Raw genomic sequence first — 114,505 nt, forward strand, 5'->3', positions numbered from 1 at the left:
GCGGAGAGCTGCTCGAGGTTGACCCAGGTGACCCAGGAGCCGGAGAAGCCGCAGGTCGGATGACCGTTGTCGTGCAGCTTCTTGGCGGCTTCGAAGGTTTCGGGCCAGGTCTTCGGGATCTCGACGTTCGCCTTCTTCAGCTCGTCGAGATTGACCCACATGACGGTCGACGACGAGTTGAAGGGGAAGGACAGCATCTCGCCCTTAGAGGTCGAGTAATAGCCGGTGATGGCGGGCAGGTAGATCTTGGGATCGAACTTCTCGCCGGCGTCGGCCATCAGCTTGTAGACCGGTTTCACGGCGCCGGTCGCAGCCATCATGGTGGCGGTGCCGACCTCGAACACCTGCATGATGTGCGGCGCGTTGCCGGCACGGAACGCCGCGATGCCTGCGTTCATGGTGTCGGCGTAATTGCCCTTGTAGGTCGGGACGACCTTGTAGTCGCTCTGCGCCGCGTTGAAGTCGTTGGCGAGCTTGACGATGACGTCGTTGTTGGCGCCGGTCATCGCGTGCCACCACTGGATTTCCGTCACGGCCAGCGCGGGCGACGCCGTCATGCCGACCGTGAGTGCAAATGCGGTAGCCGCGCCAAAATGTCGAAGAGCCATCAAGTAAACCTCCCTTGGCCGTCAAAAGAAGCGCTTGCGCTAGCAGCGCCATATGACGTTCACATGACTGTGTAAGCGGGAGAAACGAAAGCAGCAAGCGCTGCTAAATGGGAAGTCGTCAAATAGGCGAAGACGAAGCGGGCAGCCGCCTCCGTTCGCGGTGCACTATCGTGCCCGCGCCGCAGTGCGGCATCATTCGCTGGACGGACGTGTAGGCCTCTATCGCTTGCGCTCGGGGCCGCAGACGGTGCCCTTCTCGACCATGGCGTCGATCTCGGCCTTGGAGTAGCCGAACTCGCCGAGCACTTCCGCCGAATGCTGGCTGAATTTCGGCGGCAGGCGTCGAAGGCTCGGCTTGCTGCGGTCGAGCCGGATCGGCGATGCCACGCCCTTGTACCAGTCCTTCTCGATGATATCGCCGCGCGCGATGGTGTGCGGGTTCTGCAAGGCCTGGTCGATCTTCTGCACGGGCCCTGCGGGCAGGCCTGCTGCCAGCAGGCGATTGCACAGCGGCTCGGCCTCGTGCTGGCTGAACACGGCGGCAAGCTCGGCGCGCAGCGCCTCGCGGTTGGCGATGCGGTCCTTGTTGCGGGCGAAACGTGGATCGGTGCCGAGCTCGGGCTTGCCGATCTCCTTGGCCAGCTTGCGGAAGGTGCCGTCATTGCCGACGCCGATGAAGATGGTGTCGGTCTTGGTCGGGAAGATCGCATACGGCACGAGGTTGGGGTGCTCGTTGCCGGTGAGCGACGGCGGCTTGCCATGCATGAAGTAATTCGCGGTGTGGGGATGCATGATGGCAAGGCCGGTCTCGTACAGCGTGGTCTCCAGGAACTGGCCCTTGCCGGAGCGCTGCCGCTCCGACAGCGCCATCAGGATGCCGATCGCCGCGTAGAGGCCGGTGCCGATGTCGACCAGGGGCACGCCGATCCGCATCGGTCCGCTCTCGGGCGAGCCGGTCGCCGCGATCATGCCGGTCATGGCCTGGATGATGGCGTCATAGCCGGGATTGCCGCCGCGCGGCCCGTCGGCGCCGAAGCCGCAGATCCGGCAATGCACGAGGCGGGGAAATTTCTTGCTGAGGACGTCGTTGCCGATACCCCATTTCTCCAGCGTGCCGGGCTTGAAATTCTCGATCAGGACGTCGGCCGTCTCCAGCATCTTGAGCAGCACGATGCGGCCGCCCTCGGAGGCGAGGTCGAGCCCGATCGAACGCTTGTTGCGGTTGATGCCGATGAAATAGGCCGCGTCCTCGTCGTGGAAGGGAGGACCCCAGTCGCGCACCTCGTCGCCCGCGGGCGGCTCGACCTTGATCACGTCGGCGCCGTGGTCGGCGAGAATCTGGGTGCAATAGGGACCGCCGAGCACGCGCGTGAGATCGATGACGCGCAATCCGCTCATTGCGCCCAATGCGGCTTCAGAACTGGCGGCTTCAGTCATGCCCTCGCGTCCCCTGTGTCGGTCATTTGATCACAGGCCTAGCGAGGTTTCCCGGTGCCAGCAATGGCGCCAAGCGTAGGGGGTCATGCAGGCTCATACCGCATGCCGCGGCATGGCAAATGGCAGCGGCCGGCCCGAGGGGGATCCCGGGCCGGCCAATCCGCAATTTCGGTCAGACGACGGTCAGGCGAACGTCGACATTGCCACGCGTGGCATTCGAGTACGGGCACACCTGGTGTGCCTTCTCGACCAGAGCCTCGGCCTCTGCGCGGGCGAGACCCGGCAGCGAAACGGCGAGATCGATGTCGAGACCGAAGCCGCCCTCGGAGCGCGGGCCGATGCCGACGGTCGAGGTCACGGAGGCATCAGCCGGAACCTTCGGCCCGCCCTGCGACGATACGAACTTCATCGCGCCGATAAAGCAGGCGGCATAGCCGGCCGCGAACAGCTGCTCGGGATTGTTGCCGGCGCCACCGCCGCCGCCGAGCTCCTTCGGCGTGGTGAGCTTGACGTCGAGCGCGCCGTCGAGGGTCGCGGCATGGCCGTCGCGGCCGCCGGTGGCCTTGGCGCTGGTCTTGTACAGGACGTTTACGGACATTGTCGTCTCCTCGGGTCTTCCGGTTGGGGTGCAGTCTCTATCGCAGACAATTAGATTGTGCGCAATCTAAATTGGTATGGCTCACATTTAATTGTTCGCAATTGAATGTGCCGTCTGCCGGGCCCAGAATGAGAGGAGATCCCGTGAGATTCTCATGCCTCGAAAACATTCGGCAGCGGACGCGCCGCTGCGGCTCGACAACCAGATCTGCTTCGCGGTCTATTCGGCCGCGCACGCCTTCAACCGCGTCTACAAGCCGCTGCTCGACCGGCTCGGCCTGACCTATCCGCAATATCTGGTCATGCTGGTGCTGTGGGAGCGCGACGACGTGCCGGTCAAGGACATCGGCGAGAAGCTGTTCCTGGATTCGGGCACGCTGACGCCGCTGCTCAAGCGCCTGGAGGCCGCGCATCTCGTGAGGCGCACCCGTAGCAGCGAGGACGAGCGCCAGGTCCTGATCGCGCTGACGCCGCAGGGGCATGCGCTGAAGGAGAAAGCGCGCGCCGTGCCGCAATCGATCCTGGCGGCGTCGGACTGCTCGGTGTCGGAGCTGGTCGCGATGAAGGACGAGATCGTCGCGCTGCGGGATCGGCTGAATGCGGTGATCGGGGAGTAGTGGCTGGAGCCGCTTCTTGGCAAACGCTCGGCCGGATGTTGACTTCAGGTACTTTTCGAATGAGACGGCCTGCTTCTCGTTACTGAAGGCGATGTAAGTCTTGATGCGCCATGCCCCATATTTCGAGGTGTGCGGCACCTCGCCGGCATTGTGCTTTGCAAGCCGAGCCCGAAGGTCGTCGGTGATGCCGATGTAGAAATGGAGCGAATCGAGGCTTTCGAGATGTAGACGTACTTGATGGCGGATCGTCTCCGCCGTTCAACCTATTGGACAGGTATGCGCTTGCCGAGGCCCGGCTTCGCCCTTCGGGCTACGCCGCGGCAGCCTTCGCTAGCTTCGCTACAATAAAGCGGAGCTGGCTTGCCGAGCCGAAGCTCGCGAAGCGAGCGAAGGCTGGTGGAGCCAGGCGGGATCGAACCGCCGACCTCTTGCATGCCATGCAAGCGCTCTCCCAGCTGAGCTATGGCCCCTTAGTCCTTGTGGGGATCCTGGTGGATCACCCGCACCGGCGAGCCCTGGTGACTCGCGCGGTGCACCCTTTTTCACAGATCAGGGCCGATCTCAAGTCTCTTCATCACCTCCGACATCACCAATGATGTCGGTTACGTCCTCATCGCCCTCTTCTTCGTCGGCAATGAAGGTCGAATCATCGTCATCGTCGTCATCGAGGGTCTCGTCGACCTCGATATCGTCCTCGGATTCGGGCACGACGGCCTTGACCTTGCCGCTGTTCTCCTCGGCGTCGGCCTCCTCGAGCGAGACCTCTTCGACCTCTGCCGGCTCCGGCGTGGCATCCGCCGTCGCCGCGTGCCGGGCTTCAGCGCCGCGGGGCACGCGTGCGGGCGCGACGGGGGCGATCGGCACGACTTCGCCGGTATAGGGCGAGATCACCGGATTCTTGTTGAGGTCGTAGAACTTCTTGCCCGTGGTCGGGCAAATACGTTTGGTTCCGAGTTCTGACTTGGCCACGGCAGGAATCCTGGGAATGTCTGAAAAGCGGTGTTTCACTTGGCTAGTTGGCGGGCCGCTGTCAATAGCGCATTACGGGAGAACGACATGCCCGTGACGAGGTGCTGACCATGTGGTACCTGCGCCAAGCCCCTTCGAGGGCGCATCCAAGGACACGATCGTGACCCATTCCGACCAAACGAGGCCGCTCCAGGCTCGCGCCAGCGGGCCCCTGACCGGGAAAGTACGGGTGCCCGGGGACAAGTCGATCTCCCATCGCGCCCTTATCCTGGGCGCGCTCGCGGTGGGCGAGACCAGGATTTCGGGCCTGCTGGAGGGCGAGGACGTCCTCAACACCGCCAAATCGATGCAGGCGCTGGGCGCCACCGTGGAGCGAACCGGCGATTTTGCCTGGAAGGTGCAGGGCGTGGGCGTCGCGGGCTTCGCCCAGCCCAAGGCTCCGCTGGATTTCGGGAACTCCGGGACCGGCTGCCGGCTGGTGATGGGCGCCGTCGCCGGCTGCCCGATCTCTGCGGTGTTCGACGGCGACGCCTCGCTGCGCAGCCGCCCGATGCGCCGGATCCTCGATCCCCTGGAAAAGATGGGCGCCAGGGTCATCTCCGGTGGTGAGGGCGGCCGTCTGCCCCTGACCCTTCAGGGCGCGCGCGATCCGCTGCCGATCACTTACCAGACCCCGGTTGCCTCGGCCCAGATCAAATCGGCGGTGCTGTTGGCGGGCTTGGCTGCGCCCGGCACCACAACCGTAATCGAGAGCGAAGCCAGCCGCGACCATACCGAGCTGATGCTCAAGCATTTTGGCGCGGATATCACCTCCACGCGCGAGGGCACGCATGGCCGCAAGATCACACTGGCCGGCCAGCCCGAGCTGCATGGCGCCACCGTCGTTGTGCCCGCCGATCCCTCCTCCGCGGCGTTCCCGATCGTCGCCGCGTTGATCGTCGAGGGCTCCGATATCGTGCTGACCGACGTCATGACCAATCCGCTGCGCACCGGCCTGTTCACGACGCTGCGCGAAATGGGCGGCTTCATCGAGGAGAGCGACGTTCGCGGCGATGCCGGCGAGCCGATGGCGCGCTTGCGTGTACGCGCCTCGAAGCTGCGCGGCGTCGAAGTGCCGCCGGAGCGCGCGCCCTCGATGATCGATGAATATCTGGTGTTGGCGGTGGCAGCCGCCTTCGCCGAGGGCACGACGATCATGCGCGGCCTGCAGGAGCTGCGCGTCAAGGAATCGGATCGCCTGGAGGCCACCGCCGCCATGCTGCGCGTCAATGGCGTGAAGGTCGAGGTCTCCGGCGACGATCTGATCGTCGAAGGCCGCGGTCACGTCCCCGGCGGCGGCACTGTCGCCACCCACATGGACCATCGCATCGCGATGTCCGCCCTGGTGATGGGCTGCGCCTCCGATCAGCCGGTGACCGTCGACGACACCGCCTTCATCGCCACAAGTTTTCCGGACTTCATTCCGATGATGCGTTCGCTAGGGGCCGAGTTTTCATGAGGCCGCGGCCATGAGCGAAGCCCTCGATCGCGATACCTTGCTGTGAGGAGGTTGGGATGCGCCCAAAAACCCTCGCTGAAGCCGTCGATCTCATACGCGCAGGTGCGCCACAGGATACCACTCTGGCCAAGTTCATCGATACATTCGACTTGGCTGCCACGAGCCTTGCTCAATACCAGACGATCGAGGACGAGCCGGCGCTGACGCAGAACGAACGGCTCGACGCTCTGGTCGGTGCCATCGCCGAATATCTAGCAAAACAACGTCGTCTTGGCCGGGTGCCGGCCTGGGTCTGCGATCCGGCCCGACGCCTTGCCGAGCCATGGTTCACCGCGTCGTCCCCGTCCGACGCAATGCGCGAATATCTTACTTTTGCGAGCCCCGCGGAGTTCGCGTCTCGCAATATTTTCACCGAAGAGCGGCCATTGCGACGTGCGCGCGGGCCGCAGACAGCCAAGGTTTGAGTGACATGATCATCGCCATCGACGGGCCCGCTGCCTCGGGCAAGGGGACGCTCGGCAAGCGTCTCGCGCACCATTACGGCTATCGTCATCTCGATACCGGCGTGATCTACCGCGCTGTGGCTTATGCCCTGATGCAGTCCGGTCGCAATCTCCGGGACGAGGAGGCTGCGGTCGCGGCGGCGCTGGAACTCGATCCCGAGAAGTTCGGCAATCCGGCCCTGAAGACCCAGAAGGCCGGCGAGGGCGCCTCGATCGTCTCGGCGATCCCGCGGGTCCGCGAGGCCCTGGTCAATTTCCAGCGGCAATTCGCAGCCGATCCGCCCGGCGCCGTGCTGGACGGCCGCGACATTGGAACCGTGATCTGCCCGCATGCCGACGTGAAGATCTTCGTCGTCGCCGATCCCAAGGTCCGTGCCCGCCGCCGGACCATGGAAGCACTGGCACGGGGCGAGGAGGCGGACGAAGCGGCCGTGCTCGCCGACATCATCCAGCGCGACGAACGTGACCAGAACCGGCCGATTGCCCCCCTGAAGCCGGCCGCGGATGCTTACTTGCTAGATAACTCCCAACTGGATATAGAAGGCGGCGTCCGGGCCGCCATCGACATTATCGAGGCCGTCCGAGCGGGCCGGTCGCGGGGTTAAGCCGCCGCCGTCATTGGAGGAAGTGCCCGCTCCCGCTCTTTGAGGTCGATACCTCGGTCCCCTGTTTGGGCCCGACGCGATCCAGGCTCCGGACATAAGATTTCCACGTATCGAACGCGCGGGCCCAGCCGGCCCGCTTCCGCTGTTTCGCCTCTCAGGCCGGAGCAGCGAGCGGTCGCTCGAAGGTTTTGCGGACCTTCCGACACTGCGTGTGCGATGCGCCCATGAACCCAACGGCCGGCACGACATCCGCAAATGGAGAACAAATGGCTTCGACTTCTGCTGATACCTATAGCCCGTCGCGCGACGATTTCGCCGCGATGCTCGACGAGTCCTTCGCAGGCGGCAACCTGCAGGAAAGCTCCGTCATCAAGGGCAAGGTGGTTGCAATTGAAAAGGACATGGCCGTCATCGACGTCGGCCTGAAGACCGAGGGCCGCGTCGCCCTGCGTGAATTTTCCGGCCCCGGCCGTGAGTCCGACCTGAAGGTCGGCGATGAGGTCGAAGTGTTCCTCGATCGGATCGAGAACGCGCTTGGCGAAGCCGTGCTGTCGCGCGACAAGGCGCGCCGCGAAGAGAGCTGGGGCAAGCTCGAGAAGGCCTTCCAGAACAACGAGAAGGTCAACGGCGTCATCTTCAACCAGGTCAAGGGCGGCTTCACCGTCGACCTCGACGGTGCCGTGGCCTTCCTGCCGCGCTCGCAGGTCGACATCCGTCCGATCCGCGACGTTGCGCCGCTGATGAACAACTCGCAGCCGTTCCAGATCCTCAAGATGGACCGTCGCCGCGGCAACATCGTCGTGTCCCGCCGCACGGTTCTCGAAGAGACCCGCGCCGAGCAGCGTCAGGAGCTGGTGCAGAACCTCGAAGAGGGTCAGGTCATCGACGGCGTGGTCAAGAACATCACCGATTACGGTGCGTTCGTTGATCTCGGCGGCATCGACGGCCTGCTGCACGTCACCGACATCGCGTGGCGCCGCGTCAACCACCCGACCGAGGTGCTCTCGATCGGCCAGACCGTGAAGGTCAAGATCATCAAGATCAACCACGAGACGCACCGCATCTCGCTGGGCATGAAGCAGCTGCTGGACGATCCGTGGCAGGGCATCGAAGCCAAGTACCCGCTGGGTGCCCGCTTCACCGGCCGCGTCACCAACATTACCGACTACGGTGCGTTCGTCGAGCTCGAGCCGGGCATCGAAGGCCTGATCCACGTCTCCGAGATGTCGTGGACCAAGAAGAACATGCACCCCGGCAAGATCGTTTCGACCTCGCAGGAAGTCGAAGTGCAGGTGCTGGAAGTCGATTCCGTCAAGCGCCGCATTTCGCTCGGCCTCAAGCAGACCATGCGCAACCCCTGGGAGGTCTTCGTCGAAGGTCACCCGACCGGTTCGACGGTCGAGGGCGAGGTCAAGAACAAGACCGAGTTCGGTCTGTTCCTGGGTCTCGAAGGCGACGTCGACGGCATGGTCCATCTCTCCGACCTCGACTGGAAGCTTCCGGGCGAGCAGGTGATCGACAACTACAAGAAGGGCGACATGGTGAAGGCCGTGGTGCTCGATGTGGACGTCGAGAAGGAGCGCATCTCGCTCGGCATCAAGCAGCTCGAAGGCGACCCCTTCGCCGAGCCGGGCGATGTCAAGAAGGGCGCGGTCGTGACCTGCGAAGTGCTCGAAGTGAAGGAAAGCGGTATCGAGGTGAAGATCGCCGGTACCGACTTCACCACCTTCGTCAAGCGCTCGGAGCTTGCCCGTGATCGCAACGACCAGCGCGCCGAACGCTTTGCCGTCGGCGAGAAGGTCGATGCCCGCGTGATCCAGTTCGACAAGAAGGCCCGCAAGGTCCAGGTGTCGATCAAGGCGCTCGAGGTTGCCGAAGAGAAGGAAGCTATTGCGCAGTACGGCTCCTCCGATTCGGGAGCAACGCTCGGCGACATCCTGGGCACCGCGCTCAAGAACCGCGACAGCAAGTAAGCGAAACGCATTTCGCTGCATCGAAGCCCCGGCGCGAGCCGGGGCTTTTTGTTGTGCCATGCTCCGCTGTCGTCTCGGGGCGGGCGAAGCGAGAGCCCGGGATCCGTAAACACATGATCGAGATTGGCGAAGACTCGTGGCTGCCAACTCGCGCGACAACTTCTTCCAGGGGATATGGGGCCCCGCCTTCGCGGGGACGACAGCGGAGGACGTGACGACGTACTTGGCCGCAGGGCCGCAGGCCTTGTTTTCTTCAAATTGCGCCGCAATTGATGTATCGAGATAAGCCAATGGTCACGCTGTGACGGCACAACGCGCCTGGCCTTTCATTTGGAGATATTGGGATGTCGCTCGATTCGGACATCATCGTCGATCGCCGCAGGATCCGCCGCAAGCTGACGTTCTGGCGCGTGATGGCTGCGCTGATCGCGATCGCGGCGATTGCGAGCTTTGCGCTGATCGCGACACCCGGCGCGCGCGGCACCTTCGCCTCCGCCGGTTCGATCGCACGGGTTCAGATCGAGGGCCTGATCCGCAGCGATTCCGATCGCACGCAGGCGCTGGAGCGGCTGGAGAATTCGCAGGCCGCGGCCGTCATCGTTCACATCAACTCGCCGGGCGGTACCACCGCCGGCTCCGAGCAACTCTACGATTCGCTTGTCCGGCTCAAGGCGAAGAAGCCGCTGGTCGTGGTGGTCGAGGGCCTGGCTGCCTCGGGCGGCTACATCACGGCGATTGCCAGCGACCACATCATCGCCCAGCAGAGCTCGCTGGTCGGGTCGATCGGCGTCCTGTTCCAATATCCCAACGTCAGCGAGCTGCTGAAGACCATCGGCGTCAAGGTCGAGGAGGTCAAATCGTCGCCGCTGAAGGCCGCACCCAACGGTTTCGAGCCGACCAGTCCCGAAGCGCGGGCTGCCCTCGATGCGCTGGTGAAGGATTCCTACGCCTGGTTCAGGGGATTGGTGAAGGAACGGCGTGGCATGGATGACACGCAGCTCGAGAAAGTGGCTGACGGCCGCGTCTTCACCGGACGTCAGGCGATCGATCTCAAGCTGATTGATCAGATCGGCGACGAGAAGACGGCGGTGACCTGGCTGGTCGAGCAGAAGAGCGTCAAGAAGGGTCTTCCGGTACGCGACTACAAGCTCCAGCCGCGCTTTGGCGATCTGCCGTTCCTCAAGACGGCGGCTGCCGTTACGCTGGAAGCGCTCGGTTTGGGCTCGATTGCGCATCAAATCGGCCAAACCGGCGTCGCGCAGGCGGTCGATCGGTTCGGAATGGATGGAATGCTCGCCCTGTGGCAACCGGCCGCCTCAAATTGACGGGGCTGGGCGAGCGTCCGATGATTTTCCCGTCTGACGGGCGTCGGGTCAGCCCGCTTTTTCGGCATTTGTCACGCATTTTCACGATCCTCAATCTTGATTTAGCGTCTTGACAGATCAAGGTATTTTCACGGAAATGGTCATCCGCACGCTCCCGGGTCCTATCTCTCGATGATCAAATCCGAACTTGTTCAGCGTATCGCCGAGCACAACCCGCATCTGTACCAGCGGGATGTCGAGAACATTGTGAATGCGATTCTCGAAGAGATCGTAGCGGCTCTCGCGCGCGGTGACCGCGTCGAGCTGCGCGGCTTCGGTGCTTTCTCGGTCAAGCATCGCCCTGCACGCGCCGGGCGCAATCCACGCACGGGCGCTCATGTGCCTGTCGATCAGAAGAGCGTTCCGTTCTTCAAGACCGGCAAGGAAATGCGCGAGCGGCTGAACCGCGACCATCCGGATCCCGGCGCGCCCGACTAAGGATGTCGACGTCGGGGTTTAACCGATAGCCGCATGATGCGGCCGCAAGCTTGATTCAAGACGAGCGATCGCGATGAGAAAGTTCCTGACCGCGCTGATCGTGATTCCGCTGGGCCTGATCCTGGTGGCCTTCGCCGTTGCCAACCGGCACTTCGTCACGGTCTCGTTCGATCCCTTCATCGCGAACGACCCGTCATTGTCGGCGACGCTGCCGCTGTTCATGCTCCTGATCCTGGTTGCCGCCCTCGGCGTCTTCGCCGGCGGCTGTGCCGTCTGGCTCGGTCAGCGGCACTGGCGCCGCGCAGCGCGCCGCCACGAGGCGGATTCACGGGCTGCCAGGGTCGAATTGGCCGATTTGCGGGCCCAGGCGGCCGCAGCAAAGCCGGCCTCGCAGCGGCTTCCCGTTCCCTCCGGGGTCGGGCTTTACGGGCCCATCGGGCGAGACAAGCAGCGCGCGACGTTGTAGAAGCGCCCGACCGAAAACCCCGTTTTCCGGCTGCACCTTGCGGCCTCCTTTTGCTTTGAGCCCATGTCCCTGCTCGTCAAAATCTGCGGCCTGACTACGCGCGAGACGCTTCAAACGGCGCTTGAGGCGGGTGCGGATATGGTGGGGTTCGTGTTCTTCCCGCCTTCGCCGCGGCATGTGTCGCTGGAGCTCGGCCGCGAGCTCGGACGCCAGGCGAAGGGGCGCGCGCTCAAGGTGGCGCTCACCGTCGATGCCGACGACGCGACGCTCGACAACATCATGGACGCGCTGTCGCCGGACATTTTCCAGCTGCACGGCAAGGAGAGCGTGGCGCGGCTGCGCGACATCAAGCAGCGGTTTGGCCGCCCGGTGATGAAGGCGGTCCCGGTCGAGGTCGCTGCGGATCTTGCCGTGCTGCCCGGCTACACGGCGGTCGCCGACCGCATCCTGTTCGACGCGCGAGCACCGAAGGACGCGACGCGGCCCGGCGGCCTCGGTACGCCCTTCGACTGGCGCCTGCTCGGAAACCTCGAGCTCAAGCTGCCGTATATGGTGTCGGGCGGCCTTCATGCGCAGAACGTCGCCGAGGCCCTTCGCGTCACCGGCGCGGGTGGCGTCGACGTGTCCTCCGGTGTCGAGAGCGCCCCCGGCGTGAAGGACCCCGAGATGATCAAGGCCTTCATTCGCGCCGCGCGCGCCAGCCAAGAGTTGAGTGTTCGATGAACATCGCCAAACCCAATTCCTATCGCAGCGGCCCCGACGATCGCGGCCATTTCGGCATCTTCGGCGGCCGCTTCGTCGCCGAAACCCTGATGCCGCTGATCCTCGATCTGGAGAAGGCCTACACCGAGGCCAAGGCCGATCCGGCGTTCCAGGCCGAGATGAACGGCTATCTCAAGAACTATGTCGGCCGGCCCTCGCCGCTCTATTTCGCCGAGCGCCTCACCGAGCATCTTGGCGGCGCCATGATCTACCTGAAGCGCGAAGAGCTCAACCACACCGGTTCGCACAAGGTGAACAACGTGCTCGGCCAGATCATGCTGGCGCGGCGCATGGGCAAGAAGCGCATCATCGCCGAGACCGGTGCCGGCCAGCACGGCGTCGCCACCGCGACGCTGTGCGCGCGCTTCGGGCTCGAATGCATCGTCTACATGGGCGCCGTCGACGTCGAGCGTCAGCAGCCCAACGTGATCCGCATGGAGATGCTGGGCGCCACGGTGATGCCGGTGCAGTCGGGCACGCGCACGCTGAAGGACGCCATGAACGAGGCGCTGCGCGACTGGGTCACCAACGTGCACGACACCTTCTACTGCATCGGCACGGTCGCAGGCCCGCATCCCTATCCGACGCTGGTGCGCGACTTCCAGTCGATCATCGGCAACGAGACTAAGGCGCAGATGCAGGAGATCGAGGGCCGTCTGCCGGATTCGCTGGTCGCCTGCATCGGCGGCGGCTCGAATGCGATGGGCCTGTTCCATCCCTTCCTCGATGATCCCACCGTCGAGATCTTCGGCGTCGAAGCCGCCGGCCATGGCCTGACGCAGCTCCACGCGGCCTCGATCGCGGGCGGCCGTCCCGGCGTGCTGCACGGCAACCGCACCTATCTGCTGATGGATGCCGACGGCCAGATCCAGGACGCGCATTCGATCTCGGCCGGCCTCGACTATCCCGGCATCGGCCCCGAGCATTCCTGGCTGCACGAGGTCGGCCGCGTGAACTATCTCTCCGCGACCGATGATGAAGCGCTCGCCGCGTTCCAGCTGCTGTCGAAGCTCGAAGGCATCATCCCCGCGCTCGAACCCGCGCACGCCATCGCCAAGGTGTTGGAGCTCGCGCCGAAGCGGCCGAAGGATCACCTGATGGTCGTCAACCTCTCCGGCCGCGGCGACAAGGACGTCCCGCAGGTCGGCGACATCCTGAGGGGCAAGAGCAAGTGACCACCCGCATCGACACTCGTTTCGCCGAGCTCGCGAAACAAGGCCGCTCGGCCTTCGTCACCTTCCTGATGGCCGGCGATCCCGATCCGGCGACCTCGCTCGAGATCATCAAGGCGCTGCCGAAATCGGGCGCCGACGTGATCGAGATCGGCATGCCCTTCACCGATCCGATGGCCGATGGTCCGTCGATCCAGGCTGCAGGCCTGCGCGCGCTCAAGGCCGGCATGACGCTGAAGAAGACGCTGGAGCTGGTGCGCGGCTTCCGCAAGGACGACAACGCGACGCCGATCGTGCTGATGGGCTATTACAATCCGATCTACATCTACGGCGTCGACAAGTTTCTGGTCGATGCCAAGAGCGCGGGTGTCGACGGCCTCATCGTCGTTGATCTGCCGCCGGAGGAAGACGACGAGCTCTGCCTGCCCGCGATGAAGGCCGGCCTCAACTTCATCCGCCTGGCGACGCCCACGACCGATGACAAGCGCCTGCCGGCCGTGCTCGCCAACACCTCGGGCTTCGTCTACTACGTCTCCATCACCGGCATCACCGGGGCCGCGACCGCGGATTCCTCGGCCGTGAGCGAGGCGGTTGCCCGCATCAAGCGGCACACCAAGCTGCCGGTCTGCGTCGGCTTCGGCATCCGCACGCCGGAGACTGCGCGCGCCATCGCATCCCATGCCAACGGCGCCGTGGTCGGCACCGCGCTGGTCGATGCGCTCAAGAACAGCCTCGACGCCGAGGGACGGGCGACCGGCAAAACCGTCAACGCCGTGGCGGAGCTGACGGCGGCCCTGGCCCAGGGCGTCAGGGGCGCGCAACAGGCGGCGGAATAGACCTTAATTCCGCTTTGGTTTCTTGAGTTTGAGCATGATCTTGTCGGAAAACCGCGTCACACTTTTCCGGATCATGCTCTAAGGCGGGCGACACGGCGGCTTGCCGGGCAGCGGCCCGGTCGCCATATACCCTTCAGGCGATCCGCGAGGCGGGTTCGCACATCGGAGCAAACCATGAACTGGCTTACCAACGTGGTCCGGCCGAAGATCCGCAACATGCTGCGGCGGGAGACGCCGGAGAATCTGTGGATCAAGTGCCCGGATTCCGGACAGCTCGTGTTCTACAAGGACGTCGAGGCCAACCAGTTCGTCATCCCCGGCTCGAACTACCACATGCGCATGGGCGCGGTGGCGCGTCTGAAGTCGATCTTCGACAACGAGACCTGGTACGACGTCGCGCTGCCCGAGGTCACGCCCGATCCGCTCAAGTTCCGTGACGAGAAGAAATACGTCGACCGCATCAAGGATGCGCGCGCCCGGACCAACCTGAACGACGCGGTCAAGGTCGGCTACGGCAAGCTCGAAGGCTCCGCCGTCGTCGTCGCCGTGCAGGATTTCGACTTCATGGGCGGCTCGCTCGGCATGGCCGCAGGCGAAGCCCTCGTGCGCGGGCTCGAGCTTGCGGTCGAGAAGAAGTCGCCGTTCATCGTGTTCGCGGCGTCAGGCGGCGCGCGCATGCAGGAAGGCATCCTGTCGCTGATGCAGATGCCGCGCACGACCGTCGCGGTGCAGATGCTGCGCGAGGCGAAGCTGCCCTATATCGTCGTGCTGACCAATCCGACCACCGGCGGCGTGACCGCCTCCTACGCGATGCTCGGGGACGTGCAGATCGCCGAGCCCGGCGCGCTGATCGGTTTTGCCGGCGCGCGCGTGATCGAGCAGACCATTCGCGAAAAGCTGCCGGAGGGTTTCCAGCGCGCCGAGTACCTCAAGGATCACGGCATGGTCGACATGGTCGTGCATCGCCACGAGCTGCGTCCGACCTTGGCGCGGCTCTGTCGCCTGCTGACCAAGGCGCCGGCGCAGGAGGGTGCGTCGAAGCCGATACAGGCCGTCACGAGCCCGGCTCAGATCGTATCGGCGGCTGAAACGGCGCCGGCTGCGCCGCACGCGTGAACGCATCCCCCGACAGCACGAAGACGCCGCTCGGCGAATTGATCGGGCGGCTGTCGGTCCTGCATCAGAAGCGCATCGACCTCGGGCTGGAGCGGATGCACCGCCTGCTCGAGCGGCTCGGCCATCCCGAACGTAAGCTGCCGCCGGTGATCCACATCGCCGGCACCAACGGCAAGGGCTCGACGCTGGCTTATCTGCGCGCGACGCTGGAGGCCGCAGGCCTGCGCGTGCACGCCTATACTTCGCCCTATCTCGTCCGTATCAACGAATGCTTCCGGCTCGGCCGCGTCGGCGGCGGCGTGCTGGTCGGTGACGACGAGTTGCGCGCCGCGCTGGAAGAGGTCGAACGCGTCAATGCCGGTGAAGCCGCGACATTGTTCGAGCTGAAGACCGCCGCGGCGTTTCATCTGTTCGCGCAGAACCCGGCCGATGTCGTGCTGCTCGAAGTCGGCCTCGGCGGCCGGCTCGATTCGACCAATGTGGTCGACACGCCGGCGGCCTGCGTGATCACGCCTGTCAGCATGGATCACATGGATTTTCTCGGGGACACTCTGACGTCGATCGCCGGCGAGAAGGCCGCGATCATCAAGCGCGGTGTGCCCGTGATCTGCGCGGAGCAGGCGGGCGAAGCCATGGCGGTGATCGAGGCGCAGGCCAAGCGCGTGCGCGCGCCACTGTTTGCGGCGAACGAGAGCTGGCACGTCAATGTCGAGCACGGTCGCCTGGTCTATTCCGACGACCGCGGCCTGATGGATCTCACGGCGCCGCGGCTGTTCGGCCGCCACCAGTTCGACAATGCCGGACTTGCCATCGCAACGCTGCGCGCGATTCCAACGTTCAAGATCAATCAGGCCGCGTTCGAGGCAGGCATCGTCGGCGCCGAATGGCCGGCGCGGATGCAGCGTCTCACTTCGGGCGAGCTGCTCGCTTTGGGCCCGCAGGGCTCGGAGATCTGGCTCGATGGCGGGCACAATGCCGAAGGCGGCCGCGTCGCGGCCGCCGCGCTCGGCGATCTCGAAGAGCGGGTGTCGCGGCCGCTGGTGGTCATCGCCGGCATGATGGCCAACAAGGACGCGCAGGGTTTTCTCGCCAATTTTGCCGGTCTCACCCGTCACATCATCGCGGTACCGATCCCCGACGAGAACGCAATGCCGGTCGATCGCCTTGCGGATGCCGCGCGCAGCCTCGGCATGCGCGTCGAGACCGTCTCCGGCGTCGAAGCCGCATTGCGTGGCCTGTCGAAACTCGCCTATGAAGTGCCGCCGCGAATCCTGATTACGGGATCGCTCTATCTCGCCGGTCACGTGCTTGGGCTGAACGGCACGCCACCTGCATAGGCGGGAGTGATGAGAATGTCCCTGCGTTTTGCCGCCATCGCCGACATCCACGGAAACTACCTCGCGCTGGAGGCCGTGCTCGCCGATATCCGCGCCCACGGCATCACCGACATCGTCAATCTCGGCGATATGCTGAGCGGCCCGCTCGATGCGCGCCGTACCATCGAGATGCTGATGCAGCTCGACGCCGTGCACGTGCTCGGCAACCACGATCGCTATTTGCTCGACCGCCCGCCGGACAAGATGGGCTCCTGGGACCGTCCCGCCTATGATGCGCTGGATGCTGCCCAGCTCGACTGGCTGCGCGCGCAGCGCAAGACGCGGGTGTTTGGCGACGATGTCTTTCTCTGTCATGCGACGCCCGACAGCGACGAAGTCTACTGGCTCGATAATGTGCATCCCAACGGCACGGTCGCGTTGTCGCCGCTCGACCGCATCGAGCAATTTGCCCAAGCCATCACGCAGTCCCTGATCCTGTGCGCCCACACCCATCTGGCCCGCGCCGTACGGCTTCGCGATGGCCGGCTGATCGTCAATCCCGGCAGCGTCGGCAGCCCCGGCTTTCGCGACAAGCATCCCTATCCGCATGTCGTCGAAGCCGGAACGCCGCAGGCGCGCTATGCGATCCTCGAACGGACGGATGATGCTTGGCAGGTGACGTTCCGCCACGTCGCGTATGATCACGAGGCGATGGCAGCGTTGGCACGGCGCAATGGTCAACCCGAACTGGCGAATGCGCTGGCAACGGGATGGCTCAGGTAAATCGTCTCGTGTCCCGGACGCGGTGCAGCGCAAAGCGCGGCTTCATAGAGCCGGGGCACGAGCGCGGATTACTTCAAGAGCTTCATCGGATCCGCCACCTTCTGCTTCAGTTGATCGAAGCTGCATTGCCGTGGCGCCTTGTCGGGGCGCCAGCGCAGGATCGAGGTGCCGTGGCGAAACCGCTCGCCGCTGAAATGATCGTAGCAGATCTCGATCACCAGCTTCGGCTTGAGCGGACACCATTTGGCCGAACGCTCGGTCGACCAGCGGCTCGGTCCGCCCGGCGCGTTGCCGGTGAAGCCGGGCTCGCCGATCAGCGCCTCCAGCCGATCGGTCAGCGCCGGCTTCTCGTTCGCCTTGATCGCCGAGGTGAATCCGACATGGTGCAGCAGGCCTTCATCGTCGTAGAGGCCGAGCAGCAGCGAGCCGACGACGTTGCGGCCGGCGATCTTGTTGGAGGCATACCGGAAGCCGCCGATCACGCAATCGGCGCTGCGAAATTTCTTGATCTTCTGCATGCCGTCGCGATTTCCGGCCTGATAGGGCAGATCGATCCGCTTGGCGATGACGCCGTCCGAGCCGCCACCGGACTGAGCCAGCCATTTTTTCGCGATGGCGTAGCTCGTCGTTGCCGGTGAGAGATGGAAACTGCTGGCCTTCAGATTGGCCTTTGCAAAAGCCTCCAGCGCCGGCCGCCGTTCGCCGAGTGGCCTCTCGGCAAGCTGCTTCTGTTTTGCCGTCGCGAGCAGATCGAAGGTGAGGTAGAGCGCCGGCGTTTCCTGCGAGAGCTTCTTCACGCGGCTTGCGGCGGGATGAATCCGTTGCAGCAACGCGTCGAAGGAAAAGCTCTTGCCGTGCGGCACGACGATCTCGCCGTCGAGCGTGAAGCGATCGGCTTTCAGCGTCAGCGCGGCAGCGACGATCTCGGGAAAATAGCGCGTGAGGTCCTCGCCGGATTTGGAGCGCAGATCGATGCGGCTGCCGTCGCGCAACAGCAGGCAACGAAAGCCATCCCATTTCGGCTCGTACTGCCATTCCTTGCCGCGCGGGATCTCGTCGACCGACCGCGCCTCCATCGCAGCGAGAGATGTCGATTTGCGCGTGCGCTTTGCAGGAGGGGCAGGCAATGGCCGGGACTCGTCATACGCTGGACACGTCCCATCAACGCAAAACGGCCGGCTTTCGCCGGCCGTTGTCGAAAATAAACTTGCGGGAGGCGATCAGACCGCCGACGTGATCCACTGCTGCAGCTTCGCCTTCGGCGCCGCGCCGACCTGACGGGAGGCCATCTCGCCGCCCTTGAAGATCATCAGGGTGGGGATCGACATCACGCCGTACTTCGACGCGGTCTTCGGGCTCTCGTCGACGTTGAGCTTCACGATCTTGACCTTGTCGCCCATCGCGCCGGCGATCTCGTCGAGGGCGGGCGCGATCATGCGGCAGGGACCGCACCACTCGGCCCAGAAATCGACGACGACGGGACCGTTCGCCTTGAGCACTTCGGCTTCGAAATCGGTGTCAGAAACCTTGCCAACGGCCATGGGAGTACCTCGTTCGGTTGAAGAGAATCGGCGCGACCTGGAATCGCGCCGGGGATCATGGCGTCAACCTATGAACGGCCTGTTGCCGGGTCAAGGATGCTCACGCCGACATGAATGGATGCCAGCGCCGCGTCCAGCGCGGGGGCTGAAATCTCCATGTATTCAAGGGCCTCGGTCCAGAGCAGGACCGCCCTGACAGGCTTTTGGGGATAAAGCCGCGCCAGCACCGCCCGATACAGCGCAAGCTGCCGGACGTAGGCGACGGGTGCCTCGGCCGCGCTTTTGGGCGCCGCCTGGTTGGTCTTGAAATCGACGATCAGCACCTCATCCGGACGGACGACCAGCCGGTCGATCTGCCCCGACACAAGCGCCGGCGCCCGGCCCGGCCGCTCCAGCCGGCCGGCGATGGCGACTTCGGCGCGGCTGCCGGCGGCAAAGACCGGCGCAAAGCGCGGTTCGGTGATCAAGGCCAGCACCTTGTCGGCCAAAGCGGCGCGATCGGCGTCCGGCCAGTCCGCGGCGTTGCGTGCCATGAAGCCGAGTGCGGCCTCGCGCCGGCGTTCCGCGGCGATATCGGGCAAGGATTGCAGCAGACGGTGCACCAGCGTCCCGCGTTGCAACGCGAGGGCGCGCGTCTGCACCGATTCGCCTGTCCGCACGCTGCGGCCATCCTCGGCCGACTGGCCGGACGGACGCACCAGATCGTCGTCGACGGTCTCGCTCGGTGCCGGTGTTCGCAGCCACTCCGGCAGCGCGACCGCCTGGTCCACAGTTGCCGCCGGGACACCCAGCGCGGTGACATCCTCCGGCCGGGCGAATCGGGTCACCTTGCCGAGCGGCGTCTCGATCACCTGCTTGTCCAGGCCCGAGCCTTTGAGCCCGGTGTCGACCAGATCATACCAGCTCAGCTTGCGAACCGTCTTCATGTTGCCGGGCATGCAGCCGCCGACGATCAGGCGGTCGGCCGCACGTGTCATCGCGACATAGAGCAGGCGGCGATATTCGTCCTCGGTCTCCTCGAGCATGGCCTTGCGCGCGTCGGCGACGGGCTTGGGGTCGTCGGCCTTGCGGCCGGCCCAGACCACGACCTCGCCGCCATTGCCGCGGGGCACGTGGATCAGCCGGACCCGCTGCGAATCCGCGGGCGACGACGTGGTGTCGACCATGAACACGACCGAAGCTTCCAGCCCCTTGGCGCCGTGCACGGTCATCACCCGCACCTCGTCGCGCGAGATTTCCATGTCGCGCTTCACCTCGGTGTCGGCCGAGCGCAGCCAGGCCATGAAGCCCTGCAGCGAGGCCGGCGCCTTGCGCTCACAGCTGAGCGCGAGCTCCAGGAATTCGTCGAGTGCGTCGTTGGCTTCATGGCCGAGCCGGCGCAGGATGCGCGCACGCCCGCCGTCGCCCCCTAACAGCCAGGCGTAGAAGGCGAACGGCGTCTCCTCGCGCGCACGGCTCTCGCAGGCCTCCAGCCGCCGCAGCACGGAATCGAACTTTTCGCTTCCGGCCGCATGCTCGCCGAGTGCGCGGCGCAGCGAGCCCTTGCGGTCATAGGCCAACTGGAACAGGTCGTCGTCATCGAGGCCGAACAGCGGGCTCTTCAGCGCCACCGCGAGCGCGAGATCGTCCTGCGGCAGCAGCAGCGCGTCCGCGAGGTTCATCAGGTCGATGATCGCGATATGCTCGGTCAGCTTGAGCCGGTCGGCGCCGGCCACCGGGACGCCGGCATGCTTCAGCGCCTGGATCACGGCATCGAACGCATTGCCGCGCCGGCGTACCAGGATCAGCATGTCGCCATAGCGTAGCGGCCGGCGCTCGCCCTCATGCCCGGTCAGCGTGCCGCTCTCGACCAGCCGTTTGATCTCGGCCTGGATCCGGCGCGCCAGTTTGACTTCGGGGCTGGTGACCGCAACACCGTCGAACGGCGCGCGCCAGCCCTCGATGTCCTGCCGATCGTCGGCTTCCGCGAGATCCCAGAGCTCGACGACGCTTGGACCAGCATCGCTGAGCGAGTTGTGCAAGGGATGGCCGACGTCGATCGAATGGATGCTCTTGTAGATCGTGGGGTCGCGGAAGACGTGGTCGACCGAATGCAGGATCGCAGCACCCGAACGGAACGAGTAAGTGAAGGCGACGGGGTCGAACTTCAGCCCGGCAGCTCTGAATCTGCGATCCAGCTCTCGCTTGCGTTTGTCGAATTCGTGCGGGTCGGCACCCTGGAAGGAGAAGATCGACTGCTTCTCGTCGCCGACCGCGAAGACCGTGCGGTTCAGCCCCTCGCGCGCGCCTTCGCCGGCCGTGAATTCGGAGATGATGTGGGCGACGATGTCCCATTGCCGCGGGCTGGTGTCCTGGGCTTCGTCGATCAGAACGTGATCGACGCCGCGGTCGAGCTTGTAATGCACCCAGCCTGAAGACACGCGGTTCAGCATCGCCAGCGTCTTGTCGATGAGGTCATCGTAGTCCAGCAGGCCGCGCTCCTGCTTCTCGCGGCGATAGTTCGCGGCCGCCGCGGTCGCGATGTGCAAGAGCGCCGCGCTGCGGTCGCGCATGGTCACGGCGCGGCGCTTCTCGACAAGTCCGCTGATGCGTAGCGCCTCGTTCTCGAACAGACGGGCCACGGACGGGTTGTGCTCGCCAAACTTCTTGGTCAGAACCGCCTTGCGCGGCAGCTTTTCGTCGGTGAGGAAGACGCTGAGGTAAGCATCGACCTGCGCGCCGCCGGAAAAGACCTTGGCCTCGCGGAGCCGGCCGGCCTGGTCGTTGTCGGACTTGCTGCCGTCCTCCAGCGCGAGGGCGATGTCGTCCCAGCGCGATCGCGGCAGGTAGGGTCCGTCGAGAATCTCCGTCTCGACGTCCTCGATGCGGTCGCTCGCATCGACGCCCAGCGCCGTCGCCAGCTGCGCAGCCGCCGCTTCGGCGTTGCCGGCCTCATCCGTCCAGGCCATGAAATGATCGCGGCTGAGACACGCTTCGCGCACGACCTCCTTGAAGGTGACGTCGGCGGCGCTCGCCATCGCGGTCAGCAAGGCGCGGCCCGTGACGCTGTCGGGATCGCGCGCGGCCTCCAGCAGCACCTTCAGATTGGCGCGCTCCATCATGTCGGTCTGGTCGCGCTCGTCGATCACGGCAAAGCGCGCGGGTACGTTGGCCTCGAAGGGAAATTGCTGCAGCAGGCGCGTGCACAGCGCGTGGATGGTCTGCACCTTCAGCCCGCCCGGTGTCTCCAGCGCGCAGGCGAACAGTTTTCGTGCGTCGCGGCGAATTTTCGCGCTGGGATGCGGGATGCCGACCGCGCGGATCGCTGCGTCGAGCCCAGCATCGTCCAGCGTCACCCAATGTCCCAGCGTGGTGAACACGCGCTCGGCCATGTTCGCGGCGGCCGCCTTGGTGAAGGTGATGCAGAGGATCTTTTCCGGCGGCACGCCCGATAGCAGCAGGCGGATCACCCGCTGCACCAGCACATGCGTCTTGCCCGAGCCGGCATTGGCCGACACGAACGCCGACGCAGTCGGATCGGACGCGCGCCTTTGTGTGTCGCGAACGGCATCGGGGATGGGGCGCGGTGCTTTCACCATTCCTCGATCCCCAGGCCACCGGCCGCCGACCATTCCTTGATCCGGGCGAGATCGTCATAGGTGCCGTAGCGGTTGGTCCACATCGGCAGGTTCAGCGAGGTGTAGGGCTGGTTCTCGTCGTCGAAGGCGCGGATCAGCGCCTCTAGCTTCGCCCGCGCATCGGCGGCTGCGGTGTCCGGTGGGATTGGCTCGTCACTCTTGTTCACCTTGAGCTGGACGATGCGCTCCTCGCCCGCCGGATTGTTGCCGCTGAGCCGGACATAGACCAGCTGGCTCACCGAGGAGCCGGCGTCGATGTCGGGAAAGCCGCCCTCGCGCAGGATCGTGGCCTCCAGCGTGAGCTGCGGCGACAGGCCCAGGCGCACCTGCTTGTCGCTCGGCGGCTGGCCGGTCTTGTAGTCGAGGATGGCGTAGCCGCCGCCCTGGCGTCGCTCGATGCGGTCGGCGCGGGCGGAGAGGCGGAAGCTGCGCTCGCTGTCCAGCCTGATCGAAATCTCGCCACGGGTCTCGGCCTTGATCGCTTTGACCACGTCACGGCGCGCCGTCTCCCATTCGCCGAACCAGCGCGCGATGCGCTGGAAGCGCGGCCACCACAGCGCCCGCGCCTCGGGCCGCTCCATCAGCGGCGCGAAATGCTTCTCTCCGATCGCGCGCAGCACGCGGGCGGGATCGTCCGGCAGATGCGTCGCATAGCTCTCCGTGAACTCGCCAATCGCATCGTGGATAGCCGAACCGCGGTCGGCGGCCGAGAGTGGCATGTCGACGGGATCGAGCCCATCGAGCCGCAGAATGTGCTTTGCGTAGATCGTGTAGGGATCGCGCAGCCAGTCCTCGATTGCGGTGACCGACATCCTGAGCGGCCGGGTCGCTCGCGGCGGCCGCGGCTCGGGCTGCTTGACCGGCCTGACCTCGTTCGGCTGGTCCAGTGCGCCCGCGAACTTCACATATTTCTCGCCGGCGCGAACGGCCGCCTTCCAATGACCGTCGCCCGCAACCGCCTCGAGCCGATGCAGGAAGCGCGAAGCCACCGCCGGCGCGCCGCCGGCCTTGGCGGAATGGGTCAGGATCACCTCGCCGCCGCCAAGCAGCTGGGCGAAGTCGTGTGCGGAGAGGCCGATGCGGCGCTCCGGAAGATCGAGACCAAGCTCGTGCCGCATCGGCCGGCTCAGCCAGGGATCGATGCGCGGCGCCGGTGGCCAGACGCCTTCGATCAGCCCGCCGACGATGATGCGGTCGGCCTGCATCAGGCGCGATTCCAGCGGTCCGTAGATCTGCAGCCGCGCACCCGGCTTGTCGCGCCGTCGCACCGCGCGGTCGCTGAACGCGGTCTGGAAGAGGTCGGGATAGTCTGGCAGCGTCACCATCAAGCCGCAGGTCCTGCCGCCGCGCAGGAGATCGTCGAAGGCGCTGGCAAGGGCGAGGCCTTCGCGTTCCTCGAAGGCCAGCGGGATGCCCTGCTCGTCGCGCGACAGCTCGATCATGATCTCGCGATGGCGGTGCGCGAGCTCGGCGAAGTCGAATGGCTTTGACGATGCGAGGCTCTCGATCGGCGCCAGCGCCTTCTGCAAAGTGTCGATCAGGGCCTGGATGCGATCGATAGCCTCGGCCTTGAGACGCGCACGGGGCTCGGCCTTGTGGAGCGCGGAAACCTCGCTGCGCCACAGCTTGGCCAGCTCCTCGCGAAAACGATTGAATTCGCGCAAGAGGCCAGCCGTGCCGGCAGGCGGGCGCGTGCCGCGCAGGACTGCAAGCTCGAGGTCTTCGATCGCCGCTTTCCATGCGCCAGGCAGCCGGCCGAGCCGGCACAGCGGATGCTTCAGCATCGCCAGCAGCGTCGGCGGCTCCAACCCCTTAGTGGCGGCTTCCGCTACAAGGCGCGCAAAGACGCCGGCAGGGGTCTCCATCAGCACGTCGCCGCCGGAATCGTCGAACGCCAGATTCCAGCGCGTGAGTGCGGCCATCACGCGCCGCGCCAGCGCACGGTCGGGCGTCACCAGCGCTGCGGATTTGTCGAGATGCCGTGCCTCGCGCATCGCAATGGCAATAGCGAGCGCTTCCATCTCCGGGTTGGGAGCTTCGACGACGGCGAGGTTCGTCATGCCGCCCGCGATCTTTGCGGCGACATCCGGCTGCTTCAGCCGGTCGTGCCAGACTTCCGTCTTGGCGGAGGGCCGCATCGACTCGGATGCGAGCAGATCGCGGCCGCTCTCTGCCGGCGGCTGGAGAATCTCGACGTCGCTGCGCTTGATGCCGAAACGATCCAGCAGCGCGTGCAGGGCGTATTGCGGATGGTTCGAGGCCGGATGCTCCGCGAACTTGCCGAGCGAATCACGCACACCGCCGATGCTGCGCCAGGCATCGTCGTCGAGATCGGTGTCGAGACCCGGCAACACCACGGCGCCATGCGGCAGCGAGGCGACTGCGTGCAGGAATTTCGCGGTCGCCGGCATCGAGCCGGTCGAACCCGCCGCGATCACGGGGCCATGCGGATGCGCGGTCAGACGTTTGGCTTCCGCCGCGATCAGGAGGTCGCGCCGCGCCGCCGGCTCGATCCGGTTGATCTCGGCGAGATGACCGGGCCAGGCGATGCGGGCGATGCGCAGGAATTCGAGCGAGTGCTGCCAGTAGCGGTCGAGATTGTCCGGTGCGAGACCGTCGAGCGCGCTCCAGTCGACGCCGCGCGTCACCATGTCGTCGATCAGCCGCGCGAGGTCGCCTGCGAGCGCCAGCGTCGAAGCGGGTCCGCCGACCACCAGTGGCGACAGCACCGGCCCCTTGGCCCAGGCCCCGACCAGTTGCGCCAGCGTCAGCCGTCGTTCGAGCTCGCCAAGCCGCGGCGGAATGTCGAGCGGCGTTGCGCCGGAGAACTGCTCGCCCTCATTGGCGAAAGCGAGCTCGTCCTCGTCGATGTCGCCGAGCGCGACGATGCGCGGCAGCACCACCGCGTCCGCCCCCATCTCGTCGAGGAAGATCTCGCGAACCACGCGCATCGCGCGCCTTGTCGGTAGATACAGCGTGGCATCCGCCAGCCGTGCCGGTTCCTTGCGTGCCTCAAATCCGTCGACCAGCCGTCCCTCCAGCAGAGCGGAGACGATCGTGCGCAGGAACGGAACTGAGAGGGGAACGCTGAAGACGCGCATGGCTGCCTGATTCGGAGGATCAGGCGCCAATATAGGGAGGCGGATTCAAATGGATATGGGTGAGCGGAGATCGTCCCCGTTGTTTCCCACCCCACCGCTCTCGTGCCCCGGATGCGGCGCAGCACGCAGTGATGCGCTGCTGAGCCGGGGCCTATTTCCCTTAGTCGAATTTGCGAGTTTTCTGGGTCCCGGCTCTGCGGAGCGGCACTTCGCGCCGCACCGCGTCCGGGACAAGCGAGCAGCCCTACGCTACGCTCTCCAGGAACGCCTCTTCCGCGGCGTGCACGGCGTCGGGCGTGCCGACATGCATCCAGACGCCGTCGAGGCGGAGGCCGAATAGCCGCTCCTGCTCGCCTGCGCGGTCGAACATCTTCGTCAGCGAGAACTCGCCCTGCGGCGCGCCTTCGAAAATCGACGGCGACAGGATCGCAGCGCCGGCATAGACGAACGGAACGACCTCTTTTTCTTTGCGCTTGCGCAGGGCGCCGTCCGGCAGCATGCCGTAATCGCCGCGGCCGCTATAGCCGATGCTGGTCGCGGTCGGCGCCATAAGCAGCAGGATGTCCATGCGCGCTGGGTCGAAGTTTTCGGCGAGCCGCGTCAAATTGGAGCGCACGCCGTCGATCCACAGCGTGTCGGAATTGACGTGGAAGAACGGTGCATCGCCAAGCAGCGGCAACGCCTTGACCACGCCGCCGCCGGTGCCGAGCACCTGGTCGCGTTCGTCCGAAATCGTCACGCGCGGAAGCTGGCGTGTTGCGACGTGATCGATGATCTGATCCGGCAGGTAATGCACGTTGACCACGGCCTCGGTCACGCCGGCCTGGCCGAGCTTGTCGAGCACGTGGTCGAGCAGCGGCTGGCCGGCCACCGGGACCATCGGCTTCGGCATCTTGTCCGTCAACGGACGCATGCGCAGGCCGAACCCTGCGGCGAGCACCATGGCTTTGGTCGGTTTGACGGACATCCTTCGCTTTCCAGACCTTTCACGTTCGCGGCGATCCTAACACGAGGATCGATCAGCCGCACCGCATCTCAATCGCCTTAACTGCCCGCCGTGACGGTTGTACGACGGGGCTGCCGTCATGCCCCGACGGCTGCGGAACGCGCCTTTTTCTTCTTGTCGCCGACTTTCAGGAAATTGACGCCGACCTGGTCGCCATTGACCCAGGCCAGTTCGCAGCGCCGGTACGCGAGGCCGGTGGACGACAGCAGCAGAAAGAACTCTTTCAGATGGAGGCCCTCCACCGAGCCGTCGATGGTCAGCTTGGCGCCGGTCTCGGAGACGTCCTCCATGGTGCAGTCGCGCCGCCAGGTGCCGTCGATCCCCATCATCTGCGCCGAGATCCCGCGCTCGAAAATAACCCGGCTGTTGCCGCGCTGGTCTGCCTTTACCGCCATCTGTCCGCTCCAGCCCTGTATTCATCCGGCTGCCTCGCCGCCAGAATACCGGCGCCTTGGCTAACAGCCGGTAAATCGGAACCCCGAATCAGGCCTTCGGCGGACTTTGGGGCGGTGGGACGTTGGCAAGGTACCAGTCGCGCAGGGAGCTCAGCGCGGGATGTGCCAGCGAGCGCTGGAGGTAGGTCCAGATCCGCGGCTGGTGACGCAGGTAGTGCGGCTTGCCGTCGCGGCGGTTGAGGCGGGCGAAGGTGCCGAGCAGGCGCGTGTTCCGCTGTGCCGACATGATGGCATAGAGCTCGGCGAAGCCGGCCGGATCGAAGCCGGCATCGGCAGCGCGCCGCGCCTTGATGTAGCGCGACAGCAGCGTCAGCTCGACGCTCTCGGGCACGTCGATGCGGGCGTCCTGGAGCAGCGACACCACGTCGTAGGATTGCGGACCGAGCACGGTGTCCTGAAAATCGATCACGCCGACGCGCGCGATGCCCGTGCGATCCGCAAGCCAGATCAGGTTGGGCGAGTGATAGTCGCGGATGATCCACGTCTTCGGTGCGGCCAGCGGTTTCTTCAGCAGCTCGCGCCACATCGCGAAAAATTCCGAGCGCGCCGCCGGGCTCAGCGGCGCGTTGCGATCGGGCAGGTACCATTCCGGCATCAGGCCGATCTCGATCAGCAGCGCCTCGGTATCGAAGACAGGTATGGCGTAGGTCTGATCCGCCAGCGGCAGCGTGTCCGGCAGCGTCTGGCCGTGGAGTGCGGCGAGCACATCGGTCGCCGCCTCGTAGCGCTCGGCGATCGGGCGCGGCGGGTCGCCTTCGACCACGCCTTCGCTGCCGAAATCCTCGGTGATCAGGAAACCATGGTCGAGGTCGGAATGGTGGATGATCGGCGCCGAGATGCCCTGCGCGCGCAGGCCTTCGTCGATGGCGACGAACGGCTTGACGTTCTCGGCGAGATGCACCGCGGCGCTGTAGGATTTCCCGTTGTATGTCGCAGCACCATCAGGACGCTGCGGAAAATTCATGAGGATGACGATCTCGTCGTCGCGCAGGAGCCGCGCATAGGATCGGGTCGAGGCATCGCCGGCCATGCGGCGACGCGTGGATTCGAGATAGCCGGATACGTCGAGGAATTGGCGCAGCGCCTGCAGCCGCGCGATGGTGGCAGCGCTCTTGCCGTAACCGGTGATGTCGGCAGCGCGCGCGTTCGAGCCCAGTGCGGGGCGATGCGTCAGCGAGATGTCGATGCGATCCTGCGGCATCGCCGACGGCGCACGCTCCGGCCATTCGATCAGGACCAGCGTGGCGTCGGGCAGCGGTGACAGCCCGATCTCCTCGAGCTCGCTCTCGTCCTCGACGCGATAGAGATCGGCGTGCACCACCGGAAACGGCGGCAGCTCGTAGCCCTGCACCAGCGTGAAGGTCGGGCTCGGCACTTCCAGCGTCTCGTCGCCGGCGAGGTAGCGGATCAGCGCGCGGGCGGCCGCTGTCTTGCCGGCGCCGAGATCGCCGGTGAGCGTGATGACGTCGCCGGGGCCGACCAGCAGCGCGAGGTCGGCCATCAATTGCGCAGTGGCCGTCTCGTTGTGAAGCGCGACGGAGAATGTGGTGGGCGCGCTCATTCGGCGGCGTCGCGATGCGCCGCCTGGTCGGTCGGGAAGTCACAGATCACGACCGTGCCCCGGCCGACGATCGAATCCACCCGCACGTTACCGCCATGCAGCTCGACGAAGGAGCGCACCAGCGACAGGCCGAGCCCGGCGCCGCGGTGACGCGAGCCCTGCGAGCGGCTTTCGAACCAGTTGAACACCTTGTCCTTCATGTCGGCAGGTATTCCAGGCCCGGAATCTGTCACGGTGAAGACCACGCTGCGCTCGGTGCGCCGCGCGCTGATGCCGACGGTGGAATCCTGTGGAGAAAACCCGACGGCGTTGGCGAGGAGGTTATAGAGCACCTGCACCACGCGCTTCTCGTCGCCGGAGAAGCTGCCGATATCGGGCGCGATCTCGACCTTGAGACGGATGCGGTCGGTGGCGAGCCGGTCTTGGATACCCTCGGCGGCGAGCTCGATGGCCTTGCTGACGTCGACCGGGCCGAGTTCCAGCTTCATGGCGCCGGCGTCGATGGTGGCGAGATCGAGGATGTTGTTGGTCAGCGCCAGCAGCGCGTTGGTCGATTTGGTGACGTAGTCGAGATATTCGGCCTGTTTCGGGGTCAGCGGCCCGGTCGAGGGATCGCTGAGGAAATGCGCGAAGCCGATGATGGTGGTGAGCGGCGAGCGCAGCTCGTAGGAGACGTGGTGGACGAAATCCACCTTCATCTGGTCGGCAGCCTCCAGCGCCTCGTTGCGCTCGCGCAGCGCGCGCTCGACGTTCTCGGTGTCGGTGATGTCCTGGAAGGTCAGCATGGTGGCGCCGTCATGCAGCGGCCGGATCATGCCGTCGAGCACGCTGCCGTCCTTGCGCTCCAGCTTGAGCGGCACGTCGGCGCGGCTCTCGATCGAGGTGACGGCCTCGCGGATCTGGCGCCAGACCGTGGGGTCGTCGAACAGCTGATGGCACCAGCCTTCCACCGTCTGGATGTGCGGCTCGTCGCGCATGGCATCGCTCGACAGCTTCCACATCCGGACGAAGGCCGGATTGAACAATTGCGCCTTGCCGTTGCTGCCGAACACCGCGACGCCCTCGGCGAGGCTGTCCAGCGTCTCGCGCTGGACCCGGATCATGCCGTCGAAGCGGCGGGCGAGCTCCAGGCTCTCGGTGACGTCGTCGAACAGATAAGTGACGCCGCCTTCCGGGTTCGGCGTGGTGACCACCGAGAGCGCGCGGCCGTCGGGCAGGTACCAGGTGTCCTTGGTGGTCTCGACCGCGCGATAGGCCTCGTGCAGCTTGGATTTCCAGGCGCGGAAGTCCGGCTGCTCCGGCAGCTTTCGCGCAGCGCGGAGCTTATCCAGCACGCTGGAATCGTCGGGATTGGCGTCGAGGAAGGTGCGGTCGAGGTCCCACAGCCGGCGGTAGGAATCATTGTAGAAGGCGAGCCGGCGCTGACCGTCGAACACGGCAACGCCGGAGGAGAGCTGGTCGAGCGTACGGCGATGCGCCTCCGCCATCCGCACCAGCGCCGAGCTGAGCGCATCCGCCTCGCTGGCGTCGATGGCGACGCCGACGCTGCCGCGGCCGACATTGACCGCGCGCACGTCGTAGATTCGGCGCTCGCCGCTGACCACGATCGGCAGCCGCGCGTTGAAATTGGCGGTGTCCTTCAGTCCCCGCTCCATCGCGGTGCGGTCGGCGCTGTCGAGCAGCTCCAGCTTGCGCTCCTGCGCATCGGTGACGTTGTTCGCCTCGGTGGCGCGGACATAGGCCGGGTTGGCGTAGGTCAGCGCCCCGTTCTCGCCCTTGGCCCAGATCGGCCAGGGTGCGTTGGCGGCGAAGCCGCGCAGCATCTCGGTCTCGTCGGAGAGTGCGTTGTAGCGAAGATTGGTCTCGGCCAGATCGCGGCGCAGTCCCGAGAGTTCGCGAATCCGGACAATGGCCTGGCCGCCGATGGCGCGGCCGATGGCCTCGAGCGTGTGGCCATGCGCGGTCGTGAGGGTCAGCTGGAACCCGTCGCCGCGGTCACGCAGCGCGTCGACGGCATGATCCATCTGGAGCGCGGGTTCCGGCGGCAGCCAGGTTCCGAAGGCGAGCACGCGTTGCGGCGAGGAGTCGCGCGGCAGCACCAGCGAGACGTCGCCGGAGATCTGCGCGCGACTGTCGCCTGCGGGCCAGGAGATCAGGATCTGCGGCTCGGCAAACAGCAGGGCGCCGAAGCGGTCGGCCTGGAGCTGGAGTTCCCCGATTCGGGCACGCAGCCGCGCCTCGTTCTTCGCCGTGCGCACGCGCGTGCGCATCAACAGGATCGCGGCCATCACCGAGAAACCGAGCAAGGCCAGCGCGGTGGCGAGCACCGCGAGTTCCTGCCGGTTGAAATCCAGCATGATGGAGAGGGTGTCGATGAGGTCGGCCGCCTCGGCCGGCGCAGCCGGCAGCAGCGCTGCAAGAGCGCTTCCCAACAGGCCGTTGCGCACGAGCGATGTGCACGACAGCAGCGTCCGACGCATCGACACGATCACGCCTGACATAGTTGCCCCAAGACCGCACGAATTTACACGCGGCGACCCCCGTCGCGTGCGAATCAAACGACAATACCCTCACCGTGACTCCGCCGGTAAGAGTCCAGATCGTGAACGCAAAGGCGGCCTCTAAAAAATGCCGGGCGAGGGGTTCCAACTCATGTGAGTCGTCGGGATGATTCGGCTGGAGCTGTCGTGCGTTAGCGGCCGGTCGAGCCGAATCCGCCGGCGCCGCGATCGGTCACGGACAATGTCGCGACGGGAACCAGCGCGGCCTGCACCACGGGGGCGATCACCATCTGAGCGATGCGCTCGCCGCGCTTGATCACGAACGGCGCCGCGCCGTGGTTGATCAGGATCACCTTGATCTCGCCGCGATAATCCGCGTCGATCGTACCCGGCGAGTTCAGCACGGTGACACCGTGCTTGGCGGCAAGCCCCGAGCGCGGCCGCACCTGCGCCTCGTGCCCGCCCGGCAGTGCGATCGCAAGGCCGGTCGGCACCAGCGCATATTGACCGGGGGCGAGCGTCATCGGCTCGCTCTCAGGCACCGCGGCCATCAGATCGAGCCCTGCGGCGTCAGCCGTTTGATAGGCCGGCAGTGCCAGGCCTTCGGCGTGTGCCAGTTGCTGCAGTTCGACGGTGACCTCGGTGCTCAAGATGCTGACTCCCGGGATTTGCCGGTCACGCTTTTGGCAACATGCGCGACCAGCTCGATGGCGACCTGTTCCTTGGTCATCCCCGGCCAGGAATCAACCGTGATCTCGCCGTTCCTCTCGGCATTCTTGCTGATGAGGTGCACGGTGTTGCGGTCACCGCCCATCACGCCGGTGGCGGGCGACACGTCATTGGCGACGATCCAGTCGCAGCCCTTGCGGGCAAGTTTCGACTTGGCGTTGTCGATCAGGTGCTCGGTCTCGGCGGCAAAGCCGATTACCAGCGGCGGACGTGCGTCAGTCAGCTTCGAGATGGTGGCGAGGATGTCGGGGTTCTCGACCAGCTGGAGCGGTGGCATGCCGGCCGAGGTCTTCTTCAGCTTCTGCCCGCCTTCGCTTGCAACGCGCCAGTCGGCGACGGCGGCGGCGAAGATCGCGATGTCGGCGGGAAGCGAAGCCTGCACTTGCTCCAGCATCTGCCGCGCCGATTCGACGTGCTTGACCGTGACGCCTTGGGGATCGTCGAGATCGACCGGGCCGCTCACCAGAATCACCTCGGCACCGGCGGCCTGCGCCGCGGCGGCAATGGCAAAACCCTGCTTGCCCGAGGAGCGGTTGGCAATGTAGCGCACCGGATCGATCGGCTCGTGGGTGGGGCCTGCGGTGATCAGCACGCGCTTGCCGGCGAGCGGGCGCGGCACCGGCGGCCGCAGCAGCCGTTCGGCGGCTGTGGCGATCTCGATGGCCTCGGACATGCGGCCGACGCCGGCCTCGCCCGCTTCCGCCATCTCGCCGGAATTGGGTCCGATCAGCACCACGCCGTCGCGCTGCAGCTGCGCGACGTTGCGCCGGGTCGCCGCATTGCCCCACATCAACGGGTTCATTGCCGGTGCCAACAGCACCTTGCGGTTGGTCGCGAGCAGGATGGCGCTGGCGAGATCGTCGGCGTGGCCGTTCGCCATCTTCGCCATCAGGTCGGCAGTGGCCGGCGCCACCACGATCAGGTCGCAGTCGCGCGCGAGCCTGATATGGCCGGCGTCGAACTCGCTCTGGGGGTCGAACAGGTCGGTGTAGACGCGCTCATGCGACAGCGCGCTCACTGCCAGCGGCGTGACGAATTGCTGGGCCGCCTTGGTCAGGACACAGCGGACCTCGATGCGGCGCTCCTTCAGCCTGCGGATTAAGTCGAGCGATTTATAGGCCGCAATGCCGCCGCCGATGATCAGGGTGACGCTGGCCTCGGGAAGGGCGCCGGTGCGCTGGAGCGTGGGGGCGGAGGATGCCGCAGGCGGTGCCGAAAACGGCGTCAGCGGCTCCTCGCGGCCCTCGATCAGCTCCCGCAGGATCACCCGGACCTCTTCCTCGACCGACCTGCGGTTCTTGGCCGAGCGCAGCCGAAGATAGGTTTTGACGTGTTCGTCGAGCTTGCGGATGGTCAGGCTTGCCACGGCGCCACTCCAGCGTGAATGACGGCGATGCTATCATTCTCGTGATTGCAATGCAATCAATGACCATCAAAGATTTCTGACGGCGATCAGGATGCCTATGAAGGTCGCGGCGATGATCCAGAGCGCAACGGTGCGCCAGCGGTTCTTGCGGCCCTCGCTGCGGCCCATCGCGGCGATGCTCTCGGGCGACAGCCTGATGCCCTCGCGCGTCATGGTCTCGAGCTGTTCCAGCACCTTCACCGACCGTTCGGCGATCTCGGGCAGGCGCATCAGCACGCGCGCGATGTCTCCGGTCCCGGCGAGCGCGCCCTGCACCCGGCCAATGGGTCCGAGATTGCGCTCGATCCATTCACGCACCACGGGGTCGGCGATCTTCCAGATGTCGAGCTTGGGATCGAAGCCGCGCGCCACGCCCTCGACCACCACCATGGTCTTCTGCAGCAGGATCAATTCGGGCCGCGTGGTCATGTCGAACAGGCCGGTGACCTCGAGCAGCAGCGTCAGCAGCCGCGCCATCGAGATCTCCTCGGCGGTGCGGTTGTGAATGGGCTCGCCGATGGCGCGGATGGCTTGCGCGAAATTCTCGACCGAGTGATGCGCGGGCACGTAGCCCGCCTCGAAATGCACTTCCGCGACGCGGCGATAATCGCGGGTGATGAAGCCGAGCAGGATCTCCGCGAGGAACCTCCGCTCCTTCATGCCGAGCCGGCCCATGATGCCGAAATCGACCGCGACGAGTCGTCCCGCGTCATCCAGGAACAGGTTGCCCGGATGCATGTCGGCGTGGAAGAAGCCGTCGCGCAGCGCGTGGCGCAGAAAGCTCTGGATCACCTTGCGGCCGAGATCGGGCAGGTCGACCTGCGATTCTGCCAGACGCTTGTGATCGTTCAGCGCGATGCCGTCGATCCACTCCATCGTCAACACGTTGTGCGTGGTGCGGTCCCAGTCGACATCAGGCACGCGGAAATCGGGATCGTCGCGGGTGTTCTCCGCCATCTCGGACAGCGCAGCTGCTTCCAGCCGCAGGTCCATCTCCATGGCGACGGAGCGCGACATGGTGTTGATGACCTCGATGAGGCGCAGCCGGCGCGCCTCCGACGAATAGGTTTCGGCCTTGTGTGCGACGAAGAAGAAGTCGGAGAGATCGCGGCGGAAGCGCGCGGCCACGTTGGGCCGGAGCACCTTCACCGCGACCGATTTGCGGATCCCATTGTGTGAGACCTCGCCGCGATGCACCTGCGCGATCGAAGCGGCCGCGACGGGGGGGCCGAAGCTGACAAACACGTCTTTCAGCGGCCGCTCCAGCGAGGTCGCGATCGTGGCTTCCGCTTCGTGCTGCGGAAACGGCGGCAGGCGGTCCTGGAGACTTTCGAGGTCGCGCGCCATGATCACGCCGACGACGTCGGGACGTGTGGCCAGGAATTGTCCGAGCTTGAGATAGGCGGGGCCCATCCGCGTCAGCGCGCGCGCGATCCGCGGGCCGTGCTTGACGCCACGTCGTTCGATCAGGCGCGCCAGCTTCAGCGCGAGCTGTCCCGGCGGCGGAACCAGGCTCGGATCGACCGAGCCGAACACGCCTTCGCGCGCAAACACGAATGCGGCGCGGATCAGGCGCGAAATGTGGGTGATGGCAGAGATCACAAACGCCAGCCCGAATGAAGTGCGACGATTCCGCCGGACAATGTCTGCCAGCTGACGCGGGCGAAGCCGGCGTCGCGGATCATGTCGGCGAAGGCGTTGGGTTTCGGAAACTTGCGGATGGACTCGACGAGATATTGGTAGGACTCGGCATCGCCCGTGATCATGCGGCCGAGCGGTGGGATCACCTTGAACGAGAACAGGTCGTAGATCCGGTCGAGCCCGGGCATCTCGACGGTGGAGAATTCCAGGCACAGGAAGCGGCTGCCGGGCTTGAGCACGCGATGGGCCTCGCGCAGCGCGAGATCGATCCGGGGCACGTTGCGAATGCCGAAAGCGATCGTATATGCGTCGAAGCTGCGATCGGCGAAGGCGAGCGCTTCGGCATTGCCCTCGACGAAATCGACCCGGGTTTCGAGATGGCGCTTCGCGGCGCGCTCGCGGCCCACGGCCAGCATGTCGGTGTTGATGTCGCAGACGGTGGCGTGGAAGCCCGCACCGGCGGCCTTGGCGGCGCGGAACGAAATGTCGCCGGTGCCGCCGGCTACGTCGAGCAGCGAGAACGGCCGGTCGCCCCTCGGCGGGTCGAGCGCCGTTATCATGATGTCCTTCCAGACCCGGTGCAGGCCACCGGACATCAAATCGTTCATCAAATCATAGCGCGATGCCACGCTGTGAAACACATCGTTCACCAGCGTCTGCTTGTCCCCCAGGGGAACGTCCCTGAAGCCAAAATGCGTGGTTTCGCCCGGCCGATCCATTACTCTACTCCACTGGGCGAACCATAGCGCGCCCGCCGCAATGGCGCTATCACACCGCCCTCATAAGGTGAATGCCTGACCATGCCTGAATTGCCCGAAGTCGAGACCGTCCGCCGCGGCCTTCAGCCGGTGATGGAGGGTGCGAAAATCCTGGTTGCGGAGGCCCGCCGGCCGGATCTGCGCTTTCCGTTCCAGCCGGATTTCGTGGCGCGGCTGCAGGGGCAGGTCGTCACGGGGCTCGGCCGCCGTGCAAAATATCTCATGGCCGATCTCGCCTCCGGCGACGTGCTCTTGATGCATCTGGGCATGTCGGGCTCGTTCCGCGTCATCAAACCGGACAACGAGGCCGCGCCCGGCGAGTTTCACTATCCGAGGGGGAAGGATTCCACGCACGACCACGTGCTGTTTCGGATGTCCTCCGGCGCGGACATCGTCTTCAACGACCCGCGACGCTTCGGTTACATGAAAGTGATCGCACGCAACGCACTCGAAGACGAGCCGCTGCTGCGCGACCTCGGTCCCGAGCCGCTCGGCAATGAATTCGACGCGGCGATGCTCGCGCGGTCCTGCGAAGGCAAAACGACGAGCCTGAAGGCCGCGCTGCTCGACCAGCGCGTGGTCGCGGGGCTCGGCAACATCTATGTCTGCGAAGCCCTGCATCGCTCGCATCTGTCGCCGCGCCGCATCGCGGCGACGCTCGCGACCAAGGGTCGCAAGGGTGTTGGCGGCGGCGAGCCGACCGATCATGCGAAGCGGCTGGTGAGTGCGATCCACACCGTGCTGAACGACGCCATCAAGGCCGGCGGCTCGTCCTTGCGCGACCATCGCCAGACCTCGGGCGAACTCGGCTATTTCCAGCACTCGTTCAAGGTCTACGACCGCGAAGGCGAGACCTGCAAGACGCCAGGGTGCGGCGGCACGGTCAAGCGGTTCACGCAGAATGGCCGATCGACGTTCTGGTGTCCGAAATGTCAGAAATGAGAGTGATCGCACCCGGAAGGCTGTGAACCTCTGTAAGGCGAGGATTCCACCACGCCGTCATTGCGAGCGCAGCGAAGCAATCCAGAATTCCTCCGCAGAAAGACTCTGGATTGCTTCGCTGCGCTCGCAATGACGGGTGGATGGAGCACCGTAGCCCGCAAACAGCCGTTTTGCCCGGCAAGTCAGACGTCTGCGCGCCGCCGCCGAGGTGCCTTGGCCGGGGGCGGTTCTACTGTGCATGGGGTTGTTTTCGGGATTCTTGTTCGAGAGCGTGTTTGCCCTCGCCAGAAAAACGCGAAGCGAAGCAATCCGGCCGGGCTGGTGGCCGGATTGCTTCGTCGCTAGGGCCCTTCCGGATGGTGAAGGGCCGACTGCCGTCAGAGCGATTGCCCCGCTCAGGACGTCAGTGTCGTGGTCTCGTCCGCCGCCTGCTCGGCGGCGATATGGAGCATGCTGTCCGCGGCCGAGATGACCTGGTCGATCAGCACATTGGTGGTGGCTTCGAGATCGAGCCGGGTTTCGATCCAGCGCCAGAGGCCGCGGATCTCGTCCGCCGACTTCCCGTTCGGCGCGAATTCGCTCACCGCGAGGCCGCTCGCAAGCGAGTCCTGGTGGTCGTTGCGCATCACGATCAGCGGGCGCGCAAGCACGTCCGAAAGATCGAGCGCGGCTTCCTCGGCGAGGGTGTTGGCGGCATTGTCGATGCGCTGGCCGCGGATCGGCGTCTGGTTGAGCACGAAGCTGTAGGGCCGCTTCCAGGCGCGCGCGACGCTGAGCGTCGAGACGGTCGCTTCGATGTCGGCAACGCTGGGGCGGGCCGGGATCAGGCAGAGATCGGAATGGCGGATCGCAGCGGTGGTGGCGGCGCTGAGGCCAGCGGCGGTGTCGACGATCGCAAGCTGCAGGCCGCTATCGGCGAGCATCTTGAGGCGCGGCTCGATATTGGCGACATGATAGATCGGCTCGACGACGACGTCGTCGTTGCTGCGACGGCGCAGCCAGTTGGACAGGGTGCCCTGCGGGTCGGTCTCGATCAGGCGGACGGTGAAGCCGGCCTGCTTGGCCGCGAGCGCGAGGCCGATGGCGAGCGTGCTCTTGCCGCTGCCACCTTTTTGAGTGGCCAGTACGATCGTGTGCATTTGAAGATCAATCCTTTGGAGTGCTGGGTCTCGGGATAACGCCACGCGAACGTGCATCGCTCTCGATGCTGAGCTCTTCTCGCTCAGGACGTGCCCTGCCCGATCCAAAGGGGACCGCGGATGTCCGAATCAACGCTGATAATGATGGCAGAATCGGGAATGCCAGCTAATCCGTACCATTACTGGACCCGTAATCGTGCGTGTGGTGTGCTCGCCGCCGTGAATAGAGGGACGAGCGGCATGAGCGGAAACTGGCGCGACCGGACGGCGACGACTTTCGACTGCCAGAAGATGCCGGCGGTCTCGAGCCGCGGCATGGTGGTCAGCAACCACCCGCTGGCCTCCAGCGCCGGCGCCGAGATGTTGGCCGCCGGCGGCAACGCCATCGACGCCGCGATCGCCACCCTGTTCACGCTGACCGTGGTCGAGCCGATGATGGTCGGCATCATCGGCGGCGGCATGGGACATATCCGGCTGGCCGACGGCAGCCATCGCTTCATCGACGGCCAGAGCACCGTGCCCGCAGCGGTGCGCGATACCAGCTACATGCCCAAGCCGGGCTCGGCGCATGACGTGTTCGACACCATCGGCAACGAAAATCTCAACGGCCCGAAAGCAGTCGCCACGCCGGGCTCGCTCAAGGCCTGGTGCGAGACGCTGCGCCGGTTTGGCACCATGAGCCTCGCCGACGTGATGCAGCCCGCGATCAAGCACGCCGCGCGCGGCTATGCGGCGACACCCTATTTGCACGAATGCATCAGCGAGAGTGCCGCCGAGATGCGCAAGGACAAGCCGATCTCGGCGATCTATCTGCCTGATGGCGCGCCGCTGAAGGTTGGTGAGCGCGTGGTGCAGGCCGAATATGCCGAGACCTTGCGCTACATCGCCGATCACGGTGAGACCGCTCTCTACGAAGGGCCGCTCGGCGACATCCTCGCCGACTACATGGAGAAGACCGGCGGTTTCATCCGCCGCAACGACCTCACCAGCTACAAGACCGTCGAACGGCAGCCGATCCGTGCCGACTATCGCGGCTGGACCATCCTCGGCCCGCCGCCGCCCGCGGCGTCCGGCGTGCACATCGCGCAGATGCTGAACATCCTGGAGGGCTATGATATCGGCGGCCTCGGCTTCGGCACATCCGAGACGATTCATTACCTCGCCGAGGCCCTGAAGATCGCCTTCGCCGATCGCGCCGCGGCCAGCGGCGATCCCGATTATGTCGGGGTGCCCGTGGAGAAGCTGACCTCGAAGGCCTATGCCGAGGAGCGCCGCCGCGCCATCGATCCGGCGCGGGCGCAGATTTGGGGCGCCGGCGTGTCGCAGCTCGAAGGCGCGCACACCACGCACATGACGGCGGCGGATAGCTTCGGCAACGTGGTCGCGACCACGCAGACCATCAACAATCTGTTTGGCGCCAAGATCATGATTCCGGGCCTCGGGGCCATCGCCAACAACTACATGAATTTGTTCGATCCACGACCGGGCCACGCGCTGTCGCTGGCGCCGGGCAAGCGAGTCACCACCTCGATGTCGCCGATGATGGCGCTCGACGACGGCAAGCTGCGCTATGCGCTCGGCCTGCCCGGCGGCAAGCGCATCTTCACGAGCGCGATGCAGGCCCTCGTCAATCTGATCGACCATGGCATGAGCCTGCAGGAGGCGGTGGAGGCGCCCAGGGTCTGGACCGAAGGCAACGCGCTCGAGGTCGAGCAGACGGTGCCGGAAAGCGTGCGCGCGGAACTCGCCGTGCTCGGCCACAAGGTGCAGCCCGTCGCGACCGTCGCGGGCGGCATGAACGGGATTGCCTTCCACGACGACGGCACCATGACCGGCGCCGCCTGCTGGCGTGCCGACGGCACGCCCGTCGGCATTTCGGGCGGCCTTGCGAAAAGCGGGATCAGGTTCAGGCTGAGCTAGTTTGTCGTGCCCCGGACGCGGCGCAGCACGCAGTGATGCGCTGCCGAGCCGGGGGCCAGCACTTTTTGCACGGAATTTGGATGCCTGGGTTCCGGCTCCGCGCCGTATCGCTGCGTGCCGCAGCGCGTCCGCGACAAGAGAGTTACTTCCGCACGCAGATCACGCGGACGACGGCGGCTTTCGTATCCGCCGAGTTGCCGTTCGCGGTGACGCCATTCGCCTTCAGGAAATCGCGCACGGCATCTGCGGACACCATCACGGCCTGCGAGGCCGGCACCGATGTCGCAGGACCCGCCATCATCGCCGGCTTCAAAAGCGCGATGCCGGTGAACTTGCCGTCGCCATCGATCGCCGGACCACCGGAGAACCCGACTGCCGGCGGCGGGGACAGCATGGAATCACTGCTCGGGACCGGCGCCAGTGCGGCCTTGACGACCGACACGCCGCCCGCGCCGCCCTGGCTCTGTGGGTCGGCGATGCCGACGACGTCCACGTTCGTCTTGGCCGCTCCGCCAGCCAGGCTGAGCGGCTTCAGGCCGCGCGCGCCGTAGATATGCAGCAGTGCGAGACCGCGCTCCTTGTCCTCGGCGAGGCGATCGGCGCTGCCATAGCCGGCGATCGTGATGGCGAGACAGCTGTCGGTGACGAGTCGGTCGGTGACGATCGCGCCGTCGTCACTGACGACGAGGCCGGTGCCGTACTCGACGGTCTTGCGCGGCGGCGGCCCGGCTTGCGGTCCGGACGGAAACGCGTTGAACGCGCTCGACATCGCGATCACGACCGGCTCGACCGTGTTCTCGGTCGCCTGGTCGTAGAGGATCGTCATGATGCGGACCTCGTCGCCCTTGAAGGTGCCGCGAACGTAGAATTTTTTCAGACCCTGCAATCCCGACAGCACGAAGAAGTCGGGCTTCACCACGGTGTAGTCGACCTTGCGCCCGGACGGCTCCTTCTTCTCGAGCTCGGCGAGCTTGGCGGTGGTGGGGTTTAGCTCCTTGCGGCGACTGAGCAGCACCTGCACGGTTCCTGTCGGCGAGGTCCATTTCGAGCCGTTGGCGTCGGTGGCCTGCTGAGGCACCAGTTTTGAGGGAATGCCGAGCCGCGCGCCGCTGGTCATCTCGGTCACGAGTTTCCAGCCGACGCCCTCCTGCTTCCGCCGCGCGGTCTCGGCGAGCGCGGCACGCTCCTGCGGATTGAGCACGCCGGTCGGCTTGCCGCCCTTGAGCTTCTGGTATTCCTTGATCGCCTCGACCATGCGCGCGCTGACGTCGCCGGTGATGGCGCCGTTATACTGGCCGACCCAGGCGAGGTCGGACTGTAGCGACAGCCGTTCCGCCTGCGTCATGCCGTCCGCCGTCTGCGACGGCGTCTGCAGGGCAGGCGGCTTGATCGGGACGGTCTGGATCACCTTTGGCTTTGTGCCGGGGACCTGCGGCGTCGTCATCTGGGCGCTCGCACCCGTGGCGGACGCAAACATCAGTGTTGCCGCAAGCATCGATCTCATGACAAATCCAGCCAGCCCATTGAACGCCATGTCATTCAAGCACATCTCGTTGGTCGCGAACAATGTTGCGCTGGTTCAGGTGGCGATAGACGTCACGCGTTCAGGTCCTCATCCTGAGGAGCGGCCTTCAGGCCGCGTCTCGAAGGATGGCCCAGGGCGAGATCGGGGCCTTCATGGTTCGAGACGCGCGTGCCGCGCTCCTCACCATGAGGGTGAGAGGAACGAAGGACGACGATGCTGAGCCCGGACGAACTCGAACGCTATGCCCGCCATATCGTGCTGCGCGACGTCGGTGGTCCCGGCCAGGCTGCGCTGAAGCGGGCGTCGGCGCTGGTGATCGGCGCCGGCGGACTCGGCGCGCCGGCGCTGATGTATCTGGCCGCCGCCGGTATCGGCACGCTCGGCGTGGTCGATGACGACGTGGTCTCGCTGTCCAATTTGCAGCGCCAGGTCATCCACACCACGCCCGATATCGGCCGCCACAAGGTCGAGAGCGCGGCAGAGCGGATCTCGGCGCTCAATCCGCACGTCCGTTTCGTCGGCCACGCCACCTGGCTGAATGCCGACAATGCGCTCGACCTGATCGGCGATTACGACCTCGTGCTCGACGGGTCCGATAATTTCTCGACGCGCTATCTGGTCTCGGACGCCTGCTTCTTCGCGAAGAAGCCGCTGATCACCGCGGCGCTCGGCACGTTCGACGGCTCGCTCACCACCATCCGCGCACACGAGACCAACGCGCAGGGCGAATTCAATCCGACCTATCGCTGCCTGTTTCCGGAGGCGCCGCCGCCCGGCACGGTACCGGCCTGCGCGGAGGCCGGCGTCATGGGCGCGCTGGCGGGCGTGATGGGCTCGATGATGGCGCTGGAGGCGATCCGCGAGATCGTCGGATTCGGCGACGGCCTCGTCGGCCGCCTCCTGATGATCGATGCGCGCGCGATGCGCTTCGAAACGCTGCGCTATGGGCGCGATCCGGCCAACCCGCTCAATGGCGACGGGCCCGTGGTCACCGACCTCAGCGCCCATCGCACCTGATCTGCTGCGTTACGCCGCGGCCGGCTTCTCGCTGTCGAGATGGGCCATCTGCTCGGCGGTATAACGCGTGCCTGAAGCGACATCGGGCGGAAACGCCTTGGCCAGCGCCGCAAGATGTGCCGGTGTCAGCGTGACCCTGGACGCGCCAAGCGCTTCGATCAGACGGGTGCGGGTCTTGGCGCCGACCAGCGGCACGATCGCTTGACCGCGCTCCTGGCCCTGCGCCGCCACCCAGGCGATCGCGACTTGCGCCGGCGTTGCGCCGATTTTCCCGGCGATGGCACGCAGCGATTCCACCAGCGCGAGATTGGCGTCGAGATTTGCGCCCTGGAAGCGCGGCGTCATCAGCCGATAATCCTTGCCGGCCCTGCCTGAATCCTTCGACCAATGGCCGCTGATCAGGCCGCGCGCCAGCACGCCGTAGGCGGTGATGCCGATGCCGAGCTCGCGGCAGGTCTTGACGATGTCGCGTTCGATGCCGCGCTCGATCAGCGAATATTCGATCTGGAGATCGGCGATCGGATGCACGGCATGCGCGCGGCGGATGGTGTCGGATCCGACCTCGGACAGGCCGATATGCCTGATGTAGCCGGCCTTCACGAGATCGGCGAGGCCGCCGATGGTCTCTTCGATGGGAACGTTGGGGTCGAGCCGCGCCGGGCGGTAGATGTCGACATAGTCGGTGTCGAGCCGCTGTAGCGAGTAAGCGAGGAAATTCCGGAGCGCTGTCGGGCGGCAATCCATGCCGGTGAATTCACCGGCGGGGCCGCGCAGCGCGCCGAACTTGACGCTGATCTGCACTCTGTCGCGCGCCACATCCTTGAGCGCATCGCGGATCAGCATTTCATTGTGGCCCATCGCGTAGAAATCGCCGGTGTCGATCAGTGTGATGCCGGCATCGAGCGCGGCGTGGACCGTGGCAATGCTCTCGCCGCGATCGGCCGGGCCATAGGCGTCCGACATGGCCATGCAGCCGAGACCCAGGGCGGAGACGCTGGGGCCGGTTGAACCGAGTTTGTGCTGTTCCATGATGGTTCTCCTCGAAAAGGCGCAGGCTGGTGGCGCCGCGTGACCAGGGGGGATATGCGCCCGCTCCATTGCCCCGATAAGCTGGACAATGCCGAATGGCTTGTTCATCGTGTCGAACAATGACCGAATCTGATCTGCGCGATCTCGACGTCTTCGTGGCGGTCGCCCGCACCCGGAATTTCCGGCGTGCGGCGGTTGAAATTCGCGTGTCGGTATCGAGCCTTAGCCAGCGCCTACGGGACCTCGAGGAGCGCCTCGGTGTCCGCCTGATGAACCGCACCACCCGCAGCGTTGCCTTGACCGAGGCGGGCGAGCTGCTGCTGTCGCGGGTGGCACCTGCGCTGCGCGATGTCGGCGATGCCCTGGCGGAGGTGCGGGGTCTGCGCGGGGTGGCCTCTGGCCGCCTGCGCATCAACGCGCCGCCCCCGGCCGTCGATCTCGTGCTGGCGCCGATGGTCGGGCCGTTTCTCGCTGCCCATCCCCAGGTCGATCTCGACGTCGTGTCCGAGAGCGGCTTCGTCGACATCGTGAGCGGAGGCTACGATGCCGGCGTCCGCTATGGCGAGCATCTGGCGCAGGACATGGTAGCGATACCGCTGAGCGGTCCGCAGCACTATGTCGTCGTCGCCTCGCCCGATTATGTCGCGCGCCGCGGCGATCCGAAGCATCCGAAGGATCTGCTCGATCACGATTGCATCCGCGCCCGCTACTCGAGCGGCGTGATGCATGATTGGGAGTTCGAGAAGGCCGGCCAGATCGTGAAGGTCGATCCGCCGGCCAAGCTGATCTCGACCAACATGAACCTTGCGATGCAGGCCGCGCTCGCCGGCGCGGGCATCTGGGCAACGATCGACGGTTATGTCGGCGAAGCCCTGAAGTCCGGCGCGCTGATCAGCCTGATGGAAGATTGGTGCGAGCCGTTTCCCGGACCGTTTCTGTACTACCCGAGCCGGCGCCAGACGCCGCCCGCGCTGCGCGCCTTCATCGATTTCGTCGCCGACTGGCGCAAGCGCGAGGCGCGCAGGAAATAGACCTCAGAGCATGCTCGGGAGCACGCGATCCGGCGGCTTGTGGGCGTCGAGGAAGGTGCGGATGTTGATGATCACCTTCTCGCCCATCTCGACGCGGCCTTCGATCGTGGCCGAGCCCATATGCGGCATCAGCGTCACCTTGCCGGCCTTGGCGAGCCGCACCAGCTTCGGATTGACCGCGGGCTCATGCTCGTAGACGTCGAGGCCGGCGCCGGCAATTTCGCCGCCTTCGATCAGCTTGATTAGCGTGTCCTCGTCGGTCACCTCGCCGCGCGCGGTGTTGACGATGTAGGCGTCTTTCCGGATCAGCTTCAGCCGCCGCGCCGAGAGCAGATGATAGGTCGCCGGCGTGTGCGGACAGTTCACCGAAATGATGTCCATCCGCGCCAGCATCTGGTCGAGGCTTTCCCAATAGGTCGCGCCAAGCTCTTCGGCGATGACAGGCGCCACGGGACGGCGGTTGTGATAGTGGATCTGCAGGCCGAAGGCGCGGGCACGGCGCGCCACCGCCTGGCCGATGCGGCCCATGCCGATGATGCCGAGCCGCTTGCCGCCGATGCGGTGGCCAAGCATCCAGGTCGGCGACCAGCCGGCCCACGGCTTTCCTTCGGTCAGGATCGAGGCGCCTTCAATCATCCGCCTGGGCACGGCGAGGATCAGCGCCATGGTCATGTCGGCGGTGTCCTCGGTCAGGACTTTCGGCGTATTGGTGACGGTGATGCCGCGGGCATGCGCGGCCTCCACGTCGATATTGTCGACGCCGTTGCCGAAATTGGCGATCAGCCGCAGCTTGCAGTCGGGCTGGTTGACGATGTCGGCGCTGATATGGTCGGTGACGGTGGGAACCAGCACGTCGGCGGTGCGTGCGGCTTCAGCGATCTGGTCCGCGGACATCGGCGTGTCCTCGAGATTGATCCGCGCGTCGAACAATTCGCGCATCCGCGTCTCGATCGAATCCGGCAGCTTGCGCGTCACCACGACGAGGGGCTTTTTCTTCACCGACATGTCCTGCTCTCATGAGGCGTCGCAAGCCGCCTCTGTCGCCAAAGGCCGGTCGTTGAGGTCTCATTAACCCGGTTGTTCGACACTGCCCTTTGCCGTGTCCGTCCCCGGCGTTTCCTTCAAGCTCTCCCGATATTTCCGGTCGGAAAATCGGGGCAAACTGGTTGTTCAGATGCCCGTCCTCTCTAGCAGAAGGCCGGGCCAAGACAAGAACCACGGGTTAAGGCTTGAAGGAGCCGGCTTGGGGGAACACCCGCGTGGGGCGGGTCAGGGGGTGGCGCGGCAGGTTTTGGAATTTGGGGTGAGGACCCGGCTCGGGCCGGGTCTTCGACAGGAGACGGGTTGATGGCGTTGGGGCGTTTTTGTTCGGTGATGGCGCTCGTTTGCACCTGGTTGAGCGCTACGGTCGGCCCTTCGCATTCGGCCAAGGACACCACGCCTCAGACCGCCAGCGGCCTGCCGGTGCCGCGCTATGTCAGCCTCAAATCGGATCATGTGAACGTCCGTGCCGGCCCGACCAAGGACAATGACGTGGCCTGGGTCTACACCCGTTCGGGCCTGCCGGTGGAAATCACCGCAGAGTTCGAGAATTGGCGCCGGGTGCGCGATTCCGAAGGTGCCGAGGGCTGGGTCTATCACTCGCTGCTGTCGGGTCGCCGCACCGCGGTCGTCACCATGAAGCACAAGGACGAGCTCGCCCCGATCTACGATCGCGCCGATCCTGACAGCGCCGTTGCCGCAAAACTCCAGGCCGGCGTCGTCACGCAGGTAAAGAAGTGCGCTGCAAACTGGTGCCGCGTCACCGGCAGCGGATTCGACGGCTGGATCCAGCAGGAGCGCCTCTGGGGCGTGTATTCTGACGAGCAGGTCAACTGACGCTGCAAACGAAAATGGCCGGGACGAGCCCGGCCATAATGGTCTCAGATTGATTTCGGTAGATCTCAGCGCTTCTTGCGCAGGCGCACGACCATGTCGATGCGCGCGATCTCGTAGCCCTCCGGCACCTCCGGCATCTTGGACAGCGCCAGATGCGGATCCTCGATGTCGACCAGCTCGTGGCTGTTCTCGAGGTAATAGTGGTGGTGGGTGGTGACGTTGGTGTCGAAATAGGTCTTGGTGCCGTCAACACTGACCTGCCGGAGCAGGCCGGCATCGGTGAGCTGGTTCAGCGTGTTGTAGACGGTCGCCAGCGACACCGGGACCTTGGCCAGCGTCGCTTCCTCGTACAGCATTTCAGCCGTGAGGTGGCGAGCACCCTTGCCGAACAACAGCCAGCCGAGCGCCATGCGTTGGCGCGTCGGACGGAGCCCCGCGGACTGGAGCATTTCGTTGACGTCATGCCAGGGGCAGCCGGTCAAAGCCGGCTGGCGGCCGGACAAGAGGGCCGCGGCATGGACGTCGTCGTCGTGATGGGGCGCGGTATTCTCGTTCATTTCCAGACTTCGGCACGCGTGAACAATATGTATCTGCAATATAAGAACAGATAGATGCAGATGCAAGTTTCTCGCAACTAGAGAGGTTCTAATCAGGCTTGGAACCCGCCGGGGATCGCGTCATTTACCTTCATGTATCGGCTTTGCCACCTGAAATGGCCTGTGTTAGAGAGCGCGCGGTTCCGCTTAGCCGATTTTGGCGCAGCCGGGCATCGAGGCCCGGTCCGCGGTCCATCCGGGGCAAGCGGGCGCAGCGCCCTGACAGTGGCAATTGGCGTTGCTCTCCGACCGAGACGGGGCCCATTTTCGCCAAGAAGCGCCGCTCAATCGGATTTCAAACAGAGGCTCGTGCATGCTGAACAGGCGCAACGGTTACGAATACGAAGATCTGCTGGCCTGTGGCCGCGGCGAGATGTTCGGCCCGGGCAATGCCCAGCTGCCGCTGCCGCCGATGCTGATGTTCGACCGCATCACTGATATCAACGACAATGGCGGCGAGTTCGGCAAGGGGCTGGTGCGCGCCGAGCTCGACGTGAAGCCCGATCTCTGGTTCTTCGGCTGCCACTTCAAGAACGATCCGGTGATGCCTGGCTGCCTCGGTCTCGACGCGCTGTGGCAAATGGTCGGCTTTTTTCTGGGCTGGACCGGGGGCGAAGGTCGCGGCCGCGCGCTTGGCTTGAACGAATTAAAGTTCAGCGGTCAGGTGCTGCCCGAGGCCCGCAAGGTTGTGTACAACGTCGATATCAAGCGCGTGATGCGTTCAAAGCTCGTGCTTGGCATCGCCGATGGATGGCTTTCGGTCGATGACCAGATTATCTATCGCGCCAAGGACTTGAAGGTCGGCCTGTTCAAGCAGGGCACGGACCTGGGCTGAGCGCATCACCAAGACAACAACGATTGAGGCGAGGCTGTCATGAGGCGGGTTGTGGTCACCGGGATGGGCATTGTCTCGTCGATCGGAAACAACACCCAGGAAGTGCTTGCGAGCCTTCACGAGGCGAAGTCGGGCATTTCTCGGGCTGAGAAATATGCCGAGCTCGGCTTCCGTTCGCAGGTGCAGGGCGCGCCGACGCTCGATCCCGCGACGGTGGTCGACCGCCGCGCGATGCGTTTCCTCGGCCAGGGCGCGGCGTGGAATCACGTCGCGATGGAGCAGGCGATCCAGGACTCCGGCCTGAGCCCTGAGGAAGTCTCCAATATCCGCACCGGCATCATCATGGGCTCCGGCGGTCCCTCGGCACGCACCATCGTCGAATCCGCCGACATCACCCGCACCAAGGGACCGAAGCGCGTCGGACCTTTCGCAGTGCCGAAGGCGATGTCGTCCACGGCTTCCGCGACGCTTGCGACCTGGTTCAAGATCAAGGGTGTGAACTATTCGATCTCCTCGGCCTGTGCGACGTCGAACCATTGCGTCGGCAACGCCTATGAGACGATCCAGATCGGCAAGCAGGACGTCATCTTCGCCGGTGGCTGCGAGGAGCTGGACTGGTCGCTGTCCGTGCTGTTCGACGCCATGGGCGCGATGTCCTCGAAGTACAACGACACGCCGGCCACCGCGTCGCGTCCCTACGACGTCAACCGCGACGGCTTCGTCATTGCCGGCGGTGCCGGCGTGCTGGTGCTGGAAGAGCTCGAGCATGCCAAAGCGCGCGGCGCCCGCATCTACGGCGAGATCGTCGGCTACGGCGCGACCTCGGACGGCTACGACATGGTCGCACCCTCCGGCGAAGGCGCCGAGCGCTGCATGCGCATGGCGATGGCGACGGTGAAGAGCAAGGTCGACTACATCAATCCGCACGCGACCTCGACGCCGGCCGGCGATCCTCCGGAGATCGACGCCCTTCGCCGCGTGTTCGGAAGTGGCGAGAAGTGCCCGCCGATCTCGGCGACCAAGGCGCTGACCGGCCACTCGCTGGGCGCCACCGGCGTGCAGGAGGCGATCTACTCGTTGCTGATGATGAACAATGGCTTCATCTGCGAGAGCGCCCACATCCAGGAGCTCGATCCCGTGTTCGCCGACATGCCGATCGTGCGCAAGCGCATCGACAACGTCAAAATCGGCACCGTGCTGTCGAATTCGTTCGGCTTCGGCGGCACCAACGCCACGCTGGTGTTCAGCCGGCTGGATGTGTGACGTCCTTGCTGGCGCAGCGTTGATTTTCTCGTCATGGCCAGCAAAAGCGCGAAGCGCGTCTTCGCGCTTGATGTCCCGGCCATCCACGTATTGGCCTCAGGCTGCAAAGGGCGTGGATGCCCGGGACAAGCCCGGGCATGACGAAGAGCGGAAGGTGATCTTGAAATGGAAGGTCTGATGAAGGGCAAGCGCGGTCTGATCATGGGCATCGCCAATGATCATTCGATCGCCTGGGGCATGGCGAAGACGCTGCATGCGCACGGCGCCGAGCTCGCCTTCACCTTCCAGGGCGAGGCGCTGGGCAAACGCGTCAAGCCGCTGGCGGAGCAGCTCGGAGTCGATCTGGTGCTGCCCTGCGACGTCGAGGACATCGCCAGCGTCGATGCGACCTTCGACGTGCTTCGCGAAAAATGGGGCAAGCTCGACTTCGTCATCCACGCCATCGGCTTTGCCGACAAGAACGAATTGAAGGGCCGCTATGCCGACACCAGCCGCGAGAACTTCTCGCGTACCATGGTGATCTCCTGCTTCTCGTTCACGGAGGTGGCCAAGCGCGCCGCCGAGCTGATGAGCGAGGGCGGCAGCATGATCACGCTGACCTTCGGCGCCTCCGAGCGCGCGATGCCGAACTACAACGTGATGGGCGTGGCCAAGGCGGCGCTGGAAGCCTCCGTGCGCTATCTCGCCTCCGATTTCGGACCGCGCGGCATCCGCGTCAACGCGATCTCCGCGGGACCCATCCGCACGCTTGCTGGCTCCGGCATCGGCGAGGCGCGCGCGATGTTCGCCTTCATGCAGAAGCATTCGCCGCTCCGCCGCGGCGTCACGCTCGAAGAGCTCGGCGGTTCGGCGCTGTATCTGTTGTCGGACCTCTCGGGCGGCGTGACCGGCGAGATCCACTATGTCGATTCCGGCTACAACACCATCCTGATGCCGCGGCCGGACGATTTGAAGACCCCGGAGTAGGACTTCGTTGGGTGGGCAAAGGAGCGCAAGCGACGTGCCCACCGTCTCTCAATAATTGCAGATCGTGGGCACGGCGAAGGCGCCTTCGCACACTCTACGAGAGGTGCTTCAGCCCGCTGCGATCTTCTCCGCACGCTGGAACGCCGGCCGTGCCGTGCAGCGCGCGAGATAGGCATCGAAGGCGGGGCGCGACGGCACCATCTTGAACTGCCGCACCGCGAAATTCAGACCCGAGCCGATCGTGATGTCGGCGGCCGAAAATTTCTCGCCGAGAATCCACGGCCCCTTGGCAAGCGCGGCCTCGAGCACGTCGAACACCTGCGTCGCGCTGCCCCAGGCCGCGGTCGATGTCGGGATCTCGATCTTGGTAAAGATCTGGATGATGGCGGGCTCGATGCAGCCAGGCGAGAAGAACAACCATTGCAAATAGCGCCCGCGCTGGGGATCGACTATGTCGGGTGCGAGCTTGGTCTCGGGATACCGGTCGGCGATGTAAGCGCAAATCGCGGCGGCCTCGCCGAGTGCAACATCGCCGTCGGACAGTGCCGGCACCTTGCCCATCGGATTGACTTTGAGGAAGTCCGGCGCTTTCTGCGCGCCGATGGAGATATCGGTCAGCACGCGCTCATAAGGCAGGCCGCTCTCCTCCATCAGCCAAAGCGTCGTGAACGAGCGCGAACGGGGCGACCAATAGAGCTTGATCATGACGGGGAACCTTCCATCGGCGTGAGGCGAGCGAGGCTTATTCATCGCGTGTCCGCTTTGAAATCGCAACGCACTTAGCTTGGTCGACGCGAACGAGTGCGTGTCAGTCTTGCATCAGATAGCCGGGAAGCCCCCGATCGAGCCTGTCGGTGATGAGCGCCCGCGTTCTCTCGCGCAGAATCGCGCTGCTCGAAGCGGTCGCGGGTGGGTTGGGGAACTGGTCATTGTCGAGCTTGTTAAGCGGGTCTTCGGTCAGTCGCATACTTGCGGCGAAGTTCGCGCCGAAATTCACAAAGGGGCGCTTGATCTCCTCGTAGCTCCGGCCGTCGATCAGGTTGATCGAGATGTTTGCGAACAAATGCGAATGCCGGATCAGATTTCCGAGCCCTTGATTGAATGTGCCGATGCCGTTCAACATCATGCGGCTGCCCGGCAATTCCCCCTTGTACGTGGTCGCAACCAGATAGCGATCGCAGCTCACGTTCGGCGTGATGCCCCGCACGATCGCTGGCAGGCGTTCATTGGGATCGGGAATGAATCGCGATTTCGGATTGTAGAAGGGATCGAAGGCTCCCTTGGGAAAGGCGATCCTGCGAACGCCGGGATCGCCGCCCGTTGCGGCTTTCACTCGCGCGAACACGAGATCGTCGAGACCCCAGTCGATGGGGACTTCGGTCTCCTCGTTCTCGAAAAGGGTGAGCCCGAATTTCTGGACGGAGTAGCGCTCGCCGATCACCGAGATCACGCCGAGCTTGCAGGGGCCGCTCTCGACCGCAACCGGCTGCTTCGCCACCGGTTTGGTCTTCGGCGCGGCCTTCTTGGCAGCCGGTTTTGCTGGTGCGGGAGACGCGGAGTTTGCAGGAGGAGTTTGCGCCGATGCCGAAGCCGTAAGGGACAGCAGGGCGAGTAATGAGGCAGCAAATCGAAACATGGAGTCCAGGGGGATCAGAAACCGGAGGTCGTCGGATGACTCAGATTAGATGGGGATCGTGACAACCGCAAGCTGCACCCGAAATCGGCGCCTACCCGATGGGGCGCTTCCATCGATAATATTTCATCAAGAACCCGTCCGACGGATCGATCTCCTGCTTCTCGAATACGAAGTCTTCGCGCACGTACCAGCGCCAGGCTTTCTCGTTCTCGCGGACGCAACGTAGGTGCATCTCGTCCGGCATCTGCGCGCGTGTGAACGCGAGCAGCTTCCGCCCGAGACATCCAAGGTCTACGCCCGCTGGCTGCGCACAGATGGACGTGCGCGCACCTTGCCGGCCGACAGGCAGACCACCTCGGAAATCTGGAGCAGCTGGCGCGCCAGCGGGCTGGTCTTGCGCCAGACCATGCCGATGGTGCGGGATGGCTCGGGGTCGCGGAAGCGCGCGAGCGAGACCGAGGCCGACCGGGTCTCCACCGGCACCGCCATCTCCGGAATCAGCGTCACGCCGATGCCGGCGCTGACCATCTGGACCAGCGTCGACAGCGAGTTCGCATCCAGCATCTCGCGCGGCGGCGCCGATTGCATGTTGCAGAACGACAGCGCCTGATCGCGGAAGCAGTGTCCTTCTTCAAGCAGCAGCAGCCGCATCTCGCGCATCATCTCACGCGAGGGCACCGGTGTGCCTTCATCGGAGCCCGGCCGGACCAGCAGGAATTTCTCGTCGAACAGCGCGACCTCGGTGAGCGAGGGTTCGGATACCGGCAGCGCGACGATGGCGGTGTCGAGCCGCCCGTCCACCAATTCCTGGATCAGCCGGGGGGTCATCGTCTCGCGCACGCGAATGTCGAGTTCCGGATGCATGCGGGTGAGATTCTTGGTGATCTTGGGGAGCAGATAGGGCGCGATCGTCGGGATCATGCCGATGCGTAGCCGGCCGGCGAAGCGGTCCTGCGAAGCGCGGGCGAAATCGCCGAGCTCGTCGACCGAGCGCAGGATGTCGCGGACGCGCGGCGCGAGCTCTTCGCCGAACCGGGTCAGGGCCACCTGCCGGGCGCTGCGCTCCAGCAACAGGCCGCCGAGCGCGTCCTCCAGTTCCTTGATCTGCATCGACAGGGCTGGCTGCGAGATCGAGCTTGCCTCGGCGGCACGGCCGAAATGGCCGTGACGCGCCAGCGCATCGAAATACCGGAGCTGGCGCATCGTCACGTTAGCCATCAGAAAATCCTATCGCAGCGATCATTAAAGTCAACTTCCCCTGATGGACTGCGGGGCTTAGAGTGGTTCTACCTGGTCGAAGGTGCGAACTCGCGCCACCAGAGGAGGTATTCATGGACGACACTTCGAAGTGCCCGTTTTCGGGTGGAAAACGCGTGCCGGCGAACCGCGATTGGTGGCCGACCCAGCTCAGCATCGAGACGCTGCACAAGAATTCCGCCAAGTCGGACCCGATGGACAACGACTTCGACTACGCCAAGGAGTTCAAGTCGCTCGATCTCAATGCGGTCATCAAGGACCTGACCGCTCTGATGACGGATTCGCAGGAATGGTGGCCCGCCGACTTCGGTCATTACGGTGGCCTCATGATCCGCATGGCCTGGCACAGCGCGGGCACCTACCGCACCACCGACGGCCGCGGTGGCGCGGGTGCCGGCCAGCAGCGTTTCGCACCGCTCAACAGCTGGCCCGACAACGCCAACCTCGACAAGGCGCGCCGTCTGCTCTGGCCGATCAAGCAGAAATACGGCCGCAAGATTTCATGGGCCGATCTGATGGTGCTCGCCGGCAACGTCGCGCTGGAATCGATGGGCTTCAAGACGTTCGGTTTCGCCGGCGGTCGCGTCGACGTCTGGGAGCCGGAAGAACTTTATTGGGGTCCCGAAGGCACTTGGCTTGGCGATGAACGCTACAGCGGCGAACGCGAGCTCGCCGAGCCGCTCGGCGCGGTGCAGATGGGCCTCATCTACGTCAACCCGGAAGGTCCGAACGGCAAGCCGGATCCAGTTGCCGCGGCCAAGGACATCCGCGAGACCTTCGCCCGCATGGCGATGAACGACGAGGAAACCGTCGCGCTGATCGCGGGTGGCCACAGCTTCGGCAAGACCCATGGTGCAGGCGATCCCTCTCTGGTCGGGCCGGAGCCGGAGGCGGGCGCTCTGGAAGATCAGGGCCTCGGCTGGAAGAGCAAGCACGCGTCGGGCCACTCGGGCGATGCCATCACCAGCGGTCTCGAAGTAACGTGGACGACCACGCCGACAAAGTGGAGCAACAACTTCTTCGAGAACCTGTTCAACTTCGAATGGGAGCTGACGAAAAGCCCGGGCGGTGCGAACCAGTGGACGGCCAAGGGTGCCGACGCCATCATTCCCGACGCCTTCGACAAGTCGAAGAAGCATCGGCCGACGATGCTGACCACCGACCTCTCGCTGCGCTTCGACCCGGCCTATGAGAAGATCTCGCGGCGCTTCCTGGAGAACCCGGCTCAGTTCGCCGACGCCTTTGCCCGCGCCTGGTTCAAGCTCACCCATCGCGACATGGGCCCGATCCAGCGCTATCTCGGCCCGCTGGTGCCGAAGGAGACGCTGATCTGGCAGGATCCGATCCCGGCCTTGAATCACGAGCTGGCCAGCGATCAGGATATCGCCGCGCTGAAGACCAAGATCCTGGCCTCGGGCCTCTCGGTGTCCGAGCTGGTCTCGGCGGCGTGGGCGTCGGCCTCGACGTTCCGCGGTTCGGACAAGCGCGGTGGTGCCAACGGCGCGCGCATCCGGCTTGCCCCGCAGAAGGATTGGGAGGTGAACGAGCCGGCCCAGCTCTCCAAGGTGCTCGGCAAGCTCGAAGCGATCCAGAAGGACTTCAACGCCTCGTCGGGCGCGAAGAAGGTCTCGCTGGCCGATCTGATCGTGCTCGGCGGCACCGCCGCGGTCGAGAAGGCCGCGAAGGATGCCGGCGTCGATGTGAAGGTCGGCTTCACGCCGGGTCGCATGGATGCCTCGCAGGAGCAGACTGACGCTGCTTCGTTTGCTCCGCTGGAGCCGCGCGCCGATGGTTTCCGCAACTTCGTCGGCAAGCGGCATCAGTTCATGCAGCAGGAGGAAGCCCTGGTCGATCGCGCGCAGCTGCTCCGGCTCACCGGCCCGGAGATGACGGCGCTTCTCGGCGGCCTGCGCGTGCTCGGTGCCAACGCGAATGGTTCGAAGCACGGCGTCCTCACCTCCAAGGTGGGAACGCTGAGCAACGACTTCTTCGTCAACCTGCTCGACATGAGCACGCAGTGGTCCCAGGCGGCTGACGGCACCTATGAGGCCCGCGACCGCAAGACCAACGCGGTCAAGTGGACCGGCACGCGCGTCGACCTGATCTTCGGCGCCCACTCGCAGCTTCGCGCCTACGCCGAGGTCTATGCCACCTCGGACGCCAAGGAGAAGTTCGTGAAGGACTTCGCCAAGGCCTGGACCAAGGTGATGAACCTCGATCGGTACGACATCGTGCGCCAGTAACGCCATCTCCTCCTCTCCTTTTGGGGAAAGGGGGAGTGACGCTTTGAAGCATCTCTCAATTTAAGGAAAGGGCGGCTGTGAGGCCGCCCTTTTCTCGTGGTCGCTGTGAGCGGTCACACGCCGAGTGTACCCGCCTTCGCGGCTGCGTAGCGCTCGCCGACGACTTTCCAGTTCACCGTGTTCCACCATGCCTTGAGATAATCGGCCCGGCGATTCTGGTAGTTCAGGTAATAGGCGTGCTCCCAGACGTCGTTGCCGAGCAAAGCGCGCTTGCCGTCCATCATCGGATTGTCCTGATTAGGACGAGTCTCGATCGCGAGCTTGCCATCCTTGCCGACCGTCACGAACACCCAGCCCGAACCGAACACGCGACCGCCGGCAGCGTTGAAGTCGGTCTGGAATTTCTCCATGCCGCCGAGATCGCTATCGATCGCCGCGAGCAGGGCGCCCTCCGGCTTGCCGCCGTTCGGTCCCATGATTTGCCAGAACATGGTGTGATTGGCGTGGCCGCCCATGCTGTTGCGGACGCCGGTGCGGATGGCCTCCGGCACGGCATTGAGATTGCCCAGCACCTCGCTGACCGGCTTATCGGCGATCTGCGGATTGTCCTTGGCGAAATTGTTCAGGTTGGTGATGAACGCCTGGTGATGGCGGTCGTGATGGATCTCCATCGTCCTGGCATCGATATGCGGTTCCAGCGCGTTCGCCGGATAGGCCAGCGGATCGAGCTTGAACGGACCTGCGGGCGCCACGGCGGCCTGCGCGAACACAAGGCGCGGAGCCGCGGCAGCGGCAACAAGGCCTGTTGCAGCGAACATGAGACGGCGCCTGGATATGGATGACATGTGCTTCTCCTGTCTGGGGACGATCCGCTGATCGAGCGTGAGACCAGCTACGCAGCAGGGACCCCCGCCGGTTTCGATCACAGTCATTGTGACGCTGCGGCGGAATCGCGCATTGCCATCTTGATGATGCCCGCTGCAGGCAGCCAATAAAAAAGGGCGGCCGAGAGGCCGCCCTTCGTGTCTCCGATAGTGCCGAGCGATTACTCCCCGGCCGCTTCGCGCGGTGCCTTCTCGCCGTCGCCGACCTTGCCCTCGAGGTCTTCGCCGGTGGTCTGGTCGACGACCTTCATCGACAGGCGGGTCTTGCCGCGGTCGTCGAAGCCGAGCAGCTTGACCTTGACCTTGTCGCCTTCCTTGACGACGTCGGAGGTCTTCTGCACGCGCGCCGAAGCGAGCTGGCTGATGTGGACGAGACCGTCCTTGGAGCCGAAGAAGTTCACGAAGGCGCCGAACTCCATCACCTTGACGACGGTGCCGTCATAGATCTGGCCGACTTCCGGATCGGAGGCGATCGACTTGATCCACTTGATCGCGGCCTTCATCGCCTCGCCGTCGCTGGAGGCGACCTTCACGGTGCCGTCGTCCTCGATGTTGACCTTGGCGCCGGTCTTCTCGACGATCTCGCGGATCACCTTGCCGCCGGTGCCGATCACTTCGCGGATCTTGTCGGTGGCGATCTTGAAGGTCTCGATGCGCGGCGCGTATTCGCCGAGCTCGGCGCGGGCGTTGGTCAGCGCCTTGGACATCTCGCCGAGGATGTGGATACGACCATCCTTGGCCTGGGCGAGCGCCACCTTCATGATTTCTTCGGTGATGCCCTCGATCTTGATGTCCATCTGGAGCGAGGTGATGCCTTGCTCCGTACCGGCGACCTTGAAGTCCATGTCGCCGAGATGGTCCTCGTCGCCGAGGATGTCCGAGAGAACCGCGAAGCGCTTGTCTTCGAGGATCAGGCCCATCGCGATGCCCGCGGTCGGCCGCTTCAACGGCACGCCGGCATCCATCAGCGCGAGCGAAGCGCCGCAGACCGAAGCCATCGAGGACGAGCCGTTCGACTCGGTGATCTCCGACACCACGCGCGTGGTGTAGGGGAATTCGTGATGCGGCGGCAGCACCGGATGGATCGCGCGCCACGCCAGCTTGCCGTGGCCGATCTCGCGGCGTTTGGTGCCGCCGAGGCGGCCGGTCTCGCCGACCGAGTAGGGAGGGAAGTTGTAGTGCAGCAGGAACGTCTCTTTGTACGTTCCCGACAGCGCGTCGATGTACTGCTCGTCTTCGCCGGTGCCGAGCGTGGTCACGACCAGCGCCTGGGTCTCGCCGCGGGTGAACAGCGCCGAGCCGTGGGCGCGGGGCAGCACGCCGACTTCGGCGACGATGTTACGGACGGTCTTGCTGTCACGGCCGTCAATGCGTTTGCCGGTGTCGAGGATGTTCCAGCGAACGATCTTCGCCTCGAGCTCTTTGAACACGCCGGAGATGCGCAGCTTGTCGTATTTCGGCTCCTGCCCTTCGGGGAAGTAATGGGCGATCACCTTTTCCTTGACCTTGCCGACCGCGGCGTAGCGATCCTGCTTGACCGGAATGGCGTAGGCGGCGCGCAGCTCCTGCTCGACGAGGCCGAGCATTTCCTTTTCGAGCGCCGAATTGTCGATGGTGGTGACTTCGCGCGGCTCCTTGGCGGCCTTTTCGGCGAGCTCGATGATCGCGTTGATCACCGGCTGGAAGTGGCGATGACCGAACATCACGGCGCCGAGCATGATGTCTTCGTTCAGCTCCTTGGCTTCCGATTCCACCATCAGCACGGCGTCGGCAGTGCCGGCGACGACGAGGTCGAGCTGGGTGTCCACCATCTCGTCGAGCGTCGGGTTGAGGATGAACTCGTCATTGGCGAAGCCGACGCGAGCGGCGCCGATCGGGCCCTTGAAGGGGGCGCCGGACAGGGTCAGCGCGGCAGACGATGCCACCAGCGCCACGATGTCCGGATCGTTCTCCATGTCGTGCGAGAGCACGGTGACGATCACCTGGGTCTCGTTGCGCCAGCCGTCGACGAACAGCGGACGGATCGGACGGTCGATCAGGCGGGAGACCAGCGTCTCCTTCTCGGTCGGACGGCCCTCGCGCTTGAAATAGCCGCCGGGAATACGGCCCGCGGCGTAGGTCTTTTCCTGGTAATCGACGGTCAGCGGCAGGAAGTCGACGCCTTCGCGCGGCGACTTCGCGGCAACGACGGTGGCGAGAACCACGGTCTCGCCATAGGTGGCGACGACGGCGCCGTCGGCCTGGCGGGCGATCTTGCCGGTTTCCAGCTTGAGAGGGCGTCCGCCCCAGTCGATCTCGACTGAATGCTTATTGAACATAGAGGTCTTCTTTCATGGGTTCTCGAAAGAAGGGACGGCTCTCGAAAAACAAAAACCATGCGCAAGATTGCGGGACGTTGATCGAAGCGGGCGATCAGCGTCCTGCGATCCTGCCATGGTTTCTGGATTTCGGATGGCGTCCATCCTTTCGGGTCATACGGGCGCCTTGCCCGTTGTGCCCAGCCGCCGGATTGCTGCTGGACTGTCAGTCGGCACGAATGCGAATACGCGCATTGCGATCTTCGCTCTTCATGCCCGGATGCCGGCCGTCAACGGCCCGCATCCGACGTGCGCGTAACTTCGATCAAAAAGCTTGAAATAAGCGCTTTCGTTCGAAACCACGTACGAAAACGCGCGCCGTTGGGCGCGCGCAAGAACTCTTAACGACGAATGTTGTGCTTCTCGAGCAGCGCCTTGTAACGCGCCTCGTCCCGCTTCTTGAGATAGTCGAGCAGCGAGCGGCGGGTCGAGACCAGCTTCAAGAGGCCGCGACGCGAATGGTTATCCTTCACGTGGGTCTTGAAATGGTTGGTGAGGTTGTTGATGCGTTCCGACAGGATCGCGACCTGAACCTCCGGCGAGCCGGTGTCGCCGGCCTTGTTGGCATTCGTCTTGATGACTTCCGCTTTGCGTTCTGCGGCAATCGACATCGTCAATTTCTCTCGTTGCGACCGGAACTGGCAGTCAGGCCGGTCAGGTTGAACACACGCTTGGGGATGATTTCGCCATTGCCGACTTCAGCAAGCGCGAGAAGACGGCCTGCCACCGTGACATAGACTGTGCCGCTACTTGTGGGCGCATCCCGTCCGCGCAACAAAACGGCCTGGCCCCGATGGAGCCTTGCCGCATCAGCCCGAGTGACGGCCAGTGCCGGGATGTCGTCCAGCGCGGTCTCAACGGGCATAAGCGCGTCCGCGAGGCTACCCTCGCCGGACGCGGCTCTATCGCACAAAGCCTCCAGCTGATCCAGCGGAATCATGTCGTTTTCGCCAAATGGGCCGACCAGGGTCCGCCTGAGAGCGCAGATATGGCCGTAAGTGCCGAGAATCCGGCCCATATCGCGGGCCAGTGCCCGGACATAGGTGCCCTTGCCGCATTCGGCCTCGAACACGGCGTGATCGTTATCCGGTTGATCCACAAGGGTTAAATGGTGAATTTCGACCGGGCGGGCCGCCAGTTCCACGATTTCGCCGTCGCGGGCGAGATCGTAGGCGCGCTCGCCCTGGACCTTGATCGCGGAATAACGCGGCGGAATCTGCTCGATCACCCCGGTGAAGCGGGGCAACAGGGCCAGGATGGCCTCGCGAGTCGGACGCTGGTCGGAGGTCGCGGTCGCCCGGCCCTCGATGTCGTCGGTGTCGCGCTCTTCGCCCCAGCACACCGTGAACTGGTAGCGCTTGCGGCCGTCCATGACGAAGGGAACGGTCTTGGTGGCTTCCCCGAGCGCGATCGGCAAGCCCCCCGAGGCGAGCGGATCGAGCGTGCCGGCGTGTCCGGCGCGCTTGGCGTTGAACAGACGCTTGAGCACCGCAACCGCCTGCGTCGAGGTCATGCCGATCGGCTTGTCGAGCACGACCCAACCATGGACGTCGCGGCGGTCGCGGCGGACCTGGTTGCCCTTCTGCCTGGTGTTGGCGCGCGGATCGTTGTTGACGCGGCGCGGCTCCTGATGCGGCTGCGAATCGCCGCCCGAGCCCGCAAAATTATCGTCCGCAAAATTGTTTTTCTGCACGTCGCGCTGATCGGCCTGTTCGCCGCTGATCGTGTCGTGAGCAGGGTCCATCGTCATCGTTCTTCTTCCCGATCCGTGTCCGGATCCTGTTCCAGATCCTTCTGCACCGCAGGTGTTCTCAAAAGCTTCTCGATCCGTTCCGCTTCGTCGAATCGTTCGTCGACGCGGAAGCGAAGGTCAGGTGCAAATTTCAGGTTAACGCGATGCGCGACCTCGCCGCGCAGAAACTTCTTGTTGCGTTCGAGCGCAGCAATGACGACCTCGGTGTCGCGGCCACCAAGCGGCATCACATAGACTGTCGCGAGCTTCAGGTCGGGCGACATCCGCACCTCCGGCACGGTGATGATGTGACCTTCGAGGTCCGCATCATGCACATTGCCTTGCGCCAGAATCTCGGCCATCGCGTGGCGAACTTGTTCGCCGACGCGCAGCTGCCGCTGCGAGCCTCCGCCTGGCGCGGAACTCTTCTTCTGATGATGGCGTGGCATTCTCGAAAATCACCTCGTCATGCCCGTGTTTGGGACACGGGCATTGTCAGTTGTCTTGTTGAAACGAAGAGGGGTGGATGGCCGGAAAAAATCCGGCCATCGCACTCCCGCAATTTCAGCTCAAAAAGATCCGGGCGCTTCGGTAAGATTTGGACTTACAGGGAGCGCTGGATCGTCTCTACGCGGTAACACTCGATCACGTCACCGGCACGCATGTCGTGGTAGTTCTCGAAGGCCATGCCGCATTCCTGACCGGACTGGACTTCCTTCACTTCGTCCTTGAAGCGCTTCAGCGTCGACAGCTTGCCCTCGTGCACGACGACGTTGTCGCGGATCAGGCGCACATTGGCGCCGCGTTCCACGGTGCCGTCGGTGACGCGGCAGCCGGCGACCTTGCCGACCTTGGAGATGTTGAATATCTCCAGGATCGAGGCGTTGCCGAGCATGGTTTCGCGCAAGGTCGGCGCGAGCAGACCGCTCATCGCCTTCTTCACGTCATCCACGAGGTCGTAGATGATGTTGTAGTAGCGGATCTCGATGCCGTTGCGCTTGGCGGCCGCAGCGGCCTCCTTGTTGGCACGAACCGAGAAGCCGATGATCGCGGCGTTGAAACCTTCCGCCAGCGTCACGTCGGATTCCGAGATGCCGCCGACGCCGGCGTGCAGGATGCGGGCGGCGACTTCGTCGGTGCCGAGCTTCTCCAGCGAGCCGAGGATCGCTTCCAGCGAGCCCTGCACGTCGGCCTTGATGATCAGCGGGAATTCCTTGCGGCCCGCGGTCTTCAATTGCGACATCATCTGCTCGAGCGAGCCGCGCATGCCGGAGATCGAGGCAGCCGCGTTCTCGCGCTTCTGGTGCGCACGGTAGCTCGTGACCTGGCGGGCGCGGGCTTCGTTCTCGACCACGGCGAGACGATCGCCGGCTTCCGGCGGACCGTTGAAGCCGAGCACTTCGACCGGCACCGACGGACCTGCTTCCTGGACGGTCTCGCCCTGATCCGAGATCAGCGCGCGGACGCGGCCCATCTCGGCGCCGGCGACGATGATGTCACCGACCCGGAGCGTGCCGCGCTGGACCAGCACGGTTGCGACCGGACCGCGGCCGCGGTCGAGCTTGGCTTCGATCACGGTGCCCTCGGCCGGCCGTTCCGAATTGGTCTTGAGGTCGAGGATATCGGCCTGGAGCGCGATCATCTCGAGCAGCTTGTCGAGATTGGTCTTGTTCTTGGCGGACACTTCGACGTCGACGACGTCGCCGCCGAACGATTCGACCTGCACCTCGTGCTGGAGCAGCTCGGTGCGCACGCGCTCGGGCTTGGCATCGGGCTTGTCGATCTTGTTGATCGCAACGATGATCGGCACCCGCGCCGCCTTGGCGTGGTTGATGGCTTCGACCGTCTGCGGCATGACGCCGTCATCGGCCGCGACCACCAGCACGACGATGTCGGTGACCTTGGCGCCGCGGGCGCGCATCGCGGTGAACGCGGCGTGGCCGGGCGTGTCGATGAAGGTGATCTTCTTGCCGCTTTCGGGCGACAGCACCTGATAGGCGCCGATATGCTGGGTGATGCCGCCGGCCTCGCCGGAGACGACGTTGGCATGACGGAGCGCGTCGAGCAGCGAGGTCTTGCCGTGGTCGACGTGGCCCATCACCGTCACCACAGGCGAACGGGTCTCGGTGTCGGTCGAATCGTCGGTCGCGTCGAACAGGCCTTCTTCAACGTCGGATGCAGCAACGCGCTTGACGGTGTGACCGAGTTCTTCGGCGATCAGCTGCGCGGTATCGGCGTCGATCACGTCGGTGATCTTGTGGATCGCGCCTTGCTTCATCAGCATGCGGATGATTTCCACCGCGCGCTCGGACATGCGGTTGGCGAGTTCCTGGATCGTGATCGCTTCCGGAATGACCACTTCGCGGATCAGCTTTTCCTTCGGCTCGTTCGCGGCATGGCCCTTCAGGCGCTGGGTGCGGCGGCGGAACGAGGCGATCGAGCGCTCGCGCACGTCGTCGGCATTGAATGCGGTGACGACGGTCAGGCGGCCGCGCTCCTTCTGCGGGCCGGGCTTGTGGGTGGGCTTGGGGGCTACCACGGGACGCGCGGCGCCGCCGGGACCGCGGCGGATCTGGCGCGGACCATCGTCCTCGTCCGGGCCGGCAGCAACTGCGGGCGCGCGGCCCAACGGGCCACCTGCCGGCCTCGCTGTGGTCGTTCCGGGACGCGCCGTCGATGTTCCCGGGCGTGCCGTGGTGGTGCCGGGGCGCGCGGCGGGAGCGCCGGGGCGCGCCGCCGGAGCGGCGGGGACGGCGGCTGCGGGACGCGGCGCGGATGCCGGCTGCTCGCCTTCGCCAAAACGCTTCTTGGCCTCGGTCTCTGCCTTGCGCTTCGCTTCGTCCTCGTGACGGTGACGCTCTTCCTCGGCCTTGCGGCGGGATTCGGCAGCTTCGCGCTCGATGCGCTCAGCGGCTTCGCGAACAGCGCGGCGCTGGGCCTCTTCCTCAGCCTGGCGGCGCTCTTCGACTTCGCGCACCTTGGCGTCGGCCAGCGCGCTGGCGCGGGCGGAACGTTCGTCCTCGGTCAGCGTGCGCAGCACCACGCCGGATCCGGCGTTGCGCGGCGGCGCCGGGCGCGACGGAGCGGGCGCCGGAGTTGGCGCGGCCGGTGCCGGCCTCGCGACAACCGTGGGAGCCTGCGGTTCGGCACTGCCGTCGACGCGGCGCTTGCCGCGCTTCTCGACCACGACCTGCTTGCTGCGGCCGTGGCTGAAGCTCTGGCGGACAGTGCCCGTTTCGACGCGCGGCTTGAGCGATAGCGTCTTGCTCGGAACGCTCAGCTTTTTGTCGTCAGGGGTCTTGGTATCAACCATTCAGCAGTCCTAATCCTGATTTATCAGTGTTGTGCGTTGCCGCACCGTCCAATCGGGTCGTCGTATCTCTCAGAAATCCTGGCCGGGCTTTTCGGCAGTCTTGTCAGCGTCCGCCATCCGGTATTGGACCAGCATCTGGCTACGCGACAGGAATGACCTGCTCGCCGGGCCCGCGAGCAGGGCAGCATGTATCACATTTGACCGGGTCAGTGCCAAATCCAATTCTAACGATTTTAGCGCCGTGACGACGGTAATTTGCGGCCTGGCGCCGCGATTTCCGGCATTTTGACGCGCCAGCGTGTCCAATTTGCGGATTCCGTCCGCAGCCCCGTCGCTGGCGTGGATCAGGACCTCGGCCGTGCCTTCCCGAAGGGCGCTTTCGACCTTGCCGAAGCCGGCCACGACCTGACCGGCCTTGGCGGCGATCCCAAGGGCTTCCGTCACGCTCCGAACCAGGAGCGCCTCGATATCGGCAGGAAGCGTCTGAGGGATGCGCAACTCGCGCTTGAAGGCCTTGCCAAAATGGTGACGCCGGACGGCTTCCGCAACCACCCCGCGGGAGGCCGTGAGCCACATGCCGCGTCCGGGCAGCTTGCGCTTGAGATCTGGAACGACGTCGCCCTGCGGCGAAATGACGAAGCGGATCAGTTCGTCGATCGGCCGCACCTGCCGACTGACCGCGCACATCCGCATGGTCGCGGACTTTTCGGTCCGCGGTCCATGGTCGAGTTCGGGGTCAGTATCGGTGAGCATCCGGGCGACATCCTCCTTCGTCCTAAGCCGGCTGATCTTCGGTCGCCTCGGCCTCCTCAGCGGGCTTGGCGAGATCGGCCTCGGTGATCCAGCCGGCCTTGACGCGGGCCTGCATGATCATCGCCTCGGCATCGTCACGGGAAATGTCGATACCGTCGAGCGCGCCCGGGAACTTGGTCTGCTCGCCGCCTTCCTTGCGCTCGGTCCAGCCGACCAGATCGTCGGTGGCGCAGCCGGCGAGGTCCTCGACCGTCTTGATGTCGTTCTCGCCGAACTTCACCAGCATCTTGGAGGTGACGCCGGGCACGTCCTTGACGGCGTCCTCGACACCGAGCTCCTTGCGGCGGGCCTCGATCTCCGCTTCCTGCTGCTCGAGATATTCGCGGGCACGGTTCTGGAGCTCCTGCGCGGTTTCCTCGTCGAAACCCTCGATGCCGGCGAGTTCCTTGAGGTCCACCATGGCGAGTTCCTCGACCGACGTGAAGCCTTCGGACGCCAGCAGCTGGCCGACCACTTCGTCGACGTTGAGCGATTCCATGAAGACGCGAGTGGAGTTCTCGAAGTCGGCCTGGCGGCGCTCCGATTCCTCCTGCTCGGTCAGGATGTCGATGTCCCAACCGGTGAGCTGCGAGGCCAGACGCACGTTCTGGCCGCGGCGGCCGATCGCCAGCGAGAGCTGGTTGTTAGTGTCGGGCACCACGACTTCGATGCGCTCGCGGTCCTCGTCGATGACGACCTTGGACACTTCGGCCGGCGCCAGCGCGTTGACCACGAAGGTCGCGATGTCGGGCGACCACGGGATGATGTCGATCTTCTCGCCCTGCAATTCGTTCACCACGGCCTGCACGCGCGAGCCGCGCATACCGACGCAGGCGCCGACCGGATCGACCGAGGAATCCCGAGAAATCACGCCGATTTTTGCGCGCGAGCCCGGATCGCGGGCAACCGCCTTGATCTCGACGATGCCGTCATAGATCTCCGGCACTTCCTGCGCGAACAGCTTCGCCATGAACTGCGGATGGGTGCGGGAGAGGAATATCTGCGGGCCACGGGTCTCGCGGCGGACGTCGAAGATGTAGGCCCGGACGCGGTCGCCGTTACGGAATACTTCGCGCGGCAGCATCTCGTCGCGGCGGATGATGGCTTCGCCACGGCCGAGATCGACGATCACGCTGCCATATTCGACGCGCTTGACGACGCCGTTGACGATGTCACCGATGCGGTCCTTGAATTCCTGATATTGCCGGTCGCGCTCGGCCTCGCGCACCTTCTGCACGATGACCTGCTTGGCCGACTGCGCGGCGATGCGGCCATATTCCAGCGGCGGCAGGGTGTCGGCGATAGTGTCGCCGACCTGGGCGCCGGGATTGGCGCGCTGCGCGTCCACCAGCGAGATCTGGTTAGAATGATTTTCGACCGTCTCGACCACCAGCATGTGGCGCGACAGCCGCAGCTCGCCCTTCTTCGGGTCGATCTCGGCGTGAACGTCCGTTTCGCTGCCGTAACGTGCCCGCGCCGCCTTGGCGATGGCGTCCTCCATCGCCGCGATGACGATGCCGCGGTCGATCGATTTCTCGCGCGCAACGGCATCGGCGATCTGGAGCAACTCAAGTCGATTGGCGCTGACTGCCATGGCTAGTCTCCTTCGTCAGGCTCGATCTCGCCACGCCGCGCGCGTTCGGCGGCAAGGCGATGTTTCTTTGTGTTGGTCGGGGCCGGCTTCTTTTGCGGCTTGGTGTTCTTGGTGATCTTCGCGCTGATCTCGGCGTGCGGTGCAGCCGGCGGCTCCAGCCCGAGATCGCGGCGCATCTGGCGCTCCTGGGCCTTGCCACGGCGCATGGATTCCGCGATCAGATCATCGGTCAGCACCAGCCGGGCTTCGCCGATATCTTCCATCGTGAGCAGGACGTCGGGATTGTCGCTCGCCTTGGCGTCGTCCCGACGCAGGTGCACCCGGTCGCCCTCGACGGCCCCCAGCTTGCCACGGAACCGCTTGCGCCCCTCATGGGCGACGGCCATGTCGATCTTTACGAGATGGCCGGCATAGCGCTCGAAATCGGAACGGCGGACCAGCGGCCGGTCGATCCCCGGCGAGGAAACTTCCAGCCGATAGGCGCGATCGATGGGATCGGCGACGTCCAGCACGGGCGACAACGCGCGCGAGATCGCCTCGCAATCCTCGAGTTGCATCGAGCCGTCCGGCCGCTCGGCCATGATCTGCACGGTGCAGCCGGCCTCGCCGGAGATGCGGATCCGCACCAGCCGGTATCCCATGCCCTCGAGCACCGGACCTGCGACCGCAGACACACGTGCCGCCACGCCCGGCTCGACCACGAGCCTCGGCTCGGCCAGCAACTCGGCATCCGTGGAACCAGTGTTCGGTTCGGTCATATCAGGGGTCAAGGCGCTCGTTGGATAAGGCTTGGGTTAAGGCTTGGTTAAGATTTCCAAAGCCCGCTTCGGAACTTCCCGACAGCGCGTCGGGCTACATCTTCCGCCAAGCCGCGTTCGGGTAACAAAAAAGAGCGGGTCCTTTCGGGCCCACTCTCACTACGCGGATCGTATGAGAAGATGAATTGCCGCTGATATAGCGCTTTCTGTGCCTCCGGACAAGGCCCATCGCGGGCCAAGCGAGGCTTTTTGCGCCCGATTCGCGGCGTCCCGGGCCTAACGCTTCCTTCACCTCGGAGGTCTAATTTCCCTGACGGTGGGGCGGCTTGGATAAAGGGCGCGCCCGCGGCGTGCCCCCTACGAGTTTGCGTTTACATGACCGTTGCCACGTCGCTCATTCCCGGACTGGACGATATCGTAAAACGCGGCGATCCGCGGCGACGCGGCGAGATCGCGCGGGCCATCTCCGAATTGTTCTTCCAGGATTCCGCCAATCTTCGTCCCGAGCTCATCGATCTCTTCGACAATCTCCTGATCGATCTTGTTCCGCATGCGGAGCTTGCCTCGCGCGCCGACCTGGCCGAGCGCTTCTCGCAGTTGAACAACGCGCCACCGCATCTGGTGAATCAGCTCGCGCGCGAAAACGAAATCGCGGTCGCGGGTCCGGTGCTGCGCCGCTCCCCCGTGCTCGACGACGCCGCGCTGGTCGAGATCGCGCGGTTGAAAGGTCAGGGGCATTTGCTGGCGATGACGGAGCGCCCCGTTTTGTCCCCCGTCATCACCGACGTGCTGGTCGAGCGCGGCGATCGCAACGTGGTGCGCCGCGCCGCGGGCAATGCCGGCGCGGTGTTCTCGCCTGGCAGCTATTCCGAGCTGATCAAGCGCGCTGCGCAGGACGGCGTGCTGACGCTCAAGATAGGCCAGCGCAACGATCTCTCGGGCGAGAACCTGAAACAGCTTCTGGACGGTACGCTCGACGTCATCCGCCGCCGGCTCTCCAGCGTGGCCCATCCCGCGCGACAGGTCGAGATCAAGCGCGCGATGGCGGCCATCGAGGAGGCCGCGCAGCCGCCGGGGCCACGGCGCGATTTCTCCCCGGCCCAGCGCACGGTGCTGGCGTTGCATCGCGACGGCCATCTCGGCGAGAGCGCGCTGCTCGGTTTCGCCAAGGCGAACAAATACGAGGAATCGATCGCCTCGCTCTCGGCGATGGCCGGCGTTCGCCTCTCGGTCCTCGACCGTCTTATCTCAGGCGACCGCTACGATCCGATCCTCATTCTCGGTCGCGTGCTGAATCTCGGCTGGCCCACGGTGCGCGCGCTCATCCTGCTCTGGTACGGCCCGCACCGCACGCCGGCCGATGCCGACATCGAGGCCGCGCGCGTCAACTTCACGCGCCTGATGCCGACGACTGCCGAGCGCGTCGTGAATTTCTGGCGCAACCGGCAGACGATCTAGAGTCGTCTGAACCGCAGATAAGCCGCCTTGCGTCCTTCACGCGTCGCTTTTCGGCCGTAGCGCGTCATGGTGTAGCCCGCCCATGGCTGCCTGAAATCGTCGGCGCGTTCGGCAAGCCAGACGAAATCCTGCGAATGCGCTAGATGCGACAGTGTCCAGGCGCAGTAATCGTCGATGTCGCAGACGAAGCGGAATTCGCCGTTCGGCTTCAGCACGCGCGCCATCGCTGCGATCGTCCTGTCCTGGACGAAGCGCCGTTTCCAGTGCCGCCGCTTCGGCCAGGGATCCGGATGGATCAGGTCGACCCGCGACAGCGATGCCTTGGGCAGCCAAGCCAGCAGTTCGGCGGCATCGCCTGCAAACAGGCGGATGTTGCCGATGTTGGCGGCCTCGATCTGCGCGAGGATCTTTGCCATGCCGTTGACATAGGGCTCGCAGCCGATGAAGCCCGTCGTGGCGAAGCTCTGGGCCTCGGCCGCGAGATGCTCGCCGCCGCCGAAGCCGATCTCGAGCCGCACATCTTCAGTAGCGGGGTCGAAGATCTCCCTTGCATCCGCCGGCGTCTCGCCGTCGATATCGAGCGCCAGATGCGGCAGCAGATGGCCAATCAGCTCGGCCTGGTGCTGCCTGAGCTTGTGGCCCTTGCGGCGCCCGAAGAACGCGCGCTGGCTGTCATCGCGATCGGGGTCTGATTTGCGCTCGCTCATCGCAGCGTCTGGTACAGGCGATGGAGCAGTCGCGCGCGGGGGGCGAGCGACGAGATGTAGATCTGCTCATAATGGGTGTGCGCGCCCTTGCCGTCGGCGCCGAGACCGTCGAGCGTCGCGGTATGGGCCGCGGTGAAATTGCCGTCCGAGCCGCCGCCGGTGTGGGTGTCGACCAGCTCGAAGCCGATCTCGCCGGCGAGTGTCTTCGCATGCTCGTAGAGCGAGGCGCCTGCGTTGCTCTTCTCGTAGGGCGGACGATTGAGCCCGCCGGTGACGGTGACGGTGACGCCGTCGGTCTTTGATGTCAGCCCAAGGATCTTGCCGACGAACTCCTCTGCATCCCTGAGGCTCAGCACGCGCAAATCGACTTCGGCATAGGCTTCTTCGGGGGTAACGTTGGCGCGCGTGCCGCCACGCACCACACCGACATTGACGGTGACGCCACGCGCGAGGTCGTTCATCCCTTCCAGAGCCAGGATGACGTTGCCGAGCTCGCGCACGGCGCTGCGGCCGTCTTCCGGCCGTGAGCCGGCATGCGCGGGCACGCCCTTGATTGCTACCTGGAAGCGTCCGACGCCTTTGCGTCCGGTGACGATCTTGCCGCCGTCGCGCGCCGGCTCCGTCACCAGCACGTATTTGGCCTTGCGCCCTTCCGCCTCGATGAGTGCGCGAGAGGTGGGGCTGCCGATCTCCTCGTCGGAGGTGAACAGATGCGTGATGCCGAGCGGCGAGCGAGCGACTGCTGCGCACAATGCGCGAAACGCGTGATGGGCGATGTAGGCGCCGCCCTTCATGTCGTAGATGCCGGGACCGAACGCGACGTCACCTTCGACCTTGAACGGCAGGCGCTCGATGAATCCCATGGGATGAACGGTATCGAGGTGGCTCAGCACCAGGATGCCCGGCCGGTCCTGCCCCCAATTCGTGCGCGCGATGAGATGGTCGCCGCAGCCGTCGACGCCGGCGACGCGCTCGAGCGTGACGGGTAGATCGCGGTATTGCTCCGCGACGACGAACATCAGCCTGTTGACCTGTTCAGGCGCTTCCGTGGGCGTCTCGATCTCCACCCAGCGGCGGATGCCATCGAGAATGGTTTGGGAATCGAACCAATTGGAGCTGGTCATGCGCGCATCTGTGCCCTTGAATCGCATCATCGGAGCGGACACGCATCAAGGCGCGGCCGGAAATGACGACATAGGCCAGATTTCACGCCGTCTCAAATCGCCATTCAGATCGTGCGTCAGCGCTTGTCGGGGCCTTCGCGGGCCGCGATCTGCTCGACGAGATCGACGATCGAGCGGCGCATCTTCGAATCGGTGATTCGCGTGAATGCCTTGGTCAAGGCAAGCCCCTCGGAGGTCGCGAGAAAGTCCGACACATAGGAAGGTGAGGCGCCTTCGCTGAAGCCATCCGGACCCGCCACGCCGCTCGGGCCGCCCTCGAACAGGAACGACACCGGCACCTGCAGAATCTCGGCGATCTGCTGGATGCGGCTCGCGCCTACCCGGTTGGTGCCCTTCTCGTATTTCTGAACTTGCTGGAAGGTCAGGCCCAAAGCTTCACCGAGCTTTTCCTGGCTCATGCCCAACATGATGCGGCGCATACGCACGCGACTGCCGACATATTTGTCAACAGGGTTGGGCGCTTTCGACATTTCCTCAGCCCTCCAAACACCACCTTCAGCGCAATCAACCGGAGTGCGTCAGGTGCAAGCAACGTCAAATCAAACTCTCTTATTGGAAAACATTGCGGAGAAATTTAGCAATGCACCACTGTCTTTTGCAGCCGGTGCAGAATGGGGAGCCTGCGTGCAGTCTGTCAACCGTGGGACTACGGTTGTCAAAAGCTTCCGGCCGCCTCCACGGCGACGGCGCGATCAGGCCTTCCGCTTGGCGGTGCGTCGGCGGACGGCCAGAAACACGGCCACTGCGACGAGCATGGCGGCAGGCACATCGCCCACCCGCGCATAGACGGTCGGTGAGATCGCGGCAGGCAGACTTGCATCCAAAATGCCTTCGATTCCGAGACCGAGGCTGGCGACGGTGCGGCCCATGGGATCGATCACCGCAGAGACACCCGTATTGGCGGAGCGGACCAGCGGCAAGCCGAGCTCGATGGCGCGCATCCGCGACTGCTCCAGATGCTGATAGGGGCCGGTCGAAATGCCGAACCAACCGTCATTGGTGAGGTTGATGATCCAGCCCGGACGTTCGTTGCGTCCGGCCACTTCGCCGGGAAAGATGGCTTCGTAACAGATCAGCGGTAGCGCGGGAGGCGCGCCGGGCACCTGCAGCGCATGCCGCACCGTTCCGGGAATGAAGCCGCCGCGCATGCGCGTCAGTTGCTCGAAACCTAGCTTCTCCATCAACGCCTGGTAGGGAAGAAATTCTCCGAAAGGCACCAAATGCAACTTGTCGTACACTGCGAGCACGCTGCCGTCGTGATCGATGACGTAGATCGAATTATAGGCACGCGTGATCGGCGTGCCGCGCGGCAGGTCGGGCGCGCGGACCGAACCCGTGATCAGCACCGTGCCCTGAGGCAGAAGATCGGCGATCTGCGCCATCGCGTCGGCTTCGCGGGTCAGGAAGAACGGAAAGGCGGATTCCGGCCAGATCAGGATGGTCGCATCGCGCACACCCGTCGATTGCGGGCCGGAGGCGCGGTCCGACAGCGCCAGGTATTTTTTCATCACCTCCGATTTGGCGGCGTAGTTGAATTTGGCGTCCTGCTGCAGGTTCGGTTGCATCAGGCGCAGCTTGGCGCCCGAGACCATCGTGGTCGGATGCAGCGACAGGCGGATCGCGCCGAAGATGCTCATGACAAGCAGGAGCGCAATTGCAGCCGCCGGCACGCGCCAAGCCAAGCGGCGATCGGGCGTGCGGTCGATCAGCGTCGCGGGGCTCGCGAAGATCGCGACCGTCAGGAACGTCATGCCCCACAGGCCGACCAGCGAGGCGGTCTGCGCCAGCGGCAACGGCTCGGACATCGCGTAGCCGAACGCGTTCCAGGGAAAGCCGGTCAGCGCGTGGCCGCGCAGCCATTCGCTGACCGTGAGGCTCGCGGCGAGTGCGAGCACGCGTGTGGCGTCCTTGGTCCAGAGCAGGCGGGCAACCGCAAAGCCCATCGCGGTGAAGATCGACAGATAAGCCGGCAGCCCTAGCACGGCGAACGGGGTGAGCCAGGCGAACACATCCGCATCGACGAAGAAGGCGTAGCCGATCCAGTAGAGGCCGGGGACGAAATAGCCGAGCCCGAACCAGTAGCCGGTCAGCGCTGCGGCGGGGACGCCGCCATAGCGTCCGGCGCCGGTGCCGTCGATCAGCCAGACCAGCACCGGGAAGGTGATGAACAGCACTGGGAACAGGTTGAACGGCGCCAGCGCCAGCACCGACAGCGCTCCGCACCCCATGGCGATGACGGCGCGCTTCCATCCCCAGGCGAGGATGATGGCAAGCGCAATTTGCCGAAGTCGCTGGAACGGGCTCACTGCTGGCCGGTCCCGTCGCTCGGCGGCGGGGTGGGCGTGTCGTTGGCCGGCGGTTGACCGCTGTCCGGCGCGGCCTCGCGGCGGCCTCTCTCGCGCTGGGTGCGCGGCGCCGGGCGCTCCTTGCGCGTCGAGATCCGCAGCCGCTTGACGCGGCGCGGATCCGCATCGAGCACCTCGATCTCGTAATTGCCGGGACCCGAGATCACCTCGCCGCGCACCGGCAGGCGCCCGACGAAGCTGACGAGATAGCCGCCGAGCGTCTCCACTTCCTCGCCGGCCTCGCCGGTGACGAAATCCTCGCCGATCACGGTGCGAACGTCGTCGAGGCTGGCGCGGGCGTCGGCGATGAAGGCGTTGTCCGGCAGGCGCACGATCGAGGGCGGCTCGTCGCTGTCGTGCTCGTCGTCGATCTCGCCGACGATCTGCTCGACGATGTCCTCGAGCGAGACCAGCCCGTCGCTGCCGCCATATTCGTCGACCACCAGCGCCAGGTGAATGCGCGTGGCTTGCATCTGCGCCAGCAGGTCGATCGCCCGCATCGACGGCGGCACGTAGAGCAGCTTGCGAATGATGCGCGCATCCTCGAGCGGCATCGCGAGATCGACGGCGCGAAGGTCGAGCCCGGCCGGCAGCGGCTTCTTGCGCTTGGTCTTGGTGGCTTCCGACACGCGGGCACGCGAGGTCATGAAAGCAAGCAGGTCGCGGATGTGGACGATGCCGACGGGATCATCGAGCGTCTCGTTGAAGACCACGAGGCGCGAATGGCCGGCGCTCTCGAAGCGGTCCATCAACTCGCCGAGCGGGATGTCGCGCTTGACCGCGACGACGTCGGCGCGATGCACCATGACGTCGGCGATGCGGCGCTCGTGCAAACCAAGGATGTTGCGCAGCATGGTGCGCTCGACCGCCGAGAAGCCGGTGTCGTCGGGCGTCGTCGCATCGAGCACGACCTGGAGGTCGTCGCGCACCGATCCCGCCTTCCAGCCGAACAGCGTGCGAATGGCGCGCAGGAGCCAGCCATCGGCGGTCGGGCGCATCACCTCGCCCTGGGTCACCACGACCGGCAAATTGGCCGAGTGGCGCGGATTGTCTTGGATCGGGTCTGAGTCCGGCATCTCAGTGCGTCCCTGCGCGGTCTGCATAGGGATCGGGAATTCCCAGGTGAGCCAGGATCTGCGTCTCCAGTGCTTCCATCTCCTCGGCGTCGCCGTCGTTCTCGTGATCGTAGCCGATCAGGTGCAGGAAGCCGTGCACGGCGAGATGGCTCAAATGGTGGTCGAACGGCTTTTGTTCCTCGTCCGCCTCGCGCCGCATGGTCTCGTAGGCGATCGCGATATCGCCGAGCATGCGCGGTGCATCGCCCGGCTTCCATTCGCTCTCCGGCTGGAGCGCGGGAAACGACAGCACGTTGGTCGGCTTGTCGATGCCGCGCCAATTGCTGTTGAGGGTGCGGATGCCGGCATCATCGGTCAGCATCACCGCCACTTCGGCGTCGGCAACGTCTTCGTCGACACTTTCGGCCGCGGCCGCGACCGCGCGCTGGATCACGGCTTCGGAATCGGGCTCGCTTTGCCAGCAATCGGCGACGACGAGGACCTCGGTCATGGGAAGATTCGGTTGCGACATTGTCTTTGTTCGGAACGATGAGGCGCCGTGTCCGCGCCCTCTGGGTCCGGCTGTTGCCTCGTCAGGATTTGCCGGCGGCCGGCCGCTGCGGCGAGCCTTCGTAGGCGGCGACGATCCGCGCCACGAGTTCGTGGCGGATCACGTCCTCGGCTTTGAAATGAACCTGGGCAATGCCCTCGACGCCGCCCAGGAGGCGGGTCGCCTCGGCCAGGCCCGAGGTCTGGCCGTTCGGCAGATCGATCTGCGAGGGGTCGCCGGTCACGATCATGCGGCTGTTCTCGCCAAGGCGCGTCAGGAACATCTTCATCTGCATCGACGTGGTGTTCTGCGCCTCGTCGAGGATGATGGCGGCGTTGGTGAGGGTACGGCCGCGCATGAAGGCGAGCGGCGCGATCTCGATCTCGCCGGTCTGGAGCGCGCGCTCGACGATGCGCGCATCCATGAGGTCGTAGAGCGCATCGTAGATCGGGCGCAGATAAGGATCGACCTTCTCGCGGAGATCGCCGGGCAGGAAGCCGAGCCGTTCGCCGGCTTCGACCGCCGGACGCGACAGGATGATCTTGTCGACCTCCTTGCGCTCGAACAGTTGTGCGGCATGCGCGACCGCGAGCCAGGTCTTGCCGGTGCCGGCCGGCCCGATGCCGAACACCAGCTCATGGCGCTTCAGCGCGCGGATGTAGGAGTCCTGCGCGGCCGTGCGCGCGCGCACCGGGCGCTTGCGCAGATTGATGCTGTCGAAGGCCGCCGATTTGGCCGATTTGGCGTCGAACTCGAACAGAGAGCCTTGCGCGATCACGGCGCGAATCGCGCCCTCGACCTCGCCCTGGTCGAGATCCTGCCCCTTCACGGCCTGTGCGTAGAGCGTTTCCAGCACGCGGCGAGCGGCGTCGCAGCCGTCGCGCGAGCCGCCGATGGTGATGTGGTTCCCTTTGGAATCGACGACGACGCCGAGCCGCCGTTCGATCTGCGCCAGATGCTGGCCGTAGGGGCCGACCAGCGCGGAAGCGGCGCGGTTGTCGTCGAAGTCGATGACGACCTGGGTCTCGGGCGGAACTTGCATGTCGCGGTCAAATTTGCGGCTGGGAGCGAGCGAAGACGAATCCGATGCGCTTTTGGGCAAGGGTTCAGGCTCCAAAGGCTTGCGAAAAAGCGGGCTCGCGCGCGCCGTGCGGGGTCACGAGCTCGCCGAGGAAACTGTAGCGTTCGAGGCTGTCGATCCTGACAGGCAGGATCTGTCCGATGATGTCGGGCGAGGCCATCACATGGGCGGGCTGCAGGAATGCGGTGCGGCCGACGATCTGGCCGTGCTTGCGCGCCGGACGCTCGAACAGCACGTCGACCGTTGAGCCAATCGCGGCCTTGTTGAAGGCCGATTGCTGGCTGTCGATCAGTTCCTGGAGCCGCTCCAATCGCTGGTCCATTTCGGCGGGGGACACCGTCTCCTGCATGTCCGCGGCCGGCGTTCCCGGCCGGGCGGAGTATTTGAACGAATAAGCCGCAGCGTAGCCGATTTGCGTGACAAGCGCGAGGGTGGCGAGAAAATCTTGCTCGCTTTCACCGGGGAAGCCCACGATAAAATCTGATGAAAAAGCAATGTCTTGGCGCGCAGACCGGAAACGGTCGATGACATCGAGATAATCATCGGCAGTATGTTTCCGGTTCATGGCCGCCAGAATCCGGTCCGAGCCCGACTGCACCGGCAGGTGTACGAACGGCATCAGGGCACCGAGATCGCGATGGGCGGCAATCAGGCTGTCATCGACGTCGCGGGGGTGGCTCGTCGAGTAGCGCAGCCGCGCGATGCCGGGAATCGTCGCCAGATGTTCGAGCAGCCTGCCCAGCGGCCAGGTTTTTCCGTCCGGCCCGTCGCCATGATAGGCGTTGACGTTCTGCCCGATCAGCGTGAGCTCGCGCACGCCGTTGTCGGCGAGCCGCTTCACATCGTCGACGATCTTCGCCACGGGCCGGGACACTTCGGCGCCGCGCGTATAAGGCACGACGCAGAAGGTGCAGAACTTGTCGCAACCTTCCTGCACCGTGACGAAAGCGGAAATGCCGCGCGCGCGGATTGCGTCGGGCTTGGGTTGGGCGAGAAAGCCGAATTTGTCCTGGGCGGGAAACTCGGTCTCGATCGCGCGGCCTTCGTCGCGCGCACGCTTCAAAAGCTCAGGAAGGTGATGATAACTCTGGGGGCCGACAACGACGTCGACCACGGGCGCGCGGCGTGTGATCTCCCCGCCTTCGGCCTGCGCCACGCAGCCCGCGACCGCGATCTGCATCGCGCGCCCCGCGCGGGCGGCTTCGTCCTTGGCGACGCGCAGCCGGCCGAGCTCGGAATAGACCTTTTCGGAGGCCTTCTCGCGGATATGACAGGTGTTGAGGATGACGAGGTCGGCGTCATCAGCGCTGGCCGTCTCCACGAATCCTTCCGGAGCCAGCGTGTCCACCATGCGCTGGGCATCGTAGACATTCATCTGGCAGCCATATGATTTGATGTGCAGCTTGCGCGGCGGCGTCATGGAACCCGGAATTGTGGTGGAGGACGGCCCTCAGATATAGGTTGGAGAGGGGAAAATCCAGCCAACGCCGGGCGGAAGGCCCGTTCGGGGCGCCAAGCGGCCGCCAACTGGCCGCGAAGCGCGGAATCGCGAGGTTTGGCGTCAGATTCAGCCCGCCAGAGTGTCCAGGGCGACCCGCCGGACCAACTCCGGCAATTGCCGCATATCATCGAACGTCAATCCGGCGCCGGCGACGCGCAGCCTTTCGGCGTGCCCCGGCGGGCAGTGGCTGCCGCCGTGAAAGCCCAGCACGGTCATCCCGGCGGCATGCGCGCCGGTCACGCCGGGGACGCTATCCTCGATCACGAGGCACCGCTCCGGCGCGACTTTCATCTGGGTCGCCGCAAACAGGAACAGATCGGGCGCGGGCTTGCCGCGCGCGACCTGGCTCGCTGAAAAGATGTGCGGAGCGAGCAGGTCGTAGAGGCCGGCGCAGGTCAGCCCGTGCGTGATCTTCTCCGGCGTGCCGCTCGATGCGACGCATTTCGGCAGATCGATTGCACCGATCGCCGCCGCAACATGGGTGATCGGCTGCAGATCGCTGGCGTAGAATTGCAGCGTGGCCGCGTTCACCTGGCTCTCCAGGTCGTCGGGGAGGCTGCGGCCGATCTCCTGTTCGACCATCAGCCGCGCGTCCTTCTCGGATACGCCGAGGAAGCGGACCAGCACCTGCTCCGAGGTGATCGGATAACCGTGCCGCGTCAGCACATCCGCATGGGCGCGACAGGAGATCACCTCGCTGTCCACGAGCACACCATCGCAGTCGAAGATGATGAGGTCGACGGGCACTTAGCTTGTGGGCTTGTCGTCGTCGAGCGGAACGCAATAGAGCTCGAGCCGGTGGTCGACCAGCTTGTAGCCGAGCTTGCGGGCGATCTCCGCCTGCAGCTTCTCGATCTCTTCGGAGGTGAACTCGATCACCTTGCCGTCGCGCAGATTGATGAGATGGTCGTGATGGCTGTCGCGCATCTGCTCATAGCGCGCGCGGCCTTCGCGGAAATCATGGCGCTCGATGATGCCGGCATCCTCGAACAGCTTGACGGTGCGATACACGGTCGAGATCGAGATCTTGTCGTCGACCGCGACACAGCGCCGGTACAATTCCTCGACATCGGGATGATCGACCGCCTCCGCGAGCACGCGGGCGATGACACGGCGCTGCTCGGTCATGCGCATGCCGGTGGCGGCACAGCGCGCTTCGATGCCGGACGCCTTGGATGCGGAAGAAGGTTTCAGTGCGGTCATAATTCGTCTGCCTGGCGGGGGCGCTTTCTGCCACCAATATTACGACAAGTCACGTCGCATCAGAAGTGCGTTCAATTGTTCCCCGTTCGGCTGCTTATAGTAGCGTTCGCGGCGTCCGACCACCACGAATCCGGCCCCATCGTAGAGCCGCCGCGCCGGCTGGTTGTTTTCCTCGACCTCGAGAAATATTGTGCGCACGCCGCGCCCCGCGAGGTGGCCGAGATGGGTCATCAGCAGCGTGCGGGAGAGGCCGCGGCCGCGATAGGCCTCGTCCACCGCGATCGAGAGGATTTCCGCTTCATCCGCCCCGATCCGCGACACCGCAAATCCGACGGTCCTGCGGCCGAGGCGCAACCGATGCACGAGTGTGTTGCGCTCGCTGACCATGCTCTCGAATTCGCCCTCGCCCCAGCCGCGCGCGAACGAAGCGCCGTGAAGCTGCGCCAGCCGCGCGGCGTCACGCACGGATGCGGGCTCGACGGCGGCAGTGCCGCCGCGCCACCATTCCGACAGCCATCTCATCATGGGGTCGCGGCTTGCGCTGCAAACGGCGGCTGTGCCGCCGGCTTGGCGTCGGGCGCTTTCAGATAGAACGGCCGCGCCGGATTCGTCGCGGGATCGGCGGCAGCGCCGAGCCATGCGACCCAGCCGATATCGGGCGCGGGCTGGGCGTCGACTGCGACCGGCTGCGGGACGTCGTTCGGCCAGCGCTCGGCGAGGATATTTGCGGCATTGCCGACCAGATGGGGCGTGCCGAACTGCGAGGCTGCGATCGCCGCGTCGACGGACGCGACGCTCGGCCGCACCAACTGGCTGCCGTCGCCGGCGACGATCTGGAAATAGACATGGTCGTGGCGCGCGTCGATTGCGGAGATCACGGGTGCCGATTTGCTCTGACCAACGATGGAGGCGGCATAGGCCGACAAGGTGGTCAGGCCGATCGCCGGCCGCGCGGCCGCGAGCGCAAGGCCGCGCGCCGCCGAAATGCCGACGCGCAGGCCGGTGAAGCTTCCGGGGCCGACGGTGACCGCGATGCGGTCGAGCGTGGTGAAGGCGAGATTGGCCGATTGCATCACGCGCGCGATCATCGGCATCAGCGCCTCGGCGTGGCCGCGCTTCATTAGAAGCTGCTCCTGCGCGAGGAGCTCGGCCGCTTCGGTGTCGAGCACGGCGACGGAGCAGGCGTCGAGCGCGGTATCGATGGCGAGGATCAACATGGAAGAGCGAATGGCGCGTGGTGAATGGAGAGCAGTCTAGCGAACCGAGCGCCTATCCGCCATTCATCAAGCACTGTTCGTAGCCCCCTAATATCGCCGCACTTCGTAGGATGGGCAAAGGCGCAGTTGCGCCGTGCCCACCACTTTCAGCTTATGGCAGAGCAGGTGGGCACGCTTCGCTTTGCCCACCCTACGGCACTCGCCATTCGCTGGCAGCTCACATCGGCCGGACTTCGACCACGTCCGGCACGAAATGCTTCAGCAAATTCTGGATGCCGTGCTGGAGGGTCGCTGTCGACGACGGGCAACCGGCGCACGAGCCCTTCATGTTGAGATAGACGATGCCGTCCTTGAAGCCGCGGAAGGTGATGTCGCCGCCGTCATTGGCGACCGCCGGCCGCACGCGGGTCTCGATCAGGTCCTTGATCATGTCGACCGTTTCCGCATCGGCCTCGTCGAAGAACTCGTCCTCGTCGTCGAGATCGGCAGCGCTCTGGGCCGCGCCATCGGCGAGCAGCGGCGCGCCGGACATATAGTGCTCCATGATGGCGCCGAGAATCGCGGGCTTGAGCTGCTGCCATTCACCGTTCGCCTTGGTCACGGTGATGAAGTCCGATCCGTAGAACACGCCGGTGACGCCCGGCACCTCGAACAGCTTTTCGGCGAGCGGCGACTGCGCAGCCGATTCGCGGCTCGCAAACTCCATCGGGCTGCCGTCGACCACGGCGCGGCCGGGAATGAACTTCAGCGTGGCGGGATTGGGGGTGGCTTCGGTTTGAATGAACATGGTTTTCTCCAGACGTCGCCGGTTCAAGGCCGGCGCGTAGCCTATTCCCTAGCAGATGGCGACGGGGAACGCACGATCAAGGGGCGAGATGGCCGTTCTGTTGTTGTATCAGCAGGTTAGGGCTCCCAGCAGCCCTTCAGGGGAGGGTAAGACGAAACCGAGCTACGACAGCGAATCCACGCTCGCGTCGCTCAGCGCACCGGAGATGATCGTGACCGGCACAGGAAACGTCCCCAATTCATGCGCCAGCAGGTTAACCAGCGGTCCCGGCCCCTCCGCGCCCGGATTGGCGGCGAGCACCAGCATGGCGATGTCGGGGTCCTCGTCGATCACCGCGCGCAGCTGTTCCATCGGCACACCCTCGCGGATAACCCGCTCCGGCGTGATCGCGGCGATGCCGTTGGCGCGGCCGGCGGCACGGTCGAGCGCGGCCTCCGCCGCTTCCTGCGCCTCGGCGCGCATGATGTCGGCCACACCAAGCCATTCCTGACTCTGCTGTTCCGGCTCGATGATGCGCAGCATCACCACGCCGCCGCCGGCGCGGATCGCCCAGCGACTGGCGTAGTAAACCGCGCGATCCCATTCGGCGGTGTCGTCGACGATGACGAGGCATTTGGGCTTGTGACCCGGCTCGAAGCAAAGTCGCTTGCTGGTCATGCATGTCCCGGAATTTGCACGACCGGCATGCTGCCACACTCCCGCAGCGTTGGGGAGAGGAGATGCGGTCGGCGCTCTGGCGCCGACCGTCTTCAGCGCCGGCGAATGAAGCCGACGATATCCTTGGAGAGCTTCATCGTCTCGTCGGCGATGGCGCGGGCCCGATCGGAACCTTCGTTCAGGATCGCATCGATATGGCCGGGGTCGGCGACGAGGCGCTTCATCTCGCCGGCGATCGGCGCCAGCTTGGTGACGCACAGCTCCGCCAGCGCGTTCTTGAAGCTGGAGAACTGGCCGCCGCCGAAATCGCGCAGCACGTCCGCCTTGGGGCGGCCGGAGAGGGCGGCGAAGATGCCGACGAGGTTGTCGGCCTCGGGACGGGCTTCCAGGCCCTTCTCCTCCGACGGCAACGGCTCCGGATCGGTCTTCGCCTTGCGGATCTTCTGCGCGATGGTGTCGGCGTCGTCGGTCAGATTGATGCGCGAATTGTCTGACGCATCCGACTTCGACATCTTCTTGGTGCCGTCGCGCAGGCTCATCACGCGCGTCGCCGGGCCCGTGATCAGGGGCTCCGGCAGCGGGAAGAACAGCCCGTCATTGGCGCCGAGGTTGCGGATCGAATCGCCAAAGTCGTTGTTGAACTTCTGGGCGATGTCGCGCGAGAGCTCGAGATGCTGCTTCTGGTCCTCGCCGACCGGCACATGGGTGGCGCGGTACAGCAGGATGTCGGCGGCCATCAGCACGGGATAGTCGAACAGGCCGACCGAGGCATTCTCGCGGTCCTTGCCGGCCTTCTCCTTGAACTGGGTCATGCGGCCGAGCCAGCCCATGCGCGCGACGCAGTTGAAGATCCAGGCGAGCTCGGCATGGCCGGAGACCTGGCTCTGGTTGAACACGATGTGCTTCTTGGGGTCGATGCCGCTTGCGATGAACGCTGCGGTCACCTCGCGGGTATTGCGCGCGAGCTCGGCCGGTCCGCCCCAGACGTCCACGCCCTGCGTGATCGCGTGCATGTCGACGACGCAATAGATGCAGTTGTGGGTTTCCTGCATCTTCACGAAGTTGAGGATGGCGCCGAGGTAATTGCCGAGGTGCAGATTCCCCGTCGGCTGGACGCCCGAAAAGACCCGTTCAACGAATGGCATGGCAGCTTTCCTGCAAGATACGGGGCGTCGTTTCCAACAGCGGCGCTGCCCCGTCAAGGGTATTTCTGTGAGCTCAGGCGCCCGGATCGGGCCGGCCGGGACGCTTCAGGGCACCGGCCGCCTCGCGCCAGGACGCGACGCCGAGGATCTGCAGGAGCAAGCCATAGACGGCGATTCCGGCGGCGATCTGCAAGCCCAGCGCAATGAAACGGATCAGCCCGTGGGCCTCAGAAGGCACGAGGCCCGCGCTCAGCCAGAGCAGGGCGCCCATGGCGGTTGCGGCGAGCGCGATCCGCGGCAGCCGCTTGCGGGCGGCGGCATCGACCGAGAAACCGAACTCGGCCGTGCCTTTGCGGAACAGCGAGAGCGCGCTGCTCCAGGCGCCGGCCGCGATGCTTGCGGCGATCCCGCTCGCGCCGAAGAAATGGCCGAGCAGAACCGCGAGCACGACTGCGACCACGAACCCTTTGGCCGTCGCGAGCAGCGGCGTCATCGTGTCACCGCGGGCATAGAAGGCCGGCGACAGCGCCTTGATCAGCACGTGCGCGGGCAGGCCCAGCGCTAGCCACATCAGCGCGTGCGCGGTCGCCGCGCTGTCCCCGGCACCAAACGCGCCATGCTCGAACAACAGCCGCACGATCGGTTCGGCCAGCACGATCAGGCCGAGCGTGGCAGGGAACGCCAGCCCGGTCGCAAGCTCAAGCGCGCGCGATTGCGCATGCGCCACCGCATCACGGTCCCCGCCACTCACCGCGCGCGTCAGCTCCGGCACCAGCACGGTGCCCATGGCGACGCCGACGATGCCGAGCGGCAGCTCGATCAGGCGGTTGGCGAAATAGAGCCAGGACACCGCTGACGGCGTCGCCGATGCGATGATCGCGCCGGCCACCATCAGCCATTGCGGGCCCGAGCTTGCGATCATGCCGGGGATCGCCTTGGCGAAGAAGCCGCGCATCTCCTTGTCGAAACTGATGCGCAGAGGCGTCGCAAGGCGCGCGCTTTGCTGCGACAGCAGCATCAGGAGCTGCAGCAGGCCGGCGACACCGACCGTGGCGGCCAGCGGCCGGGCGGCGAAGCCGGCGTCAGCGTGCCAGACCAGGAGCAAAGCGATCGCGGCGATCAGCGCGATGTTGAACAGCAGCGGCGAGAATACCGTGAGCGCAAAGCGTCCCTGCGCATTCAGCAGGCCCATCAGCACCGTGACGGGACCGGCGAAGGCGAGGTATGGCAGCATCAGCCTCGCGTTCTGGACGGCGAGATCGAGCGTGCCGGTACCGAGAAAGCCAGGCGCGATGACCGTCATGATCAGCGGCATCAGCAGGGCTATGCCGAGCGAGATCGCGATCAGGGCCGCGCTGACGGTGCCGAGCACGCGCCCCGCGAACGCCGCCGCAGCCACCGCGCCATCGCGGTCCCTGACGCGCAGCCATGCCGGGACCAGCGCTGCGTTCAGCGCGCCTTCGCTGAGCAGCCGCCGCACCACGTTGACCAGCTGGAAGGCGGCCAGGAACGCATCCGCCACCGCGCCGGTGCCGAGCAGCGCCGCGATCAGGGAATCGCGGGCAAAGCCCAGCAGCCGCGAGGCCAGCGTTCCCGTCGAGACGGTCAGGAAGGAGCGGATCATCGGCTCTTTATCATACCGTTGCTTGCCCGCGCCGGCCCGGTCGTGATAGGCCGCGAGCCAGATTTCAGGCCGACAGGAAGCGGATTTTCGCAGGGTTCGCAATCCGCCAAACAGGATCAAGGTGAATGGCTGACGTGAAATATGACGTTCTCGGCATCGGCAACGCGCTGTTCGACGTGCTGGTCAGGACCGACGAGGCCTTTTTGGCCAAGCACGGCATGGCCAAGGGCAGCATGTCCCTGATCGACGAGGCGCGGGCCGCGGCCATCTACAAGGACATGGGGCCGGCCACTGAAGTCTCGGGGGGATCTGCCGCCAACACCATCGTCGGCATCGGCAGCCTGGGCGCACGGGCCGCCTATGTCGGCAAGGTCAAGGACGACCAGATCGGCAAGCTCTACGTCCACGACATCCGCTCGGCCGGCGTCGCCTTCAACACGCCCGCCGCGACGGACGGCCCCGCCACCGGCTGCTCCTACATCCTGGTCACGGATGACGGCGAGCGCACCATGAACACCTATCTCGGCGCAGCGCAGGACCTTTCGCCCGCCGATATCGATCCGGCCGAGATCGCCGGCGCCGGCATCGTCTATCTCGAAGGCTATCTCTGGGACCCCAAGAACGCCAAGGACGCCTTCGTCAAGGCGGCCAAGATCGCCCATGACGCCAGGCGCAAGGTGGCGCTGACGCTGTCGGATTCCTTCTGCGTCGACCGCTATCGCGACGAGTTTCTCTCGTTGATGCGCAACGGCACCGTCGACATCGTCTTCGCCAACGAGTCCGAGCTGCACTCGCTCTACATGACCTCCGACTTCGACACCGCGCTCAAGCAGTTGCGCAACGACGTCAATCTCGGCGTGGTCACCCGCAGCGAGAAGGGCTGCATGGTGGTCTCGTCTGAAGACGCCGTCGCAGCGCCCGCGTTCCCGGTCGACAAGGTGGTCGACACCACCGGCGCCGGCGATCTGTTCGCCGCAGGCTTTCTGTACGGCCTGTCGCGCAATCTAGCCTACAAGCAATGCGGTGAGCTCGGGGCGCTCGCGGCTGCCGAAGTCATCCAGCACATCGGCGCGAGGCCGCTGGTGTCGCTGAAGGAGCTGGCTGGCCAGCGCGGGCTGACGGCTTAGGCCCTCGCTCTCCCCCGTCATTGCGAGCGTAGCGAAGCAATCCAGCCTGCCTCTCCGAAAAGATTCTGGATTGCTTCGTCGCAAGAGCTCCTCGCAATGACGGTGGGTCTCACGCCGTCTTCGCAGCCTTCAATCCCAGCCGCTGCTCCACGGCATCGCGCATCACGAATTTCTGGATCTTGCCCGTCACCGTCATCGGAAACTCGTCGACGAACTCGACGTAGCGCGGAATCTTGTTGTGCGCGATCTGGCCGTCGCAGAAGGCGCGGACCTCCTCGGCCGTCAGCGTCTCGCCCGGCCTGACGCGGATCCAGGCACAGAGCTCCTCGCCGTAGCGGCTGTCGGCGACGCCAAAAATCTGCACGTCCTGAATCCTGGGGTGACGGTACAGGAATTCCTCGATCTCGCGCGGATAGAGGTTCTCGCCGCCGCGGATCACCAGGTCCTTGATGCGGCCGACGATGTTGCAATAGCCTGATACATCGATGGTGGCGAGGTCGCCGGTATGCATCCAGCCATTGGCGTCGAGCACGTCGGCGGTCTTTTCCTTCTCCTCCCAATATCCCAGCATCACGCTGTAGCCGCGGGTGCAGAGCTCCCCGCGCTCGCCCCGCTTCACGATTTTGCCTTCGAGGTCGATCACCTTGACCTCGACATGCGGGTGAATGCGACCGACCGTGGAGACGCGCCGCTCGAGCGGATCGTCGGTCGCGCTCTGGAAGCTCACCGGGCTGGTCTCGGTCATGCCATAGGCGATCGTGACCTCGCGCATGTTCATCTCGGTGTTGACGCGCTTCATCACCTCGATCGGGCAGGGCGCGCCCGCCATGATGCCGGTGCGGAGTGATTTCAAATTGAAGTTCTTGAACTCAGGGTGATCGAGCTCCGCGATGAACATGGTCGGCACGCCATACAGCGCGGTGCATTTCTCCTGCTCGACCGCGCGCAGCGTCGCGAGCGGATCGAAACCTTCGCCCGGGTAGACCATGGTGGTGCCGAGCGTGACCGAGGCAAGGTTGCCCATCACCATGCCGAAGCAATGATAGAGCGGCACTGGAATGCAGATGCGATCCTGCTCGGTCAGCCGCATCGCGCGTCCCGTGAAATAGCCGTTGTTGAGGATATTGTGATGGGTCAGCGTGACGCCCTTGGGCGATCCCGTGGTGCCGCTGGTGAACTGGATGTTGACGGGGTCGTCGAACTGAAGCGCAGCACCGAGCGCGGCAAGTTGCTCGCGATGCCCCGCTCTGCCCATGCGCGCGACCTCCTCGAAAGGGATCGTGCCTGAAGCCGCCGGGCCGCCGATCTGGATCACCATGCGCAAGGCCGGCAATCGCGCCGCCTGCAGCTGTCCGGGCGTGGCGTCCGCCAGCTCCGGCAGCAGCGTGTTGAGCATCTCCATGTAATTGCTGGTCTTGAAGGCGGTGGCGGTGACGATCGCCGCGCAGCCGACCTTTTTCAGCGCGAATTCGAGCTCGCTGAGCCGGTAGGCCGGATTGATCGTCACCAGGATCAGGCCGGCCTTGGCGGCGGCGAACTGGGTCAGCGTCCATTCGGGCCGGTTCAGTGACCAGATGCCGATCCGCTCCCCGCGTTCGAGTCCGAGTGCGAGAAAGCCCGCGGCGAGCGCGTCCACCTGATCTGCGAATTCTTTCCAGGTCCATCTGACGCCGTGGCTGGGCGAGACCAGCGCCTCGCGATCGCCCCAGCGCCGCACCGCGTGGTCGAGGCTGCGACCGATGGTGTCGCCGAGCAGCGGCGTGTCCGAGATGCCGCAAACGTAGCTGTCCGCCTTATTCGACAAATCGAGATCCTTTCAAAAATGTTCTACGCAGTCTCTCCGCCGTCATGCCCGGGCTCGACCCGGGCATCCACGACTTCCGCATGCGCGGCCGCACGTGGATGGCCGGGACAAGCCCGGCCATGACGTGTGGAGAGAGATTGGCTTTCTCACGCCGCCTTCTGGCCGCTCCCCGCATCAAGCCCGGCATAAACCCCGCGCTCGAATCCCGCGAAGGCTTCCAGGCATTTCGTGTCCGCGAACGGCAACAGCTGCATCAGGATCACGCCGGTGACGTCGCGGGCCGGGTCGATCCAGTAATAGGTGTTCGCAAGGCCCGCCCAGGCGAGGCTGCCGGCGCTTCGGCCTTCGGCCGTCTTCGCCGTGTTGATCATGAAGCTGAGGCCCCATTTCTTGACCTGCTCCGGATAGAGGTCGACGTCGTTGGTGTACATCGGCGCCGCCGTCGTCATCTTGGTCATGGCGAGATCGCCGATGTGGTTCTGCCCCATCATGGCGATCGTCTCGGCCTTCAGCGCCTGGTTGCCGTTGCCGCGACCCTTGTTCAAGATCATCTGGGTGAACTTGATGTAGTCGGCCGCGGTCGAATAAAGGCCGCCGCCACCCATGTGGAATTCCGGCTCCTGCTCAAGCTCGAACGGGATCGACGCGAGCTGGCCGTCCTCGCCGCGCGCGTGCATGCCGACCAGGCGGTTGCGCATGCTCTCGGTGATCTTGAACGCCGTGTCGCTCATGCCGAGCGGGTTGAACAGATTGTCGCGCAAGTAGGCATCCAGTCGCTTGCCGCTGACGGCTTCCACGGCCTTGCCGACGAAATCGATATTGGTGCCGTATTCCCAGCGCGTGCCGGGGTCGGTCATCACTGGCGTCTTCAGCGCCGCGTTCTGGCAGGTGGTGATCGCGGGAATGCCGTTCTTGTCGAGATAGACCGCGAGATCGCCGTTCCACATATTGTAGCAGAAGCCGGCGGTGTGGGTCATGAGCTGACGCAGCGTGATCGGCCGCTTGGCCGGGCGCAGCTTGGCCTCGCCCTTGGCGTCGAAGCCTTCGAGCACCTGCGGATTGGCGAGATCGGGCAGCACCTCGCCGATCGGCGCATCCAGCGACAGCTTGCCCTGCTCGACCAGTTGCATCGCGCCCGCCGATGTCACCGCCTTCGTCATCGAGGCGATCCAGAATACGCTGTCGGCCGTCATCGCGTCGGGCTTGGACAGGTCGCGCTTGCCGAACGCGCCCTGATACAGCACGTCGTTGCCGCTGGCGGCGATCGCGACGACGCCGGGAATCTCCTTGGCGTCGCTTTTCTGGCGCAGAATCTCGTCGATCTGAGCTTTGCTTTGCATGGCGTTTCCTCAGGTTTGATTATTGTTGGCAGTGATCGATTGTCCTCCGGCCCGATCCGTGGGGCAAGCGCGTCCAGATGCCCGCTTCGGTCGCGATGTCGTGACTTGACGGTCCGGCCCCTCGCGCAGGACGACAGGCAGCTGAACGGCGCCACGCCATCACAATCTGCGGTGGATGGCCGCATCTCGCCGTGACCGTGGATGGGCGCTGGCGATATGCTTTGAAGCACTTGAAACATTTTGTGCGTTGCGGCGTTCAGCATTCGGCCCAATCGGCGGCCGACGTTAAGACTTGATGCAAATTTGGCGGTCCTAGGGGGCCGTGAGGGGACCTCAGATGATTTCAACCTGGAGCGAATGGAAGCGCTATCCCCGTCCCGGACGGGGCGAGAACCTGGAGGCACCGATTTCGCCCGGGATCTACGAGGTGCGCATCGCTGGCACCGGCGCGCTCTATTCGTTCGGTGCGGTCGACAATCTGGCGCAATCCCTGGCGCTGCTGCCGGTCGGCTCGAAAAACTGGTTCGGCCGCCGCAACCCGTCCGACGTTCCCGATCTCGAATACCGGACCTGCGCAACCTCGTCGAAGGCCGACGCCAAGGCTGCGGCAGAGCGCATGATCGGCCGCCGCGAGACCTATATGAGTGGCGCGGCCTAAGGCCGCTGTCGCTTTGGCTCCCATCAGATGTGCGTTGTGGGACGGTGCATTGCGCGCCGCTTGTCCCTATATTCCGGCCGATCCGATCGCCCCAAAATGATCGTTCGAGGAGTAACGCCATGACCCCGCCCGCTGCCGCACGCGCCCCGCAAGCCACCGCCACCCTGCGCGACCGGTTGAAAGACCCCTTGCTTCTGAAGGAGGCCTGCTACATCGACGGCGCCTGGGTCGGCTCGCCGGTTTTCGCAGTGAACAATCCCGCGACCGGCGTCGAGCTTGCAAAAGTCCCGCAGCTTGGTGCAGACGAGACGACCAAGGCGGTCGAGGCCGCGCAGCGCGCCTTTCCGGGCTGGGCCAAGCACACCGCCAAGCAGCGTTCCAACATCCTGCGCAAATGGTTCGAGCTGATCACCGCCAACCGCGAGGATCTCGCGCTGATCCTCACCTCCGAGCAGGGCAAGCCGCTCTCCGAGGCGCTGGGCGAGGTTGACATCGGCGCCGCCTATATCGAGTTCTTCGCCGAGGAAGCCCGCCGCGTCTATGGCGAGACCATTCCGACGCAGCGGCCCGACGCGCGGCTGCTCGCGATCAAGCAGCCGATCGGCGTCTGCGGCGCGATCACGCCGTGGAATTTCCCCAACTCGATGATCACGCGCAAGGTCTCGCCGGCGCTCGCCGCCGGCTGCACCGTGGTGCTCAAGCCCGCCAACGAGACGCCGCTCTCCGCGCTGGCGCTGGCCGTGCTCGCCGAGAAGGCCGGCATTCCCAAGGGCGTGCTCAACATCATCACCGGTGACGCGCCGCCGATCGGCAAGGTGCTGTGCGAGCATCCGGCGGTGCGCTTCGTCGGCTTCACCGGCTCGACCGCGGTCGGCAAGATCCTCTACCAGCAGGCCTCCGTCGGCGTGAAGCGGCTTGGCCTCGAACTCGGCGGCAACGCGCCCTTCGTGGTGTTCGACGATGCGGATATCGACGCGGCGGTCGAAGGCGCCATCGTCTCGAAATACCGCAACATGGGCCAGACCTGTGTCTGCGCCAACCGCCTCTACGCCCAGGACAAGATCTACGACGAGTTCGTGCAGAAACTGTCGAAGAAGGTCGCCGCGATGAAGATCGGCGACGGCACCGAGAGCGGCGTCACCCAAGGCCCGCTGATCAACATGAAGGCGGTCGACAAGGTCGAGCGCCACATCGCCGATGCCGTCAAGCGCGGCGCCAAGGTCGTCACTGGCGGCAAGCGCAGTGAGCTCGGGCGCTCGTTCTTTGAGCCGACCGTGCTGGCCGACGTCAAGTCGGACTCGCTGGTGGCGCAGGAGGAAACCTTCGGTCCGCTGGCGCCGGTGATCCGCTTCAAGGACGAGGCCGATGTGATCGCGATGTGCAACGCCTCGCCGTTTGGCCTGGCGTCCTACTTCTACTCCCGCGATCTCGGCCGCGTCTGGCGCGTCGCCGAGGCGTTGGAGTCCGGCATGGTCGGCGTCAACACGGGCCTGATCACCACCGAAGTCGCGCCCTTCGGCGGCGTCAAGGAAAGCGGTCTCGGCCGTGAAGGCTCGCATCACGGCATGGAAGAATATGTCGAGATCAAATACGTGATGATGGCGGGGGTTTAGCCCCCGGCGTCGCTTGACGCAGGTCAAAAGGCCGCGGGCAAGACCGCCTAACCTGACGCGCGCGGCATCATAGGGATGGCGCGCGCGCAGGGTTGCGGCTCCCCCATGCTGACGAGGACCTCTTTCATCCCGGGTGAGATGCGGCTTCTCGGCCGTTTCTGGCAAAGTGCCTCGGGATACTGGCGCGGACCGACGGCGTGGACGGCCTGGCTGCTGGTGATCGCCTTGATCATCGACGTCGTGCTGCAGCTCCTGACGCAATATGGCCTGAACTTCTGGAATCGCGACTTCTTCAACGCCATCGGCCGGAAGGATCGAGCGGAGTTGCTGTCACTGGCACTCCGGTTTCTTCCGCTGGCCGCGGCGAGCATCGCCCTGGTCGTGTTTTCGGTGTGGGCGCGGATGACCCTGCAGCGTTCCTGGCGCGAGTGGTTGAGCAATCGCCTCTATAGCGACTGGCTGGTGGATGATCGTGGTCCGGAGCGTAGTGCCATCGAGGGACATCACGAGGCGCCCGAGTATCGCATCGCCGAGGATGCCAAGGTCGCGACGGATCTCCCGGTCGATTTGGTCAACGGCCTGCTGCAATCCGTGCTCACGATTGCAACCTTCGTCGGAGTGCTATGGTCGGTCGGAGGCAGCCTCACGGTGCATTTCGACGGCATCACCTTGGCAATTCCCGGTTACCTCGTCGTCGCCGTGGTCGCGTATTCCGCGCTGCTGGTGATCGGCATCTGGCTGACCGCCGGCCGTCTGACCCGGGTCATCGAGGAAAACAAGCGCATGGAAGCCGAATTGCGGGCGATCGGCACGCATGTGCGCGAGACCCGCGAGGGCAAAGTGGTGCAGGAGGCCGGCATCAACGATCGCCATGCCGTCGGCGCCGCCCTGAAAGCGGTGATTGCCATCTGGCGAATCTACTGCTGGCAATTGATGCGAATGACCCTGGTCACCTATACGGGTCTTCTGGTGACGCCGGTGGTCGGCCTGCTGCTTTGCCTGCCCAAATACCTCGACGAGACCATGACCCTCGGCGAAGTGGTACAGGCGTCGGCGGCGTTCGTCGTCGTCCAGACCGCGTTCAACTGGTTCACGGACAATTACACCAAGCTCGCGGAATGGACGGCGTCCGCCAACAGGGTTGCCGAACTCTTGCTTGCGTTAGATGTGGATCGCACGCCTGGCGCTGAAGCGACAGCCGCATACACCCCAGCTATCGAGCGACCAGTAGCAAATGGCCAGCGTATGTTTCGCTCGCCTTAGGCGTCCAAGAATTTGAGATACCGCGAGAGCGGTTCTGTCGTCCGAAGACGTGATGGTCCTGTCTAAATACGACGAAATTTACTTTCAGCAGCTTCTCTGCAAGTCGGAAGCGGAATCAAATGAAAGGGACATGCAGGTGCTCAAGCGACCACTGTGGTCGCTCGACCCTGGGACTGAAAGAGTTCCTATGAGGCATTTTGAGCTAAGCCGCTGAGATTGAGAGATAATTCCACTTTTTCCCAGGCTGCCGTAGCCGTGGTGCTTGCCGAAGACATCTCTGACGTTCGTCCGCCAACTGAGTACATCCGATGGGTGCGCGCCCTGCCCTCACCCGGCAGGGGCGCGAGCATGTCTGCATCCTCGAGGTGCAGACTACTGGATTGGGGCGGGGCCCGGGGGTGGGCCTTGATGTTGCTTCCTCCTTAAGGTCTTGTGTTCCAATTGGATTTGCCGGCGTGCCGGCTGGATTGGCGCACCCTATGTATATTGCGAAAAGACTCATCGTGCCGCTGTCGCTGGTTCTGCTTGTGGTCGGCCTCGCCGCGCTGCTCGCCGTTGTCGGCATGACCGTGTGGCTCGGCGATCGCGCGAACGAGCATTTCGATGATGTCGTCAGATTGCGTGATGTGCGTGTCGCCGCAGTGGAGCTTCGCAGCGCGGTTCAATCGGCGGAATCGAGTCAACGCGGTTTGCTGCTGACCGGCAACCAGATCTATCTCTCACCCTACGGCGCCGCAAAGACATCGGCATACCGGCAGCTCGATAGTCTGAAACGAAATCTCGGGGACGACTCGCAATTCGCCGCGGTGTTGAAACGGCTTGATTTGCTCACAGCCGACAAGTTCGCAGAAATGGACCGGACCATCGCGCTAAAGAACGACCGGCAGGACGACGAGGCTCTCGCCATCACCAATACCAATCGCGGCAAGGCGCTGATGGATGAGTTGAACCTGTTCGTCTCGGGCGTTGTCCGGACCATGGACAATCGTCTGACGTCCGGCGTGGTGCAGCAAAGGGCGAACGCGACGAATTTGAGGTTCGCGTCGATCGCGGCGTCGATCCTGATTGTGCTGGTCGTCGGCGCCGTGACCGTGACGCTGCTGCGTTATACCAGGGAGTTGACGCAAGCGCGCGACGAGGTCGCGGCGCTCAATGTGTCACTGGAGGACCGGGTCAGGCACCGAACTGAAGCGCTTGCGAGGGCCAATGAAGAGATGCAGCGTTTCACGCATCTCGTGTCGCACGACATTCGCGCTCCGCTGGTCAGCATTGTCGGGTTTTCCTCGGAGCTCGCAGAGGGAGCGAGGGATCTTGCGCAATACCTCGAGCGGCCGGGCATTGGGGCGAACGATCCGGAATTGCAGCATGCCAGGAAGATCACCTCCGAAGACATGCCTGAGGCCATCGGCTTTATTCGCAAGTCGGCGTCAAAGATGGAGGCGCTTCTGAACGCCGTGCTCCTGCTGTCGCGGGACGGGCGCCGCGATCCAAGGCCGGAAGACGTGGACCTCGAGCGGACCATTGTGTCGAGCGCGGCTGCGATCCAGCATCAGATTTCGGCAGCGGGGGGAAAGGTTGACACGCAATTTCAGGTCAGGTCGATCGTGACCGATCGGCTTTCGCTGGAGCAGGTGATCGGCAACCTGCTCGACAACGCCGTCAAGTACCGCGCGACGGGACGACCGCTCCAGCTCAAGGTCAGCAGCACGACGCTGCCCGGCGATCGGGTCGCGATCGAGGTTGCCGACAACGGCCGCGGCATAGCTCCGCAGGATGTGGGCCGGATTTTTGAACTGTTCCGCAGGGTCGGCAAGTTGGACCAGACCGGCGAGGGGGTCGGGCTCGCCTATGCGAGAACTGTCTTGAGAAACCTGGGGGGCGATATTACCGCGACCTCGGAGCTGGATCAGGGCACGACTTTCCGGATAGTCTTGCCGCGCAAGCTGGTTCTTCCATCCGTGGCCGACAGTGTGTCCGCATGAAATCTGACAGACGGAATTGGCTCTCGACCGTTTTGGCTTGCGCGTTTGTTGCCTGTTGCACCGGCGCATGGGCCGAGGACGGACCAGCGGGGATCACGTTGCCGCGCGTGTTTGGCCCGTTCGATCGCAATGCCGCGGCTTGCAGTCGTCCTCCGCTGAACAAGTCTCTCGCGTTCGCGCAGGACAACGACCGCGAATTCATCAAAGGCATTTCGAGAGGCCTTGCGATGGCTGCACGGGACCGAGGCCTGAGTTTTTCCGCGTCGGTTGCAGAGAACAGCGCGGAGAAGATGATCGGTCAGGTCGAAGGCTTCCGCAACGCGCGAACCGGCGGACTTGTTATTGCGCCGGTCGATCCCGCCGCGCTGGCGCCGGCGTTGCGGAAGACGATCTGGCAAGGCGCCTATGTCGGCGCCGTCGTGCCGCCGCCGGCCACGTCGCTGTTGAATGCACCCCAATATCTCACGGGCAAGACGCTCGGCGATGCGGCAGCGAGCTACATTCGGGGCAAGCTTGCCGGCAAGGCCAACGTCGTGATCCTGACTCACGACAGCCTGCAGTTTCTCGCCCCGCGTTTCGCGGCGATGCGCGACGTGTTGAAGGACATTCCCGGCGCCGATATCGTTGCAGACATTTCCCCTCCGACCGTGAACAAGGAAGGGGGGTACAGGATGATGCAAACGATTTTGCTGGCACATCCAGACGTGGATGTCGTACTGGGCGCCGACACGGTCGTCCTTGGTGCTCTGCAAGCCGTGAGGGAGGCCGGTAAGGATAGGCCGGATCAGTTCTTCGGCGGCATTGATGGCGAGGTCGAAGCCGTCACTGAAATCAAGAAGGGCGGTCCCTACAAGATCAGCATCAGCCTCGCATCCTCGGTGTTCGGCTACGCCATGGGGCAGCATGCGGCCGACTGGCTGGAAGGCAAGAGCATTCCGCAGGCCATGGACATTCTTCCAAGCGCACTGACGGCAGGCAATATCGGTCAATACGAAGCCGATCTGGCAAATCCCGCGGCCGTGTTCAACGATCACGCGCGGCGAGATGCCTACCTGAGGATGTACGGGAATATCTGTTATGACACCCGCGACCAGTATGTCAGCTTTCCGTGGTCGTCCGAGAGATAGAAGACGTCCTGTCGTCGCGGTGCGGGGCGATGGTGGCTGGAGCTAGATCTTCAGCTCTTTCCCCGTCACCCGCCGATACGCTTCGAGATATCGCTTGCTCGTGGCTTCCACCACGCTTGCCGGCAACGGGGGCGGCGGGGCGTCGCCGTTCCAACGGCCGGCGCGGCGCTCGACGTCGAGATAGTCGCGCAAAGGCTGCTTGTCGAAACTCGCCTGCGGCTGGCCGGGCTTGTAGGCATCGACCGCCCAGAAGCGCGAGGAATCCGGCGTCATCACCTCGTCGATCAGGATGATGCGGCCGTCCTTGTCGCGGCCGAACTCGAACTTGGTGTCGGCGATGATGATGCCCTGCTCGCGCGCCAGCTCCTCGCCGAGCGTGTAGATCGCGCGCGTCATGCTCTCGAGCGTGTATGCGACCTCGTCGCCGACCGCTTCGCGCATCTTCGCAATGGTAATGTTCTCGTCATGGCCGGTCTCGGCCTTGGTCGCCGGGCTGAAGATCGAGGGCTCGAGCTTTTCGCTCTCGACGAGGCCCGCCTCCAGCTTCTCGCCCGCCAGCGTGCCGCTGGCGGCGTATTCCTTCCAGGCCGAACCGGAGAGATAGCCGCGGATCACGCATTCGATCGGGAATACGGTGGTGCGCTTGCAGAGCATGGCGCGGCCGAGAAGCTCGGCACGGTGCGGCTTCAACGCCGGCACGGCCGCGATGATCTCGTCGGTGTCGGCGCTGATCATGTGGTGCGGCACCACACCCTCGAGCTCGTTGAACCAGAACGCGCTGATCTGCGTCAGCACCGCGCCCTTCATCGGGATAGTCTCACCCATCACGACGTCGAAGGCGCTGATGCGATCGGTGGTGACGAGCAGCAGGCGGTCGTCGTCGACGGCGTAGATATCGCGCACCTTGCCGCGTCCGATCTTGGGCAGAGGCAGGTCGCTGGAGAGCATGGTGGTCATCGCAAAGCTTTCGCAGACTTGGCTTTCAGGCAGAACTTGGCTTTCAGGCAGAACTTCCGGCCGCGACTGACGACACGGCCGGCAACCGGATTAGCCTATTCCGGCAGCGGAATGAACTCATGTTCCTGCGGAACTGCAGCGAAACGGCCGGTTTTCCAGTCCTGCTTGGCCTGCTCGATCCGCTCCTTGCTGGAGGAGACGAAATTCCACCAGACGTGGCGCGGCCCTTCCAGCGCATCGCCACCGAGAAACATCATTCGGGTAGGCCTCACGGCCTTCACGGTGATGCGGTCGCCCGGACGGAAGATCAGCAGCCGCGGCGCCTCGTAACGCTCGTTCGCGATCTCGACCTCGCCATCGACGATATAGATCGCGCGCTCCTCATGATCGGGGTCGAACGGCACGCTCGCACCTTCCACGGCCGTGACCTCGGTGTAGAACCAGGGCGAGACCATCGTGACAGGCGACGTGATGCCGAACGATGAGCCCGCGATCACCTTCGCGGTGAAGTCGCGCTCGGAGACAACAGGCAGGTCGCCCGAGCCGTAGTGCTGGAACGACGGCGCGATCTCTTCGGAGCCTGCCGGCAGCGCGATCCAGCTTTGCAGGCCGAGCATCTTCTGGCCCGAGGCGCGCTGCACCTCCGGCGTACGCTCGGAATGCGCGATGCCGCGCCCGGCCGTCATCAGGTTCATCGCGCCGGGCTGGATCTCCTGCACGTTGCCCTCGCTGTCACGGTGCATGATCGCGCCGTCGAACAGATAGGTGACGGTGGCGAGCCCGATATGCGGATGCGGCCGCACGTCCATCCCCTTGCCGGAGACGAACTGCACCGGGCCGAAATGATCGAAGAAGATGAAGGGCCCGACCATCTGCCGCTTGCCGTGCGGCAGCGCGCGCCGCACCGCGAACCCGTCGCCGAGATCGCGCGTGCGCGGCACGATGACGAGATCGAGCGCATCGCAGGACATGGGATCGCCGAGCACGGGATCGTTCGAGGGCTGCCAGCTCATGGTGAATTCCTTCTCTACTACGGCGATCTTAACAGGATTTGACGGCCTCGTCGCGCCGCCGCCGCAACGCCGCGACGGTCTATTTGGCGCCATCGCGCGATATCGGCGAGACCAAATCCGGAAACAGGGGCGGGCCATGGTTTCTCTGGTATCATCCATCTTGAAAAGCGCCGCCTGACGAAGGATGTTCGGCGATGTCAACCGCGACCGATCGCATCACCCGATGACCCTTGCCGCGACCGAGCTCGCCTTCCGCGCCGCCTCCGTGGCTTTGCTGCTGGTGCTGGCGGCGTCGCTTTTGCAAGGTTTCCGCAACGTGCTCGCAGCCCGCCTCGGCGCGGCCTTCGCGCTCGGCTCGGCCGCGCATGCGGCGAGCTATTCGATGGACGTCACCTCGCGGGTCCCGCTCTGGCATGCACCGTTGATCGCGTTGTCGACCGGCACCATCGTGGTGTTCTGGCTGTTCACACGCTCCCTGTTCGACGACGAGTTTCGCCTCCGCTGGTGGCACGGATGCATCTGGGCGCTGGTGACGGCCTTCAGCTTCGCAGGCTGCGTCTGGATTGCGCCCAGCGGCCATGTCCGGTTCTCGGTGACGGTGGTCAATCTGATCGTGCTCGGTTTCATCGCGCTTGCGGTCGGGCAGATGATCGCCTCCTGGCCGGCCGACCTCGTCGAGCGCCGCCGCAGCGCTCGGGTCTTCGTCGTCTGCGCCATCGCGCTCTACGGCGGGCTAAACGCTGTGCTCCAGATCGCCGCCGCCGGCTACCATGTCGGCGATGCCGCCGAAACCGTCAATGCCGGCGCGCTCACCTGTACTGTCGCGGCGATCGTCTATGCCATGATGCGCGTGGACGGAGCGGACCTGTTTCCGGCCACAGCGGAGCCCGAAGCACCGATTGTTGTCAGCCAGCCTGCGACCGAGGATGCCGCCGACCAAACGCTTATCGACGCCCTGATGCGCCTGATGGCGGACGAGCGGATCTATCGCCACGAGAACATCACCATCGGTGTGCTCGCTGGCCGGCTGAAAATCCCGGAATATCGGCTGCGCCGGCTGATCAACCAGCGGCTCGGCTACCGCAACTTCAATGTGTTCCTGAACAACCACCGCATCGAGGAGGCCAAGGCCGCGCTGGCCGATCCCGCCCAGGCCGAGGTCCCCGTCATCACCATCGCGATGGATGCGGGCTTCCAGTCGCTCGGCCCCTTCAACCGCGCGTTCAAGGCGGTGACGGGTGTGACGCCGACCGAATACCGGCGCCTCAAGGTGAACGCGGTCTAGATTTTCAGGCCATTGGAATCACGCAGGAATTTCGAAATCGGCTAGTCTCCGCCGGTTTCGACGATGTCATTTTTCAAATCCGGCGAGCGCGTTTCGCCCACCTCCGGCCTGCTCTCCCGCACGCGCCCCGAAGCCGGAGAAAGCCTATGACCCGTCGCCGCAAGATCATCCTCGCCACCACCGCAATCGCCTGTGCCGGCCTCGCGCTCGGCGCGGCGCGCGCCCGCGACGTGCCGAAGGTTGCGACCGGCTTCATCGCCGATACGCTCTGCTCCGAGACCTTCGTCTCCGACCTCGATCCCATGCGCGACCTCGCCGAAACCACGGACGCGATGCCGGGCACCGGCCTCCTGACCTGGGCGATGAATTTGCAGATCGACCGCGCGCGCAAGGCCGTCACGGTGACCCTGTTAGGGATCGGCCGCAGCCGTGCCGTCTATCGCGAAGGACTGGGCTGCACGCTGGAGCACGGCGAGGGGATCACCGAGGTCGCGTTGCCGCCTGATGAGAAGCAGCCCGCATTGCTGCCCGAGATCGCTGGCCCATCGATCGTGCGGCCGCAAAGCGAGGAGCTGTCAGCGGCGCTCGACCGCGCCTTCACCGAACCCGCACAGCCGCCTCACCGCCGCACCCGCGCCATCGTCGTGATGAAGGCCGGCCGCGTCATCGCCGAGCGTTACGCCGACGGCATCGGACCAGAGACACAGCTGCTCGGCTTCTCCATGACGAAGTCGGTGATTTCGGCGCTGACAGGCGTGCTGGTGCGCCAGGGCAAATTGAAGCTCGACGGGCCCGCGCCAGTCGCCGCGTGGAGACATCCTGACGATCCACGTCACGCCATCACCGTCGATCAGTTGTTGCGGCACACTGCGGGCCTTGCGCTTGGCAGCTCATTGGAGGCCTCGCTTGGCTCGGCCTTCGAGCCGGTCAACCGGATGAAGTTCGTGGAGGCTGATATGGCCGCCTATGCTGCGAGCATCCCGCTCAAGACCGCGCCCGGCACGGCGTGGAACTATCACGACGGCAACACCCTCATCCTTTCGCATCTGATCCGCAACGCTGTCGGCGGCAGTCCCGCAGACGCGCTGCGCTTCGCGCGCCACGAATTGTTCGCGCCGCTCGGCATGAACCATGTCACGCTTCAGCTCGACGGGGCCGGCACGATCGAAGGCTCCAGCGAAATGCTGGCGTCCGCGCGCGACTGGGCGCGCTTCGGCCAGCTCTATCTCAACGATGGCATCGCCGGCGGCAAGCGCATCCTGCCGGAGGGCTGGGTGAATTATTCGGTGACGGCCACGCCGAATGCGTGGGTCGGCATCGGTGCCGGCTTCTGGACCAATCAGGGCGACAGCTTTGGCGCAAACTTTCGCGTCGCGCACGGCTGGCCGCGCGATGCCTTCTTCGCCAAGGGCACGATTGGGCAATACACCATCGTCATCCCCTCGGAGAAACTGGTGATCGTGCGGATGGGACGCTCGCCGAACTGGCCGCCGCAAGCTGACGGTGTGTTCGAACTCGTCCGCGACGTGGTGGCCGTGACACGCGAGAAGGGGAAGGTGGCGGGAGCGAATTGAGAGGAGCGGATTTCTTCCTTCTCCCCTTGCGGGAGAAGGTGGCGCGAAGCGCCGGATGAGGGGTGTCTCTCCACGCGTCCAGATGAGAGTCGGATTCGTGGAGAGAACCTCTCACCCGGCTGCGCTTCGCGCATCCACCCTCTCCCACGAGGGGCGAGGGTGCACCGTCTGCGCGGCTAGAATCCAATTACCTCCCCAATTCCGTCGCCTTCGCGACGCGATCGAACCGCTCCAGCGTCATGATCGCGTCCGCAAATTTCTCCGCCCGTGCATTCAGCACCGGGCGCGCCAGCGTCAGGAATTTCTGCTGCATCGCCTGGGCGTCCGGGAACGAATTCGGCTCGCCGGAGGGATCGGCATAGAGCCGCTCATGCACGCCATCCTCAGTCGTGATGCTGACCCGCGCGCCAAAGGGATGCGTGCGGCCGATCTCGAGCCGATCGTCCTGCACCACGTCGAACTTGTCGGCGAGCGCGTCGATCGCGGCGTCGCCGAGCCGGTTGTAATCGTCCCAGCCGAACGAACCCTGGTCGAGCGCGAGCGCGCCGGTGAAGAACATCGAGAACTGGCCACCGACGATCGAGGTCGGGTGCCGCTTGGTCGCGGCATCGCCGGTCAGCGTGATGCCGTTTCGGTGCAGGCCGATCTCGACGCGCTTGACCTGGTCGGGCGTCAGATTGTGCTCGCGCCGCATCGCGATCAGCGCGTCGATCGCGGCGTGGGTGTAGCGGCAGCTCGGATACGGCTTCACGCCGATCTTCATCGTCTCATAGGTGTTGCCGAGCCCGGCGACCGCCTTGTCGGGATGCGGATCGTCGGTATAGCCGGCGAGCAGGCCGTGCTTGCCTTCGACCGATTCGGCCGAGCCGACGAAATCATTGCGCGCCAGCGTTGCGGCGATCACGCCGTTCATCGCGGCCGCGCCGACCTGGTAGCGCTTGTTCCAGGCGCCGTTGACCAGGAATTGCAGCGAGCCCGCGGCCTGGCTGCCGGAGACGCCGAAGGCCGCGATGATCTGCTGCTCGGACAGGCCGAACAATTTTCCGGCCGCCGCGGCCGCGCCATAGGTGCCGGCCGTCGCGGTCGGATGGAAGCCGCGTGCATAATGCGAGGTCGGATCGAGCGCATTGCCGAGCCGGCAGCAGACTTCATAGCCTGCGACGATAGCGGTCAGCACGTCGCGGCCAGACGCGCCGACCATCTCGCCGACGGCGAAGGCGGCCGGAACCACCGGCGCACTCGGATGCAGCGAGGAATCGGCATGGGTGTCGTCGAAATCGAGGGAATGGCCTAGCGCGCCGTTAAGCAGTGCCGCGACCGCCGGGGTCCAGGTCTTGGTGTCGCCGAACACGGTGGAATCGCCCTTGGTGTCGAGTGCGAGCGCCTCCAGCATCTTCAGGATCGCCGGGGTCGATTCCGCCTCGCTGCGGGCCCGGATCGCGCTGCCGAGAAAATCCAGCGTCAGCACCTTGGCGCGATCCAGCACTTCGGCCGGAATATCCTGGTATTTCAGATTGAAGACGTAGGCGGCGAGCGTTGCGGTTTCGTGGGCCATCGTGTTTCCTCGTTTTGGCGCGCAAGTTAGGCGGGCTGATTTGGCCTTTCAAGCGGCCTTGCGGCCGCGGGCATCAGCCATGCTTTTGTCGGCTCCAAAAAGCTCGGATTTGAGAGAATCGAGACCTCAGACGATGGCACTCGCAAAACAGCTGTTCGAGCGGATCAGGTCGCGGCGGACGCAACTGGGATTGGCGATCCGGGTCACGGTGGCCGCGACCGCGGCCTATGCGCTGGCCACCGCGCTGCATCTGCTGTTGCCGCTCTGGGCGGTCCTGACCTCGCTGATCGTGACCCAGATGAGCGTCGGCCGCTCGCTCAAGGCGACGCGCGACTATTTGCTTGGCACCATCGGCGGTGCCATCTATGGCGGCGCCATCGCGATCCTGATCCCCTATTCCAGCGAAGCCGGCCTGTTGGGGCTGCTGGTGCTCTCGGTCGCCCCGCTCGCCTTCATCGCCGCGATCAACCCGAGCCTCAGCGCGGCGACGGTGACAGCGGTGATCGTGCTGCTGGTTCCGACCATGCATCATTCCGATCCCATGACTTCGGCGATCGACCGCGTCAGCGAGGTCGGGGTCGGCGCCATCACGGGATTACTGGTCTCGTTCCTTGTGCTGCCCTCACGGGCGGTACGGCAGATCCGTGCCAGTGCGGCGATCCTGCTCGAGCTGATTGCGGACGCCTTCACCGAGTTGCTCGCGGGCCTCACCCGCGGCCGCGACAACGACGCGCTGCACCGGATCCAGGACGGCATCGGCAGCGCGATGGTTGGTCTCAATGCGATCGGCGCGGAAGCCGAGCGCGAGCGCGCCGCGCGGCTGTCGAGCGGGCCTGACACCGGTCCGCTGCTGCGAACGGTCCTGCGGTTGCGCCACGATGTCGTGATGATCGGCCGCGCCACCGTGGTGCCTTTGCCGATCGAGGTGCAGACGCGGCTCGCCGGGCCGTTGACGGAAGTCTCGACCGTCATCGCGCATTTCCTGCGATCGGCTGCCGCGGCCATGCGGCAAGGCGCCGGCGCGCCGCCGATCCATCCCGTCCACGTCGCACTCGAGCACTACGCCGAGGCGGTCGCCGCGGTGCGCAAGGACGGCCTGATCCGCGGCCATTCCGGCGACACCGCCGAGCGCTTCTTCGCCATCGGCTTCTCGCTGGAGCAGATGCACCAGAATCTCTGCGACCTCGACCGCGTCGTCGGCGAATGGTCGGAGTCCGCGGCGCACAAGTCGGTGCGTGTGGCGGAGTAAGTTATTGCTTCGTCAGGCCCTTGCTTTGCAAGCGCCACACCAGCAGATCGATGCGGTCCTGGCCGAAGAACGGCTCGTTCTCGAACACGAAGGTCGGCACGCCCCAATGGCCGGAGTCGGCGTGGTCCCTTTCGTTGTCCGCGATGACCTGCTCGTAGCGATCCGGATCGGTGCTGATCGCGGCATCCATAGCAGCCAGGTCGAAGCCTGCGCTCTCGGCGGCGCGCGCGAGGTGACCGCCTTCGTTCCAGCCGGCCACCGAACCGTCCCACAGCACACGCGCGATCGCGTTGGTAAATGCGAGCGAGCGGCCCTCGATCTGCGCCATGGCGCCGAGGCGGGTGAGGCGGTGGATGTAGGGCTGCTCGGCCGCGACATCGAATGTCGTCTTGTCCTGCACGATCGGATCGGGCCGGGGAAAGCGGAACGGGATGCCCTCATGCTGCGCCACGCGCGTGCTGTCGAGCACGACATAGCGAATGAAGTTCGGACTGGCCTTCTTGAAGAAGCCGGGTACGCGGACCGCGAGCGGATAGACCGGCCGCAGGTTCACGGCGAGATCATACTCTTCGACGAGCTTGAGCGTCTTCGGCAGCGCCAGATAGCTGAAGGGGCTGCGGAAGGAGAAGAAAAGATCAACTGACAGGGTCATCGGCCGGCTCCACGATCCGCCGCATCATGCTGCGGACCACGAGCTTGTGAAAGGGCATGATGAGGGCGAGGTAGGTACGGCCCAGAAGATTATGCGTCCGCACCAGCGTGGTCGAGGTCACCTGGCGGTCCGCCGCCGTGCCCGCGACATCGACCACGATGCGGAAATCGAGATGAGAATCGTCAAAACCGGCGACCAGCTGCTCCGGCGTCTCGCTCAACACCGGAAACAGGCCGATCAGCCCGCCCGGGGCCGGCGCGCCTTCGCCCGATGTCTTCAGCCCGAACGGGCTCACCAGGACATTGCGCAGGCGTATCAGCACGTCGATCCAGCGCGGCCCGTGCAGCACCATCCTCGTGCAGGCTTCGCGCGCATTCACGGCCGCTGCGCCAATCCCGACACGGAACGCGTCGATGAACTGCGCACCTGCCAGCACCGTGCCGGCATCGACATCAGGCGTGACTTCGTGGACTGTCCCGATCATGCCGCCACTCTGCGCGTCAGTATCCGGAAGCGCAAGATCAACAAGCCGGCATAGACGAACGAGCCGATCGACAGTCCGATCCAGACGCCGACCGCGCCGAGATCGGCGTGGAAAGCGAGCCACCAGGCGATCGGAAAGCCGACGCACCAATAGCCGATCGCGGCGAACACCAGCGTCATCCTGGTGTCATTGATGCCGCGCAGGGCCCCGCCCATGATGGTCTGGAGCGCATCGGCAATGAAGAAAGTGGCGCCGACCAGCAGCAGCGTCGCGGTCAGCTCGACCGTTGCCGCACCGGTCTCGCCGCGGCCAAAAAACAGCCGTCCGAGCTCGTAGCGGCCGAAGATGATGGCGATGGTCAGCGCGGAAACGAACGTGATCCCGAGCAGGGTTGCGACGAGGCCTGCGCGCCGCACCGCGGCCGGGTCGTCGCGGCCGAATGCGTGGCCGACCCGCACCGTGGCGGCCATGCCGATGCCAAGCGGGACCATGAAAAGTACGGCCGTGACCTGGAGCGCGATCTGGTGCGCGGCGAGCGCCGTCGTCGAGATCAATCCCATCAGCAGTGCGGCCGATGAGAACAAGCCGTATTCCAGCAGAAGGGAGAACGAGATCGGCGCTCCGATCGCGATGAGCTGCCGCATCAGAGACCAGTCGATCCGCCACAGCCGCGCAAGCGGCTGGTAATCGGCAAATGGCTTTCGCCATGCGGCGATGGCCAGCGCGGCGAGAAAGGTGCCGAGATTGACGATCGCGGTCGCAAGCCCCGCGCCGAACAGGCCGAACTCCGGCAGGCCGAACAGGCCGTGGATCAGCACATAGACCAGCACGGCGTTAACCGGGATCGCCGCCAGCGTGATCCATAGCGGTGGCTGCGGCCGGTTCACCGCGCTCATCATGCTGCGCAGTGCGATGAAGCCGAGCGCCGGCGCGATGCCCCAGGCCAGCCCGTTCAGATAGCGCTGGGCGAGCGCGGCCGAGTGCGGCGCCTGGCCGAGCGCAAGCAGGATCCTTTCGCCGTAGAGCGGCGATGCCATCATCGGCAGCGAGATCAGGAGCGAGATCCAGAGGCCGACGCGCAAGACATGTCGAAGCCTTTTGATGTCGCCCGCGCCAAACGCCTGTGCCGCCAGCGGCGATACTGCGGTCACGAGCCCGAGCCCGAAGGTGAAGCTGACGAAATAGACCGTGTGCGCCAGCGCCGCTGCGGCCACCGCATCCTCGCCTAGCCGCCCGATCAGCGCGAGATCGGTCGTGATCATCGCGATCTGCCCGAGCTGGGTCAGCATCATCGGCACGGCCAGCCGCAGCGTCTCGACGAATTCTTCGGCGAGATGGTTTTGCGGCGCATCCGAGCGCGCTCGGTACGGCTGTTTGGTGTCCACAAGATCGGTCATGGCGGGGGGGCATAGCAGCCCCGATTGGCGAAGTAACGGCAAGAAACGAGGCGGCTCGATCGAAAAAAAGCGGGCTTGGGAGCGAAGGAAAGTGCGGCTTGCGCCGTATTCCTCGGGTGCGGCGGGCTGCGCCGGTCTGAGATTGGGAAGCTTTGCATGAAAACGAGATTTGCACTGACGCTTGCCGCGCTGATCCTCTCTCCATTACCGGGGGCTGGCCACGTTGCGGCGGCCGATCTGAGGCTACCTGCCTCTCCTCCGCCGCAAGCCCAGGCCGCGTTGGTGGCGCTCCTGAACTGGGCCGGACCCTATTTCGGCGTCCAGGGCGGTTATCTGTCGGGCCGCTCGGACATCTCGTTTCCCACCACCGGTGAATTTTACTTCGTCGATCCCAGGGGAGCGACTGTGGGTGCAATGGCGGGCTTCTCGGCGCAATGGGGCCGGATCGTCGCCGGCATCGAGGGCGATGTGAACTTCGTCGACGCGCGAGCGACGATCGACACCGGATTCCCACCCGCACCGGCTGTCACGCAGCTGCAATCTGCCGTCAACTGGAATAGCCATCTGCGTGGTCGCATCGGTTACGCTTTCCCGCGGACCCTGCTGTTCGCCAGCGGCGGGCTTGCCATTGCAGGCGTGGAGAGCAAGGCTTTCGACAATGCGAGCGGCGCCGTCGCGAATTGGAGCGACACCCGGATGGGTTGGTCGGTCGGCGCGGGCGCGGAGTTTCGGGTCGCGCCGCAGGGCTCGGTCCGCCTCGAATATCTCTATGACAATTACGGATCCAAGATGCTCGGCGCACAGACCGTCGGAACAACCGCCTTTGGCGAGCGCGAATCCAGGCTCGATACGCATACGGTTCGAGCCGGCGTATATTGGCGCTTCTGACCGGGGCGCTCGCGGCTTGTTGCCGCAGCTCCCGCGATTGAAGCTCCCGGTGCGTGCCGGCCATGCGGCATATCTTCCCCGGGGCCGGGATCAGGACGCATCGCGCAGCAACGATGATCGCAGGCCAGAGCAACAGGGCGAGATGACGGAAGAGCCATCGGACGAGGCCTTGATGGTGGAGGTTTCGGCGCGGCAACAGCACGCGTTTCGCATCCTGATGCAGCGCCATATGCCGCGGGCGCTGCGCGTGGCACAACGGATCGTCCGCGACCCGGCCGAGGCCGACGATATCGGCCAGGAGGCATTACTGCGTGTCTGGTCCCACGCAGCCTCATTCGATCCCAAGGTCGCGAAATTCACCACATGGTTCTACCGGATCGTCCTCAACTTGACGTTCGACCGCACACGGCGGCGCAGCTTCCATCCCCTCGATGAGGCGGGCGAGGTGCCCGATACGGCGCCGCACGCCGCTGAAAGCATGATCGCTGCGGAGGAGCACCGCATGCTCCAGCGGGCAATGGCGAATTTGTCGGACCGTCAACGCGGCGCGATCGCGCTCTTTTACGTGGAAGGGCTGAGCGGCCAGGAAGCGGCTGAAGCGATGAATCTCAGCGCCAAGGCGTTCGAATCGCTGCTCGGGCGTGCCCGGGCCGCACTTAGGGAAAGCGTCCAGAAAATACAAGACACGGGGAGTTTCGCATGACGTTCGATGAGTTCAGACGATTGGCGGAGACATGGGGCGGCGACGTCGAACGCTGGCCCGCGGCGACGCGCAATGCCGCACGGCCGTTCGCGGCGACCTTGGAAGGCGGTCGCATCCTTGCCGAGCAGGCGCGCCTCGATCGCCTCTTTGCCGCCGCGCCGGAAATCGAGGCGGGACGCGCCGAGCGGTCCAGCTTCCTCGTCCTGCAAAGACTTGCAAATGTCCAGCAGCGACGTCCGCAGTGGCATCGCTTCCTGTTTCCGCGCGGCCTTGTGCCAGCCGCAAGCCTCGCCTGCTCCGTGCTGGTTGGCGTGTGGCTGGCGGGGGCCATTCCCTATGTTCATCCGCCATCGGACCCGTTGTCGGTCATGAGCGGCGTCTTCGACGTCTACGCAATCGGCTTTGGATCGGTGCAATGAAGTTCTGGCGAGAATCGTCGTCTGCTTTGCGAGCGCTCGTGCTGCTGTCGCTCTGCCTCAACGTCATCCTGTTCACTTATGTCTCCGTGCAATGGCTGCTGCCCGGCGGCTTCCGGCCCGGCGCGGGAATGCCGCTCCGGATGATCGAGCGTGTCGCGGAAAGGTTGCCAAAGGAGGACGCGGAGATCCTGTGGAGCATCTATCAGGGCAAGGAGGCCGAGCTTCTACCGCTGCAGACCGAGTACCGGCATGCGCTGGTCAAGGCGATGAAAACCGCGGCACAGACGGATCTGGACAAGGCCGAACTGGACGCGGCGGTCAAGGACGCTCGCGACAAACGCCTGAAAATAGGTGACCTCGTCATCGCGACATTCGTCGAAACGCTGGAACGAATTTCGCCGAAAGGACGCCGCCAACTTGTCGGCGGTTATTTTCGCTGAGCCTCGCAGAGTGAACGAGGGATTCGGGCCGCCCAGACGTATCACCTACATCGATGTCTGCGAATTGGTGGAGATGATATGGTGCAACGATTTGGCCGGCCGGCAAGCGGATCGGCGGTGACGTTCTCGCGGCGAACTGCCGTTTATGTCCGGGCGGGTCTGGCCGCCGCGAGCCTGATCGCACTTCTCGTGCTGTTCCTGTCGCAGGCCTCCGCAGGCGATGCGCGGAGCGAGGCGAAGCAGGCCTGCAAGGCAGACTATTCACGGTTCTGCGCCGGCACCATGCCTGGGGGTGGCCGCATCCGCAAATGCCTCGGCGACAATTACGCGAGCCTGTCCGCAGACTGCAAAAAGGCTTTCGACGCGATCCCATCGAAATAGGTGGTGTGCTGGCGCATGATTGCTTCGCGGTCTCCCGAGCATCATGCGCACGGCAGGCGCGATGACGATTCATCGCAGTCGCATCGCGCTTCAGCTGCGCTCCGGCACGCGCGTGATCTTCGCGCCCAGTGCGTTCAGCCGTTCCTCGATGCGCTCGTAGCCGCGCTCGATCTGGTCGGCGTTGTTGATGGTGGAAGTGCCCTGCGCGCACACGGCGGCCAGCAGCATGGCCATGCCGGCGCGGATGTCGGGCGAGGTCAAGGTCGCACCGTGCAGGCGGCTGGGGCCCGCGATAATCGCGCGGTGCGGGTCGCACAGCACGATGCGCGCGCCCATCGCGATCAGCTTGTCGACGAAGAACATCCTGGATTCGAACATCTTCTCGAACATCAGGATCACGCCCTCGCATTGCGTGGCGGTGACGATCGCGATCGACATCAGATCGGCCGGGAAGGCCGGCCAGGGCTGGTCTTCCAGCTTCGGCACGTGGCCGCCGAAATCGTCCTGGATCTTCAGCGTCTGGTTCGACGGCACGATCAGGTCGTCGCCCTCGACGCGGCAGACGATGCCGAGCCGCTCGAAGCCCATGCGGATCGAGCGCAGATGCTCGACGCCGGCGCGGGTGATGCGTAAGGGAGAGCGCGTTACGGCGGCAAGCCCGATCAGCGAGCCGACCTCGATATGGTCGGGCTGGATCCGGTACGTCGTTCCGCCCAGCGTCGCGGGGCCATGGATGATCATGGTGTTGGTGCCGATGCCCTCGATCTTGGCACCGAGCGCAACGAGGAAGTTGGCGAGATCCTGCACATGCGGCTCGGAGGCGGCGTTGCGCAGATAGGTGATTCCGTCGGCGGCCACCGCCGCCACCAGCGCGTTCTCCGTCGCGGTGACGCTCGGCTCGTCCAGGAACACGTCCGCGCCGGAAAGCCTTGGGGCGCGGAATTCGAGCCGGTCGGTCGCGGTGACCTTGGCGCCGAGCTGCTCCAGCGCGAGCACATGGGTGTCGAGCCGGCGGCGGCCGATGACGTCGCCGCCGGGCGGCGGCAGCATCACTTCGCCGCAGCGCGCGAGCAGGGGGCCCGCGAGCAGGATCGAGGCGCGGATGCGCACGCACAGCTCGGGGTCGAGATCGGCGGCGCGGATGCTCTTGGCATGGATGTGCAGCGTGTTGCGCCCGGTCCATTCCGCGGACGCGCCGACCGAGCGAATCAGTTCGACCAGCGTCTCGGTGTCGCGGATGCGCGGCACGTTCTCCAGCGCCACGGGATGCTCGGTGAGCAGGGCCGCGGCGATGATCGGCAGCGCGGAATTCTTGTTGCCGGACGGCTCGATCGAGCCCGAGAGCCGGTGACCGCCCTCGACGATATATTGGATGGGCGCCACGTCGGTTGTCTCCGTCCTGTTGCGGTGGGGCGGGCTGCTTCGGAGGCGGAAACTACCGAGAATTGAGCAGGGTAGCAATTCTGCACTTGTGGCGGCGGAGGGCCGCTCATTGGACCCGAACAGTCACGCTGGCCCCGGCGTTTAGAACAAGCCGATGATATTGGCCACCACATAAAGGATCACGATCAGCAGCAAGAGGCCCATAGCCAGAAAGGAGATCTCGATGGCGATCGCGCCGGTGCCGAGCGCGGCAGCCACGCCGGCCAGGAGTCTCTCTTCGCGAAACACCAGGGCAAGGACCGAGAGCAGGATGGCGAGCAGCCCGAGCGAGATCGCTGCGACCGACCCGGTTTCACTCCAACTTCGTCCAGCCGACTTCTCGACCTTCGGAGCCTGATACTCCACGCCCTTTACCTTTGCGACGATGCGGTCCTTGATGCGATGTCCGGTGTCCACGATCACCTTGTCCGCCGGCGGGGGCGGGAACACCATCGGCACGACCCAATGCGGAAGCACCGCCGCCATCAGCGCCAGCATGCCGACAATGCTGCCGATGATGCCGAGGCGGCGTGAGGGCGTGGCGGAGCTGGTCGTTGCAGAGGCGGTCATGGCGCGAGGCTTCCCGGCCGGAATTGGCCTTATGGGTCACGCCGTTTCGTCGCAATGGCGGGCGGTGAGGTTCAGCCGAGATACACCCGCGTCGTCATGGCCGGGCTTGTCCGCGCCGAAGCGGCTTTGGCCGCGCTGGCGGGATAAGCCCGGGCACGACAAACATCTGATGCAACGGCCTCAGATGTCGATCGTCGCGCTCAGCGAATGTTCCTGGATGAAGTCTCGGCGCGGCTCGACCACGTCGCCCATCAGCTTGGTGAAGATGTCGTCGGCCTCGTCGACCTCCTTGACTTTCACCTGCAGCAGCGAGCGGGCATTGGTGTCCAGCGTCGTCTCCCAGAGCTGCTCCGGGTTCATCTCACCCAGACCTTTGTAGCGCTGCAGCGTGACGCCCTTGCGGCCGGCGTCGGTGACCGCTTCGAACAGGTCGACCGGGCCGTAGACCATGTGCTCCACGTCCTTGCGCCGCAGCTTGCCGGGGCGAGCATAAACGTCCTGGAGCTTCACGGTGTATTCGTCGAGCTTGCGGGCTTCGGCCGAGCCCAGGAAGGCATCGTCGATGACGGCGGCTTCCTTGACGCCGCGCACCGTGCGCTCGAACTGGAAGCCCTGGCCTTCGACGTATTGGCCGACCCAGCCGCGCTCGACCTCGTCGGCGAGCGTGTCGAGGCGGGCGGCGATGTATTGCGCGGCCGCGGCGGCTTTCTCCGGATCGCCGTAGATCGCCTTGTTGAGCACGCCGGTGATGGCGGCCTGCTCGATCACCTTGCGATTGTAGCGGGTGTGCAGGCTGCGCAGGATGCCGCGGACGGCGCGGGCGTCGTCGATCAGCGAACGCAGATCGCGTCCGGTGCGATCGCCGCCGGAGCCTGGAATGTAGACGCAGTCGTCGAGCCCGGTGTCGATCAGGTAATCCTCCAGCGCTCTCTCGTCCTTGAGGTACTGCTCGGACTTGCCGCGGTTGACCTTATACAGCGGCGGTTGGGCGATATAGAGGTAGCCGCCGTCGATGATCTCGCGCATCTGGCGGTAGAAGAAGGTCAGCAGCAGCGTCCGGATGTGGGCGCCGTCGACGTCGGCGTCCGTCATCACGATGATCTTGTGATAACGCAGCTTCTCGATCGAGAATTCGTCGCTGATGCCGGTGCCGAGCGCGGTGATCAGTGTGCCGATCTGCTCGCTGCCCAGCATCTTGTCGGGGCGCACGCGTTCGACGTTGAGGATCTTGCCGCGGAGCGGCAAGACGGCCTGGAATTCGCGGTTGCGGCCCTGCTTGGCGCTGCCGCCGGCCGAGTCACCCTCGACGATGAAGAGCTCGGATTTCGCCGGGTCCTTTTCCTGGCAGTCGGCGAGCTTGCCGGGCAGCGAGGAGACCGAGAGCGGGCTCTTGCGCGTCAGCTCGCGCGCCTTTCGCGCGGCTTCGCGGGCGGCGGCGGCCTGGATCACCTTGCCGACGATCATCTTGGCTTCGCTGGGGTGCTCCTCGAACCAGGCCTGGAGCGCTTCGTTCAGCACGTTCTCGACCACGGGGCGCACTTCCGAGGACACCAGCTTGTCCTTGGTCTGCGACGAGAATTTCGGATCGGGCACCTTCACCGACAGCACGGCGGTGAGGCCTTCGCGGCAGTCGTCGCCGGTCAGCGCGATCTTTTCCTTCTTGGCATGGGCGTCGGCATAACCGTTGACCTGGCGCGTCAGCGCGCCGCGGAAGCCGGCCAGATGGGTGCCGCCGTCGCGCTGCGGGATGTTGTTGGTGAAACACAGCACGTTCTCGTGGTAGCTGTCGTTCCACCACAGAGCGGCCTCGACGCCGATGCCGTTGGCTTCCGCGCGAACCATGATCGGCGCCGGCACGATCGCCTTCTTGTTGCGATCGAGATATTTGACGAATTCCTCGACGCCCCCGGAATAGTGCATCTCCTCGCGCTTCTCGACTGCATGTCGCATGTCGGAGAGTGCGATGTTGACGCCGGAATTGAGGAAGGCGAGCTCGCGTAGCCGGTGCTCGAGCGTGGCGAAATCATATTCGATGTTCTTGAAGGTCTCGCCCGAGGCGAGGAACGTCACCTCGGTGCCGCGCCTGCCCGGCGCATCGCCGACGACCTTGAGCGGTGCGACCGCATGGCCGTGGGCGAACTCGATGTAGTGCTCCTTGTTGTCGCGCCAGATTCGCAAGCCAAGCTTGCTCGACAGCGCGTTGACGACGGAGACGCCGACGCCGTGCAGGCCGCCGGAGACCTTGTAGGAGTTCTGGTCGAACTTTCCGCCGGCGTGGAGCTGGGTCATGATGACTTCGGCCGCCGAGATGCCTTCGCCCTTATGGATGTCGACGGGAATGCCACGGCCGTCGTCGCGCACCGTGACGGAATTGTCGGCATTGAGCACGACGTCGACGCGCGTGGCGTGGCCCGCCAGCGCTTCATCGATCGCATTGTCGACGACCTCGTAGACCATGTGGTGCAGGCCCGAGCCGTCGTCGGTGTCGCCGATATACATGCCCGGGCGCTTGCGGACGGCATCGAGACCCTTGAGCACGCGGATCGATTCCGCCCCGTAATCGCTTGGATTTGAGGGCTCGTTTTCGGCAGGCGTCTGCCGAGCAGGTTCTGTCATGAGAGGCCTTCGAGATGTCGCCCGAATCAGCTGCGCAAAAGGCGCTGATTTGCGAGCTATTTGTGCCACGAAAGAGAGTTTGCGCCTAGCGCAAAGTATCTTCCGCCAACCCTTTGACTAAATGGGGTTTTTTGGCCGGTTTTCAAGCCTTCTGACGGCCAATTTCGAGGGCTGCAAAAAGCCCGATTCGAAGGCGTTTTTCAGCCGTTGAACGGCGTGGTTTTTGCGGGCTCGGGAAGCTGTTTCGAGGCGCGTTTTGAGGCACGCTTATGGCTTCGTCATGCCCGGGCTTGTCCCGGGCATCCACGACCCCGCTAAGCGGACCGAGGAACGTGGAAGGCCGGGACAAGCTCGGCCATGACGATGCCGAGAGAGCAGGAGCGCGGCACAGCCTCAATACATCTGCAGCGGCAGCACGTCGCCGCTCGGGCCGACCAAAAGGCCCCAGGCCTCGCCCGCTGCGACAGTTAATGCCTCGGTGCGGGCGGGCTGCCCGGGCATGCGCAGCGCGTACTGGTACGTGCCCGGCGGCAGATCGAGCATCGGGCCTTTCGGCGATCGCGGGCCGCCGGCCCCGGCAGCGATCTTGACGGTCTGCTTGTTGATCGTCAGCGAGGCCTCGCTCGATCCCATATTGCCAAGCATGAGCCTCGCCTGTCCCTCCTTGGGCATGATGTCGGCCTTAGCAGCTACATCCGCATTCTTCTGTGCCAGATTGACCGTGGTCTCGCCTTTGGTATGGCCGAGTGTGAGCGTGGCCGGGCCCTGCGGTGAGGTGAAGTCGATCTTTGCGCGTTCCGCGGACACGGCTGCGCCGCCGGTCTTTTCCTGCCAGCCGAGCCTGGACAGCTCCGCACGATAAAAGGTGAGAACATCCTGGAGCGGCGCCGGGATGCTGGCGGTCAGCTCGCGGCGCAGCGGCGCCTCGCCGCCGGGGATCTTCGTGGTGGCAAAGGATTTCGACGAACGCTGCGTCGGCACGGGCAGTTGGGAGTCGGAGTCGGGCTTGAGCGGTTCGGAGGATTGGGCCTGTACTTCCGCCGTGGCCGCCGGCTTGGCCGCTTCCGTCACCAGGCCCGAGCCGTTGGCGCGGACATTCACCTTCGGACCCATCTGCATCACGGTCATCGAGATCGACTTGCCGCCCCTGGAGAACGCCATCACCGCCATGTTGGGCTGGTTGATGACGGAGGGCTGCTCCTTCCAGCCCGAGCCCTTCAGCGTCGCACGGTAGAAGGTGCTGAGCGCCTTCACGCTCGACGCCGAGGAAAATTCCAGCCGGCCATCGCCGCCTTCGAAGCTCACGCCTTCGGCGTTTTCGGGCAGCGGCACCGGCGTCTTGCTGTCGGCGAGCACGTTGAGCGGCGCATCGGACAGGGAAGCCGCCTGCGTCTTGCGCCTGGCCTCATCGGCAGCAATGAGCTGCTGGGCAGCACCCAAGGCATCGCCGAGGAATCTCGCATCGGCCTCCTTCTTCGCCTTGGCGCGGGCGGCAAGCGCTGAGTCCTTCACCTGCGCGGTCAGGCTGATCATCGTGAAATCATACTTGCGGCCGAGCCGCAGCACGCCGGTCTCCTCCGCCGAGGAGATATTGATCGCGACATCGTCGCCGGGCACGAGCGGTACCTTGCCATCTTCCTGCCAGCCGCGCGCAACTAGCTCGCGACGATAGAAGGCGAGCACCGCGGGCAGTTCGGCCATCGCGGCCGCCGACATCTCGCGCTTGTTGGAGCTCGCGCCGCCGAGGCCTCGCGCAGACTTGGTTGGCTTGGGGCGCGGCAGGCCGGCCATGTCATCGTCGGCCTCGAGCTCTTGGGGCAGCGCGAACGGCGCCACCCGGATCTCGACATTGGTGCGGCCGTCGAAGCGACGCGTGAGGGTCAGCATCACCGGCTTCTGCTTGTAGAACTGCGTCGTGTCGCCGCCGGGATGGTCGTAGAAGGCGCGTACCCCGTTCGGGACGGTCTCGCCGAGATCGGCGTTCGGCCAGCGTGACGCCGTCTCGGCCGCGAGCTTGCGCCATCCCATGGCAGCCATCTCCCTCCCGAAGAAATCGGAGGTCGCATCCAGCGCGCCGGGCGCGATGCAGCCGAGATAGGGCCGGGTCTCGTCGAACACGAGCTCGGTCGCACCGTCCGGAAACGGCACGTTGGAATAGATCCGGTTCGGCGTGTAGGACACGGCGGACTGGCCGCGGGCCTGAGTGAAGGAGGCACGGAGTCCCTGCCGTCCCTTCTTGAAGGCCAGCGCGGAGCTATTCTCGTCCAGCGGGTACACATAGGGCACCCAGCCCTCCGCGCTCAGCAGCTTCTTGGTGGTCTCCGACGCGGCGGCAACCCCGCCCGGCACGGCGTATGTCACACGATGAGTGTCCGCCCGCGAGGTGTCCTCCACCGCGCCGTCCGGCCGCGGCAGGGTACGGACGTCGATGATGCCGTCGTCTGCTGCGCTCGCGTGACGGGGCGTGCCCGCCATCGCGAGAATGCCGCAAGCAAGGAGCAGCCATCTTGCGGGGGCTTGCGCCCCGCGCCGGATCATCGGCATCGTCAGAACTCCTGGATTTGGGCGCGGCTTCATGCCCGCGCATTGCAGGCTGCGGCACCATCGGCGCGGCCTCAGACCAGAAGTCGCGGCAGGAACCGGGCAGGTTCAACAGGCCGCGCGGGCGAACAGAAGGCGGAGCTCAATACAGCTGGAGAGGCGGCCACGCCGCTCCGTCGCGCCCGACCGCGAGCTCCCAGGTATCGCCGGCTGCGACGGCGAGCATGTTCGTGGTGGCCGGACGGCCCCACGCGCTCAGCTCGTAGGAATATTTGCCGGGCATGAGGTCCAGCGCGACGGCGTTGGCTCCGGCAGGGCGAGGGATGGTCCGCTCGTTGATCGTGAGCACGGCCTCGTTCTCGCCGATGTTGCTGAACACCAGCTTCGCTTTGCCTGGTTCAGGCAGCACGTTCGCGCGTGTGGCGACATCCGAATTCTTCTGCAGGAGATGCACCGAGGTGCTGCCGCCATCGCGGTCGAGCTGCAGCGCTGCCGGCCCGATCGGGGAGACGAAGGCGAGCCGCGCGCGATCGGCGGTGACCACCGCGTCTTCCTGCAGTTCCTGCCAACCGAGCTTTCGAAGCTCGCTGCGATAAAACGTCAGGACGTCACCGAGCGTTGCAGGCACGCGGGCTTCGAGCCTGGTCCGGAGCGGAGCTTCGATGCCGGGCATCACCGTGGTGTGGATTCCGCGATAGCTGTAGCGGGTCGGCGCAGGCAGCCTGGCAGCAGGGTCCAGCGTGAGCGCGCCCGAGAACAGCGGCGGCAGGTTCGACACGAAGGCGCCGGCACTGGCCGCGAGCAGGCAGCTTCCGAACAGCGCGAGGCCGCACGCAATGAGTTGCCATC

General features: G+C 65.0%; 100 protein-coding genes, 1 tRNA gene and 2 pseudogenes (2 of these 103 cut by a window edge). 38 read left to right on the forward strand and 65 right to left on the reverse strand.

Going from position 1 to position 114,505, the window contains the following annotated elements; translation table 11 throughout:
- The 3 genes from ugpB to C7G42_RS01680 form a co-directional block, all read right to left on the reverse strand.
- On the reverse strand, positions 1-608 hold the 5' end (the start) of the coding sequence (ugpB, locus tag C7G42_RS01670; RefSeq protein ID WP_106947369.1) for a sn-glycerol-3-phosphate ABC transporter substrate-binding protein UgpB. 709 nt of this gene lie to the left of the window's left edge; the window shows 608 of its 1,317 coding nt (coding positions 1-608); the start codon lies at positions 606-608; its stop codon lies beyond the left edge, outside the window.
- A 219-nt stretch (positions 609-827) separates the two neighbouring features.
- A complete protein-coding gene (locus tag C7G42_RS01675; protein ID WP_106947370.1) occupies positions 828-2,045 on the reverse strand; it encodes a CaiB/BaiF CoA transferase family protein in 1,218 nt (405 codons plus the stop codon).
- 172 nt (positions 2,046-2,217) lie between these two features.
- The gene (locus tag C7G42_RS01680; RefSeq protein WP_018323436.1) at positions 2,218-2,643 is read right to left on the reverse strand and encodes an organic hydroperoxide resistance protein; all 426 of its coding nucleotides are present in this window, start codon (positions 2,641-2,643) and stop codon (positions 2,218-2,220) included.
- 154 nt (positions 2,644-2,797) lie between these two features.
- Here C7G42_RS01680 and C7G42_RS01685 point away from each other — a divergent pair, with 154 nt between their 5' ends.
- Positions 2,798-3,259 (forward strand): MarR family winged helix-turn-helix transcriptional regulator, encoded by a 462-nt coding sequence (locus C7G42_RS01685; RefSeq protein ID WP_106947371.1) that lies wholly within the window; start codon positions 2,798-2,800, stop codon positions 3,257-3,259.
- A 6-nt stretch (positions 3,260-3,265) separates the two neighbouring features.
- Here the strand turns inward: C7G42_RS01685 and C7G42_RS01690 are convergent.
- The 3 genes and pseudogenes from C7G42_RS01690 to C7G42_RS01700 all read right to left on the reverse strand — a co-directional run.
- Positions 3,266-3,498: pseudogene (locus tag C7G42_RS01690) on the reverse strand (GIY-YIG nuclease family protein); the annotation flags it as partial.
- 155 nt (positions 3,499-3,653) lie between these two features.
- A tRNA-Ala gene (locus C7G42_RS01695) sits at positions 3,654-3,729 on the reverse strand.
- A gap of 91 nt (positions 3,730-3,820) precedes the next feature.
- Positions 3,821-4,228 (reverse strand): TIGR02300 family protein, encoded by a 408-nt coding sequence (locus C7G42_RS01700; RefSeq protein WP_094976064.1) that lies wholly within the window; start codon positions 4,226-4,228, stop codon positions 3,821-3,823.
- A 160-nt stretch (positions 4,229-4,388) separates the two neighbouring features.
- On the opposite strand from C7G42_RS01700, the gene aroA reads away from it, so the two are divergent.
- The 13 genes from aroA to C7G42_RS01765 all read left to right on the forward strand — a co-directional run bounded on the left by aroA (position 4,389) and on the right by C7G42_RS01765 (position 17,060).
- Positions 4,389-5,726, forward strand: coding sequence for a 3-phosphoshikimate 1-carboxyvinyltransferase (gene aroA, locus C7G42_RS01705; protein ID WP_106948807.1), 1,338 nt, complete (start codon positions 4,389-4,391; stop codon positions 5,724-5,726).
- Positions 5,727-5,782: 56 nt separating this feature from the next.
- Positions 5,783-6,190, forward strand: a complete 408-nt coding sequence (locus tag C7G42_RS01710; RefSeq protein ID WP_106947372.1) for a hypothetical protein — start codon at positions 5,783-5,785, stop codon at positions 6,188-6,190.
- A 5-nt stretch (positions 6,191-6,195) separates the two neighbouring features.
- The gene (gene cmk, locus C7G42_RS01715) at positions 6,196-6,834 is read left to right on the forward strand and encodes a (d)CMP kinase (RefSeq protein WP_106947373.1); all 639 of its coding nucleotides are present in this window, start codon (positions 6,196-6,198) and stop codon (positions 6,832-6,834) included.
- Between the two features lie 266 nt (positions 6,835-7,100).
- Positions 7,101-8,807: a 30S ribosomal protein S1 gene (gene rpsA, locus C7G42_RS01720; RefSeq protein ID WP_199580596.1), complete on the forward strand. Its 1,707-nt coding sequence runs from the start codon at positions 7,101-7,103 to the stop codon at positions 8,805-8,807.
- A gap of 344 nt (positions 8,808-9,151) precedes the next feature.
- Entirely contained in the window at positions 9,152-10,132 is a 981-nt protein-coding gene (gene sppA, locus C7G42_RS01725; protein ID WP_106947375.1) for a signal peptide peptidase SppA, read from the forward strand.
- Positions 10,133-10,303: 171 nt separating this feature from the next.
- Positions 10,304-10,609 (forward strand): integration host factor subunit beta, encoded by a 306-nt coding sequence (locus C7G42_RS01730; RefSeq protein WP_007598410.1) that lies wholly within the window; start codon positions 10,304-10,306, stop codon positions 10,607-10,609.
- A gap of 73 nt (positions 10,610-10,682) precedes the next feature.
- A complete protein-coding gene (locus C7G42_RS01735; RefSeq protein WP_106947376.1) occupies positions 10,683-11,075 on the forward strand; it encodes a DUF1049 domain-containing protein in 393 nt (130 codons plus the stop codon).
- A gap of 63 nt (positions 11,076-11,138) precedes the next feature.
- A complete protein-coding gene (locus tag C7G42_RS01740) occupies positions 11,139-11,798 on the forward strand; it encodes a phosphoribosylanthranilate isomerase (protein WP_106947377.1) in 660 nt (219 codons plus the stop codon).
- Positions 11,795-13,012, forward strand: a complete 1,218-nt coding sequence (gene trpB, locus C7G42_RS01745) for a tryptophan synthase subunit beta (protein WP_106947378.1) — start codon at positions 11,795-11,797, stop codon at positions 13,010-13,012. The genes C7G42_RS01740 and trpB overlap by 4 nt, the downstream gene beginning before the upstream one ends.
- Positions 13,009-13,845 (forward strand): tryptophan synthase subunit alpha, encoded by an 837-nt coding sequence (gene trpA / locus C7G42_RS01750; RefSeq protein ID WP_106947379.1) that lies wholly within the window; start codon positions 13,009-13,011, stop codon positions 13,843-13,845. The genes trpB and trpA overlap by 4 nt, the downstream gene beginning before the upstream one ends.
- Before the next feature lie 174 nt (positions 13,846-14,019).
- Complete coding sequence (gene accD, locus C7G42_RS01755) at positions 14,020-14,961, forward strand: acetyl-CoA carboxylase, carboxyltransferase subunit beta (RefSeq protein ID WP_106947380.1); 942 nt, start codon at positions 14,020-14,022, stop codon at positions 14,959-14,961.
- Positions 14,958-16,298 (forward strand): bifunctional folylpolyglutamate synthase/dihydrofolate synthase, encoded by a 1,341-nt coding sequence (locus C7G42_RS01760; RefSeq protein ID WP_106947381.1) that lies wholly within the window; start codon positions 14,958-14,960, stop codon positions 16,296-16,298. The genes accD and C7G42_RS01760 overlap by 4 nt, the downstream gene beginning before the upstream one ends.
- A 21-nt stretch (positions 16,299-16,319) precedes the next feature.
- On the forward strand, positions 16,320-17,060 hold the full coding sequence (locus tag C7G42_RS01765; RefSeq protein WP_199580772.1) for a metallophosphoesterase family protein: 741 nt from the start codon (positions 16,320-16,322) through the stop codon (positions 17,058-17,060).
- Between the two features lie 68 nt (positions 17,061-17,128).
- On the opposite strand, the gene C7G42_RS01770 is transcribed toward C7G42_RS01765, so the two are convergent.
- The 12 genes from C7G42_RS01770 to ubiE all read right to left on the reverse strand — a co-directional run bounded on the left by C7G42_RS01770 (position 17,129) and on the right by ubiE (position 35,336).
- On the reverse strand, positions 17,129-18,136 hold the full coding sequence (locus C7G42_RS01770) for an ATP-dependent DNA ligase (protein WP_106947383.1): 1,008 nt from the start codon (positions 18,134-18,136) through the stop codon (positions 17,129-17,131).
- 144 nt (positions 18,137-18,280) lie between these two features.
- Positions 18,281-18,601: a thioredoxin gene (gene trxA / locus C7G42_RS01775; protein ID WP_007598398.1), complete on the reverse strand. Its 321-nt coding sequence runs from the start codon at positions 18,599-18,601 to the stop codon at positions 18,281-18,283.
- A 68-nt stretch (positions 18,602-18,669) separates the two neighbouring features.
- Positions 18,670-22,179: a double-strand break repair helicase AddA gene (gene addA / locus C7G42_RS01780; protein WP_199580597.1), complete on the reverse strand. Its 3,510-nt coding sequence runs from the start codon at positions 22,177-22,179 to the stop codon at positions 18,670-18,672.
- On the reverse strand, positions 22,173-25,319 hold the full coding sequence (gene addB / locus C7G42_RS01785) for a double-strand break repair protein AddB (protein ID WP_106947385.1): 3,147 nt from the start codon (positions 25,317-25,319) through the stop codon (positions 22,173-22,175). Before addB ends, addA begins: the two co-directional genes overlap by 7 nt.
- Positions 25,320-25,563: 244 nt before the next feature.
- Positions 25,564-26,286, reverse strand: a complete 723-nt coding sequence (locus tag C7G42_RS01790) for a nucleotidyltransferase family protein (RefSeq protein ID WP_106947386.1) — start codon at positions 26,284-26,286, stop codon at positions 25,564-25,566.
- A 116-nt stretch (positions 26,287-26,402) separates the two neighbouring features.
- Entirely contained in the window at positions 26,403-26,720 is a 318-nt protein-coding gene (locus C7G42_RS01795; protein ID WP_106947387.1) for a PilZ domain-containing protein, read from the reverse strand.
- Positions 26,721-26,808: 88 nt separating this feature from the next.
- Positions 26,809-28,341, reverse strand: coding sequence for a tRNA (adenosine(37)-N6)-threonylcarbamoyltransferase complex ATPase subunit type 1 TsaE (gene tsaE / locus C7G42_RS01800; protein ID WP_106947388.1), 1,533 nt, complete (start codon positions 28,339-28,341; stop codon positions 26,809-26,811).
- Positions 28,338-30,842, reverse strand: coding sequence for a PAS domain-containing sensor histidine kinase (locus C7G42_RS01805; protein WP_106947389.1), 2,505 nt, complete (start codon positions 30,840-30,842; stop codon positions 28,338-28,340). The genes tsaE and C7G42_RS01805 overlap by 4 nt, the downstream gene beginning before the upstream one ends.
- A 191-nt stretch (positions 30,843-31,033) precedes the next feature.
- Positions 31,034-31,492 carry a dUTP diphosphatase gene (gene dut, locus C7G42_RS01810; RefSeq protein ID WP_106947390.1) on the reverse strand — a complete coding sequence of 153 codons (459 nt, stop codon included), beginning with the start codon at positions 31,490-31,492 and terminating at the stop codon, positions 31,034-31,036.
- Positions 31,489-32,937 carry a bifunctional phosphopantothenoylcysteine decarboxylase/phosphopantothenate--cysteine ligase CoaBC gene (gene coaBC / locus C7G42_RS01815; protein ID WP_106947391.1) on the reverse strand — a complete coding sequence of 483 codons (1,449 nt, stop codon included), beginning with the start codon at positions 32,935-32,937 and terminating at the stop codon, positions 31,489-31,491. The genes dut and coaBC overlap by 4 nt, the downstream gene beginning before the upstream one ends.
- Before the next feature lie 66 nt (positions 32,938-33,003).
- Positions 33,004-34,578: a 2-polyprenylphenol 6-hydroxylase gene (gene ubiB / locus C7G42_RS01820; RefSeq protein ID WP_106947392.1), complete on the reverse strand. Its 1,575-nt coding sequence runs from the start codon at positions 34,576-34,578 to the stop codon at positions 33,004-33,006.
- On the reverse strand, positions 34,575-35,336 hold the full coding sequence (gene ubiE, locus C7G42_RS01825) for a bifunctional demethylmenaquinone methyltransferase/2-methoxy-6-polyprenyl-1,4-benzoquinol methylase UbiE (RefSeq protein ID WP_106947393.1): 762 nt from the start codon (positions 35,334-35,336) through the stop codon (positions 34,575-34,577). The genes ubiB and ubiE overlap by 4 nt, the downstream gene beginning before the upstream one ends.
- A gap of 81 nt (positions 35,337-35,417) precedes the next feature.
- Here ubiE and mutM point away from each other — a divergent pair, with 81 nt between their 5' ends.
- Positions 35,418-36,317: a bifunctional DNA-formamidopyrimidine glycosylase/DNA-(apurinic or apyrimidinic site) lyase gene (gene mutM / locus C7G42_RS01830; protein WP_106947394.1), complete on the forward strand. Its 900-nt coding sequence runs from the start codon at positions 35,418-35,420 to the stop codon at positions 36,315-36,317.
- Positions 36,318-36,712: 395 nt separating this feature from the next.
- Here mutM and C7G42_RS01840 read toward each other — a convergent pair whose 3' ends face one another.
- Positions 36,713-37,456: a nucleotide-binding protein gene (locus tag C7G42_RS01840; protein ID WP_106947396.1), complete on the reverse strand. Its 744-nt coding sequence runs from the start codon at positions 37,454-37,456 to the stop codon at positions 36,713-36,715.
- 240 nt (positions 37,457-37,696) lie between these two features.
- Between C7G42_RS01840 and ggt the strand changes: the two genes are divergently transcribed.
- Entirely contained in the window at positions 37,697-39,376 is a 1,680-nt protein-coding gene (gene ggt / locus C7G42_RS01845) for a gamma-glutamyltransferase (protein ID WP_106947397.1), read from the forward strand.
- Positions 39,377-39,518: 142 nt separating this feature from the next.
- Here the strand turns inward: ggt and C7G42_RS01850 are convergent, their stop codons facing one another.
- The gene (locus C7G42_RS01850; RefSeq protein ID WP_199580598.1) at positions 39,519-40,880 is read right to left on the reverse strand and encodes a peptidoglycan-binding protein; all 1,362 of its coding nucleotides are present in this window, start codon (positions 40,878-40,880) and stop codon (positions 39,519-39,521) included.
- Positions 40,881-41,114: 234 nt separating this feature from the next.
- On the opposite strand from C7G42_RS01850, the gene C7G42_RS01855 reads away from it, so the two are divergent.
- Positions 41,115-41,918, forward strand: coding sequence for a HesA/MoeB/ThiF family protein (locus C7G42_RS01855; RefSeq protein ID WP_106947398.1), 804 nt, complete (start codon positions 41,115-41,117; stop codon positions 41,916-41,918).
- Between the two features lie 9 nt (positions 41,919-41,927).
- Here C7G42_RS01855 and C7G42_RS01860 read toward each other — a convergent pair whose 3' ends face one another.
- Positions 41,928-42,947, reverse strand: coding sequence for an aldo/keto reductase (locus tag C7G42_RS01860; RefSeq protein ID WP_106947399.1), 1,020 nt, complete (start codon positions 42,945-42,947; stop codon positions 41,928-41,930).
- A gap of 119 nt (positions 42,948-43,066) precedes the next feature.
- Here C7G42_RS01860 and C7G42_RS01865 point away from each other — a divergent pair, with 119 nt between their 5' ends.
- The gene (locus tag C7G42_RS01865; protein ID WP_106947400.1) at positions 43,067-43,978 is read left to right on the forward strand and encodes a LysR family transcriptional regulator; all 912 of its coding nucleotides are present in this window, start codon (positions 43,067-43,069) and stop codon (positions 43,976-43,978) included.
- A 3-nt stretch (positions 43,979-43,981) separates the two neighbouring features.
- Here the strand turns inward: C7G42_RS01865 and C7G42_RS01870 are convergent, their stop codons facing one another.
- Entirely contained in the window at positions 43,982-44,983 is a 1,002-nt protein-coding gene (locus tag C7G42_RS01870) for a 2-hydroxyacid dehydrogenase (protein ID WP_094894271.1), read from the reverse strand.
- A 342-nt stretch (positions 44,984-45,325) separates the two neighbouring features.
- Here C7G42_RS01870 and C7G42_RS01875 point away from each other — a divergent pair, with 342 nt between their 5' ends.
- The gene (locus C7G42_RS01875; protein ID WP_106947401.1) at positions 45,326-45,856 is read left to right on the forward strand and encodes an SH3 domain-containing protein; all 531 of its coding nucleotides are present in this window, start codon (positions 45,326-45,328) and stop codon (positions 45,854-45,856) included.
- A gap of 65 nt (positions 45,857-45,921) precedes the next feature.
- Here C7G42_RS01875 and irrA read toward each other — a convergent pair whose 3' ends face one another.
- On the reverse strand, positions 45,922-46,413 hold the full coding sequence (irrA, locus tag C7G42_RS01880; RefSeq protein WP_094894280.1) for an iron response transcriptional regulator IrrA: 492 nt from the start codon (positions 46,411-46,413) through the stop codon (positions 45,922-45,924).
- Between the two features lie 352 nt (positions 46,414-46,765).
- Between irrA and fabA the strand changes: the two genes are divergently transcribed.
- The 3 genes from fabA (at position 46,766) to fabI (ending at position 49,516) form a co-directional block, all read left to right on the forward strand.
- Positions 46,766-47,287 carry a bifunctional 3-hydroxydecanoyl-ACP dehydratase/trans-2-decenoyl-ACP isomerase gene (fabA, locus tag C7G42_RS01885; protein WP_094894282.1) on the forward strand — a complete coding sequence of 174 codons (522 nt, stop codon included), beginning with the start codon at positions 46,766-46,768 and terminating at the stop codon, positions 47,285-47,287.
- Positions 47,288-47,326: 39 nt separating this feature from the next.
- Positions 47,327-48,550: a beta-ketoacyl-ACP synthase I gene (gene fabB / locus C7G42_RS01890; protein ID WP_106947402.1), complete on the forward strand. Its 1,224-nt coding sequence runs from the start codon at positions 47,327-47,329 to the stop codon at positions 48,548-48,550.
- Between the two features lie 165 nt (positions 48,551-48,715).
- On the forward strand, positions 48,716-49,516 hold the full coding sequence (gene fabI, locus C7G42_RS01895) for an enoyl-ACP reductase FabI (RefSeq protein WP_106947403.1): 801 nt from the start codon (positions 48,716-48,718) through the stop codon (positions 49,514-49,516).
- 108 nt (positions 49,517-49,624) lie between these two features.
- On the opposite strand, the gene C7G42_RS01900 is transcribed toward fabI, so the two are convergent.
- The 4 genes and pseudogenes from C7G42_RS01900 to C7G42_RS01915 all read right to left on the reverse strand — a co-directional run bounded on the left by C7G42_RS01900 (position 49,625) and on the right by C7G42_RS01915 (position 52,370).
- Entirely contained in the window at positions 49,625-50,221 is a 597-nt protein-coding gene (locus C7G42_RS01900) for a glutathione S-transferase family protein (protein WP_106947404.1), read from the reverse strand.
- 103 nt (positions 50,222-50,324) lie between these two features.
- Positions 50,325-51,014 (reverse strand): hypothetical protein, encoded by a 690-nt coding sequence (locus C7G42_RS01905; protein WP_245427486.1) that lies wholly within the window; start codon positions 51,012-51,014, stop codon positions 50,325-50,327.
- Positions 51,015-51,243: 229 nt separating this feature from the next.
- Positions 51,244-51,432: pseudogene (locus tag C7G42_RS35650) on the reverse strand (GNAT family N-acetyltransferase); the annotation flags it as partial.
- An 11-nt stretch (positions 51,433-51,443) separates the two neighbouring features.
- Positions 51,444-52,370: a hydrogen peroxide-inducible genes activator gene (locus C7G42_RS01915; RefSeq protein ID WP_094894297.1), complete on the reverse strand. Its 927-nt coding sequence runs from the start codon at positions 52,368-52,370 to the stop codon at positions 51,444-51,446.
- Positions 52,371-52,483: 113 nt separating this feature from the next.
- On the opposite strand from C7G42_RS01915, the gene katG reads away from it, so the two are divergent.
- Positions 52,484-54,652: a catalase/peroxidase HPI gene (gene katG / locus C7G42_RS01920; protein WP_106947406.1), complete on the forward strand. Its 2,169-nt coding sequence runs from the start codon at positions 52,484-52,486 to the stop codon at positions 54,650-54,652.
- Between the two features lie 113 nt (positions 54,653-54,765).
- On the opposite strand, the gene C7G42_RS01925 is transcribed toward katG, so the two are convergent.
- The 9 genes from C7G42_RS01925 to rimP form a co-directional block, all read right to left on the reverse strand.
- Positions 54,766-55,497, reverse strand: a complete 732-nt coding sequence (locus tag C7G42_RS01925) for a superoxide dismutase (protein WP_106948809.1) — start codon at positions 55,495-55,497, stop codon at positions 54,766-54,768.
- 200 nt (positions 55,498-55,697) lie between these two features.
- The gene (gene pnp / locus C7G42_RS01930; protein ID WP_106947407.1) at positions 55,698-57,854 is read right to left on the reverse strand and encodes a polyribonucleotide nucleotidyltransferase; all 2,157 of its coding nucleotides are present in this window, start codon (positions 57,852-57,854) and stop codon (positions 55,698-55,700) included.
- Between the two features lie 380 nt (positions 57,855-58,234).
- Complete coding sequence (gene rpsO / locus C7G42_RS01935) at positions 58,235-58,504, reverse strand: 30S ribosomal protein S15 (protein WP_008131787.1); 270 nt, start codon at positions 58,502-58,504, stop codon at positions 58,235-58,237.
- Positions 58,505-58,506: 2 nt separating this feature from the next.
- Positions 58,507-59,643, reverse strand: a complete 1,137-nt coding sequence (truB, locus tag C7G42_RS01940; RefSeq protein WP_199580599.1) for a tRNA pseudouridine(55) synthase TruB — start codon at positions 59,641-59,643, stop codon at positions 58,507-58,509.
- Complete coding sequence (rbfA, locus tag C7G42_RS01945) at positions 59,640-60,074, reverse strand: 30S ribosome-binding factor RbfA (protein WP_106947408.1); 435 nt, start codon at positions 60,072-60,074, stop codon at positions 59,640-59,642. The genes truB and rbfA overlap by 4 nt, the downstream gene beginning before the upstream one ends.
- Positions 60,075-60,229: 155 nt before the next feature.
- Positions 60,230-62,938: a translation initiation factor IF-2 gene (gene infB, locus C7G42_RS01950; protein WP_106947409.1), complete on the reverse strand. Its 2,709-nt coding sequence runs from the start codon at positions 62,936-62,938 to the stop codon at positions 60,230-60,232.
- Between the two features lie 69 nt (positions 62,939-63,007).
- Positions 63,008-63,691: an RNA-binding protein gene (locus C7G42_RS01955; protein ID WP_106947410.1), complete on the reverse strand. Its 684-nt coding sequence runs from the start codon at positions 63,689-63,691 to the stop codon at positions 63,008-63,010.
- Between the two features lie 22 nt (positions 63,692-63,713).
- The gene (nusA, locus tag C7G42_RS01960; protein WP_106947411.1) at positions 63,714-65,324 is read right to left on the reverse strand and encodes a transcription termination factor NusA; all 1,611 of its coding nucleotides are present in this window, start codon (positions 65,322-65,324) and stop codon (positions 63,714-63,716) included.
- A 2-nt stretch (positions 65,325-65,326) separates the two neighbouring features.
- Positions 65,327-66,082, reverse strand: a complete 756-nt coding sequence (gene rimP, locus C7G42_RS01965; RefSeq protein WP_106947412.1) for a ribosome maturation factor RimP — start codon at positions 66,080-66,082, stop codon at positions 65,327-65,329.
- Positions 66,083-66,457: 375 nt separating this feature from the next.
- Between rimP and C7G42_RS01970 the strand changes: the two genes are divergently transcribed.
- Complete coding sequence (locus C7G42_RS01970) at positions 66,458-67,540, forward strand: DUF2336 domain-containing protein (protein ID WP_106947413.1); 1,083 nt, start codon at positions 66,458-66,460, stop codon at positions 67,538-67,540.
- Here the strand turns inward: C7G42_RS01970 and trmB are convergent.
- The 16 genes from trmB to murJ all read right to left on the reverse strand — a co-directional run bounded on the left by trmB (position 67,537) and on the right by murJ (position 82,596).
- A complete protein-coding gene (trmB, locus tag C7G42_RS01975; protein WP_106947414.1) occupies positions 67,537-68,247 on the reverse strand; it encodes a tRNA (guanosine(46)-N7)-methyltransferase TrmB in 711 nt (236 codons plus the stop codon). The two genes, C7G42_RS01970 and trmB, sit on opposite strands and share 4 nt — an antisense overlap.
- A complete protein-coding gene (locus C7G42_RS01980; protein ID WP_106947415.1) occupies positions 68,244-69,401 on the reverse strand; it encodes a M20 family metallopeptidase in 1,158 nt (385 codons plus the stop codon). The genes trmB and C7G42_RS01980 overlap by 4 nt, the downstream gene beginning before the upstream one ends.
- Positions 69,402-69,487: 86 nt before the next feature.
- On the reverse strand, positions 69,488-69,901 hold the full coding sequence (locus C7G42_RS01985) for a helix-turn-helix domain-containing protein (protein WP_094894323.1): 414 nt from the start codon (positions 69,899-69,901) through the stop codon (positions 69,488-69,490).
- A 222-nt stretch (positions 69,902-70,123) separates the two neighbouring features.
- Positions 70,124-71,737: an apolipoprotein N-acyltransferase gene (lnt, locus tag C7G42_RS01990; RefSeq protein WP_106947416.1), complete on the reverse strand. Its 1,614-nt coding sequence runs from the start codon at positions 71,735-71,737 to the stop codon at positions 70,124-70,126.
- Complete coding sequence (locus tag C7G42_RS01995; protein WP_245427488.1) at positions 71,734-72,852, reverse strand: hemolysin family protein; 1,119 nt, start codon at positions 72,850-72,852, stop codon at positions 71,734-71,736. Before C7G42_RS01995 ends, lnt begins: the two co-directional genes overlap by 4 nt.
- Before the next feature lies 1 nt (position 72,853).
- Positions 72,854-73,363, reverse strand: a complete 510-nt coding sequence (gene ybeY, locus C7G42_RS02000; protein WP_106947418.1) for an rRNA maturation RNase YbeY — start codon at positions 73,361-73,363, stop codon at positions 72,854-72,856.
- 61 nt (positions 73,364-73,424) lie between these two features.
- Entirely contained in the window at positions 73,425-74,423 is a 999-nt protein-coding gene (locus C7G42_RS02005; protein ID WP_106947419.1) for a PhoH family protein, read from the reverse strand.
- 64 nt (positions 74,424-74,487) lie between these two features.
- Positions 74,488-75,882, reverse strand: coding sequence for a tRNA (N6-isopentenyl adenosine(37)-C2)-methylthiotransferase MiaB (gene miaB, locus C7G42_RS02010; RefSeq protein ID WP_106947420.1), 1,395 nt, complete (start codon positions 75,880-75,882; stop codon positions 74,488-74,490).
- Between the two features lie 147 nt (positions 75,883-76,029).
- On the reverse strand, positions 76,030-76,710 hold the full coding sequence (locus C7G42_RS02015) for an HAD family hydrolase (RefSeq protein ID WP_106947421.1): 681 nt from the start codon (positions 76,708-76,710) through the stop codon (positions 76,030-76,032).
- Entirely contained in the window at positions 76,711-77,166 is a 456-nt protein-coding gene (locus C7G42_RS02020) for a Fur family transcriptional regulator (RefSeq protein ID WP_094894339.1), read from the reverse strand. It lies immediately after the preceding gene.
- Positions 77,167-77,205: 39 nt separating this feature from the next.
- The gene (gene rimI / locus C7G42_RS02025; protein WP_106947422.1) at positions 77,206-77,691 is read right to left on the reverse strand and encodes a ribosomal protein S18-alanine N-acetyltransferase; all 486 of its coding nucleotides are present in this window, start codon (positions 77,689-77,691) and stop codon (positions 77,206-77,208) included.
- The gene (tsaB, locus tag C7G42_RS02030) at positions 77,688-78,383 is read right to left on the reverse strand and encodes a tRNA (adenosine(37)-N6)-threonylcarbamoyltransferase complex dimerization subunit type 1 TsaB (protein WP_106947423.1); all 696 of its coding nucleotides are present in this window, start codon (positions 78,381-78,383) and stop codon (positions 77,688-77,690) included. Before tsaB ends, rimI begins: the two co-directional genes overlap by 4 nt.
- Before the next feature lie 217 nt (positions 78,384-78,600).
- A complete protein-coding gene (locus C7G42_RS02035; protein WP_106947424.1) occupies positions 78,601-79,170 on the reverse strand; it encodes a NifU family protein in 570 nt (189 codons plus the stop codon).
- Positions 79,171-79,332: 162 nt separating this feature from the next.
- Positions 79,333-79,827, reverse strand: coding sequence for a universal stress protein (locus tag C7G42_RS02040; RefSeq protein WP_199580600.1), 495 nt, complete (start codon positions 79,825-79,827; stop codon positions 79,333-79,335).
- 92 nt (positions 79,828-79,919) lie between these two features.
- The gene (trpS, locus tag C7G42_RS02045) at positions 79,920-80,972 is read right to left on the reverse strand and encodes a tryptophan--tRNA ligase (RefSeq protein WP_106947426.1); all 1,053 of its coding nucleotides are present in this window, start codon (positions 80,970-80,972) and stop codon (positions 79,920-79,922) included.
- 73 nt (positions 80,973-81,045) lie between these two features.
- Positions 81,046-82,596 carry a murein biosynthesis integral membrane protein MurJ gene (gene murJ, locus C7G42_RS02050; RefSeq protein ID WP_106947427.1) on the reverse strand — a complete coding sequence of 517 codons (1,551 nt, stop codon included), beginning with the start codon at positions 82,594-82,596 and terminating at the stop codon, positions 81,046-81,048.
- A gap of 125 nt (positions 82,597-82,721) precedes the next feature.
- On the opposite strand from murJ, the gene C7G42_RS02055 reads away from it, so the two are divergent.
- The gene (locus tag C7G42_RS02055; RefSeq protein ID WP_106947428.1) at positions 82,722-83,723 is read left to right on the forward strand and encodes an adenosine kinase; all 1,002 of its coding nucleotides are present in this window, start codon (positions 82,722-82,724) and stop codon (positions 83,721-83,723) included.
- Between the two features lie 109 nt (positions 83,724-83,832).
- Here C7G42_RS02055 and C7G42_RS02060 read toward each other — a convergent pair whose 3' ends face one another.
- Both C7G42_RS02060 and C7G42_RS02065 read right to left on the reverse strand, forming a co-directional pair.
- Positions 83,833-85,527 carry an AMP-binding protein gene (locus tag C7G42_RS02060; protein WP_106947429.1) on the reverse strand — a complete coding sequence of 565 codons (1,695 nt, stop codon included), beginning with the start codon at positions 85,525-85,527 and terminating at the stop codon, positions 83,833-83,835.
- A gap of 146 nt (positions 85,528-85,673) precedes the next feature.
- On the reverse strand, positions 85,674-86,867 hold the full coding sequence (locus tag C7G42_RS02065; RefSeq protein WP_106947430.1) for a serine hydrolase domain-containing protein: 1,194 nt from the start codon (positions 86,865-86,867) through the stop codon (positions 85,674-85,676).
- 337 nt (positions 86,868-87,204) lie between these two features.
- On the opposite strand from C7G42_RS02065, the gene C7G42_RS02070 reads away from it, so the two are divergent.
- The 5 genes from C7G42_RS02070 (at position 87,205) to C7G42_RS02090 (ending at position 93,510) form a co-directional block, all read left to right on the forward strand.
- On the forward strand, positions 87,205-87,525 hold the full coding sequence (locus tag C7G42_RS02070; RefSeq protein WP_094894365.1) for a hypothetical protein: 321 nt from the start codon (positions 87,205-87,207) through the stop codon (positions 87,523-87,525).
- Between the two features lie 119 nt (positions 87,526-87,644).
- On the forward strand, positions 87,645-89,138 hold the full coding sequence (locus C7G42_RS02075) for an NAD-dependent succinate-semialdehyde dehydrogenase (protein ID WP_106947431.1): 1,494 nt from the start codon (positions 87,645-87,647) through the stop codon (positions 89,136-89,138).
- A gap of 105 nt (positions 89,139-89,243) precedes the next feature.
- Entirely contained in the window at positions 89,244-90,401 is a 1,158-nt protein-coding gene (locus C7G42_RS02080; protein ID WP_106947432.1) for an SbmA/BacA-like family transporter, read from the forward strand.
- A 479-nt stretch (positions 90,402-90,880) separates the two neighbouring features.
- Positions 90,881-92,383: a sensor histidine kinase gene (locus C7G42_RS02085; protein WP_106947433.1), complete on the forward strand. Its 1,503-nt coding sequence runs from the start codon at positions 90,881-90,883 to the stop codon at positions 92,381-92,383.
- Between the two features lie 107 nt (positions 92,384-92,490).
- Positions 92,491-93,510, forward strand: coding sequence for a sugar ABC transporter substrate-binding protein (locus tag C7G42_RS02090; RefSeq protein ID WP_245427597.1), 1,020 nt, complete (start codon positions 92,491-92,493; stop codon positions 93,508-93,510).
- 42 nt (positions 93,511-93,552) lie between these two features.
- On the opposite strand, the gene C7G42_RS02095 is transcribed toward C7G42_RS02090, so the two are convergent.
- Positions 93,553-94,467 (reverse strand): phosphoribosylaminoimidazolesuccinocarboxamide synthase, encoded by a 915-nt coding sequence (locus C7G42_RS02095; protein WP_106947435.1) that lies wholly within the window; start codon positions 94,465-94,467, stop codon positions 93,553-93,555.
- 95 nt (positions 94,468-94,562) lie between these two features.
- A complete protein-coding gene (locus C7G42_RS02100; protein ID WP_106947436.1) occupies positions 94,563-95,480 on the reverse strand; it encodes a pirin family protein in 918 nt (305 codons plus the stop codon).
- A gap of 223 nt (positions 95,481-95,703) precedes the next feature.
- Here C7G42_RS02100 and C7G42_RS02105 point away from each other — a divergent pair, with 223 nt between their 5' ends.
- Positions 95,704-96,765, forward strand: coding sequence for a helix-turn-helix domain-containing protein (locus C7G42_RS02105; protein ID WP_106948811.1), 1,062 nt, complete (start codon positions 95,704-95,706; stop codon positions 96,763-96,765).
- Positions 96,766-96,911: 146 nt separating this feature from the next.
- On the forward strand, positions 96,912-98,339 hold the full coding sequence (locus tag C7G42_RS02110; protein WP_106947437.1) for a serine hydrolase domain-containing protein: 1,428 nt from the start codon (positions 96,912-96,914) through the stop codon (positions 98,337-98,339).
- Positions 98,340-98,526: 187 nt separating this feature from the next.
- Here the strand turns inward: C7G42_RS02110 and C7G42_RS02115 are convergent, their stop codons facing one another.
- Entirely contained in the window at positions 98,527-99,894 is a 1,368-nt protein-coding gene (locus C7G42_RS02115) for an MmgE/PrpD family protein (RefSeq protein WP_106947438.1), read from the reverse strand.
- Between the two features lie 133 nt (positions 99,895-100,027).
- Here C7G42_RS02115 and C7G42_RS02120 point away from each other — a divergent pair, with 133 nt between their 5' ends.
- Complete coding sequence (locus C7G42_RS02120; protein WP_106947439.1) at positions 100,028-101,143, forward strand: FUSC family protein; 1,116 nt, start codon at positions 100,028-100,030, stop codon at positions 101,141-101,143.
- Position 101,144: 1 nt separating this feature from the next.
- Here C7G42_RS02120 and C7G42_RS02125 read toward each other — a convergent pair whose 3' ends face one another.
- The 3 genes from C7G42_RS02125 to C7G42_RS02135 are packed head-to-tail and all read right to left on the reverse strand — an operon-like array spanning position 101,145 to position 103,676.
- The gene (locus tag C7G42_RS02125) at positions 101,145-101,795 is read right to left on the reverse strand and encodes a 2-hydroxychromene-2-carboxylate isomerase (RefSeq protein WP_106947440.1); all 651 of its coding nucleotides are present in this window, start codon (positions 101,793-101,795) and stop codon (positions 101,145-101,147) included.
- Positions 101,779-102,279 carry a DUF2867 domain-containing protein gene (locus C7G42_RS02130; protein WP_106947441.1) on the reverse strand — a complete coding sequence of 167 codons (501 nt, stop codon included), beginning with the start codon at positions 102,277-102,279 and terminating at the stop codon, positions 101,779-101,781. Before C7G42_RS02130 ends, C7G42_RS02125 begins: the two co-directional genes overlap by 17 nt.
- The gene (locus C7G42_RS02135) at positions 102,276-103,676 is read right to left on the reverse strand and encodes an MATE family efflux transporter (protein WP_106947442.1); all 1,401 of its coding nucleotides are present in this window, start codon (positions 103,674-103,676) and stop codon (positions 102,276-102,278) included. Before C7G42_RS02135 ends, C7G42_RS02130 begins: the two co-directional genes overlap by 4 nt.
- Before the next feature lie 156 nt (positions 103,677-103,832).
- On the opposite strand from C7G42_RS02135, the gene C7G42_RS02140 reads away from it, so the two are divergent.
- The 5 genes from C7G42_RS02140 (at position 103,833) to C7G42_RS02160 (ending at position 106,507) form a co-directional block, all read left to right on the forward strand.
- Entirely contained in the window at positions 103,833-104,564 is a 732-nt protein-coding gene (locus C7G42_RS02140; RefSeq protein WP_106947443.1) for an outer membrane protein, read from the forward strand.
- A gap of 37 nt (positions 104,565-104,601) precedes the next feature.
- Positions 104,602-105,267, forward strand: coding sequence for an RNA polymerase sigma factor (locus tag C7G42_RS02145; protein WP_245427490.1), 666 nt, complete (start codon positions 104,602-104,604; stop codon positions 105,265-105,267).
- Positions 105,264-105,686, forward strand: coding sequence for a hypothetical protein (locus C7G42_RS02150; protein ID WP_106947444.1), 423 nt, complete (start codon positions 105,264-105,266; stop codon positions 105,684-105,686). The genes C7G42_RS02145 and C7G42_RS02150 overlap by 4 nt, the downstream gene beginning before the upstream one ends.
- A gap of 38 nt (positions 105,687-105,724) precedes the next feature.
- Entirely contained in the window at positions 105,725-106,126 is a 402-nt protein-coding gene (locus C7G42_RS02155; protein ID WP_245427492.1) for a periplasmic heavy metal sensor, read from the forward strand.
- Between the two features lie 78 nt (positions 106,127-106,204).
- Positions 106,205-106,507, forward strand: coding sequence for a hypothetical protein (locus C7G42_RS02160; protein ID WP_106947446.1), 303 nt, complete (start codon positions 106,205-106,207; stop codon positions 106,505-106,507).
- 90 nt (positions 106,508-106,597) lie between these two features.
- Here C7G42_RS02160 and murA read toward each other — a convergent pair whose 3' ends face one another.
- From murA to C7G42_RS02185, 5 genes are all read right to left on the reverse strand, one after another.
- On the reverse strand, positions 106,598-107,890 hold the full coding sequence (gene murA / locus C7G42_RS02165; RefSeq protein WP_106947447.1) for a UDP-N-acetylglucosamine 1-carboxyvinyltransferase: 1,293 nt from the start codon (positions 107,888-107,890) through the stop codon (positions 106,598-106,600).
- Between the two features lie 141 nt (positions 107,891-108,031).
- Positions 108,032-108,499, reverse strand: coding sequence for an inner membrane protein YidI (gene yidI / locus C7G42_RS02170; protein ID WP_106947448.1), 468 nt, complete (start codon positions 108,497-108,499; stop codon positions 108,032-108,034).
- Positions 108,500-108,679: 180 nt separating this feature from the next.
- Complete coding sequence (gyrB, locus tag C7G42_RS02175) at positions 108,680-111,115, reverse strand: DNA topoisomerase (ATP-hydrolyzing) subunit B (protein WP_106947449.1); 2,436 nt, start codon at positions 111,113-111,115, stop codon at positions 108,680-108,682.
- A gap of 393 nt (positions 111,116-111,508) precedes the next feature.
- Positions 111,509-113,659, reverse strand: coding sequence for a hypothetical protein (locus C7G42_RS02180; RefSeq protein ID WP_106947450.1), 2,151 nt, complete (start codon positions 113,657-113,659; stop codon positions 111,509-111,511).
- 139 nt (positions 113,660-113,798) lie between these two features.
- Positions 113,799-114,505 carry the 3' portion of a hypothetical protein gene (locus C7G42_RS02185; protein ID WP_106948813.1) on the reverse strand. The gene runs 37 nt beyond the window's last position, so the window shows 707 of its 744 coding nt (coding positions 38-744); its start codon lies off the right edge, out of view; the stop codon is at positions 113,799-113,801.

It is taken from the genome of Bradyrhizobium sp. MOS003, from assembly GCF_003020125.1.
In the GTDB taxonomy this organism is placed as follows: domain Bacteria; phylum Pseudomonadota; class Alphaproteobacteria; order Rhizobiales; family Xanthobacteraceae; genus Bradyrhizobium.

Coding starts and splice junctions, on each gene's coding strand:
- C7G42_RS01675 (WP_106947370.1), bottom strand. CDS start 2,045: ATGACTGAAGCCGCCAGTTCTGAAGCCGCATTGGGCGCAATGAGCGGA.
- C7G42_RS01680 (WP_018323436.1), bottom strand. CDS start 2,643: ATGTCCGTAAACGTCCTGTACAAGACCAGCGCCAAGGCCACCGGCGGC.
- C7G42_RS01685 (WP_106947371.1), top strand. CDS start 2,798: ATGCCTCGAAAACATTCGGCAGCGGACGCGCCGCTGCGGCTCGACAAC.
- C7G42_RS01710 (WP_106947372.1), top strand. CDS start 5,783: ATGCGCCCAAAAACCCTCGCTGAAGCCGTCGATCTCATACGCGCAGGT.
- cmk (WP_106947373.1), top strand. CDS start 6,196: ATGATCATCGCCATCGACGGGCCCGCTGCCTCGGGCAAGGGGACGCTC.
- rpsA (WP_199580596.1), top strand. CDS start 7,101: ATGGCTTCGACTTCTGCTGATACCTATAGCCCGTCGCGCGACGATTTC.
- sppA (WP_106947375.1), top strand. CDS start 9,152: ATGTCGCTCGATTCGGACATCATCGTCGATCGCCGCAGGATCCGCCGC.
- C7G42_RS01730 (WP_007598410.1), top strand. CDS start 10,304: ATGATCAAATCCGAACTTGTTCAGCGTATCGCCGAGCACAACCCGCAT.
- C7G42_RS01735 (WP_106947376.1), top strand. CDS start 10,683: ATGAGAAAGTTCCTGACCGCGCTGATCGTGATTCCGCTGGGCCTGATC.
- C7G42_RS01740 (WP_106947377.1), top strand. CDS start 11,139: ATGTCCCTGCTCGTCAAAATCTGCGGCCTGACTACGCGCGAGACGCTT.
- trpB (WP_106947378.1), top strand. CDS start 11,795: ATGAACATCGCCAAACCCAATTCCTATCGCAGCGGCCCCGACGATCGC.
- accD (WP_106947380.1), top strand. CDS start 14,020: ATGAACTGGCTTACCAACGTGGTCCGGCCGAAGATCCGCAACATGCTG.
- C7G42_RS01770 (WP_106947383.1), bottom strand. CDS start 18,136: ATGGAGGCGCGGTCGGTCGACGAGATCCCGCGCGGCAAGGAATGGCAG.
- trxA (WP_007598398.1), bottom strand. CDS start 18,601: ATGGCCGTTGGCAAGGTTTCTGACACCGATTTCGAAGCCGAAGTGCTC.
- addA (WP_199580597.1), bottom strand. CDS start 22,179: ATGGTGAAAGCACCGCGCCCCATCCCCGATGCCGTTCGCGACACACAA.
- addB (WP_106947385.1), bottom strand. CDS start 25,319: ATGCGCGTCTTCAGCGTTCCCCTCTCAGTTCCGTTCCTGCGCACGATC.
- C7G42_RS01790 (WP_106947386.1), bottom strand. CDS start 26,286: ATGTCCGTCAAACCGACCAAAGCCATGGTGCTCGCCGCAGGGTTCGGC.
- C7G42_RS01795 (WP_106947387.1), bottom strand. CDS start 26,720: ATGGCGGTAAAGGCAGACCAGCGCGGCAACAGCCGGGTTATTTTCGAG.
- tsaE (WP_106947388.1), bottom strand. CDS start 28,341: ATGAGCGCGCCCACCACATTCTCCGTCGCGCTTCACAACGAGACGGCC.
- C7G42_RS01805 (WP_106947389.1), bottom strand. CDS start 30,842: ATGTCAGGCGTGATCGTGTCGATGCGTCGGACGCTGCTGTCGTGCACA.
- ubiE (WP_106947393.1), bottom strand. CDS start 35,336: ATGGATCGGCCGGGCGAAACCACGCATTTTGGCTTCAGGGACGTTCCC.
- mutM (WP_106947394.1), top strand. CDS start 35,418: ATGCCTGAATTGCCCGAAGTCGAGACCGTCCGCCGCGGCCTTCAGCCG.
- C7G42_RS01840 (WP_106947396.1), bottom strand. CDS start 37,456: ATGCACACGATCGTACTGGCCACTCAAAAAGGTGGCAGCGGCAAGAGC.
- ggt (WP_106947397.1), top strand. CDS start 37,697: ATGAGCGGAAACTGGCGCGACCGGACGGCGACGACTTTCGACTGCCAG.
- C7G42_RS01850 (WP_199580598.1), bottom strand. CDS start 40,880: ATGAGATCGATGCTTGCGGCAACACTGATGTTTGCGTCCGCCACGGGT.
- C7G42_RS01855 (WP_106947398.1), top strand. CDS start 41,115: ATGCTGAGCCCGGACGAACTCGAACGCTATGCCCGCCATATCGTGCTG.
- C7G42_RS01860 (WP_106947399.1), bottom strand. CDS start 42,947: ATGGAACAGCACAAACTCGGTTCAACCGGCCCCAGCGTCTCCGCCCTG.
- C7G42_RS01865 (WP_106947400.1), top strand. CDS start 43,067: ATGACCGAATCTGATCTGCGCGATCTCGACGTCTTCGTGGCGGTCGCC.
- C7G42_RS01870 (WP_094894271.1), bottom strand. CDS start 44,983: ATGTCGGTGAAGAAAAAGCCCCTCGTCGTGGTGACGCGCAAGCTGCCG.
- C7G42_RS01875 (WP_106947401.1), top strand. CDS start 45,326: ATGGCGTTGGGGCGTTTTTGTTCGGTGATGGCGCTCGTTTGCACCTGG.
- irrA (WP_094894280.1), bottom strand. CDS start 46,413: ATGAACGAGAATACCGCGCCCCATCACGACGACGACGTCCATGCCGCG.
- fabA (WP_094894282.1), top strand. CDS start 46,766: ATGCTGAACAGGCGCAACGGTTACGAATACGAAGATCTGCTGGCCTGT.
- fabB (WP_106947402.1), top strand. CDS start 47,327: ATGAGGCGGGTTGTGGTCACCGGGATGGGCATTGTCTCGTCGATCGGA.
- fabI (WP_106947403.1), top strand. CDS start 48,716: ATGGAAGGTCTGATGAAGGGCAAGCGCGGTCTGATCATGGGCATCGCC.
- C7G42_RS01900 (WP_106947404.1), bottom strand. CDS start 50,221: ATGATCAAGCTCTATTGGTCGCCCCGTTCGCGCTCGTTCACGACGCTT.
- C7G42_RS01915 (WP_094894297.1), bottom strand. CDS start 52,370: ATGGCTAACGTGACGATGCGCCAGCTCCGGTATTTCGATGCGCTGGCG.
- katG (WP_106947406.1), top strand. CDS start 52,484: ATGGACGACACTTCGAAGTGCCCGTTTTCGGGTGGAAAACGCGTGCCG.
- C7G42_RS01925 (WP_106948809.1), bottom strand. CDS start 55,497: ATGTCATCCATATCCAGGCGCCGTCTCATGTTCGCTGCAACAGGCCTT.
- pnp (WP_106947407.1), bottom strand. CDS start 57,854: ATGTTCAATAAGCATTCAGTCGAGATCGACTGGGGCGGACGCCCTCTC.
- rpsO (WP_008131787.1), bottom strand. CDS start 58,504: ATGTCGATTGCCGCAGAACGCAAAGCGGAAGTCATCAAGACGAATGCC.
- truB (WP_199580599.1), bottom strand. CDS start 59,643: ATGACGATGGACCCTGCTCACGACACGATCAGCGGCGAACAGGCCGAT.
- rbfA (WP_106947408.1), bottom strand. CDS start 60,074: ATGCCACGCCATCATCAGAAGAAGAGTTCCGCGCCAGGCGGAGGCTCG.
- infB (WP_106947409.1), bottom strand. CDS start 62,938: ATGGTTGATACCAAGACCCCTGACGACAAAAAGCTGAGCGTTCCGAGC.
- C7G42_RS01955 (WP_106947410.1), bottom strand. CDS start 63,691: ATGCTCACCGATACTGACCCCGAACTCGACCATGGACCGCGGACCGAA.
- nusA (WP_106947411.1), bottom strand. CDS start 65,324: ATGGCAGTCAGCGCCAATCGACTTGAGTTGCTCCAGATCGCCGATGCC.
- rimP (WP_106947412.1), bottom strand. CDS start 66,082: ATGACCGAACCGAACACTGGTTCCACGGATGCCGAGTTGCTGGCCGAG.
- C7G42_RS01970 (WP_106947413.1), top strand. CDS start 66,458: ATGACCGTTGCCACGTCGCTCATTCCCGGACTGGACGATATCGTAAAA.
- trmB (WP_106947414.1), bottom strand. CDS start 68,247: ATGAGCGAGCGCAAATCAGACCCCGATCGCGATGACAGCCAGCGCGCG.
- C7G42_RS01980 (WP_106947415.1), bottom strand. CDS start 69,401: ATGATGCGATTCAAGGGCACAGATGCGCGCATGACCAGCTCCAATTGG.
- C7G42_RS01985 (WP_094894323.1), bottom strand. CDS start 69,901: ATGTCGAAAGCGCCCAACCCTGTTGACAAATATGTCGGCAGTCGCGTG.
- C7G42_RS01995 (WP_245427488.1), bottom strand. CDS start 72,852: ATGCCGGACTCAGACCCGATCCAAGACAATCCGCGCCACTCGGCCAAT.
- ybeY (WP_106947418.1), bottom strand. CDS start 73,363: ATGTCGCAACCGAATCTTCCCATGACCGAGGTCCTCGTCGTCGCCGAT.
- C7G42_RS02005 (WP_106947419.1), bottom strand. CDS start 74,423: ATGCAAGTTCCGCCCGAGACCCAGGTCGTCATCGACTTCGACGACAAC.
- miaB (WP_106947420.1), bottom strand. CDS start 75,882: ATGACGCCGCCGCGCAAGCTGCACATCAAATCATATGGCTGCCAGATG.
- C7G42_RS02020 (WP_094894339.1), bottom strand. CDS start 77,166: ATGACCGCACTGAAACCTTCTTCCGCATCCAAGGCGTCCGGCATCGAA.
- rimI (WP_106947422.1), bottom strand. CDS start 77,691: ATGATGAGATGGCTGTCGGAATGGTGGCGCGGCGGCACTGCCGCCGTC.
- tsaB (WP_106947423.1), bottom strand. CDS start 78,383: ATGTTGATCCTCGCCATCGATACCGCGCTCGACGCCTGCTCCGTCGCC.
- C7G42_RS02035 (WP_106947424.1), bottom strand. CDS start 79,170: ATGTTCATTCAAACCGAAGCCACCCCCAATCCCGCCACGCTGAAGTTC.
- C7G42_RS02040 (WP_199580600.1), bottom strand. CDS start 79,827: ATGACCAGCAAGCGACTTTGCTTCGAGCCGGGTCACAAGCCCAAATGC.
- trpS (WP_106947426.1), bottom strand. CDS start 80,972: ATGCCATTCGTTGAACGGGTCTTTTCGGGCGTCCAGCCGACGGGGAAT.
- murJ (WP_106947427.1), bottom strand. CDS start 82,596: ATGATCCGCTCCTTCCTGACCGTCTCGACGGGAACGCTGGCCTCGCGG.
- C7G42_RS02055 (WP_106947428.1), top strand. CDS start 82,722: ATGGCTGACGTGAAATATGACGTTCTCGGCATCGGCAACGCGCTGTTC.
- C7G42_RS02065 (WP_106947430.1), bottom strand. CDS start 86,867: ATGCAAAGCAAAGCTCAGATCGACGAGATTCTGCGCCAGAAAAGCGAC.
- C7G42_RS02070 (WP_094894365.1), top strand. CDS start 87,205: ATGATTTCAACCTGGAGCGAATGGAAGCGCTATCCCCGTCCCGGACGG.
- C7G42_RS02075 (WP_106947431.1), top strand. CDS start 87,645: ATGACCCCGCCCGCTGCCGCACGCGCCCCGCAAGCCACCGCCACCCTG.
- C7G42_RS02080 (WP_106947432.1), top strand. CDS start 89,244: ATGCTGACGAGGACCTCTTTCATCCCGGGTGAGATGCGGCTTCTCGGC.
- C7G42_RS02085 (WP_106947433.1), top strand. CDS start 90,881: ATGTATATTGCGAAAAGACTCATCGTGCCGCTGTCGCTGGTTCTGCTT.
- C7G42_RS02095 (WP_106947435.1), bottom strand. CDS start 94,467: ATGACCACCATGCTCTCCAGCGACCTGCCTCTGCCCAAGATCGGACGC.
- C7G42_RS02100 (WP_106947436.1), bottom strand. CDS start 95,480: ATGAGCTGGCAGCCCTCGAACGATCCCGTGCTCGGCGATCCCATGTCC.
- C7G42_RS02105 (WP_106948811.1), top strand. CDS start 95,704: ATGACCCTTGCCGCGACCGAGCTCGCCTTCCGCGCCGCCTCCGTGGCT.
- C7G42_RS02110 (WP_106947437.1), top strand. CDS start 96,912: ATGACCCGTCGCCGCAAGATCATCCTCGCCACCACCGCAATCGCCTGT.
- C7G42_RS02115 (WP_106947438.1), bottom strand. CDS start 99,894: ATGGCCCACGAAACCGCAACGCTCGCCGCCTACGTCTTCAATCTGAAA.
- C7G42_RS02120 (WP_106947439.1), top strand. CDS start 100,028: ATGGCACTCGCAAAACAGCTGTTCGAGCGGATCAGGTCGCGGCGGACG.
- C7G42_RS02125 (WP_106947440.1), bottom strand. CDS start 101,795: ATGACCCTGTCAGTTGATCTTTTCTTCTCCTTCCGCAGCCCCTTCAGC.
- C7G42_RS02130 (WP_106947441.1), bottom strand. CDS start 102,279: ATGATCGGGACAGTCCACGAAGTCACGCCTGATGTCGATGCCGGCACG.
- C7G42_RS02135 (WP_106947442.1), bottom strand. CDS start 103,676: ATGACCGATCTTGTGGACACCAAACAGCCGTACCGAGCGCGCTCGGAT.
- C7G42_RS02140 (WP_106947443.1), top strand. CDS start 103,833: ATGAAAACGAGATTTGCACTGACGCTTGCCGCGCTGATCCTCTCTCCA.
- C7G42_RS02150 (WP_106947444.1), top strand. CDS start 105,264: ATGACGTTCGATGAGTTCAGACGATTGGCGGAGACATGGGGCGGCGAC.
- C7G42_RS02160 (WP_106947446.1), top strand. CDS start 106,205: ATGGTGCAACGATTTGGCCGGCCGGCAAGCGGATCGGCGGTGACGTTC.
- yidI (WP_106947448.1), bottom strand. CDS start 108,499: ATGACCGCCTCTGCAACGACCAGCTCCGCCACGCCCTCACGCCGCCTC.
- gyrB (WP_106947449.1), bottom strand. CDS start 111,115: ATGACAGAACCTGCTCGGCAGACGCCTGCCGAAAACGAGCCCTCAAAT.
- C7G42_RS02180 (WP_106947450.1), bottom strand. CDS start 113,659: ATGCCGATGATCCGGCGCGGGGCGCAAGCCCCCGCAAGATGGCTGCTC.